This window comes from Acidobacteriota bacterium, assembly GCA_039028635.1.
GTDB lineage: Bacteria > Acidobacteriota > Thermoanaerobaculia > Multivoradales > JBCCEF01 > JBCCEF01.
On sequence record JBCCHV010000013.1, the window covers coordinates 1 to 111,973 of the forward strand.

Consider the following 111,973-nt stretch of genomic DNA (forward strand, 5'->3'; position numbering starts at 1 on the left):
GGGGGGGGTGGGGGGTGGTGGCGTGGCGTTGGGGGCCCGCTGGGGTTTTTTCCGGGGTGTGGGGTGGGGGGGCGGGGCGGGGGGGGGGGGGGGGGGGGGGGCGGCCGGGAGGGCGAAGCTCCCGGCAGCCCGATGGCTTCAGTGCTCGTTGCTGCACTCGGCGGAGGCAGCGTGGTGTCCTTCCTGGAAGGCGTTCATGATTTCCTGAAAAGCCGGCCATCCAGTGGACATGAAGATCGGTGCGATGGAGCCCGGTGGCTGGCCGAGCTTCGCAGTGTGCTGCTGGTTGATCTCCGGCACCAACCGGAAGGGGCTCATGACGACGTCCCCGACAGCAGAGCCGGCCATAGCTCCGGCTGCCGAGATTCCGCCCATGACGAGATGCTCGAACTGGGCGACGGGCCAGGTGTAGTAGAGGGTAGCGAAGGTGCAGGCCACGATGTTCTTGTCCTCGCCCGTCTCGGGCTCGTCTGGATCCTCCGGATCCGGATCGACCGGCTCGTCCGGGCCGCCGCCGCCGCCGTTGCCGTTGCGCGGTCCGTCACCCCAGTCGCGCCGGATAGTGCCCGGCGGACGGGCGTTGCCGTCGTAGTAGCGGGTTCCATCGATGAAGCCGTTGTCTCCGGTGCCGCCGCCGCGCCCGCCATCGACGATCTCGTCGTCGCTGTAGAAGCACTCGACTCTCTCGCCATCGTGGTAGCAGACCAGTATCGAGCTCAGGCCTGTCGGGTCGGTGCGGTTGATTGGGTTGCCCAGGGTGTAGGCATAGCGGTTGAGGCTCTGCGGCTGGCTCGTGACGCCCACCACCGGGTCGACGCTCAGGAACCGGCCGAGGCTCCACAGGTAGTGCCGGGCGTGCATGTAGTCGGCGCCGGTGGAGCCGTCGCGCTCGTGGCCGGTGAACAGGGGTGAGTCCTCGAAGTTGGCGCTGCCGCCTTCGCGCTCGCCGTAGGGAAAGAAGAAGTGCTCGTCGCGGTAGGTACCAGCCGCCCGCTTCATGGCGACACCGTGGGTGACCAGTCGCACGCTGCCGAGGTGGTCGAGGTGGAAGTCGCGGTCGGCGAAGGTGTCCGTCGAGGCGCGGGCGAGCAGGCGGCTGCCGGCGTAGATGTAGTCACGGTCGCGTAGCCAGCGATCGCCGTCGAGGGTGATCTTGGTGATGAACCGTTGGTCGAGATCGCGCAGGAAGAAGGCGCCACCAGCCATCGTCGCATCGGCGGCGATCTGCATCGTGCGCTCCCCGAAGGCGTCGTAGAGGTAGCGTTGGTTGCCCTGACCGACCAGTCGGTTGGAGGTGTCGTAGGTGAACTGCCAGGCCGGGATGGACGACGACGGTGGCGGCTGCAGGAGGTTGCCGGCGGCGTCGTAGCTCGCGCCGCTCAGGCGGTTGGTCTGCGGGTTGACGGGCAGTGAGCGTTCGCCGGTGGTGTAGCCGTCCACCGCCGTGAGGTTGCCGAAGGGATCGTAGGTGTAGCTCTGGTCGAAGGCTCCCGACAGGTAGGAAGCCCGGGCCAGGCGACGGGCTTTGTCATAGGTGAAGGCATGGCTGCCCATCGTTTTGAGATTGCCGGCGCCGTCGTAGGTCATGGTGCCGCTGTCGAAGCCCGGAGTGACCGCGCTGGTGTAGAGGCGTTGCGGACGCCGGCGGAAGCTCGGGTCGATGTCCTGGTGGTCGCGCACTCCGTTGGCGTGCTCGATCTCCTTCCACACGCCGCTCGGGTGGTAGGTGATGGAGCGTGCCCAACCCGGAACCTCGGTCAGCCGGCCGCTGTCGTACTTGTAGGTCACGACGCGGCCGTTGGCGGCCGGGCCGGTGCAGGTGACCGGCAGATCGCAACGCGGAAAGTCGCGGCTCGCCACCTGACCGAGCTCGCTGTAGGTGTAACCCTGGCGGAAACGGACGCTGGGACTGCTCCACAGCAACTGAGTCGTCTTCTGCGACACGGCGTTGGCGAGGCCATCGTAGGAGAAGGTCTGCTGGACGATGACCGGCTCCTCGCCGGTGCCGTTCCAGGGTAGATCGAGGTAGTTGTATTCCTTGGCGATCCACAGCTGGCCGCGGCTGGCGGCGACCACACCATCCCACTGCAGCTCGCGCAGCAGGCGCGATGCGGCGTTGCGGTCTCGGACCGTCCGCAAGCGCCCCATCAGGTCGTAGGTCAGGGCGTGGCTGTTGGGGCCGTCGTCGCGCCGATGGGCGAGGCCGAGGGCATCGTATTCGCGGTAGTAGAGGGTGCCATTGCCGGCGGTGCCCTTTTCGGGCACCGTCTCCGAGAGCAGGAAACCGCGGTTGTCGTAGGAGAAGTTGCGCACCTGGGTGGTGCCGCCGCTGGTGGTGGTCGCCGACGTCAACCGGCCGCCAACGTCGTAGCGGTAGGTGGTGGGAACCAAGGCTCCGCCGGCGCCCGACCGCTCGCGCACCGTGCGCAAGCGGCCGTAGCGGTCGTACTCGAAAATCCGCGGCACGTAGGTTTCGCCACCGGCGAGGGCCAGCTTGGTCTTGCGCTTGACCTTCCACTCGGCGATGCGCTGCACCTTGAGGTCGTGGGTCGATCCATTCGGCGGACGGATGACGCTGGCTCGGCCGAAGGGGTCGAAGCTGAGGTATTTGGTGCTCGGCTTGGTCTCGTTCCAGGCCCCCCACTCGGAGATCGAGGTCATCCAGCCGCGGGCGTTGTGCTGGCGCTCGCGGGAAGACCAGATATTGCCCGGCAGGAGGCGTCGCTCGTCGGCCAAGCGACCGAGGGCGTCGAAGATGCGGTGACTCTGCGCCAGGACGGCGCCGCTGGTGGGGGAGATTTGGGTGGTGGTGAAGCGCGGCCCGTTGCTGGCCGAGGCGATGACGTAGGCGTACTCGGTGCGGGCCCCGGCGTCGGGAGTGACGGTGAGGGGCCGGCCGAGGGTGTCGTAGGTGTAGCGGCGCTCGAAGCCGGACGGATCGCGCTCCGCCAGGACCAGTCCGGTTCCGGCCTCGACATCGACGTCGTAGAGCAGGAATGGGCCGTTGCCTCCCGCCGAGGTTCGCGCTCGGCTGCGCAGGTGGGCGGGGCTCTGGGAGTCGTACTCGTGGCTCAGCCAGTAGGCCGGCTGAGCGGGAACCGAGCCGCAGCCGCCGCCGCTGGTGGACAGGGGCTGCCGGTCGCTGCCGTAGTGGCGCTGGTCGGTGACTCGGCCGCGGGCGTCCCGAGAGCGCACCGTCAGCAGATCCCGGGAGCTGCGGACAGCGCCGGCGGCGAGCGCCCGCTGGCAGGTTAGAAAGCCGGTATCCGACTCGAAGTGGAACTCGCTGCGGGCGCGCTGCTGGCCGTGGGCGTCCGGCTCGTAGACCTCCGTCGAGTCGAAGATCCCGAGCACCCAGGGCTCGCTGATGTGGACCGGCGCATAGCTGCCGGGATAGGTGCCGGTCGAGCGGTTGAAGCCGATGCTGGTCTCGCGCCGCTCGCCATGGCTCGAGCCGGCCCAGAAGTTGCCGGTGGTGACCTCGCGGCGAAAGTGTCCCAGGCCGTCGTACTCGCTCCACACCGTGTCCATTTGGCGATCACCGGTGGGGTCGTGAAAGACCACCCGCTGCGCTTCCACCTGGCGGTTGGTGTTGTGCCAGTCGACTTGGGGATAGACCTCGGTGCCCTGGCCCGGGGTGGTGTCGCGGCGGAAGCGCAGGTAGGTGGAGCGTTCGAGGTTGCCAGCGCAGCCGTCGCTGCCGTCGTGGTCGCTCCAGAACTCCGAAGACAGGTAGAGCGAGCCATCGGCACTCTCCCGACTGTAGGCGAAGGGCAAACCCGTTTCCCAGCCCCGTGGGCGTCCCAGGGAGTTCACCGGATCGACCCAATAGATGGCGTTGAAGAAGTGCTTGCTGCAGTCGTTCGTCGGGTAGACCACCTCGATGTGCATCTCGGGATCATGGGGCTCTCCCGGCACTCCCGAGGGCAGCGCCGGAATTGCCGTCCACTTGTATTTCCAGACGCCGAGCTCGCTCTGGGAGCTGATCGGCCCGGCGTCGTAGAGGCGGCGTTCCTTGACCGACGCGGTGGAGTTGAACACCGAGTTCGATTCGTTGGGCGGGAACTCCCGCTCTTCGAAGTCCCAGCGGATCTTGCCGCCGGTCGGCAGGTTCAGGCCCCGCAGAACTCCGGGCAGGTCCTCGACTTGCCGGCCGCCGATCGACTCGCACTGGTTGTAATAGAGGAGCTGGCCAGCCTCTTCCATCGCGAAGGAGCTGCCGTCCGGGAAGTCGACTGCGGTCAGGTGCGGAAGGGGGATGCGAGGATCCGTGGACGGCGACGTGTCCTTGCAACCGACATCCACCTGAACCTCTCGGTAGTGGAAGTCGTAGACCGCCGGCGTGGCGCCGAAGGAGTCGATCTCGACCCGCGTCACGATGCGGTGGAGGTAGTGGATCGGAGCTCCGCCGATTTGGTCGGCGAGGTAGACCCGGTGGGTCAGGCCGTAGCGGTCGACGACGGTGCGCAGGGTGTCGTCCGTGCCCGGGGTGCTGGGATCGGCGCCATAGGTGATGGTGAGATCGGGGTCGCTTTCCGATCCGAAGGCGTTCCACACTTTGGTCAATCGCAGAGGGCTCTGCGGACCGCAGGTGCCGACAAACTTCTGGGTCGTGCCGTCCGGCGACTCGATCTCGACGGAGCAGGGACTGAGCCGCAGCCGCAGGTAGCTGCCGTCGCGGGTATAGAAGACCTGTTTGGTGCCGTCGTCGCCATCGTCCCCGTCGTCGCGGTGGAGCTTGTCGTAGAAGACGTGGCGGCCGCCGTCGGCTCCTACGTAGAGCCACCGGCCGGTGCCGTTGTAGGACGCCTCCGGATGGTAGACCTCACCCCAGCCCAGATGCCATCCGAAGCCGGCCGTCTTGTTGCGGTCCGGGCTCGCCACGATGGTGTCGTCGGGGAGGGTTTCGTACTGCCACAGGTTGCTGTTGTAGGTCAGACTCCAGGGGCCGATCGGAATCGTGACCGACAGGGCACCGGAGTAGAGATCGACCACATCGACCTGCTCGGCGCTTCTCAGCAGGGCGCGCTCGGGATCGCTGACTCCCACCGGGTGGCTCGGGGAGTAGGCGAGGGCGAAGGGCGCTATGGCCAGGCTGAGAAGGGCGAGGAGCGGGGCGACGAGTGGTCTGGAATTCGGGTGATGGAGGTGCTGCTTCGACATCGATGTTCTCCTTTCGTGGGCCAGATTTCCTGGCCATTCTCGGGAGGCTCGATGGTGAGGTCTTGGACGGAATTGCGATCGCCCAGGACGGCGAGGCGAAGGCACCAAGAGGCCGGGTGCTCCCAGGAGAGCGTCCGGTCTGAAGCCGTCGTTTCGAGGTCGAGAAGCCGGCGGCGCCGGCAGGGGCCGGGACCTTCGTTCTCAGGTCGTCCTTGAACTGTCAACCCGGTGAGGACCGTACGGTGACCAGGAGATAGATGACGCGGTGAGGGCCGCGCTCAGTGCCGTCGAGAGGTGAGCGAGCCTCCAGGGGCGTTCGCCCGTGGTCGCTTCCGGAATGGGGTTCCGGAGGCGGTCTGCGATCCGAGTCCAGCGAGGCGAGGAGCCCGAGAATTCTCACGTGTCCGAAGTCCTGGAAAAGCTATCGATAATGACATGTTTTTCTCATTAGGGCTGCAAGTCCTGCCTTTGCTTGGATATAATCCCCGGCGATGAGGACCATTTGGGCGTTCTGCCTGGCCTTGGCGTTGGTCTTCGCCTCTTCGGCGGAGTTGGTCGGCCACGATCACGCGGCCGGCGCTGACTATGCTGTTCGCCACTGCGCCGCCGATCACGACAGCGGCCTGGGCGAGGAGCCCGGGGCCGGCTGGACGGCCGCCGGCGATAGCCATGAGCACCGCTGTCTCGGTTGCCGGATGGGCGCTCACCGTCTGGCTGCCGCGCCTGGGCTTGCCGTCGGTAGCCCGGCCTCGAACCCCGAAGTCCTCGTTGTCTCGGGTGTCGACTCCTGGGTCCTGCGGCCCTGGTCCAGTCACACCAATCGCGGTCCCCCTCCCCACTAAGTCCTTTTCCTCGACCCCCAAGCGTCCCCTGCGAGGAGCGCCATTCGCGGACGGCTTACCGGTGTGGTGATGCCGTGCATTCCAGGAAAAAGACCCGTTGCCGGTCGTCTCATGACGGCTCGCGCCAAAGGATTCATAGAGATGTCGATTTTCTGTCTTTCGGCTCGCCGACCCATCGTCTTTCTGTTGGGTCTCGCCACCTTGTCGTTCAGCCTGCTGTTTCCCATTGCCCTCGTCGCGCAGGAGACCGGTAGCCTCACCGGGCGCGTGACCCCTACTCACGACCACGACTTCATCCTGTCGACGGCTCGAATTCCCGATCTCGGCCTCAAGGTCGACGTGGCCGCCGACGGTTCCTTCCGCTTTGGGTCCGTCCGTCCGGGTTCCTACATTCTCGAGGTTCGGGTGCCGACCCTCGGCGTGGTCGCCGAGCGGGTCGAAGTGCGCGCCGGTGAAGAATCGACGGTCGAGGTGGAGCTCAAGGCCGGCAGCCACTCGGAAGAGATCTCGGTGACGGCGACGAGCGATGCTCGCGGCCTCTTCGAGCTCGCTTCGCCGACCACCAGCATCAGTGGCCAAGAGCTCGAGGAGCGCCTCGAAGCGACCCTCGGCGAGACCCTCGGGCAGGAGGCGGGCATTCACTCGACCTTCTTCGGTCCGGGAGCGAGCCGGCCGATCATTCGAGGCTTGACCGGTGACCGCGTTCGCATGCTGGAGGGCGGTATCGGTACCGGCGACGTTTCCGGGGTCAGTGTCGATCACGCCGTCACCGCCGAGCCGGCTCAGGCCGAGCGAATCGAGGTGGTCCGCGGTCCGGGCACCCTGCTTTATGGCTCGAGCGCCATCGGTGGTGTGGTCAACGTCATCGACGAGCGAGTTCCCTCGGTGCGCGGAACCACGGGAGTCCACGGCAGCGTCGAGGTGCGCGGTGGCACCGGTGCCGACGAGCGTCAGGGCTCGCTGCTGCTCGAGGGCGGCAGTGGCAACTGGGCGTGGAACGTCGCCGCCACCGGTCGCGAGACCGATGACTACGAGATTCCCGGCTTCGCCAACGCCGAAGAAGAGGAGCACGAGGAAGAGCACGAAGAGGAGGGCCACGAAGAGCACGAAGAGGAGAATCCCTTCGGCACCGTGCCCAACAGCGACATCGAGACGCGCAGTGCCCGCGCCGGTGTGACCTACTTCTTCGGTAATCGCGGCTTCTTCGGAGTCTCCGTCAGCGGTTTCGACACCGAATACGGCTTGCCCGGTGGCCACGGCCACGGGGAAGAGGGCGAAGAGCACGAAGAAGAGGAGCACGAAGAAGAGGAGCATGAGGAAGAAGAGGAGATCGTGCGCATCGATATGGAGCAGCGCCGCCTCGACCTGCAAGGTCAGGTGATCGATCCCTTCTCCGGCTTCCAGGCCTTCAAGTTCCGCCTCGGCACCACCGATTACGAGCATGCGGAGCTCGAAGGCGACGAGATCGGTACGCTGTTCTTCAACGACTACCTCGAGACCCGCCTCGAGCTGGTGCAGGAACAGCGCGGTCGCCATCGCGGCTCCTTCGGGCTGCAGTTCTCGGACCGCGACCTGGAAGCGATCGGCGAGGAGGCCTTCTTGGAGCCCACCACCACCCAGCGCTGGGGAGTGTTCACGCTGCAGGAGTACGCCGCCGGTGACGTCAACTGGCAGTTCGGAGCCCGCTTCGAGAGCCAGGACGTCGATCCCGCCTTCAACGCCTCGCGCTCCCACGATGGGCTGAGCGCTTCGGTCGGCCTGGTGTGGCAGGCCAACGAAGTCTTCTCCCTCGCCGCTTCGGTGGCGCGTTCGGTGAAGCTGCCGGCGGCCGAGGAGCTCTTCTCGGATGGGCTGCACGTCGCCACTCGGACCTTCGAGATCGGCGATCCGACCCTCGAAGAGGAAGTCGGGCTGGGAGTCGATGTGTCCTTGCGGGCAGATGGAGATGTCGTCTCGGGCGAGCTGACTCTCTTCCGCCAGGACTTCTCGGACTTCATCTTCCAGGGCTTCACCGGGGATTTCGATGAGGGCTTCCCGGTGGTGGTCTACTCGCAGGAAGACGCGGTTTTCGAAGGTGCCGAGCTCAAGGGACGCATCGAGCTTTTCGAGCAAGATGATCACCATGTTCACCTCAGCCTGATGGGCGACATGGTCGACGCCGAGCTCGACGCCGGTGGCAACCTGCCGCGCATTCCGCCGATGCGTCTCGGCGGCGGAGTGCACTACCACAGTGAGCGCTGGAACGCCGCTGCCGAGGTGCGCTGGGTCGACGACCAGACGGATGTCGCCGTCAACGAGACCGGTACCGATGGCTACACCATGGTTCACGCCAGCCTGGGCTACCGAGTCCTGTTCGGTAACCAGATCCTCGATCTGCTGCTGCGCGGTCGCAATCTGACGGACGAGGAGGCGCGCTCGCACACCTCGTTCCTGAAGAACTTCGCCCCGCTGCCGGGGCGCAACATCACGCTGTCGGCGAAGTTCCGGTTCTAGGCGGGCGATGACCGTTTGATCCGTGACGGCGCCTCGCCGCTTACGGATCCCGACGCCCTTCCGGCCCAGGACACCTCTCGAGGAGTCCTGGGCCTTTCTCTTGAGTCGACGGACGTCTGTCCAGGGCGAGTCGAACGTCCTCGCGGCCGCGATAGCATGACCAGCCTGGGGAGTCTCTAGCAGGCTGCTGAAAATGTCGTCGGCAGCCTGCTCCCGGGCCGGAGAGGGGCGCGTAGCCCCTCTCGAAACAAATAGCTAGCAGCGCTGAAAAAGTCGCGAAGCGGACTTTTTCAGCAGCCTGCTAGGAGATCGAAGGATGAGCCGAGAGCAGTCCGGCGACCGCATCTCCGAGATCGTTGGCGATGCCCTCGAGCTCGAGGGCGAGGCGCAGGCTTCCTTTCTCGACTCGGTCTGTGGTGACGACGCCGCTCTGCGGCTGGAGGTCGAGTCGCTGCTGGCCGTTGGTCGCAGCCAGGAAGCCGAGGGCTTTCTCGCGGTGCCTGCTCCGGAGCAACTCGCCGCGGAGCGCTTGAGCGGTCTGACGGTCGGCAATCTCTCCGCGGGAGGCACCTCTTCGCGGGGCGTGTCCTTGCCCTCGAGCATCGGTCCCTATCGCGTTCTCGAAGCCCTCGGCCAGGGTGGCATGGGGACCGTCTACCTGGCGCAGCAGGTCGAGCCGGTCGAGCGCAAGGTAGCCCTGAAGGTGATGCGCGGCCTCTTCGCAGGCTCCTCGAAGCGTCGCTTCGCGCGCGAGTCTCAAACCCTGGCCCGTCTCAATCACCCCAACATTGCGGCCCTCTACGAGGTCGGTAGCACCGGCGAAGCCCCTTACGTTGCGATGGAGTGGGTCGAAGGTTTCCCGATCACCGCCTGGTGCGATCGCGAACGCCTCTCCCTCACCGAGCGCTTGCAGATCTTTCGCGGCGTCTGCGCGGGAACTCAGCACGCCCACGAGAAGGGGATTTTGCATTGCGATCTCAAGCCCAGCAACGTGCTGGTGACCTCGATCGATGGCGAGGCGGTGGCCAAGGTGATCGACTTCGGTATCGCGCGGGCGCTCGGCGATCCGGTCACCAGCGAGTCGGCCGAGCTGGTTCTCGGATCGCCGCCCTACATCAGTCCCGAGGCGCTATCGGCCGAAGGTCGCCGAGGACTCGGTGCTCGCACCGATGTCTACTCCCTGGGCCTGATCCTCTATGAGCTGCTGGTGGGGGTGCTGCCGTTCTCGAGCGAGAGTCGACAGAGCTTTCTGGCCTTCATGCGTCAGGTGACGGAGCAGGAACCCTTGGCTCCCAGCCAGCGGTTTGCGGGCCTGCCGGCGATCCGGTCCGAAGCCGTCGCCGAGCGTCGCGGACTGGGAGCTCCGCACCTTCGGCGTCACGTCGCTGGTGATCTCGACGCCATCGTGCTCAAGGCCATCGCCCGCGACCCGAAGGACCGCTTCGGGTCGGTCAGTGAGCTGCTGGCCGAGATCGAGCGTCACCGCGCGAGGCGTCCGGTCGAGGCTCGGCTGCCCAATCGCGCTTATGTGGCCGGTCGCTTCGCCCGCCGCCACCGCACCGTGGTGGTGGCGGGGTTTCTCCTCCTGGTTGCGCTGGTGGGAGGACTGATCGCTCGTTCCATCGAAGCCCATCGGGCGCAGCAGGCCTTGGCCGAGTCGGAGCAGGTGCGCCAGTTTCTGGTCGACCTCTTCGAAAGTGGCAACCCCGAGGCCGCCTCCGGTGAGGTCTTCACCGTCCGTGACCTGCTCGATCAGGGGACGCTGCGCTTGCGCGAGGACCTCGCCGATCAGCCCCTGGCGCGAGCCCGCTTTCTGCACAGCATCGGTGCCATCTACCTCCGGCTCGATGAGCTCTACGCCGCCGCGGAAGTGATCGGCGAGGCGCTGGCGCTCCGTCGGCGGCACCATGGCGCGGGTCATCCGGAGGTGATCGAGAGCGAAAGCGAAATGGGTGTGCTGCTTCGGCGGCTGGGACGCTATGACGAAGCGGAGGTCTTGCTGCAGTCGGTTTTGACCGCCCGCCAAGCCGATCCCGACGTCGATCCCGAGCTGCTGGCTCGGGCCTACAGCAACCTTGGCAATCTCTACTGGAGCGCCGAGCGCTTCGAAGAGGCCGAGAGGATCCATCGCTCTGGGTTGGCTGTGCGTGAGCGCAACACTCGCCGGCTTCGGACCCCCGAGGCGCGAATGGATGAAGCCTATTCCGCCAACAACTTGGCGGTGATGCTGCTGACCCGGCGTAAATATGCCGAGTCCCTCGCTCCCCTCGAGCGCGCCCTCGAGCTGTTCGAGACGGACAACCCGGTGCTGCGGGGATCGGCCCTCAACAACCTCGGCTTGGTGCACCGCAACCTGCCGAGTTGGGCCGAGGCGGAGGGAACCTTCCGCGATGCCATCGACGTTCTCGATTCCGGCCTCGGATCAAAGCACGCTCGGCCCCTCAGTGCCCGCCGCAATCTGATCTTTGAGCTGGTCTTGCGTCATCGCTGGGAGGAGGCTCTGAACGAGAGCGAACGCGCCTTGCAGTTGGCGGAAACAGTTGATGATCGCTTGACCCTGGCCCAGATCGTGCGAACTCGTGCCCGCGTCCTGCGTCTCGCCGGGAAGGCCGATCTGGCCGTCGAAACGGCTCGCCGGAGTCGGGCGATCGCGGTTGCCGAGCAGGGGCCCGAGCAGCCGCTTCCGGTTTCCTGTCGCACCGAGCTGGCACTTGCCTTGGCGGCTCGAGGCGAGCTGACGGCGGCCGTCGACGAGTTGCGTGCCGTGGCCGAGATTCAGGGCCGCCTGCTGCCGCCGGACCATCGCTCCCGTCTGCGCACGGAGCGCGCCTTCGGCATCGTCTATCTCGAAGCCGACCGCGGTGCCGAAGCCGTGGCCCACCTGCGCGGCGCCCTGACCATCGAGCGTCAGACGGCGAGCAAGAACCAGGCATCAGGCCCTTCCCGGGTGGTTGCCGAGACCCTCCTCCTGCTGGGGCGAGCCCTGCTTGTCGAGGATCTGGAGGAAGGCGTCACCTCCCTGGAGGAGGCCTTGGCGACGCTGCGGAAGGTGCTTGGAGATCGCCATCCGCTGGTCGCGGAAGCGGCCTTCCATCTCGGAAGGGCCGAGCGGCAGCGCGGTCGCCGGGATGAGGCGCGGAAGCTGTTGGCCGAGTCGGTGGCGATTCGGCAGGCGGTCTATCCTGCCGACGATGCCGACCTCGCCGCCTCCCGTCGAGCCCTCGCCGAGCTCGACGGTTGATCTCGCCCTGGCTTCGTCAGAGACTGTGGCGATGCAGAAGCCTCAGGGAAAGACCCTCTCGCAAGTCCTCTCGGCGCTCGTCCTGGTGCCTCTGGGAGGGCTCTTCGGCATGCTCGTCGGCGGTCTGTTCGTGCGTCTGTTCGTGCCCCGTCGCGGTATGGGCTGGGATCAGCTCGCGGACTTCCTGGGGGGCGTGATGGTCGGCGGCCTCGTGGGCCTCGTCCTGGCGCTCGTCCTTTGTTTCTACCTGACCGCTCGTTCGCGTTGGTGGACGGCGGGGGCTCTGCTGCTGGCGGGAGCGCTGATCGTTCTCACCCTGCGGGTCTTGTCTCCGGCCCCCGAGGCCGAGGGGCGAGACCATGGCGAGCCGCCGCCGGCGCCGCGGCCGACGACCAAGCCGGCCGACGGTCCTGGCGCGTAGAGCTCAGGAGCTGCTGCCGTCCCAGCCTTCGAGATCGCCCGACTCGAAGCCATCGCTGAAGATCGAACTCGAGTTGCCGAGGGTGTTCTTCCACACCCAAACCCGCTCGACGCTGTCGATCAGGAAGAAGACGTTGTTCACCTCGTCATAGAGAACGCGGCCGTAGACCGGCGAGCCGTTGGGCCCCCCGGAGGGGGCGTACTCGGTCCAGGTTGCGCCCTCGATGTCGTAGTTGAAGACGCTGCCACTGGCGCTGCCGCCGAACAGCACCAGCTGATCGTTGACGGCATCGTAGGCCAGTCCCGCGCCGGAGGTGTTGCCAGGTAGATTCTCGGCCGAAACGATGCGGAACTGATTGCGATCGATGTCGTAGGCCGAGAGATTGTCGTCGCCCCCGTAGTCCCCGCCGTAGCTCCAGATCCAGCGCCGCGTCGGGTCGAGAACGCTGACCCGCTCGATGCCCGGGGGACCGTCGTCGTTGACCAAGGACCAGGCGTGGTTCGAAAAGTCGAGGCTCCAGATTCCTTGGGCACTGAGCTGGAACCAGAGATCGGCCTGCGGGTCGTACTCGCCGGAGGCCCCCGGCTGGGACAGCCAGTAGTCGATGTCGCCGCTCTGCAAGGCCGTGCGGTCGGTCCAGGCTGCGCTTTCGAAGTCGAAGGTCCAGAGATCGCCGTAGGAGCTGCCGTTGTTGAACGGCGGAGCGTCGGCGGTGGCGCCGGAGTAGGCGAAGAACAGGCCGAGGTGCTCGATGTAGTCGAGGTGGTCGTAGGTGTGCCGCGACACCGGGTCGCCGTTCAGGTAGCGATAGCCGGGGGTGGTGGAGAACTGGCAGACGGACGTCGGGGGCGTCACCAGGTCCCAGGAGAGATCGTTGAGATCGAAGGCCAGTAGCTGGTTGCCGAAGTAGTCGTTGTGACCGCCGCCCCACAGCACGATGCGCCGGCGATCGGTGTCCAGCGTGGCGCCGGAGTAGGAGAAGATTCCCGGCAGCTCACATCCGATCGAGTAATCGCAGCAAGCGATGTCCATGGCGCCGACACTGGTCATCGCCGAGCTCGGCAGGGCCGACCATTGGCCGTCCGGCAACGCCGCCAACTGCGGGTTGGGGACCTGGGCCACGAGCAGGCCCGCCGTCGACAGCAGGAGGGCGGACGACAGCCCCAAGATTCTGCCCTTGCGAGGGTGCGGCTGCCGGTCGATTTTTCGGGTCGTGCTCATGGCGCCTCCGCTGCTGTCATTCATAGATCAACATAACAGCATGAGGGGCTCGGCGTCACTCGAACCCGAGAAGAGCCTTCGCGCGGTGTCGTATTCGGCGTGAAGATTGTCGTCCTTGGATTTCTACCCACGGTGCAGCCCTGCAAGACTGAATTTCACGGGAGAGCGTCATGGGCGGTCTTCCTCAACAGGTCGAACCGACTCGGGAGAACCGCGATGACCAGTCCCCTCTTCCATGGCCTACTCGCCACGGCCCTCGCCGCCGGCATCGTCACCACCACGTCGGCGGCGGCTCAGGATTCCGGCAAAGTCTTCGAGCTCCGCACCTACATCACCTACGAAGGCCGTCTCGAGGCCCTCAACACCCGCTTCGCCGACCACAGCATCGCCCTGCTGCGCAAACACGGCGCCGAAGTCGTCGCCTTCTGGACCCCCGTCGACGGCAACAACGCCGAAAACACCCTCATCTACATCGTCGCCTTCCCGAGCCGCGAAGCCCGTGACCAGATCTGGCATGCCGTCTTCTCCGATCCGACCTGGCCCAAGATCAAGGCCGACTCCGAGAAAGGCGGCAAAGTCGTCAAGCGAGTCACCTCCCGGCTCATGACCGCCACCGAATACTCGCCCCTGCAGTAACCGGCGAGCCCACCCGGACCCCATCGAAAGACCCTCCGCCACCACCAGCCGGGGCGCGCCGCCAGACCGCGCCCCGGTCCCGCCCTCCGGCCCCCTATCAGCGCCCGAACCATCGGTCACCCGCCCGCCGATCCTGCGCCAACCCCAAGTGCCCACAGAAATCCCGGGAGGTTCGCGGATCTTGTAAGTGGCTGAGGTCAATGAGCTTGCAGAACCCCCGCGTGACGTCCCGGGTGCGGAACTGAAGCCAGAATCAGAGGTTCGCGGAAACGGTGTTCTAAGCTACTGATCTGTAGGCAGTTACAAAGATCCTCTCGCCCCTCCCGCAGGGGCGCGGATTGAAACTACCGTGAGAGCCGCAAGGCCGAGGCGAAGGAGCCCGCTCGCCCCTCCCGCAGGGGCGCGGATTGAAACACTCCCCACCCGCGGACGTGGTTGAACCAGGAGCCTCGCCCCTCCCGCAGGGGCGCGGATTGAAACCCTTGAAGACCCTCACTCAGCTCAGGGCGAATCGGCTCGCCCCTCCCGCAGGGGCGCGGATTGAAACTCGCTGTCGAGTCCGACGCCCGGGCAGCTCGACGTCCTCGCCCCTCCCGCAGGGGCGCGGATTGAAACGTGATGTAGGCGCGGCCGGCGATGATGTTGAACCTCGCCCCTCCCGCAGGGGCGCGGATTGAAACTCCTACCTTGTCGTAGTCGTCTCCGACTCTGGTGTCTCGCCCCTCCCGCAGGGGCGCGGATTGAAACAATCACTCGCCTCTCAAGGGCTAGAGAGAAAAGCCTCGCCCCTCCCGCAGGGGCGCGGATTGAAACTCGGCCTACAGTGATGGCCCAAGCCCCTCCCGACGCTCGCCCCTCTCGCAGGGGCGCGGATTGAAACCTGACGGTCGGCGGCGTGGGGATCGAGGTGAAGCCTCCTCGCCCCTCTCGCAGGGGCGCGGATTGAAACCTCGCGGATGAGCTCGCGCGCAGTCTTGGCGGAGCCCCTCGCCCCTCTCGCAGGGGCGCGGATTGAAACAAGTGGGGGTGGTTGAAAGACCACGGTTCCACGCCGGCTCGCTTCTCTCGCAGGGGCGCGGATTGAAACGGGAGCTGCGGGTAGGAGATCCGGTCGAGCGTCCGCCTCGCCCCTGCCGTCGGGGTGCGGATTGAAACTCTAGCCTGGCGTCGACAAGTTTGCTCGGTCGCTCTCGTCCCTTGCCGCAGGGGTGCGAATTGACGGAAGCGAGTGAAGTGCAGAGTGCGCATCGAGACTGAGGACCGCAGCTCAGGTTGAACTCCTAAGGGTGAACTTGCGGCGGATGCGGGCCCTTGTGGGGTCACCTCACCGGTGAGCCGGGATGCTGAGGGATCTCTAGCGGAGCCTGAGCCCGCGGGCACTTTTCTTTGAAGTCCGAGATTGCCGGCCCGTGGAGGAAAAGCGGAGGCATTTGTTTGAGCGTAGCGAGTTGTGCCTGCGCCCGTAACGGGCCGGTTCGGAGTCCGAGCTCGTTCTCGCGGGCGACTTGGCGGAGCGGCAGATCCTCCAGCATTCCGGCGACTCGCGCGCTTTACCCTCCGTTCAGCGACAACCCGGTTCGGTAGGCGCCCTGGCGATGCGGCGAAATTCTGCTGCTTCTCGGAGAGCTGGCGGAGGCAACTGGCCTCGCGGAGCCGCGTCCACTCTGGCTCGAGAGATTTGACCTCCCAGCGCCCCGTATGCCACCCTTTCCGCGGCGCCAGCTCAACGCCCAACCCCTGACAGCTCGCCGTCGCCGAGCTCACGCAAGGGGCAAAGGGGTCACCAACACCTCGAGCCGCAGGACACGCGTCACGTTCTCCAGAGCGGGATCCAGTCAGCGACGGAAGGGTTGAGTCTCGTGGAAAGGACGATGACGATGACCGACGCCCGCAAACTCAAAGCCAAAATCCGTGCCCGTGCCGAGCGCACCGGGGAAAGCTACGCCGCCGCCCGCCGTCACGTCGTGGCGCAGCTCGATGCCGAGCGCCAGGCGCGCACCGAAGCGACCGCCGACAAAGCCCGCAAGAGCAGCGCCACCGGTGCCGTGAGCGACGAACGCTGCCGGGAGAAGACCGGCCACGGATTCGACCACTGGTTTGGTGTTCTCGATCGCTTCGGAGCCCGGCGCGAAGGGCACACGGCGGCCGCTCGACACCTCCGCGAAGAGCATGGGGTCTCCGCCTGGTACTGCCAGGCGATCACCGTAGCCTACGAACGCGCCCATGGACTGCGCGAAGTCGGCCAGCTCTCCTCGGGGAAGTACCAGACCTCGGCGACCCGGGTGCTGCCGGCGAGTCTCGAATCGGCCGCCAGGGTGCTGGAAGGTGAACCGGGATCCGTCCACTGGCTCGCTGAGCTGGGAACGGAAGAAGCCGAGAGCTTGCGCAGCGCGATCGAGGATCCTGGTCTGAAGGTCTCCGAGGGTCGCCGACGCCTTCGCTACCGATTGCGCAAGACCGTGATCGAGCTCGACCTGCGTTCCCGCCCTGATGGGCGCTCAGGGATCGCCTTGCGGCACACCAACCTGCCGGATCGGGACAGCCTCGAGACCCACAAGGCGGCCTGGCGGGCGATCCTCGATCGCTTGCGGGAGCTTCTGCGCGAGCAATCGTAGTCCTCGGGGGAGGAGGAGCCGCGGCCGTCCGGCTGAGCTCAGAGGTTCGTCTGCTGGAGATCGGCGAGAATATGCTGTCGTATGCGCTATCATGATTGGGTGCGCGTGGTCATTGACACAAGCGTCTTCGTAAGCGCCATCCTTGGCCACGAAGGAAGTGCGAGCCGGGAAGTGCTCCGGCGCAGTTTGGTTCGAGAGCTGCTGCCTGCGATGGGGACGTCGCTCTTCTTGGAGTACGAATCGGTCGTTAGCCGTCCCTCGATCTTGGAGCAGTCGCGCCTGGACCAGAGAGAAGTCGAGGAATTGCTCGACGCCTTTGCAAGTGTCTGCACCTGGACGACGGTCTACTACCGATGGCGTCCGAGCTTGGTGGACGAGGCTGACCACCACCTCCTCGAGCTTGCGATCGCGTCCGGAGCTGACGCGATCGTCACTAAGAATGTTCGTCATCTCCGAAGCGGCGAGCTTCGATTTTCACAGCTTCGAATTCTGCGGCCCGAAGAGCTGACCAAGGACTCATAGCCATGGCGACGATCACTGTCCGACTCCCCGACGAGAAACACGAGCGCTTGAAGCTCATGGCCAGACGGTACGGAATCAGCCTCAACAAGCTCTTCGAAGAGCTATCGACTACGGCCCTCGCTGAGTTCGATGTCGAAACACGGTTTCGAGTACGAGCAGGCCGTGGCTCGATCGAACGAGGGTTGGCGATTTTGGACGGCTTGGACGATGCGGCCGGCGAGTCGCCGTAGCTGGTGGATAGCCTCTCTAAGGTGTTCTCGAGCGGCCAAGGTGCGACGGTAAGAGGGATCCGTTCCGGTTTCTGGAGGAAGCCGTGAGCCCAACGCCAGCGAAGTGCTCTCCACTGCGATCGGACTCCGATCGCTGGTCCGAGTTGCATTGCGGGCGCCGCACGTTCCTGTCCGGCGTGGCAGCGGCGACGATTGGCGCATGGTGGCGGATCGACCGCTGGACGACCGAGGCCGCAGAGGTTCCGGATGCTCCGGCCTCCACCGCTCGGGGCATCTTGAGTTTGCGCCTCCAAGCCACCGATCTCGACGCCCAAGCGCGCTTCTACGGCGAAGCGCTCGGCTTCTCGATTGGCCGAACCAAAGATCGACTGAGGGTCCAGGCCGGAGGGACTGAGATCGAATTCTCGACCGCTCCCGAGGGCACTCAGCCGATCTACCACCTGGCTTGGTCGATTCCTTCCAACCTGCTGGCATCGGCCAAGGTCTGGCTCGCCGAGCGCACGCCCTTGTTGGTTCATCCGGATGGGCGGGACGAGTTTCACTTCCGGCGGCCGCAACGTCGTGCCGCCTACTTTGCGGATCCGGCTGGCAATATCCTCGAAGTGATCACCCGAGATCGCCTTGGCGATCGGCAGGAAGGGCCCTTCGACCGCCGTCATCTGCTCTCCGTCAACCACGCCGGATTGGTGGTCGACGACATGACGGCGGCGATCGAAGAGATCCGCCGTGGGCTCGGCCTCGAGCTGCGCTACGAACCCACGGCCCACTTCGCCCAGCTCGGGGACGAGCATCGCCACCTGGTGCTGGTGACGCGGCAGCGGCTTTGGCTTCCGGAGAGAAAGGTCCCCGCGGAGGTTTTCGCGACCGAGGTGCACCTCGACGGAGACCAGGACGCAAGGCTCGACTTGGCGGGCTATCCCTACCGCCTGCGTATCGGTTCGTCCTGAGATTTCCGCGCTTTGCCTGAAAGTCAGGGCACGGTCATCGACCAAGCGTTGGTGTTGCCGGACTCGAAGCCGTCCTCGAACAGAATCGGAATGGCGACGAAGCCGCGTCGGGTGCCCTTGGCATCGACGAACTCGCCGGTGAGCCGGCCTGCTTCGTTGATGCCCACCGACAGAGTGCCGGCGGCTCCCGGAACGTCGCAGGGCTCGAAGACGCCAGCCGTCCAGACAAACCCATGGGGAGATCCGCCAGCGTCGAAGTAGGTGCCGACGACATCCCCGGTGTTGTTGATGCCGCCGGTCACGGTCGAAACGGCGCCGGGAAAATCGAGAGTCGAGTAGGCACCGGCGGTGCTGCGCCGAAATCCGTGGCGCGAGCCGGTGGTGTCGTCGTAGTGGCCGACGATCTCGCCCAGGTCGTTGATGCCGCGGGCGCGGGACTCGGCGGCCCCCGGAACATCGACGTTGATCAGGGTGCCTCCGAGTCGCGCGAAGGCGTGTCGAATGCCGTCAGATCCCTCGTATTCGCCGACGATTTCCCCAAGATTGTTGACGCCGCGAATCACCGTCTGATCCGCTCCGGGATACTCCACCCAGCTGTACAGGCCGCCGATGAGCTCGAAACCGTCCTGACCACTCGAGCGCAGGGCCGAGCCGACGACGACGCCGGCGTCGTTGATGTCGAAAGCGCGGCGGTCGCCGATGGAGGTCGGTGGATCGATGTCGACGATGGTCCCCGCACAGCGCCTAATCGCGTGGGCGGTCGAGAAATCGCTGGCATCGGTCTGGTAGTAGCCGGCTTCGCAACCGGTGTCGTTGATCCCCCGGCCACCGGTGATCGGGGCTCCCGGAACCTCGAAGATCTCGAACTCGTAGCTGCCGGCGTCGACTGTCGACGCCAGAATGATCAGGCTGGCGGTCGCCGCTCCGGTGCAGGCTCTCCGCAGGAGACATCGCCCAATCGACATGCGCTCAGGCTAACAGATGCCGTTGGTCCTCCGGAGCCTTTGCCCAGGGCGCGAGATCGAGGCTCGCTGAATCACGCCTTCTAGGCTGACTGAGGGATCAGGAGAGCTCGTCAGGGCCGGTTGTGTGTCTTGGGATGTGCTCTCTGAGGACCAGTCTTCAAGGATTAACATGCGCATATACTTGTAATTTGACAAATTAAAATTTTGAATTTAGTTTTTTTGGTATTCCGATATAGACCGGAGTGCCTTGAACCTCGGCAGGCGCTTCGGTGCGGGTGTCCCGCCGGGGTGCAACTGAACGAGGAGGTTTATCGTGAAGAAGCTTCGTAATCTTGGCCTCGCCTTTGCCATGGTAGCCACTCTGGCTCTCAATTTCGGCGTCATGGGTGCGACCGTACAGGTTGCAGAAAGCAACACGCCCTGCACGGATCGTTATGACGATTACTTCGAAGAGGATGGCCAGTGGTGTGCCTGTATGTGGGGCCGCTACGGCTACGAGTGCTAGTTCCTCGCTAGCACCACCCCGTGGGGGATTGGCTTCAATCCCCCACGGATTCGCCGTTCGTCTTCGACAACTTCGATCATCCCAATGTGGTGAGCCGTCCTGCCCAGGAGGCTCTTGCGTCGGCGATGCGATATGCATATAATAATAAATGTTAAATTTTAAAATTTGAGAGGTTGTCGTGTCATGGTGAAGCATAGTCTGGCGCTCCTCGCAATGGTTCCCTGGCTCTTGGTAGGTTGTTCGGAGGGCGTTTCAGTGGAGCTGTCCGAAGGTGTGTCTGTAGTTCGAAACGCCGGGGCAGGGACAGTGCCTGGACTAGAAGAGCAGCTCATTCCGCAATGGGAGCTTGGCTCCGTCGATGGCGACGACATGTACTTCTCGACCCTCATGGGTATCGACTTCGACGATGCTGGAAATCTCTACGGGCTCGATTTTCGGGACCAGACGATTACGAAGATCGATGCTGACAAAGGCGAGATCATGGGTCGTTTCGGGGCCAAGGGACAAGGCCCCGGTGAGCTTGCCGGAAGTCGTAGTCTGGCCTGGTTTCAGGGCAAGGTCTTGGTGGCGAACGAAGGCAACGGTCGGGTCGAGGTATTCAGCGAGGATGGTGAGCCTCTCGATCCGGTCCGGCTCAGCGAGGTGGCGACTCCCTCCTACGTTTTCGCCCATGGAGATCATTTGATGGTCGGGCGTAGGTTCGTTCCGGACGGCCACTTCGTTTATCGCTATGGCCAAGACCTCCAGGCGGCGGAGCCTCTCAAGGAAGCCGGGAGAATGGCGGAGAGGCTCGACTTCTTGCGCAGCCACAATTTGCAGTGTCCGACGGCCGACGGCACTTGGATCGTCTACATGTTGCTCGACAAGATCGAGAAGATCGACGATTCGGGGAATACCGTCATCAGCATGTCTCGCGAGCTCGACTGGGACTTTCCGGTCGAAGAAGATGGCGAGGTCGTTCCCGAGATCCTCGTGACCCGTCGCTGCGCGACCGATCCCGAGGGCAATCTCTACGTCATCTACAGCAATCCGGAAGACTGGAAGCGCGGCAACGATGTGTTCAAGTTCGCCCCCGATGGCCGTCTTCTCGGCAAGGCCTTCACGCTTCCGGTGCACCGTGCGACGGCCCTAGCGTTCGACGGGCAAGGTGACCTCTACTACAGCGACGGCGTCACCCTCTTCAAGGCCCAGGTGCAGGCGGGCTGAGGCGGTGAACGGCTGGCTGGGAGCGGCACTCGTCCTGCTCGTGCTGAACGGGGTCTTGATCTACCAGAATCAGATGCTTCGCGGGCGTAGTGCTGCGATCGAGAAGGCGGCCCATGGTGCCGATCTCGAGCGTGGCGAGGTGGACCTCCTGGCTGCTTCGGCGCAATTAGTCGGCACCTGTGTGCCGCGGGCCGAAGAGCCTCTGCAATCAGAGAGCGCCGAGCCCGCTCTACGCCCCCTGAGGCTACAGCTCTACTTCTCTCTGGCGAGCGACTGCATCTCTTGTGTCCAGGCGGAAGTCGAGAAGTTGCACAGTCTTCTCGAGTACGCCGATCAACGCGGTGTTGCTCTGCAGGTGGAAGGTTTTGCGAACATTGGTGATCCTCTGGCTCGACGGACTCTCGATCGCGACCTCCGGCCGGCCTTCCCGGTGAGCCATGTGGGAGATGTCAGGGGTGCATTGGCATCGATGGGGCTATCCGGAACACCGGTCCTGGTGCTGCTCGACGAGGCCAGTGGTCGGGCCTTGGGGGCGCATTTCCCGGCCCGCTTCGACAAGCGGGACCGGCGCTTCATCGATCGGGTGCAGCAGCTCCTGGAACCTTGCGCCTGAGCTACGGCGGGCGGTTCGCGGGGTTGCTACTGGTGGTGCTCCTCGTCAGTACCGGCTGTCAGCGAGGGCTCTCGGGCCTGCCGATGATCGTCGGGCTCGACGACGTTCGGGCTGCGGTCGGTGATCCCGAAGTCGTCCTGATCGATGCTCGCTTCGAGCTCCAGTACCAGTTGGGGCACATTCCCGGAGCCGTGCACTTCTCCCTTTCCGAGGCGAGCGACGATTTCATCGCCCGGCATGATCTGCACAATCGAATGGCCATCGTGTACTGCGGAAGTCCGGAGTGCGATGCCGCCGGGGTTGCCGCAGCATTGCTCCGTTCGAGAGGGTGCCGAAGGGTGTTGGTCTTCCCGGGGGGCTGGCAGGAGTGGGCTGAGCACCATGCCGCGAGAGGTCATTGATGGCCGGAGGGGGCTCCGCGTCCGAGATCGCTCTCCGAGCTTGCGTTATCATTCATCTATGCGATTCGTGTAATCTTCTCGTGCGCGATGTCGAATAGATCGAGAGGCCGCTGGTTCGCTCTCTTCCTCCTGGTGCTGATCGGGGGGGCAGGGGGAGTATGGCTCGGAGTTCTTCCTTTCGGGCCTACCGTCAGCCTGCCCTTGGCGGAGCCTGCGTCAGAGGGTGACGGCGGAGATGCCGCGGTGCTCGTCGAAGCCGGCGAGGTTGTTCGGGCCGACCTGTCGTTGCGGACGGAGGCGACGGGCCACCTGCAAGCCTGGCGCCGAGTCGAGGTCAGTGCTCCAGCGGCGGGGCAGATCGTTCGTCGCCGGGTCGACGAAGGAGACTGGGTCGAGGCCGGTACAACGCTTCTCGAGCTCGATGATCGCGACGCTCGTCTCGAGCTCGAGGAGGCGCGCACTGAGTTACTCCGGGCGCGGGCCGAGTTCGCGGTCGAGTACGGCGGCGAGTATGCCCTCGATGAGGTGGCGGTTCCTTCCCCACAGGCCGACTCTGCTATGCGGGAGCATCAGGAGACCGAGCGGCTGTTCGAAAAAGGACTGGTGTCGCGTCAGGAGCTGCGGCGCAGCGAGCAAAAGCAGCAAGCCCTCGACTTGCTGAGGGGCGAGCATCGTCAGGATGTGCAAGCGGCCACCAGCGGTTTGGCTCAAGCGGAGCAGCGGGTTGAGCGAGCCCAGCTTTCGCTGCAGAGGACTCGCGTTCGGGCTCCCTTCTTCGGTCGGATCGCCGACCTCCTCGTCGAGGAGGGACAGCGAGTCGCGGTGGGCGAGGCCTGCATGACCCTGCTCGACGACTCACGACTCAAGGTCGAGGTCGAGGTTCTGGAAGAAGATCTGGTGCGCCTGGCCACCGGCGCTTCGGCAGAGATTCGGTTGCCGTCGCTCGGCGATCTTCGGCTTGGGGGGACGATTCACAGCATCAACCCGGCGGTCGATCCGGAGACTGGGACGGGACGATTGGCCGTTGCGATCTCCAACCGTGAGGGACGCCTCTTACCCGGTCTCTTCGCTGCCGTCCAGATCGAGACTCGGTTGCTCCGAGATCGCTTGCTGGTGCCACGGGCGGCGGTCCTCGATCGGGAAGGCCGCGAAGTCGCCTTTCGGATCGTCGATGGGCGAGCTCGTTGGAGCTATCTTCGGACCGGCGCCCGCGATGGAGATTGGGTGGAGGTACTGGAAGGCTTGAAGGAAGCCGACCGAGTCGCCGTTAGTGGCCATCTCACCCTCGCCCATGACGCCATTGTCCAGACGGTGGACGGCGACGGCTGAGGTCCGATTTGAAGAGCGACGGATGAGAACGCTGATCGCTCTGTGCGTGCGCCGTCCGGTGGGAGTGATGGCCCTCTGCGGACTCGTCTTGGGCGCGTCGGTACTTGCGCTGGCCAAGCTGCCGGTCGAGCTCTTGCCGGGGTTGCGACTGCCAACTCTGGCGGTTTGGACCGGACTCCCGGATGTTCCGCCCGCGCGCGTCGAACGCACCGTAACGGAGCCCTTGGAAGAGGCTTTGGGTGGGCTTTCAGGTCTTCGTGAGCTGACCAGCAAGAGCCAGCTCGGCGGTAGTCTCGTACGGCTCGACTTCGGTTGGAATCAAGACCTCGACCTGACCCTCCTCGAGGTGCGCGAACAGCTCGACAGAATCGCCCACAAGCTTCCCGAAGAAGCTGTGCGCCCGGTGGTGCTGCGCATCGATCCGGCAGATCGCCCGATTCTGTGGATCGCCGTCTCGAACCGAGCCTCCGAGGGGACCTCCCCAGCGGATTTGGCGGCCGCCAAGCAGGTGGCCCGAGACGTTGTCGCTCGGCGCCTCGAGCAACTGCCGGGAGTTGCACGGGTCCGCCTGACCGGTGGCTTCGATCCCCGAATCGTTGCCCAATTCGATCCCGACCGGTTGCTGGCCCACCAAGTTGGGCTCGAGGCCGTTTCGGAGGCGATTCGGCGCTCCAACGTCAGCCTTTTCGGCGGTGTCGTGAGGCGGGGCCTTCTTCGCTATCCCCTCGAAGTCCGAGGAGAGATACAGAATTTGGAGGAACTGGGCGATATTCGGGTCTCGGCGGCCGATGCGCCGGCAGTGCGCCTCGCGGACCTTGCCCGCTTGCAGAGAGGGTTCGAGGATCGTCGAGGAATGGTTCGCCTCGATGGTCGGGAGGTTCTCCTGCTGTTGGTGGAGCGCGCGACCGATGCCAATACCCTGCAAACGGCGGCCGCTGTCGCGACGGCCTTGGATGAGATGGAAGGGGATTTGCCGGGTCTCGAGCTCCGGATTGTGACCGACGAGAGCGTCTTCATTCGGCAAGCGATTCGTGGTGTCGTGCAGGCCTTGGCGCTCGGTGGGATCTTGGCCGTGATTGTGTTGTTCGCCTTCTTCCGTCGTCGCGGCCCCCTGATAGCGGTCGCGATGGCGATTCCTCTGTCGCTGGCGATCACCACGGTTTTGTTCGATCTTCTCGACGTCTCGATCAACCTTCTCGCCCTCAGTGGATTGGCTCTCGGGATCGGCATGTTGCTGGACAATGCCATCGTTGTCGTCGAGAACGTTGCGCGCTGTAGGGAGGAGGGATTGGCTCGGGCAGAGTCCGCCATTCGCGGAGCCCACGAAGTCGCTCCGGCCGTGGTCACCAGCACCTTGACCACGCTTTCCGTCTTCTTGCCGCTGAGTTTCGTTCCGGGGCTCGGAGGGCGGCTGTTCCGAGATCAGTCGATGGCAGTGGTGGCATCCTTACTGGCATCTCTGCTGGTTGCTCTGGCGGTCGTGCCGGTTTTGTTGGCGCGTGAGACGAAGGGGCGGGCGAATCCCCGCCCTCAGGCTCTGAGGCCGCAGTCAAGACAGCTCTACGAACGCCTGCTCGAGGCGGCGTTGGCTCGGCCAGGTCGGATAGCGGTTGGTGCGGTCCTGCTGATCTTCGGCGGCTTCTTGGCGCTCGCAGCCCTGCCGCGGGAACTGATTCCGGCGAGCGATCAGCGGCGACTCGAGCTCGAGGTGACCCTAGCCCCTGAGTCCGATCTTCCACTCCTGTCGCAACTAGTGGCAGCGATCGAGACGGAAGTGGCCCGCTGGCCCGAAACCGCTCATTTGCTGGCCGATCTCGGTGAGCGGGACGAAGCTCGCCTGGAGCTCGATCCTCGGCCCATTTGGCAGGCCGACTTGGTGCTTCACCTGGGCGCTCCATTGTCGTCGGTGGAGGCTCGCCGACGCCTCCTGGCAGCAGGTGACAAGGTCGCAGTTTCAGGAGCTCGAACCGATCTTGAGCGTCTTCTCCTCCCGGACGAGGCGGATCTCTCGATCGACCTGAACGCCGAGTCTCGGGGGTTGATCGAGCCACACGTGGCCATGGTGGAGGAGGAGTTGCGGTCTCTCACCTCATTGGCCAATGTGCGTCCGGCATCGACAGGCCGTCTTTCGTCCTTCCAGTTGTACTTCGATCGCGAGAGCGCGGTGCGTTTCGGGGTCTCGCTGTCGGCTTTGGGAGATTCTGTGGAGGCCGCTACCCAGGGCCGCAACGCCGGCTCCCTGCGGCGTGTTCAGCGAGACTTACCGATCTCTTTGCACCTCCCGACCACGAGCTCCCTCGATGAGCTCGTCGAGCTTCCCGTGGCGACCAATACTGGGTTTCAGCCACTGAAGCGGTTTGTCCGGGTCGAGCCGCTCGAGATCGAGTCGGCCGTATGGCGGCGTGATCAGGTACCCGTGGTGCTGTGGTTTGCCGACCTGTCGCCGGGAGTAGGGCTTCAGCAAGCGGTAGGAGAGATTGGGAGATCTCTCGAGGGACGCCTTCCAACGGGGATTCGCGCCAAGGTTGGGGGAACCAATGAGGCCTTCCTGTCTGGACTGGAAGGCGCCGGCCGAAGCCTCCTCCTCAGTCTGTGCCTGATCTACTTGATCCTGGCCGCTCAGTTCGAGAGCTTCCTACAGCCACTGGTGGTCATCGCAGCGGTGCCCTTGGCCTTTGCAGGGGTTGCTCTGGCGCTTTGGTTGACTGGGCAGAGCCTCAACTTGCTGAGCTTGACCGGGGTCGTGGTGTTGACCGGAGTGGTGGTCAATGACGCGATCTTGAAGGTCGACCGCATCAATCGGTTGCGGCGCGCGGGAAACTCTCTCCGAGCCTCGATCCTGGAGGCCGGCGCGCAGCGGTTGCGGCCGATTCTGATGACTTCCATCACGACCGTGGCGGGTCTGATTCCGCTGGCTGTCGGAGCCGGTGCAGGGCAGGAGGTGCGGTCGCCACTGGCCCTGACCATTCTGGGAGGACTGTCGAGCTCCACCGTGTTGGTTCTCTTCGTCGTACCGGTCCTCTACCGGCTCATCTCGGGCTCCGGTGAGGATCCGAGCTCGTGACGACGGTTTCCGACGGGGATTCTCTGCGGCGATGGCTCGAGGATCTGTTGGCGCGACCGGTCGCTGTCTTCTCCCTTTCTCTAGCACTCTTCCTGGCCGGAATTCTGCTCGCTCGTCGGTTGCCAGTCGAGTGGTCTCCAAGCCTTGAGCTGCCAACGGTCAGTGTGACCACAGCGTGGCCCGGAGCCTCGGCTCGAGCGGTCGAAAGAGAGATAACTCTGCAGGTTGAGCGGGCCGTCCAGAGGGTGCCCTGGATTGCAGCCCTGGAGAGTGTTTCGGAGCCGGGCAGCTCGGTGGTGCGGGTCGAGGTCGCGAGCCTCGACAAGCTCGACCTCACGGTCGCAGAAATTGGCGAGCAGGTTGCGCGATTGCGTCCGATCCTGCCTCCCTGGGTCGTGCCCCGAGTCGACCGGGAAGCACCGGCCTCGGATCGTCAGCGGACTGGGTTCATGCGCTTGCAGCTAGTGGGCGGCGTGTCGGCTGTGGCGCTGCGCCGTTTGGCCGATGAGCGAATTGCTCCACCTCTGCTCAATCTTCCGGGCGTCAGTCGTGTGCGAGTCGAGGGTGGCGAAGAGCTGGAGCTCGGCATCGATCTCGATGCCGATCGACTCAATACCCACGGCCTCGCTGCGGAAACCGTCTCGCGGGTGCTGCGACGAGCCTTCGAGGAGCGTTCTTTCGGCACCTGGCGCCGTGAGGGAAGGGTAACCCTCCTCCAGGGCCGAGCCATGGAGCAGGCTGACGAGGTGGGAGAGCTGGTGGTTGCGCTCCAAGGAGAGACTCCGGTGCGCGTGCACGATCTCGGGCGGGTGAGGTTACGGCCGGCGGCGGCCGTCAGTCGGAGCCGGGTCAACGGACAGCCGGTCGTTTCGCTGCAAGTCGATCGTGCGGCAGGGAGTCATCTTCTCGAGACCGCTCGATCGGTACGTCGGAAAGCCGAGGAGCTGGTGGACACCCTTCCGGACCGGACGGTGGCGCTCTCGGTGGTTGAGGACCAGAGCGAGGACCTGCGTGCCGAGCTGACGGACCTGAAGTGGCGGGGAGCTGCCTCGTTGGTACTGGTCATCGCCGCCCTTTTTGTGATGTTACGGAGCCGTGGTGCGGTGTTGAGCGTGCTGCTCGCCGCCGCGCTGAGCCTGGCCCTCGCTCTCGGGATGCTGGGAGTCATCGGCCTGACTCTGAACTTGGTGACGCTGGCGGGTTTGGTGGTCATCTTCGGCTTGCTGGTCGACAACGCGGTGGTTGTGGTCGAGCAGTTCCAACGCCGCTTGCGCAGCCGGACGGGCGGTCTCGGCGCCCGGCAGCTCGCTTCCGCTCTGCGTGCTGTTGCTTTGCCGCTCGTCGCCGGAACCCTGTCTACGATCGCCCTGACGGCTCCTTTGGTCCTGCTCAGTGGCGACTGGCGCCAAGTCTTCTGGCCATTGGGTCTGCTGCTGGCTGCCATCCTCCTCCTTTCGCTTCCCGTGGCCTTTCTGTTGCTGCCGGTGTTGGGGCGTTGGCTGCACCTCGTTCCTTCCCGACGGAGGAGAGCCTGGCGCCTGCGCCGCGTCAGCCTTTTGCCCTACCGGCTGGCGGCCCGTTGGCCTCGCCTCACATTGATCGCGGTCGTTCTTTTCGTAGGCATTCCGTGGTGGCTGCTACCGCACAAGATCGAGCTCCCACCGTCGTTCGGTGAGGCGGAGGTCGCGGGGCAGCGGCGAGCGGCCCTCTACAACCGCACCCTCGGTCACCCTGCGGCGTTGCGGTTGCGCTCACATCTCGAAGCCGGAACCGGAGGCTTGATTCGGCCGCTGTGGAGGGCGATGACGAGGAGCGGACGAGGCCGCTCGCTGCCGGTACCGTCCACCCTCGTCGTGCGGGTTCGATTGCCGGCGGGTGCCGGCATCGATCGCGCCGATGAGCTGATTCGACAGTTCGAGGAGCTGGCCCTAGAGTCGTCGTCGGTCGAACGTTCCTTGGTCACGGTGCGCGATTCGTCGGCCACTCAGCGCTCGGTATGGCGCTCCGGGGCTCTCGAGACGGCAGGTCCGTTTCGACTGCGTGAGCGGATGATCGACCGTGCGACTCGGGTGACCGGAGCGCGTGTCGACATCCGAGGACTGACCCGTGAGGGCTTCACCAGTGGAGGCGGACGGGACGCGGTGCCTTTTCTCTTGGCGGCATCGGGGCCCAGCTTCGAGGATCTCGAGGCTTGCCTCGAGGATTTTTCGGCCCAGTTGCTGAAGCATCCGAGGATCAGCCATGTCGAGCTTCATGCGGACCGTGTAGGGCGTTCATTGAACCGGCAGGTCGTGGCGCTTCAGCCGCGCTGGGAATCCATGGAGCGCTGGCGCATCGACACCGAGTCCTTGGCCGAGGCGCTCCGTTCGCGGATCGCGACTGCGATGCCCAGCCTCTATGCCGATTTCGACCGCTGGCAACGGCTCCCGGTGAGAATCTCCGTCGGCAATCGCGAAGTCCCCGAGCTCGATTCCCTGATGGCAACTGCAGTCCGCAACAGCGACAATCTTGCGTTGCCCTTGAAGGAGCTGACGCGACCCGGGATCGAGTCGCGGTCCGCGGTCATCGAGCGCACCAACCAACAGTACGTTCGGCACCTGACGGTGAGCTTTCGCGGCCCTCTGCATCTCGGGAGCGAAGTTATCGACCGGCAGCTCGCGACGTTCCGTGCTCCACCGACGATTCAGCTTCGACGCACGGATCTGACTTCTTACCAGCTCACCTCGCCTCGCCTCATGCTGATCCTGCTCTTGGTCACGACCGGAGTCATCTTTCTGGTCATTGCCGCGGCCTGCGAGTCATGGTCCCTGGCCGCCCTCGCGGTTGTTACCCTACCGGTCGCCCTGGCCGGGGCAGGGGTTGCTTTCTCGGGTCCGTTTGCCCTGAGCTTCGGTGAAGGCGCCTTCATCGGCCTCCTTCTGCTACTCGGCATCAGTGTCAACGACCACATTCTGATGGCGGCGCGCTACCGTTCCTTGGAGCGCCGCCGGCCAAACCTGGAGCCGCGCCGACGAGTGCTCTTGGCCCTTTCGCAGCGCTTGCGACCGATGTGGACCACGACCGCGACGACCCTTGCCGGGCTGCTGCCTTTGCTGGTGGCAGTGGGCGGCGACAGCGGTCGTTTTTGGCAGGCCATGGCCTTGACCGTGACTTTCGGGTTGCTGGCATCGACCGCCCTCGGTCCGCTGATCCCAGTCGCTTGGTTTTCCTGGCGAAGGCGCTCTGCGGGTTGATGGTCCGCCGCCATCTCTGGCGGGCCTCGGTGGCTGCTTCCCCGCTCGAGCACTCTAGCTTCAGTGAATGGACTACATGCCCGAGAAACTGAAGCTTCATCCGAGGTTTCTGACTCTCGCGATGCGCGTTTCCAGGAACCTTCGTTCGTCGAGAAGTCTGGTGAGGAAGTCGCTCTAGCCCGCCCTTCTCACGAGCTTTCCGCTGCGTGTCCGTATGTCCCGGAATCTGCTGCGTTATCCGTCGCCTGCTCTCCTCGCAGTACGTCGAGTACGGCGGCGTCGTGGCAGCGACGGATGCCTTGCATCTTCAAGAACCTACGGCCTCTCGCCAGGAAACCTCGTGAGAAGGCCGGGCTAGGAGAGGTCTTGTAGGGCGAATCGGGTTGGCCCGGGAGGAGTCTTCCTGGGGCTCACCTTTCGCTTCGGTGAGCCAGCTGATCCTCATCGAGCCCGCGGCTGCGCCACAGGAAGTAGAGCACCGGAAACAGGAAAAGGATGGCGGCGAAGCTGGTGAAGACGCCGCCGACCATCGGCGCGGCGATGCGCCGCATGACGTCGGAGCCGGTGCCGGTGGCCCACAGGATGGGCACCAGGGAGCAGAAGGTGGCGGCGACGGTCATCATCTTCGGGCGCAGGCGGCGGACGGCGCCGTGGTCGACGGCCTCGAGGAGGTGCCTGCGGTGGGCCATCTTGCCGTCTTGGCGCCAACGCTCGTAGGCGAGGTCGAGGTAGAGCAGCATGACGACGCCGTTCTCCGCCGCCAGGCCGGCCAGTGCGATGACACCGACGATCGCCGCCACCGACCAGTTGTAGCCCAGCAGATCCATCAGCCAGACGGAGCCGACGAGGGAGAAGGGCAGGGCGGTCAGCACCAGGGCGGTCTTGGTGAGGGAGCGGGTGTGCAGATAGAGAATGGCGAAGATCAGCAAGAGGGTGACCGGAATGATCAGGGCGAGGCGGGCGCGGGCCCGCTCCATGGACTCGAACTGGCCGGACCAGTAGAGGGTGTAGCCGGGGGGCAGCTCGACCTGTCGGGCAACCTCCTGGCGCGCCTGCTCGACCCAGGTGCCGATGTCGACGCCGCGCAGGTCGACGTAGACCCAGGCGTTGGGCCGCGCCCCTTCGGATTTGATGCTCGGTGGGCCGTCTCGCAGCTCGAGGCGGGCCACTTGCCGCAGCGGCACTTGGCCGCCGTTCGGGGTCGCCACCAGGATCTCGCCGAGGGCTTCGGGGGTGTCCCGTAGCTCGCGCGGATAGCGCAGGTTGATGGGATAGCGCTCGAGGCCCTCCACCGTCCAGGAAATGTTGCGGCCGCCGACGGCGGAGGCGATGACGTCCTGGATGTCGCCCACCCGCAGGCCGAAGCGCGCCGCCGCGGCGCGGTCGATCTCGAAGTCGAGGTAGCTGCCGCCCATCACCCGCTCGGCGTAGGCAGACAGGGTGCCCGGCAGCGGTTTGACGACCTGTTCGACCTGCGCCGCCAGTCGTTCCAGGGTGGCGAGATCGGAGCCGCCGATCTTGATGCCGACAGGAGTTCGAATTCCCGTCGACAGCATGTCGAGGCGGGTCTTGATCGGCATGGTCCAGGCATTGGTCAGGCCCGGAATCTGGACTGCCCGATCCATCTCGGCGATCAGCTCGTCGCGCGTCAGGCCCGGTCGCCAGTCCTCCGGATCCTTGAGCGCGATGGTGGTTTCGATCATCGACAGGGGGGCCGGGTCGGTGGCGGTCTCGGCGCGACCGACCTTGCCGAAGACGGACTCGACTTCCGGAAAGGTGCGCAGGATCTTGTCCGTCTGCTGCAGAATCTCGCGCGCTTTGGTGATCGACAGGCCGGGCAGGGTGGTCGGCATGTAGAGCAGATCGCCCTCCCATAGGGGCGGCATGAACTCGGAGCCGATGCGCGACAGGGGCACGGCGGTCACCAGCAGGAGGGCGACCATCGCCAGCACCACCAGCCAACGACCGCGCAGGGCGAGGCGCAGGAGCGGGCGGTAGACGGCGGCGAGCAGGCGCGACACCGGGTGCTGGGCCTCGCTGCGAATACGGCCGCGCACGAACCACAGCATGAGCACTGGTACGACCGTGACGGCGAGGAGGGCGGCCATCGCCATGGTGTAGGTCTTGGTGAAGGCCAGGGGCTTGAAGAGGCGCCCCTCTTGGGCTTCGAGGGCGAACACTGGCAAGAAGGACAGGGTGATGATGAGGAGAGTGAAGAAGAGGGTCGGACCGACCTCTTGGGCGGCGCGCCGGATGATCTCGAAATGGGGCGTGTCCAGACCCTGGCGCTGGGCCCGTTCGAGGTGCTTGTGGGCGTTCTCCACCATGATGATGGCGGCGTCCACCAGCACGCCGATGGAGATCGCGATGCCGCCCAGGGACATGATGTTGGCTCCCAGGCCCTGCAGGTGCATGAGGACGAAGGCGAGCAGGATGGAGAGGGGAATGGAGACGATCGCCACTAGCGCCGAGCGCAGGTGGAAGAGGAAGATCATGCACACCAGGGCGACGATGAGGAGCTCTTCGAGGAGGGTTTCGCGCAGCGTGTCGATGGCGCGGTCGATCAGGCCGCTGCGGTCGTAGGCCACCGCGATCTCGACGTCATCGGGGAGGCCTTCCCGGAGCTCGGCGAGGCGGTCCTTGACCCGCGCGATGGTGCGGCGAGTGTCGGCACCGGCACGCACCACCACGATGCCGCCGACGGTTTCGCCTTCGCCGTTCCAGTCCGCCAGGCCGCGCCGCATTTCCGGCCCGAGGGTGACGCGGGCGACGTCCCGCAGCAGCACCGGTACGCCGCCGGGGCCGCTGGTGAGAACGATGCTCTCGAGGTCGCCGACGGCGCGCACGTAGCCCTTGCCGCGCACCATGAACTCGCGCTCGGCCATCTCCACCAGGCGACCGCCGACGTCGAGATTGGAGCGCTGGATCGCCTGCTCGATGCTCGCCAGACTGATGCCGTAGGCGCGCAGCCGGATGGGGTCGACCTCGACCTGGTACTGGCGCACGAAGCCGCCGATGGAGGCCACCTCGGCGACTCCCTCGACGGCGGCCAGGCCGTACTGCAGGTACCAGTCCTGCAGGCTGCGCAGCTCGGCAAGGGAGCGCTGCGGGGAGTTGAGGACGTACATGAAGGCCCAGCCGACGCCGCTGGCGTCGGGTCCGAGCTGGGGCGTGACGCCGGGCGGCAGCTCGGGAGTCAGGGCCGAAACGTACTCGAGCACCCGGGAGCGCGCCCAGTAGAGGTCGGTGCCGTCTTCGAACAGCAGATAGACGAAGGAGTAGCCGAAGAAGGAGTAGCCCCGCACCACCTTGGCGCCGGGCACCGCCAGCATTTTCGAGGTGATCGGGTAGGTCACCTGGTCCTCGACCACCTCCGGCGCCTGGCCCGGGAACTCGGTGTAGAGGATGACCTGGACGTCGGAGAGGTCCGGGATCGCGTCGACGCGCATCTCGCGCATCGACCAGACGCCACCGAGGACGATCAGGACCACCGCCAGCAGAACCAGGACGCGGTTGTCGAGGGACCAGGAGATCAGTCGGTCGAGCATGGTTTCGCTCCGGCGCTCAAGGAAGCGAGTCGGTCGGGCCGTGGTGGTGGCCGGCGTGGTTGTCGACGGGATCCTCGCCGGTCGGGGTGGGCGAATGGACGTGCTCGGAGTGACTCTCGCCGGGGTCGGCGGGCGCCATGGTGAGGCCTTCCGGTGCAGACTCGGAGGCCATCGCCGACGCGGAAGAGCTCTGGGCGGTCGCCATCTTCTGGATCGCCTCGCGCAGGGTCGACTCGGAGTCGAGGAGGAACTGTGCCGAGGTCACCACCTGGTCGCCTGCCTCGAGGCCCGAGAGGACCTCGGCGAAGCCTTCCGCCTCGCGGCCGAGGACCACTTCCCGAGGCGCGAATCGTCCCTCCCCCTGGGCCACCACCACGACGTTGCGGCGGCCGGTTCGCAGCACCGCCGGCAGCGGCACGGCGATGGTGTCGCGCACTTCCACTGGTTGCAGCTCGACGGTGGCGTACATGCCCTTGCGCAAACGGCCGTCGCGGTTGGGAATTTCGATCATGGCGCGCACCGTGCGGGTGGTTTCGGAGAGGGCCGGCTCGAGGAACCGCACCCGGCCGCGAAAGGTCTCGCCCGGGAAGTAAGACAGGGTGATCTCCGCCGGACTGCCCTCGCGGACCGCGGCGAGCTGGTCTTCGAACAGCTCCACCGACAGCCACAGGCTCGACAGGTCGGCGATATGGAAGAGCTCCATGCCGGGCTCGACGGCCATCCCGTCGAGGCCCGGCACGCGCTTCATTACCAGCCCGCCGGCGGGAGCGGCCACCTCGAGGGTGCGGAACACTTCGCCGGTCTCCTCGAGGCGGGCGATCTGCTCCGGGGTGACGTCCCAGTAGCCGAGCCGAATCCGCGCCGACTCGACCAGCGACTCGGCGCGCCGTCGGGCGTCGCTCGGCGCCCCTTCCATCTCGCGGGCGAACTCGAGGGCCGAGAGCAGCTCCTGTTCCGTTTGCACCAGCTCCGGCGAGTAGATTTCGAACAGCGGCTGGCCGCGTCGCACCTGCTCGCCAACGTAGTTGACGAAGACCTTCTCGACCCAGCCCGAGTACTTGGTCGTCACCGTCACCATGCGCTGCTGGTCGAACTCGAGGTAGCCGACGGTGCGCAGGCTGCGGGTGAGGTCACGACGCGCGATGGGTGCGGTGCGAACGTTCATGTTCTGCACCACCGCGGGATCGATGCGCACGACATTGCCGTCAGCCGGGTCGTCGCTTTGGTCGGCGTAGACCGGTACATAGGGCATGCCCATGGAGTCCTCGGCGGGTACTGGAGAGGTGATCGTCGGATCCATCGGGTTGCGGAAGTAGAGGATCTCTCGCTCTCCCTCGGTCGTCGGAGCGGCGCTGCGGCGCGGCGTCAGGTCCATGCCGCAGATCGGGCACTGGCCGGGACCGCTCTCGGCCACCTGCGGGTGCATGCCGCAGGTCCACACGTCGTGCTCCCCATGGTCGTGATGGTCGCCCTCGTGGATGGCGTTCGAAGCCGTTGGATGGGGGCCAAATGGGAGGAAGCGGGCGAGGAAAACGCCGGCGACGAGGGCGATCACCACGGCGGCGATCCAGGGCAGGGGAAAACGACTCGAAGCTGGCGAGCTCATGGTGAAACCTCGCGGAGAAAGTCGCTCGCCGGAGCGGCGACGGCACGTTCGAGCTCCGCCCAGCCATTGGCGAGGTCGGTGCGGGTGCGTTCGGCGGCGATTCGGACTTCGAACAGGACGACCTCGGCGTCGAGCAGGTCGATGGCATTGAGGTGACCCAGGCTGTAGGCCGACTCGGCCGAGCGCAGCGCTTCGCGAGCCTGTTTGAGGAGGACGCCGTCGAGCAGCTCGAGGTGCTGCTCGAGCAACGGCAAGCGGGTGGTCCAGTCACCGAGGGCGCGGTCGATTTCGGCTTCCAAGGCCCGGCGTTCGGCTTCGAGGGCGGAACGTCTGCTTTGCGATTCGGCCACTTCGGCGGTGAGCTTGTGACGCCACACCGGCAGGGCGACGGCACCGCTGAGGGCCAGGACGTCGTCGCCGTTGTCCGGCGGTGGCATGAGGCGCCCTGGGCGGTCGCGGCGTTTCTCGACGACTCTGTAGGAGAGGCCGAGGTCGAGATCTGGTTGGCGGTTCTTCGTCGCCAGCTCGAGATGGGCGTCGGCAGCCGCGAGACGGGCTGCCAGAGCGGTCATTTCGGGCCGCTTGAGGCGCGCGAGGGAGGCCAGGCCGGTGGCCGTCAGGTGGCTCGTCGACGGGCTTTCCGGTGGGGTGGTGACGAGGGTGCCGGCGGGGCGGTCGCGCAGCGCGTTGAGGTGGGCGAGGCGGGCGCCGTGCTGCTCTCGGATCTCGAGCAGGCGGGTGTCGATTTGGGTGATCTGGGCCTGAATTCGGACACTCTCCTGCTGCAGGCCGGTGCCGGCGGCGTAGCGTGCCTGGGCCGCCTGCTCGTAGCGCGCCAGGGTGATGCGCTCACCTTCGACGATGCGCTCGGAGGCGGCCAGGAAAGCGAGCTCGTGGTTGAGGCGCCGGACCTTGGTCAGCAGGTCGAGACGCAGCGCTTCGATGTCGTGCTCGAGGGCGGCGGCCTGTGCCAGGGCGGCGCGCTCGCGTAATCGGAGCTTGCCGAACCACGGCAGCTTCTGTTGCAGCGAGAGGGTGAGTCGCTGTGGTCCGGTGCGCGTTTCCGGGGGCAGCAGAAAGAGGCTGAGGGCAGCCACCGGATCCGGCAACGCCGCCACCTGCGGAGCCCGGGCGGCGGCCGCTGCGGCTTGGTGGCGGGCGCGAGCAATCTGCGGATTTCGCGCCAGCACGTCACTGCCGAGCGCCCGCAGGCCCTCCGAGGGTAGGGAAGCCAACAGGGCTCGAGCCGGCGACGGGGCGGGCGCTGAGGAGAGCGACGGACTCTCCGGCGAGGCCGGCTGGGCCAGGCCGGGAACGGTGAAGCTGGCGGTCGCGAGGGCGAGACCGAGGGCCCGGCGGCGAAGCGGCCGGGAAACGAGCTGGGCAATCAAGACGAGACTCCTTTCGGGTAGACGTCAGCACGCGCCGGGAATCCGGCGCGGTCGAGCTACGACGAATGAAGTCTCAGATCAGGAAGACGCTGTGGAGCGTCAAGAGGTCCCGCGGTGGTGCGTCCGGTGGTCGGTCTTGGCGCCGGTCTCGGCGGGTTTCGGCTGCCGTGGGGATTCTTTCCGAGGTGGCGACGAGGTGTCCTGTCGCGACTTCGCTGACCGCCTCGATCAGGGCCGAATCGGTGGGCAAGGCTGCCACCGCCGGGCAGCAATCGGAAATCGCCATGGCGGCGAACAGGCTCTCGCAGGGTTGATCGTCAGAGGCCGGCTCCGCGGGCAGATCCTGGTCACCGGGCGTCGCCTCGTGGCACGGCATGCTGATGGCGGCCGGACTCTCGGGCGCCGCTTCTGGCGAGTCCATCGCCGGCGTCATCGCCGGGCACGCGCAGACCAACGCCATGGCCGTTCCGGCGGGAACGATCAGCACCGCTAGGAGCAGCGAGACGATGAGCGAGCGCCAAATCATGTCGATCTAGAAAATAAAGCTTCTGGGGTGCAGAAAGCAATCCCCGCGGGTTCGTGAGCCTCTCGCCGCCCGAGTGAAACCGCAGGAGTTACCGTTGCTGCCATGCGAGGTCCACCTGTGGCGGACCTCGCACTGTGTACAGCACCTCGTGGCCGGACGGCGACACCGAGAATGAACCCTCGGCCCGACCATTCAGATTGGCCAACCTCTGCGGCTCACCGGCGTCCGGCTCGAGTACCGAGAGCTCTCCGGAGGAGGAATCGAGCAGATGGATGCGGTCGCCGGAGGCCTGCCGCTGGCGCCAAAGTGGTCTGGCGATGGGTTCTTCGGCCGGCAGAGGTCGGATCCGGTGATTCCGGAAGGAGAGGAACATCAACCGTCCGTCCTCGCCGCGGAAGGTGATGCCCGAACCGTCGTTGGCGGCCAGGGCGGCGATGCCGCCGCGTTGCGTCACCTGAATCGGCTCGGCTCCGGCGCGGGTCATTTTCCAGATCTCCCACCGGCCCGTGTGTGCCGAAGTGAAGTAGATCTCTGAACCGTCCGCCGCCCAGGCGGCGGCGAGCTCTTCCTCGACATCGTGGGTCCAGCGCTCGACCAGGCGGCTCGCGATGTCGACAACGAAAAGATCGGTCTTCTGGTCGACCCGGGCCGAGAAGGCGATGCGGTCGCCCCGCGGCGACCACGCCAGGTCTCCCAGTCCCTCCGCCTCGAGGGAGGTCAATCGCCGAGGCTGAGAACCGTCGGCGCGGGCGATCCAGAGATCCTGGCCGCCGCCGCGCCGCGAGGCAAAGGCGACGAAACGGCCATCGGGGCCGTGGCGCGGCGCGCTCTCACCAGCGGTGGAACGGCCCCAGGCGCGGGACTCACCGCCGGGGCCGAGGGCTCTGCGGCGAATCGATGGCGGGGTTCGCCGGTGGTGTTCGAAAACCAGTCTGCCGGCGCGCAGGGCCGGGAAGGCGGCGAGCTCCTGTGGCAGGTCGAGGCGGCGGGGTGTTCCGCCCGCGATCGAGATTTCCCAGAGATGAGCCCCGCGAGCCTCTTGCAGGCCATAGATCAGGTGGTCTCGACGATCACTCCAGGTCAGGCCGATGAGGATCCCCGGAACCTCGGTCACCAGCCGAGGCGTGGAGTCCGTCGGACCCTGAACCCAAAGCTGACCCCAGTGACCTTCGCCGCCGCGACCGAAGGCCAGGGAGCCATCGTCCGGGGAGATGACGGGATAGCCGTCACCGAGCCCTGACGGCGGATGGGTGAGGTCCCTTTCCTGGCCGTCTGCGAGGTCGAGACGTACCAGGCGGTAGCCGAGCTCGGGATGGTGGCGGGAGTAGATCAGGGTCCGGCCGTCGAGGCTCCAGGTGAGGCCCCAGGTGACGGCCGCCGGCAGCTCCTGGAGAGGGCGGACTGTGCCCGAGCGGAGGTCTCGACTGACCAGCTCGAGGGACTCCGGAGACGAGCGGCGGAAGTAGGCGATGGTGCGCCCATCGGGTGACCAGGCGGGCCATTCCTCACGCTGAGGATCCGCCGTCAGGCGCCGCGGCTCGGCCTCGGCGATGTTTTGCAGCCAGAGGTCCCAGGTCGCCTCCGGTTCTTCGGAGCGAGCCGCGAAGAGCACCGCGTCGCCGCTCGGCGAGAGCGCTGGCTGCCGTTCGACCCCCGGAGCGCTGGTGAGGGGGTAAGGGGCCGCCGTTGCGAGCCCGGGCTGGCTGGTGGGTGGGCTGCTGGCGGTGAACCAGGCTCCTCCGAGACCGCCGACCAGGAAAGCGAGGGCGAGGGGCAGCCAGATCTTGCCGCGCGATGGCTTTCTGGCTTTGGCGGCGAGCGGTGGCGGCAACGTGCTGACGGAGTGCGACGGTGAAGGTCCGGCAGGTGGCGTGCTCATTCCCGATTCGCTGGCGGCGGGGCCTCCGTCCGTCGAAGCTTCGACGGCGGCGATCAAGCGGTAGCCGCGCCGGGGAACGGTCTGGATGTAGCGTGGCTGACGGCGGTCGTCGGCGAAAGCGCGACGCAGCTTGTGGACCGCCAGGCTGACGGAACCGTCGGCCACCACCACGTCATGCCAGACCAGGTCGAGGAGGCGTTGCTTGGACACCACCTCGCCGGCCGCCCGGCTGAGAATCATCAGGACCCCCATCACTCGCGGCTCCAAGACCAAAGTCTCGTCCCGGCGTTGGATCTCGAGCCGGTCTGGATAGGCCATCCATTCGCCGACCCGCAGGGGTTGGTCGAAGTCTGGTTGCACGCCAGTGAGTCCTTCCTCCATGTGCGCTTCTTACGCGCGACCTGCGCGGTGGTTACGGTTCGAGCTGTTCGCGGAAGGTCGCAAAGAAGAACGAAAGACGGAGGAAAGAAGGGCCCAAAGACTTCGCCCTCGGGCTTGCCTAAGGTCGAATCCGGTTAGGCACCCATGAGAGCCCTCCGCGCTGCCAAGCGGCGAGATCGGGCTCGCGACTTCAGCGATGAGGAGGCCCCTCTATGATCAGGAAACTTCTAACCTTCAGCTCGTTGCTGTTGCTGGCGGGCGTGGCCCAGGCCCACGGACCTGAGGCCGGTGATCCGGGTCTCATCCGGCCCCAGCTCGACGACTGCGCCTGGCCTTGCGAGGACCCCAGCCTGCCCCTCGAGCTCGACACCCGCGGCGGCGACCAGCCGCCTTTCGGTCTCGACTGGGAATTGCTGTCGACGACCCCCGAGGCCACCTTCTACCGCCAGACCTTTCAAGGCATTCCGATTTACGACACTCAGCTGGTCGATCTCCCGACCACGCCGTGGAAGCGCTTTGCCTACCGGGCCTATCCCCTCGAGCTGCTCAAGGTTCACTTCGGCAATCGACCGATCGCCCGCGGCGATTCGCAGGCCGCCCTGCAAGCGGCTTCTGACCTCTGGCCAGGGGCGGAGCTCAGGTCAGAGCTTCAGATCCTGCCCTTGAGGGGTGGACCGCGGCTGACCTGGCGAATCAAGAACCTGGGGCCCGATGGCTCGCCCGGGGACGGCTCGACTCTGCTCGTCGAGGTCGGCACCAGCCTGCCGATGGCGATCTTGCGGCCGGAGGTCTGGGGAGTGGGGGAGGTGCCGCGAGGCGAGGCCCGGTGCCCGGACTTGGCCCGCTTCGAGCACGGCGAAGGGAAAGACCTGGAGGGCAATTTTCTCTGCTTCCCGGCGGCCTACCAGGATCCGCCCGTGGCCAGCGGTCGCTTCGCCATCATGAACACCTACCTCGGGTCGGATGACGTCACCTTCTCGACCTACTACCCGCCGGGTGAGATCAGTGTCGTCGAGGCCGGCGATCCCCAGGACGACTGGCTGCCGAAGACCCGGCCGCTCGGAATCGGGACCATCAACAACAACTTTACGGGTCGCTTCAAGGATGCCGTGTCGGCCCAGTACCTGCTTTTTCAGGCCTTCGATTTCTGGCAACGGAGCAGTCTGCGGCCCCTCCTTTTCCCGCGAGCGGACCGCGAAATCCGAGCCGTGACTCGGGTGGTTCATAGCAGCGCCTACTGGGATCTCGATCAAGGCTATTTTGGATTCCCCTTCAGCAAGCCCGAGCACTTCACTTTGGATGTCGTCGGGCATGAGTACGGTCATGCTTTGAATGGACGCCTCGAGTCCTACTCGGAAGGCAGCGCCAGGATCGCCAACGAAGCGGTTGCCGATTACCTCGGCCTGATGCTCGAGTCGGGCGTCGCTTCGCCGGCTGGGAGCTCGGTCGCCTTGCCGCTCAATTGGCTGGTCGGGGAGCATCCTCTCCGCAATCTACCGATCCGAGACCTGCGGCAGCCGAGTCGAACGAGGAACCTGAGTCACTTCTGGCAGTTTCCCAATGGCGGGACGGCCAGGTGTCATGTCCTCTCGGACCCTCCGACGAATCACAGCCCGCACACCTTGGCGACCATTGTCGGCCATGCCTTCTTCCTGATGGTCGAAGGGGGTTTCGCGGAGCACGATGCGGTGTGCCCTGCCCCCGCCGTGTCGTCCGCGCTGTCCTTCGAGGAGGTGGGACGAATCGCCTTCTGGCTGAACTACAACGGCATCAGTGACGCTCTCGCGATCGATGAGCTGTTGGAAAAGTCTCTCGCGGCGGCCGCCTCCGTCGGGCTCGACGAGCCGGCGCAGCACCGGACCATCGAGCAGGCGTTTCGCGCCGTGGGTCTTCCGGATCTCGAGATCATCGACCGCACGGTGTCGGTCGAACGGCGAGATCTTCGGCTTCCGAAGTACTTCGAGATCATTCCCAACGCCGATTGGGATCCGCGAGAAAGATCCCTCGCGATTCACCTGAAGGGGCCTGCCGGGTCTTCCTATCGAGCGGCGGTCCATCTCGAGCACCTCCCGGATGTCTCGCGTTGCATCGGCAACACCGGACCGCTCAGTCCCTACTGTTTCGACTTCGAGGTCGCCAACGGGGAGGGGGACGCAGAGCTTCTGGTTCCATTGAACCCCTACCTCGAGCAGGTTTACCTGGTCGTCGACCCAGGGGGCTTTGAGCTGTCCACCCTCGATCTCGACCTCGAGGCCTTCGAGCCCAAGCCCTTGCCGAACCACGAGACGTCCGAGATCTCCGGGCCGCCCAAGCCCGGGACTCCGGAAACCTTCAAGATCGAGATCGATCCAGCACCGCAGCAGTTCCAGCAGGCGACCGCTCAAACCTTGCGGCTGGTGATGAGCGGCGGGACCGGCAATGCCGATCTGTTTCTCAAGCGGGGTAGCGTTCCGACGCCGCGGGATTTCGACTACGGATCGCCGGTGGCTGGTAACGAAGAGACCATCATCGTCGAAAATCCACCGCCCGGGGACTGGTACGTTTCGGTCTATCCTCGCCCCGATTTCGCGGCGGTTTCGCTGAAGCTCAGCTATGGCCTGGCTCCGCCCGAGGTCTCGCGACCGGACGAGCACTTTCCGAGTTATCAACTCGGCGATGTCGCTCGCCTCGAGATTCGCACCGATCCTCCTCAGCCTGGAAAGCCGGTTTACTCCTGGCGGCTCCTCGACGGCGAGGTCGAGCGCGAGGCCTCGCCGCTGCAATGGCAAGACGAGCAGGGAAACTTCTTCCCCTACCTGACGAGCGACGCCGGCGAGCTGGAGCTCGAGCTGCAGTTGCCGGTCGACGCCTTCGACCTCTGCGGTCATTACACCGACGAGCGTTTCGCTGTCGGTAGCACTTCGGGGCCCCAGTCCCAGCCTCTCGAGTATGTCGTCGAGTGCCCTGGCGGCAGCCAGTCCGGTGGCGTCACGGCGGTGCGGCCGGACGGTCACTTCCCCAGCTATCGGCTCGGCGATATGGCTCAGCTTCATCTGACCACCTTTCCTCCGCGGCCCGGCGAGCGGGTCTACGGCTGGCGCCTCAAGGACGGGGCGGTGGAGCGAGACGGTGTGGTTCTGCAGTACGACGATGCCGAAGGCCGCCGTCACGACTACCTGACCGACGAGAACGGCGAGCTCCTGATCGAACTCACCCTCTCCGACCCGTCCGTCTGCGGCAGCTACTCGCAGGAGCAGTTCGCGGTGGGCGACCCCAACTCGGCGCGCTCGGCGCCAGCCAGTTTCACCGTCGAATGTTCGAACCCCTGACCGTGGAGACCTGTCATGACTTCAAAGATCCTCCTCCCTTCCCCGCGGCGCTGGCTCCCTTGGCTGGCCTTGGCCTTGTCCTTTGCTCTCACGGCTGCAGCGCAGGTCGAAACACCGGGCGCCGAAGATGCCCCGCCTTCGACGCTGATGAATGACATCTATCGCTGCATGAGCGTGTCCGTCAGCCCTGCCGGGATGGTGACGGCGAGCCAGGGAGCGACGCTCACCTTCCGGGTTCGCAACTCTCCGCTCACCGGCTGCAATCGTCCGACTCAGCTATCGGCTGAAGTGTGGAGCCGATCGGGTGGTGTGGATTCGGCCAGGGTGCGGCGCATCGATGACAACCTCATCGAGGTCGACGTCACCCTGGACGCCGCCGCCTGGCACGAGGAGTGGGTACGGTTCGAGGCCAAGGTGTTCTATCGCTTCAACAACGTCTGGGGCCTGATCGGCGAAGGCCTCGATCGCTTCGACAAGCATCGCATCTTGGTATCCAACGGCTTGCGAGGGCAGGACTTGGTGGTCGCGGACGCCAAGGCCGAGGTGATCTACCAGGCCGGTGCCGAAGGCAATGTCCACATCACCGGCAAGGCAATCAATGCCGGCGATGGTCAGGTCGACGATTACGTCGAGATGCACCTCGCGATCGATGGCCAGACGCAGTCGATCCGAGACTGCAATGCCCAAGAATGGCAAGCCCATGGCGGCTGTCCGGTCGATGAATGGCTGAGCCTCGATGCGGGTCGACATCGAGTCGAGATCATCGTCGACAAAGGTAACTTCGTCCGCGAGACCAACACTGGCAACAACCGAGCGGTGCTCGAGCTCGACATCCTTGGACCGACAGCGGATCTCTGGCCCTTCTCTCTCGGTTGGACGGGGGCGCCGGAGGTCGGCATGGCGACCACGGTGCGGATCGAGGTCCTCAATGTCGGATCGGCAGCGAGTCCGCCGAGTGAAACCCTTCTCGAGCTGCCCGATGGCGAGCTCCGCCTTCCGCTGCCGGGCCTTCTGGCGGGACAGAGCCACGTTCACCAGGTCGATTGGGTGCCGGCGGTCTCCGGTAGCGGTGTGATCCAGGCGATCGTCGACCCCGACGGCCAGGTCGTTGAGCTGCGGGAAGACAACAACGTCCGTTGGCGACAGGTGACGGTGGGCTCGGGGCCGCCGGCGCCGCAGCCGCTGCCGGACCTCCGCCTGCGGCCGGAAGACGTGTCGATGGCTCCGGCATCGCCCCTCGCCGGTCAGCTCATTTACTTCACGGTTCGTCTGCGCAACGAGGGCACGGCGCCGGTCTCGCGAGAGATTCGCGTCGATACGCAGGTGGGCGGCCAAGCTCACAGTCTCGTCTGCGAGCCTCCGCTCCCGGTGGGCGAAGTCTGCGTGCTGACGGTGGAACCCTGGCTCGCCACCGCCGGAACTCAGGCCTTCAAGGTCGAGGCCGATCCCGAGGACGAGATCGCGGAGCTCGACGAGAACAACAACGATCGCGTGCTGCACTTCAACGTTGCCGGTGCGGGGGCGCCGACGCTCTCCTGCCAGGGCACTTGGACTCTCACCGGGATCGGTCACCAGGGCCACTCGGTCAGCCAAGGGAGCGTCGCGGACGACTGCCGGGTCTACTGGGGCATGAACGAGCCGATGGGCTGCTGGAACACCACCGGGTCCGAAGGCCTGGTGGCCCGCTGGTATCGCGATGGCGGGGCGGTGTGCCCGAATCGGGTCAAGGTCTTCGATCATCCGATCGATGGCGATCTCGAGTATTGGATCACCATCGACTGAAGGTCAGAGTCCTCCTCTCGTCGCCCCCTCCCCAGGGTTCCCGGTTTCGCCACCAGAGCTCGGGGAGGGGGTGATCGAGTGTGGAGGAGGGTTCGGTTGCTCGCTCGCGGCCGGGGGCCCTGATCGGGCGGCCGGTTCTCGCCGGTGAGACCCAGTGCCAATGGCTGGGATTCAGAGGCGCGCCATCGGGGCTCGCCGCAGCACCATAAAGCCGATCACGCCGGCGATCGCCGAAGCGACCAGAATGCCGAGGCGGTTGGCGGTCAGGAGCTCCGGCTGGGGCAGGTGCTCGAAGGCCAGCGAGCCGACGAACAGGCTCATGGTGAAGCCGACGCCGCAGAGCGCTGCGATGCCATAGACCTGGAGCCAGGTGGCGCCGACCGGGCGCTGGGCCAAGCCGAGGGCGGTGGCGAGCCAGGAGAAGGCGAAGATGCCGATCTGTTTGCCGACCACCAAGCCCAGGATCACGCCGAGGGTCACCGGATGGCCGAGGTCGGCGAGGCTCAGGCCGTCGAGGTGAACGCCGGCGTTGGCGAAGGCGAAGATCGGCAGAATGAAGAAGGAAACCCACGAGTGGAGGGCGTGCTCGAGGTGATAGGCCGGTGACTTCTTGCCCTCGTAGGGGATGGCGAAGGCCAGGACGACGCCGGCGAGGGTGGCGTGGACTCCGGACTTGAGGACGAACAGCCAGAGAGCCAGCCCCACCACCATGTAGACCCCGATGTTGCGCACTCGCAGACGATGGAGCACGGCCAGAGCGACGACCGCCGCCGCGGCGAGGGCGAGGGAGGTCGTGGACAGGTCGCGGGTGTAGAAGAGAGCGATGATCAGGATGGCGCCGAGGTCGTCGAAGATGGCCAGAGCGAGGAGAAACACCTTGAGCGTTGGCGGAAACCGGTTGCCGGCCAGGGCCAGGATGCCGAGGGCGAAGGCGATGTCCGTAGCCACCGGCACGGCCCAGCCGTTGAGGGCAATGGGGTCGTCGTAATTGATGGCGACGAAGAACGCCGCCGGCACCAGCATGCCGCCGAGAGCCGCCGCCAGGGGCAAGGCGCGCTGAGACCAGGTGGCCAGCGCGCCGTCGGTCATCTCGCGCCGAACCTCGAGGCCGATCATCAGGAAGAAGATCGCCATCAGGCCATCGTTGATCCACAGCAGCAGCGGTTTTTCGAGACCGGAATTGCCCACCGCGACCGAGAGGGGCGTTTCGAGCAGAGCGTCATAGAGGCCGGACCAGGGGCCGTTGGCGGCAACCAGGGCCAACACCGCCGAGGACAACAGCAACAGGCCGGAGCGGGCTTCAGCCGAGAGCCCGGAGGTCTTCTGAGGGGAGTTCGTCATGGCGTGCTCCTCAACGCAAGCTGTCCTGGGATCTGTCCGCGACGGGGTCCGGACGGTCGGGTTCCTGCAGGGAAAATCCCCTGAGAAGACCACAACGAATCAGCAGCGAGAATATTCGCCCCGGCGGCACTTTTTTCGGATTTGTGACAGAGGCGGTTCTGGCTCTGCGTTGGCGCCCATGAAAAAGGCCGCTGATCGCTCAGCGGCCGGGGGGAGGACGAGCTTCGTTGCCGGGGGCGTTAGCGCTCGACCTCGAGGGCGCGGCGCAGCTTGTCGGCAAGGGCCGGGTAGTCGAGGTCGGCGTCGTGGCCCTCGGCGCAGCGGGTCAGCGCCCAGAGGGCTTGGCGGCGTACCTCGGAGTCCGGGTCGTCGAGGGCGTTGGTGAGGGCTTCGAGGGCGCGGCCGTCCTCGATCATTCCGAGGGCCCAGGCGACCTGCTTGCGGACTGCGGCGTCGGTATCGTTGAGGGCCGAGAGCAGGCCGTCGACGGCGGCGGGGCTTTCGATCATTCCGAGGCCCCAGGCGGATTGTTCGCGGACCTTGGCCTGGGCATCCTCGAGGCTGCTCAACAGACCCGCGACGGCGGCGGGACTCTCGATCATTCCGAGTGCCCAGGCGGCCTGCTCGCGCACCTTGGTGTCGTCGTCTCGCAGCGCGTCCGCGAGTGCCTCGACGGCGCTGGGGGCTTCGATCATTCCGAGTGCCCAGGCGGCCTGCTCGCGCACCTTGGCGTCGTCGTCTCGCAGCGCGTCCGCGAGCGCTTCGACGGCGCTGGGGGCTTCGATCATTCCGAGAGCCCAGGCGGCCTGCCGGCGCACCGGAGCGGCGTCGTCGCCGAGGGCTTGGCCGAGGGCGGGTACAGCCTGCGGCGACTCGATCATTCCGAGCCCCCAGGCGGCCTGCTCGCGCACCTGCGAATCTCCGTCGCGCAGGGCTCCGTCGAGGGCCGGGACAGCGCTGGGATCTTCGATCATTCCGAGTGCCCAGGCGGCCTGCTTACGGACTTTTGCTGCGCTGTCCGCGAGGGCCGAGGCAAGACCCTCGACGGCGGCGGGGCTCTCGATCATTCCGAGTGCCCAGGCGGCCTGCTCGCGGACCTCGGCGAGTCGGTCGTCTCGCAGCCTTCGACCGAGGGCCGGCACAGCCTGCGGCGACTCGATCATTCCGAGAGCCCAGGCAGCCTGTTCGCGCACCGCGCCGACCTCATCTCGAAGGGTGGTGATGAGGGGCTTGACGGCTCTCGCGTCTTCGATCATTCCGAGGGCGTAGGCGGCGTTCTCGCGCGCCGCGCTTGGCGGGCTCTGCAGTCGATCGATCAAGGGCTCGACGACCGCTGCGCCGATTCGTTCCAGGGCTATCGCCGCCTCGCGGCCGGGGGACGTGGGCTCGTCGCGCCAGCCGATCCAGTTTCTGCCGTCGCGGCACAGGGGGCGCTCCAGGGGGCTGCCGTCGGCGAGGAGCTCGAGGAGGGCGGGTGCCGCTGGCGTGATGTCGCCGGACTCGAGCTCCGCCAGCTCACAGGCGGCCATGGCGCGGTCGCGCGCGTCCGGGGCGTCGAGTTGGCGGATCAGGCGGTCGAGGCTCGGAGCCGGCTGCGCCAGCACCAGCGACACGGCGATGAGTGAGAGGACGGTGGCCACGGCGGCTCCGAGAGTCGCGCCCTGGGAGGTCTTGAGCTGCGTTGTCGACATGGGATTTTCCTTTCGCCGAGGTCAACCCTCGGCGTAGTGTTAATAATTTAACATTCCGAGGCGAAAAACAACGGGCGACCGGAAGGCCGCCGGCCAGCTTGCTCAGCAGCCTGCTAGCAGGTTGCTGAAAATCTCGTCGGCAACCTGCGACCGGGCCCGAGAGGGCCCGGCGGCGGTAAGCCGCCGCGACGGGAGAGGAGGCCCAAGAACCGCGGTTCTTGGGCCGGAGCGGGACGCGTAGTCAGGGGCGCGTAGCCCCTCTCGGAAAAAACAGCTAGCAGCGCTGGAAAAGTCGCGAAGCGGACTTTTTCAGCAGCCTGCTAGTGGGAGATTTGACCGACTGCCCAGAGGGCTTGTCGGCGAACCTCGGGGTAGTCGTCGGACATGGCATCGAGCAGGCCGTCGAGAGCGGCTCGATCTTCGATCATTCCGAGTGTCCAGGCGGCCCTTTCTCGCACCTTCGGCGACGAGTCTCCGGCGAGGACGGTGACGAGATCCCCGACGGCGGCTTCGCTCTCGATCATTCCGAGGGCCCAGACGGCTTGCTCACGGACCCCATCGACGGGATCTCGGAGGGCGCCCCGCAGATCGTCGACGGCGTCGGGGCTCTCGATCATTCCGAGGGCCCAGGCGGCCTGCTCGCGAACCGCCGAGCTGTCGTCGTCGAGAGCTGCGCCGATGTCCTCGACGGCGTCGGGGTTTTCGATCATCCCGAGCGCCCAAGCCGCCTGTTGTCGAACGTTCGCTGCAGGATCCTCGAGGGCCGGGATGAGGGTAGCCACCGCCTCGGGGCTCTCGATCATTCCGAGGGCCCAGGCGGCCTGCCCTCGCACGGTGGCGGAGTCATCCCCCGCGAGAGCCCGGGTGAGGGCGGGGATCGCCCTCGTATCCTCCGCCATGCCGAGGCTGGAAGCGGCCTTGGCCCGCGTCCGCGGCGAGTCGTCGTCGAGGGCCGAGACGAGGGCGTTGGTGACTCGTTGGTCGATGGCCGAATCGTCGACCGTCGTCTCGACCTTGGTTTCGACCGTCGTCGCCCGCGAGGGACTCTCTTCTTGAGCCCCGACCCGCGGCTGCAGGGCCGCCAAGGGTAGCGCCAGGCAGAGCAGAGCGAGCACGCCAAGAAGACCGCGTCGTGGCGATTGATTGCGATCGACCCGCGGGTCGAGGATGGCGAGCAGGCGACCTTCGAGCTCGCTCGGTCGCGCCATCGCCACCAGCGCCCAACTCGGGGTCAGGCGACTGCGCACGGCGCGGGCGATGTCCAGCAGATGGCGGGCGTAGTCGGATCCCGCGGTGCCGGCGGTCAGGACGAGGTCGTCGCAGGCGTGCTCGCGCTCGGTCTGCAGCCGGCGTAGGGCGACCCAGGCGAGCGGGTTGGGCCAGTGGAGCGCCGTCACCAGCCGGGCCAGGAGCAGCCACTGACAGTCGCGTCGCTTGATGTGGGCGAGCTCGTGAAGGAGCACGACGCGCCGACGGTCGTCGCTCCAGTCTCGAGAGCTCGTCGGGAGCAGCACCGTCGATTGTCGCAGGCTCCAGGCCATCGGCATGGTGATTCGCGGGTGCTCGACCACCTGGACTCGGGTGCCGAGGTCGAGGCGTCGGCAGAGGGCGTCGACCTCGGCCAGGCGCGCCTCGTCCCGCAGCGGCGCTGCCGTGCGCACCAGTCGTTGGGCGGCGAGGGACGAGAGCAGCAGCCTCAGCAACAGCAGGCTGCTGCCGAGGAGCCAGATCAACGGCAGGGCGCGGCGCAGATCGAAGCGGCTCGCGAGGGTTGAGGATCGGGTCGGCGAGTCGGCCACCGGTGCCGGGGTGGTGGGCACGACCGTCGCCGCCGGGACGCCCGTGGGCGTGGCGATCGGCGTCGGAGCTGCGTCGGCCGGGCCGGCGGGCGCCGCGGTCGGGATCAGGACCGGCAGCTCCCAGCTCGGCAGGACCAGGGAGAGCAGCGGCAGGGTCAGCACGGCCACCAGGGCGGTCGTCCAGAGGCGATGGCGGGCCGCCGCTGAGGCGCGCCGGAGGGCCAGCGAAAGGACCCAGGCGAGGAGCAGAAGAAGGGTTGCCTTCAGCCCATAGTCGAGCGCCGTCGCCAGGCTGAGTGAGCTCGCGAGAAGGTCGATCATGGCTGCTCCTCACGCTCGCGGGCGGCCTGGATCAGTCCCTCGAGTCGGTCGAGCTCGGCATCCGAAAGGTGCGGTGCCGAGTCGTCGAGGAGGGCGGCCATCGCCTTTTCCGGGGAACCGTCGAAGAAGGTGGTCACCAGGCGCTTCAAGGCCGATTTCTTGGCTCGCTCCTTGGTCACCGTGGGCTGATAGAGGTAGCGCGGGCCGTCCTGCCAGTGGCGGACGTGCCCCTTGTCGACCAGGATTCTCAAGTGGGTGCGCACCGCCGAATCGCTCGGGGCGTCGGCCATGGCACCACGGATCTCGGCGGCGGTCGCCTGGCCGCGCTGGAAAAGCACGTCCATGATCTGGCGTTCCCTTCGACTCAGTTGATGCTCTAGTGGTTCGGCCATGTGGGCTCCGGTCTTGGGTGTTAAGAAATTCGCACTGCCAATTTTTTAACATCTCGCTGCCGGCGCTGTCAACCGAGGTTCCCTTTCTAAGGCAGGACGGTCGACCAGGCGCCGGTACTGCCGGACTCGAAGCCGTCGCCGAAGATCTCGCTGCAGTCGCCGGGACCGCAAACCTCGAAGGCGCCGAGGTCGAGGGGATCATCCACCGGCCGAGGAGTGCTGCCCTGGTGCTTGCGGTAGTGGCGCACCGGCAGGTGATCCGGCATCACGGCGGCCGGCAGGGCGGCGCCGGCATCCTCGCTGCCGGACCCCGACAGGAGGCCGAAGTCCTGACTGCCGAGGTCAAGGAAGCCGGGATCACTGCCGGTGATTCCGGTGTTGTCGTCGATCACGACGCCACCGCCGGAGCTGTGGTTTTCGACGAAGCCCGGTTTGGTCCAGTTGCGGCTCAGGGAGAGGGTGCCGTCGCCGTTGAGCATTGCCAGACGCGAGCCGGTGGCGGTGGTGAAGAGGATGTTCTGGCGCACGTCGGCGTTCTCCGCCGCCGACGACAAACGCAGCAGCGTGGTGTTGCCGCTGCGGGTCGAGACCACCGTGTTGTGGAAGAAGTAGAGGTCGCCCTGCCGGTAGTTGGCGAGCGTGCCGCTGTCACCACCGTAGTGGACGACCTGGCTGTTGCCGGCACCGTCGGGCTCGATCAGCACGTTGCCGTAGACGAAAGTCTCCCGATACCTCGGATCGTTGATCAGGGTGCTGCTGCCGGACTCCACCAGGTCGAGCTGTCGATTGCCGCCCTCGATCCAGTTGTAGCGCACCACCAAACCGGCCGAGCGGTCCTTCAGGTTGTTGCCGCCGGCGCCGCTGCGCAGCGGCCCGAAGCGATTCTCCTGGTAGGTGATGCCGAGGGCTTCGGTGTAGCTGTTGTGCTCGAAGATGCTGCCCACGATGCCGTTGTCGTAGAGGTGGTTCCCTGTGATCAGCACGTTTTGGGTCTGGCCGCCGAAGGCGCCGATGAACAGTCCGTTGCCCGAGTCGTGGAGCACACAGTCTCGGATCGTCAAGTGCTCGGCTTTTTCGACGTAAATGGCCGCCGCATTGCTCGAGTAGGTCTGGCTCGAGCCGCCGTCGTCGGTGAAGGTAAAGGGCGGTCGGCCGGAGCGAATCTCCAGGCCCTCGATCACCAGGTGCCCGGGCAGCCCGTCCGGCGGCGTGTTCGAGCCGCCGATCTTGATCACGCCGCGAACCTCGTTCCAGAAGTTGAGGCCGCTCGCCGTCACCGCGCCGTTGCCATCGATCACCGGTTGTTCGCCGTTGGGGCCGGGCAGCCCGCGAATCACGATCGGCTGGGTCGCGGTGCCGCGGCGGTTGATCACCCATTTCTCGGCGTAGGGCGTCGCGCGCCAGTGAATCAACACGCGATCACCGGCTTGGAGAGTCGCCCAGGGGACCTCGCCGATGGAGGTCGCCGCCTGCCCCGGACCGACGTGGTAGTCGGTGGCCGAGGCGGCGACGGAGAGAAAGCAGCCAATGACCGCGGTGACGAGAGTGCGGCGCAGCGGCCGGAGCGTGATCAAATCCACTGCCGTCCTCTCGGATCAGTTCTGGGGTTGGCTCCAGGGCGGCACGATGCCCATCGAGCGGGTGTAGGCGATCGCCTGACCGAGGTGCTCGTGGGCGTGGCCGAGGAGCACCATGTAGTAGGCCCGCTTGGGCTGCGGCGCCCCGAAGAGCTGGACCTCCGTGTCGAGGTCTTCGAGGGAAGCGAGGGCCTGGGTGACGTAGGCGAAGGACTCCTCGAGCTTTGCGATGACCTCTTTCTTGGTGGTGATGTCCTTCTCCAACTGCTGCAGGGTGGCGTACGGATTGTCGCCCATCTCGAGGCCTTCCGGCGGCGTCGCGCCGAGCGAAACCGGCAGCAGGAGGTTGGCGCCGACGATGTGCATGTAGACCTCGCTGACGGTGCGCACCTCGACGTTCGGGCGCCAGCCGAACATGTCTTCCGGGGTGGCTTCGGCCAGGGCGACGATCTTCTTGGCCGTCGCTTCGAGGTTGGCGTTGACGGACGCCTTGAGGGCCTCGTCGCCGCCTTCGGCGAAGGCGCTCGGCGCCAGAGCGAGGATTAGCATGAGGGTGACCGGTACGAGCTTGCGGTATTTCATCAGTTCGGCTCCGTGGCTGTCTGGGTCCGGGGCTTGAAACCTTGGTGGGGCCGACCGGCGGGCGGTCGGGCAGTTTGGAGTCTATCGCGCTGCCCTCGGACCGCTCGCCGCGACCTCGCTGCTCGGCTCGGCTCGGGTGAAGGTCTGCCTCGGCCCGAGTTTCGTATTCTTGGATGCCGAGGGGTCGCCGCCGGGTGCTCGTCGCGGGTGTCCCGGGAGCAGAGCCCGGCGAAAAACCATGGTCGAGTCCACGAGAGTCTTCGGAAGCCGGCGTTCGATGCGATGGGCCGCGGCTGTCGCCACGATCCTGCTGACCTCGGTCCTGGCCGTCGCGGTCTGCGGCGAGCCCGATCGCGGCCCTCGCGCGGCGGCCGCCGCCGGGCAGCAGCAAGCCTCGGCGGAAAATCTCGTGCAGCGCTTCCCGGCGCCGCCGAACGCCCGGCCGAGCCAGCGATTCTCGCTGCGGGTCGAGGGGCAGCCGGTGTTCGTGGAAGAAGATCGGCGGGTCAGCTTCGCGCACTTCGCCTTCGCCGGCGAGGTGGTCGTCGAGGTCGAGCTCGACGAGCCCTTCGAGAGCTTCACCCTCAGCCCGGCGCGATCCGAGATCTCGGCGCAGATGGAAGGCCGCCTCCTGACCTTCACCCTGCGCCGTCCCCAGCGCTTGGTGCTGCACGAGGTAAACGGCGAGGAAGCGGACTTCATCCTCGAGGAACGACTGCTGATCTTCGCCGATCCGATTCCGGAGCCTGCCGAGCAGGTGGCACCTCCGCCCTGGCGACGGTCCAGCGAGCTCGCCATCGACGACGGTGGCGAGGTCGACGTCACGGCGGCGATTCAGAACGCCCTCGACGCGCTGTCGCAGGCCGGCGGCGGCACGCTGGTGATGGCGCCGGGTCTCTATCGCGTGCAGTCGCTGTTCCTGCGCGACGACGTCGCCCTTTACCTCGAAGGCGGAGCGCGCCTGCAGGCTTCCGACGAACCGTCCGAAGAGGACGCCATGATCAAGTTCTTCGGGGTCGACAACGCCCACCTCCTGGGGCCCGGGTCGGTGGATGCCAATGGCGTTTTCCTGCGCTATCAGCGCGGCAAGTCCTGGTCCATCGTGCGTGCCGACAACGCTTCCAACAGCAGCCTCGACACGGTGACCTTGCTCGACCCGAGCGCCTTTGCGGTGTGGATTCGTGACTCCGAGCGGTGGCGCATGACGCAGACCAAGCAGATCGACTTCGCCAACCGCGACCTGGAGAGCAACGGCGGCGAGGACGGGATCGATCCGGACGCCTCGCGCCACGTGTTGATCGAGCAGTGCTTCGTCTATGCCGGCGACGACGCCACCGCGATCAAGGCGATCAGCCCCCGCTGGCCGGTGATCGAGGACATCACCCTGCGCTCGAACGTGATCTTCAACGCCGCCTTGGGCTCTGGCCTCGGCATCGGCAGCCAGCTCGAACGCAGCCATCTGCGGCAAATCACCTTCGAGAACAACGATGTGGTGGCGGCGCGCTTTCCGCTCGACGTCAGCATGCGTCAGGCAACCTCCGGAGAAGATGACGACCCACTGCTCGAGGAGGTCTGGTTCCGCGGCAACCGTTTCGGCAAAAGCCGGGGCTCGGCGGTGTTTCGCGCCCAGGTGGCGAGGCGGGGAATCTTTCGCGACTTCGTGTTCGAGAACCTCGCCTTCGCGCCCAACCAGGATGGCAACGGTCCCCGGCTGCTGAGCTTCGACCAAGGCGCGATCACCGGCTGGACCTTCGATGGCGTCGAGCTGGCCTCGGGTCTGGTCGATGGGGTCGGTGACTTCGAAGAGCTCGGCTCAGGGGTCAGTGGCCTGAGCTTCGCGGACAGCGATCCAGTGGTGGTCGAGGTGCGGGCGTCGGAGGTCGCCTTCACGGAGCGGGACGGCGGCGCGCGAGGTTTTCGCGTGCGCCGCAGCGCTGACCCCTCCGGCCCGCTCACGGTGCCCTTCGCCCTGCGAGGTACGGCTCGAGAGGGTGACGACTTCGAGCCCCTCGGCCGGGCGGTGACCTTCCCTTCGGGGGAGAGCGAGGTGTTGATCGTCGTTCGGCCGCGGCGCGACGGGCTCGTCGAAGGCGGGGAAACGCTTCTTCTCACGCTGCACAACGACCACGGGACGGGCTTCATGGTGGGGCCCGAGTCGCAGGCCCAGATCCTGCTGGTCGATGCCGACCTGTTCGTCGACGGTTTCGAGTCCGGCGATACCAGCGCCTGGAGCGACGAGCAGTTCTGAGCCGTCGGTCGGCGGCGTCGCTCGGGGTTGGGTAGACTGGGCCGGTACTTGACGGAGAGCCTCTGGCGCCATGCGAATCGCTGCCCTTTACGACATTCACGGCAACCTGCCGGCCCTCGAAGCGGTGCTGGCCGAGGTACGCCGCGCCGGAGCCGAGCAGATCGTCTTCGGAGGCGACTTCGTGCCCGGGCCCGATCCGCGCGGCGTGCTCGAGCGGCTCGCATCCCTCGAGGTGCCGTGGCGGGCGATTCAGGGCAATGGCGAGGCGGCGGTGCTGGCGTCGCGGGCCGGCAGGCCCCTCGATGGTCGCTTGCCGCCGCCGGTCCAGGAGCTGATTCACTGGTCCGCAGCCGAGCTGACGGCGGACCAAGCGGCGCTTCTGGCGAGCTGGCCGATGACCCTGGAGCTCGCGGCGGCGCCTTTCGGGGAGATCTTGTTTTGCCACGGCACGCCGCAAGATGAAAATCAGATCTTCACCCGTCGCACCTCCGAAGCGCGGCTGCTGCCGCTGTTCGAGGCGGTGGCGGCACCGTTGGTGGTTTGCGGCCATACCCACATGCAGTTCGATCGTCGAATCGGCTCGCACCGGGTGGTGAATGCCGGGAGCGTTGGAATGCCCTTCGGAGCGCCCGGGGCCTACTGGCTGCTCCTCGACGGCGAGGTGGCGCTGCAGCGTACCGGGTACGATCTCGCGGCGGCTGCCGCCACCATAGCCGCGACCGCCTATCCGCAGGCCGACGAGTTCTCCCAGTGGGTGCTCAGTCCGCGACCGGAGGCCGAGGTGTTGACGCAGTTTTCTCAGGTCGAGCTGCGCTGACCGGACCTTCTCACCGCCTTTCAGCTACGGCAGCCTATGTCCCTGATTTTGCTGCGTTATCCGTCCCCTCTGCTCGTCGCTGCAGGTCGCGGCTGGCTGCGCTGCGCTTCTAAAGGCTCGCCGAGCAAACCGTTGAGAAGAGCCGGCTGAATGATGACCGGTGCCCTGTCGAGCTCGGGTCAAGTCACGGGCTTGCTGCGTCGCTGGCGCGACGGCGACCAGGAGGCCTTCGACGCTCTTTTGCCGCTGGTCTACGACCAGCTTCGCAAGCTGGCGGGATCCGCCATGGCACGCTCCCGGCGGGATCATACGCTGCAGCCGACGGCGGTGGTCAACGAGGCTTATCTCAGGTTGGCGAAGGTCGAGAGTCTCGACACCCGCGACCGCTCCCACTTCTTCGCGGTGGCGGCGCGGGCGATGCGCTTCGTCCTGGTCGACCACGCCCGGCGCCTCGGCGCCGGCAAGCGCAGCGCGGGGGGACACCGGGAACCGTTGCCCGACGACCTGCCGCAGAAGATGGAAGACCGCACCGAGATCCTCGACGTCCACCGTGCCCTCGAGGTGCTCGAAGCAAGTCATCCGCGGGCCGCCAAGCTGGTGGAGCTGCGCTTCTTCGGGGGTCTTTCCGAAGGCGAAGCGGCCGAGGTCCTGAAGCTATCCCGGGCGACCGTCACTCGCGAATGGCGGTTCGCCCGCCTCTGGCTCAAGGACCGACTGACGGCGTTGGAAGAGAGCGGATCGTGACCAGCTTCGAGAGACCAAACGTTGCACCGTCGGTTCGTCCGCCGTCCCAGCCGACGCCGATGCCCCTTTCCCTGCTGAGCCTGCTGATCGGCTCCTTGACCTGGGGGGCGATCGTCGTCGGGTTGGTGGCTGCGGCCTTCCTGGTGATGGCCCTGCTGCGCTATCCCGAGGCTTCTCGCATTCTGGCGATGGTGTCCGTGGTGTGCTTTTTCGCCACCTCGATCCCCTTCGTCTACGGGTTGTTCACCGCCTTCCGTGGCCGGCGCCAGGGGCCGCTCTGGTCGTCGTGCCTCGGCCTGGCGGTCAATGCCGGCGGTCTGCTGACTCTGTTCGGCGTGCTGCTGGTGATTCTCAACGACGGCGTTCGGCCTCCGGCCCCTTGAGCTCTTGGTGAGAATATCGGGTCGCCGAGCCGACCGGCCGCGAATTCCGTGGCCAGCTGCGCTCGGGCCGGTAGGGGAGGGCCCGACGACCCAGAAGGGAGATCGCCCTTCATTGTTGAGATCGCAGAACCGCCTCGAGATGCGTCATCGGGAAGTGTCGCAGCACTCCGATAGCGGCCTCTCAGGGAGCGCTTCAACGCAGCGCCGTGGGTATGCGGTTTGGAACAAGACGGTATGAACGACCACCCTATCTCATCCTTCGACGATCTCTTGCGGGCAGCCGTCGCGGCCCCGGCGGGTGAGGTCGAGGAGGTGCTCGCGGCCTGTCCTGATCCTGCTCTGCGGGGTCGGGTCCGGGCGCTGTTGGCGGCGGAAGGAGATCTCGCTGGATTTCTCGAGACTCCCGCCCTGGGCAAGGTTCCGATCGCCTCGGCGCCGGCGCTCGACCGGTCGTTGCAGCATCGTTCGCTGCTCGAGGCGACGTCGACGAACACCACCCTCGGGCACAGTGGTCGGCGGCTGAGGACGGTCGGGTGGGGAGGCCTCGTCTTCAGCCTCTTTTTGTTGGTCTATCTCTCGGTTCCCGGATTTCTAGGTTTGCCATGGCGGGAGCTGCGGACCGAGCTGCTGGCGGCCGGTGCCATCGGATTGCTCAGTGGCCTGCCCTTGAGCAGTCGTGATCCCCATCGTCTGGCTCGCCGCGGATTGATCTACATGGTGGCGATCTGCGGCTTCCTCGCCGTCTTTCACGCCGCCCACGAGCTGCGCGTCTTCGGCATCGTCACCCCCTTCGGACCCTTCCTTCTGGTGGCCGGTATCTGGCCCCTGATCCAGTTCTTCAACCTGCGCACGGCCCTGGTGTCGACCGGCTTGGCGTGCTTGGCGGCCACTGCCGGCCTGGGGTTCGTGATCGTGCCGGCCGGCGAGTTGCCGCGGGTGCTGCCCCTTTTGCCGAACTTCATCGCCGCCGCCGTGACCGGTGCGGGAACCGCGGTCGCGGCTTCTTTCGGTATTTTGCGCCTGCGCCGCCAGGTCGAAAAGGCGAAGCAGCTGGGGAGCTATCGCTTGCACGAGAAGCTCGGTGCCGGAGGCATGGGCGAGGTTTGGCGGGCTACCCACCACCTGCTCGCCCGGCCAACGGCGATCAAGCTGATTCGGCCGCGCCACCTCGAGAGCAGTACCGACCATCGTCGCCACCTCCTGGAGCGCTTCGCGCGCGAGGCGCGTGCCACGGCCTCCCTGCGTTCGCCCCATACGGTGGCTCTCTACGACTTCGGCATCACCGGCGACGGCACCTGCTTCATCGCCATGGAGCTGATCGACGGCCTCGACCTGTCTCGGCTGGTGGAGCGCTTTGGGCGGCAGCCCCCGGCGCGGGTGCGCCACATCCTGTCGCAGGCTTGCGATTCGCTGGGCGAGGCCCATTTGCGCGGCCTGGTGCACCGCGACATCAAGCCTGGAAACCTGATGGTCTGCCGCCAGGGAAGGCAGGCCGATGTCGTCAAGGTGTTGGATTTCGGCATCGTCGCCCTGACCGCTCGCCAGCCGATGGATCCGACCCTCACCGTGGCTGGAGACGTCCTCGGCACGCCGGCGGCGATGGCGCCAGAGACCCTGCGCCACGCCGGCAGCGACGAGCGCTCCGACCTCTATGCCCTGGGCTGTGTCGGCTATTGGCTGCTCACCGGCCGACAGGTGTTCGAGGTCGACACCGTTGCCGAAGTGATGGCGGCCCATCTGCGCGACGAGCCACGGCCGCCATCGGCCGTCGGGGTCGATGTTCCCGCCGACATCGAGGCGGTGATCATGCGCTGTCTGGCCAAACAGCCGGGCGATCGCTGGCCCTCGGCCGATGCCTTGGCCGAGGCCCTCGCCGGCTGTTCCGAGGTGCCGACGTGGAGTGGCGACGAGGCCGCTGCCTGGTGGCGCCGTCATATCCCGGCGGCGCCACCTCGGTCGCCGGCCAGCGGAGCCCTGCGCCAAGCCGATATCACCAGTCCCTGAGTCGGCCGGACGAAGCGACCGGCGTCGCTGCGGTCAGGGCTGCGTCCGCTGCTGTGCCACGTAATCCTGCAGGCCGCGGTAGAGCTTCTCGTTGGCCTGGATGAAGAAGGTCATCAGCTCGTCGTACTCGGGCCGGTCGCGGTAGCCGATGCCGTAGGAGCGCAGTCGGGTCTTGGAATCCGAGAGCTCTTCGAAGAGCAGCACATTGGTGAGATTCTCGGCGTCCTCTTGGAGGATCTTCGGCCAATTCTTGGAGAGCTCGGCGCGCAGCGTGAGGAGAGTTTCGGGCACATAGTTGACGATCGTCAGGGTGTTGGTGCTGGCGTCGCCGAGCTCGCCTTCGGGGTTGTAGTTGGTGCGGATCGTGCCGCCGACCCGCAGGTCGACCTCGGCGAGGGGGGCCACCCAGGCGCGCCAGCCCTCCGCCGTGGAGTAGGCCTGCCAGACGATGTCGCGGGGCGCGTCCAGAATCACTTGGTGGTAGAGGATGCGCTCGCCGGCGTCGGTGGTCAGGACCTCGCTGCTGAGGTGGTCCGTGGCGAGAGTCGGGAGGGTCGTGCAGAACAGGAAGATGGCGCCGAGAGCTGTGATCGATCGCGTCATGGGAGGTCTCCTTTGGTTCGTCAGCGAAGCTATCCGATGGCGCTCTCGATGGGCTTGAAGATTTCTTACCTCGGCACCTTCAGTCGTCGGGAAAGAAGTTGACCCGTTGGTGCCCCTCGGCGGCGAAGCGCTGGGGCCGGTAGCCGGAAAAGGCGGCGAACTCGCGAATCAGGTGCGACTGATCGGCATAGCCGAGGTCGGCGCTGAGGTCGGCCCAATCGATCTCCTCCTGGCCGACCACCCGCTCGAAGATCTGGGCGAAACGCAGGATGCGTTGCAGAACCTTCGGGCTGGGGCCCACGTGGCGCTTGAAGAGCTGCAGAAAGTGCTTGTAGGAGATGTCCCCGGACTCTTCGACGAGGCGCGTCAGGGAGCCTTCGGCTTGGCCGGCGAGGATCGCTGCGACCGCCGTCTCGACGACCGGAGGGGCTTGCCGTTCCGGGTCGTGGCGAGCGACCAACCACTGTTCGAGGCGATCTAGGGCGTTCGCCGGTGTCGTCTGATCGGCCAAGGCTTGTCGCAGCTCGAGAATCTCGGGCCCGAGAAGGTCCGTCGCATCGACCACGCGGTCGTTGATCTCGGCGAGGGCGGTGTGCAGGAAGGGGTAGGCCCCGGCGACCCCAAAGCTCACCGCCATCAGGCGGGTGTCGGGACCAACGTCGCCGATCAACAGGTAGCTCGAGTGGATGCCCGACAGCCAGGCGCCACGGCAGATTTGTCGAGCCTGACGGGTTTGCGGATCGAGCACCTGGCGGGGCCGGCCATCGAGCTCGATGACCAGCGAGACCCGGCCGTTGGGGACCAAGCGCTCGATGCGGTGCTCAGGTGAATAGCCCTCGAGATGAAAGAAGACCTCGACGAGGCCGGCCAAGGGGTCTTGGGTCGGGATGCGGGGTGTGTAGTCCACGGCGTACCAGAGGATGAGGTTTCCGCCCAGCCCGGGAGCCGGAGGGCGAATCCGACCTCAGCGCCCATGCTAGCGCGACCCTCTCACCAGATTTCTGCTGCAGGGCCGGATGGCGGGGAATCTGCGGCTGGCGATCGACGGGCTAAACTGGGGCGAAAACGACGGACATCTTCTTCGGGCCGGCGATCTTCGTGGGCCCTTGGTTGGACGAGGAGGGTTGGAGTGCGCAAGATCATCATCGGGGTGATCGCCATCGCAGCGATTCTGGGCGCGCTGGTCATCGGCGGCGGTTTGATCCTCGTTTCCAGCGGACCGGACACCTACATCTATGCTGGCGGCCAGACTCCGGCGCGGTTCGTCAAGACCGTACGCTCCCTCGGGCTGCTCTCCGAGGGCGAGTCGATCCGCTACTTCTATTCCGATGCCTTGTTCGACATCAAGGACGGCTTCTACCTGGTGACCGATCGCCACCTGATCCTCTACTCGGACACCTGGGCGGAGCCGGAGACGGTCATTCCCTTCGACACCATCGAGTCCGTCGACGTGGTCTACAACGAATCCTTCTTTGTCGATACCTGGGTGCAGGTGCTCACCGAGGACGGCCTCGACGTCTCCTTCCCGCTGTCGAGCGAACGGGGCTTGGACAAGCGGTTCGTCGCCCTGCTCGAAGCCGGTCTGGAGGACCCCGATGCGGAGCGACTCGAGGCCGTGGACTGAGTCTCGCCGGCCCACCGCGGTCACCCGAAGGCGAAACCAGCGGCCGGCCGGCGAGGGCTCTAAGGGTGATCGCCGAAGAATTCGACGATCTCGTCGCGAAAGTCGCTGCTGATGGCGTGGGCGCCGTACAGCTCGTCGATCTGCCGGGTGGCCTCGATGGTGAAGGTCGCCGTGAAGCTGGCGCCCAGGGCAATGCTCGAGAGGTCGAGGATCGAGGCCTCGTCCACCGGCACATCGCAGTCGTCGAGCATGTCGGCATCGCGCATGTCGGTGATCGCAGCTTCCGAGTCCTGATCGCTGACCGCCGAGCTCGGGTCGGCGATGCGAGCGAAGGCGAACTCGGTGGCGCCGATGGGCTCGTTGATCCACAGCTCGTGGTCGATACCGAAGCCCAGGAGGTGATCGATGTTGGCCTCGAGGGTGCCATCGTCAGGGTCGACCAGGAGGTCGTTGCGGCCGATCACCCAGGCGGTCGGCGGGCCGCCGGCGGGGTGGGTCGCGGGGTCGTAGGTGGTTTCGTCACCGCGCACGTTGAGCAACGCCAGGGCGCTCGCCGGCTCGTAGCGGTGGGCGAGGCTGGCGAAGAAGCCGCCGGAGGAGTATCCGAGGTAGTAGATAGGCACCGTCGCCGGCACGCCCCCTCCCTGGGCGATGGCAATCGCCGATTGCAGGTTGACGACATCGACGTTGGTCGGGTCGTCGGTGGCGTCGAAGTTGCCGTCGTTGGGGTCGTCACTCTCGAGAGCCATCACCGCGTAGCTTTCGTCGACCAGGGCTTCGGTGATGCGCCGGGCCTCGATCTGGTTGAACCAGATGTCGGAGCCGCCGCCACCATCGAACAACATCACCAGGCCAATGGGCGACGCCGGTAGGTAGTAGCGCGCCGTGGTCTGACCGACGGGCACGGTGGAAAAGGACCAGGAGTAGGCCGGCGGCAGCGGGTCCTGCCGGTAGGTGCATTCCGGTTCCGGTTCTTCTTCGGTCGTGGGTTCTTCCTCGGTGGTGGGCTCCTCGGTGCCGTCGGTCCCCTTGTCCTTGTCGTCCGGGCAGCCGGCGGTGAACAGACTGGCGAGAACAACGAGGACTGCCAAAAGCCATCGCAAAGATTGATTTGAAGAGTTCATGAAGCTCTTCGGCGCCGGCTTGGGAATCTTCGTTACGGCTGCGCAGGAGGTTCGAACGAGATTCGGGCCTCGGTGCCACGGTCCGGCTGACTGTCGAGCTCGAAGTGCCAGCCCAGGCGGCGGCAGATGCGATGCACCGTCGGCAGACCGAGGCCAGGCCCTGGTGGAGCCTCGGGATCGCTGAGCGATCTGGCCGTCTCCGGGCTCATGCCCGATCCGGGATCCCGAACCCGGGCGCCCTCGCCGTCGAGCTCGAGCTCGATGGTTCCCGTTTCGGTGTGCTCGATGGCGTTGTGCAGCAGGTTCGAGAGGGCGACGACCAGCAGGGGAGAGGTCGGCGGCTCACCGCGGAGACTGGTGGCGATGGTCACTTCCGCTGGCAAGAGGAGCCGCACCTCCTCGACCAGGTCGTCGACCTGATCCGCGATCGGGAGCTCGCCTTGGGCGCTGCGGCGATTCTCCTCCCGCGCCATGGCCAGCAGGCTCTGGATGGTGGCGTCGAGGCGACGGACGGAGCGGGCCAGGCGGTCGATGCGGTCCGCGAAGCGGCGTTCGTTGCTCGCCCCTTCGTCTTGCAGGAGCTCGGCGACGCCTTGGATGACGGTCACCGGGGTGCGCAGCTCATGGCTCGCCTCGCGGAGGAAGAGGCGTTCTCGCGCCAGGGCCTGGTGGCGGCGATCCTCGGCCTGGTCGAGGGCTTGGGCGAGCAGGCCGATCTCGTCGTCCGGCAAGCCCTCGGCGAGGGGCCTAGCGCCGTCTGCGAGACGCTGCTGTAGGACTTCGACGGGAGCCACGATGCGACGCGCGATGCGCCAACCGAGGAGGGCGCCGAAGACCACCGTGCTGGCGAGGGCTGCACCGAGGGCGAGGCTGAGGTTCTTCTCGGTGCGCTCGCTCTCGGAAAACCGGGCCACGGCGATCACTGGGCGAAGGGTCGCGGGGTGGGTCACCACCATGACGTGGAGCTCGGCGTCGGCCTCTTCGATCTCTCGGATGCCGATCTTCTCGGGATCGGGAACCAGCCGGGCGAGGTCCAGCGGGAGATCGTCTACGGGACCGAGGTAAAGGCTGCCGGTGAGCAGCGGATCGGGTCCGCCCTCGCCCCCTTCTCGTTCGATGTAGCGTTCCAGAGATGCCTCGAGCTGACGCCCGACGAAGCGGTCCTCGACGCGCCAGAAAACGGCTGCCGTGAGGGCGCTGAAGAGCCCTCCGAGCAGCGCCGCGAAGGCTGCGAAGACAACGGTGAGGCGCCAACCGATGGTGCGCTTCACGACGGCCGACGGAGCAGGTAGCCCTGGCCGCGCACGGTATGGAGCAGGGGGACGTCGAAGGGGCGATCGATGGTGCGGCGTAGGCGGTAGATGTGGGAGCGCAGCAGGTCTTCCCGCACCTCCTGGTCACCCCACAGGGCCTGCATCAGGTCTTGTCGGCGGACCAAGGCCGGCGAGGCTCGCATCAGGATGGCGAGGATCTGGAGCTCGGTGCGATTGAGGGTGAGGGCGCGCCCTGCCCGCACCACGCGGCGCTCCGACCAGTCGAGCTCGAGGTCGTGGACCTTGAGGACGCTGGCGTCCGTTCGCAGGCCGCGGCGAAGCAGCGCTTGAAGCCGGTGGTGCAGCTCGGGCAGGGCGAAGGGCTTCACCAGGTAGTCGTCGGCGCCGGCTTCGAAACCCTCGATCTTGTCCTCGAGGGCATCCCGCGCCGTCAACATCAGGATCGGCGGCACCCCCGACATCTCGCTCTTCAGCCGTTGGCAGAGCGCGATGCCGTCGATGCCGGGCAGCATCAGGTCGAGGATCAGCAGATCGTAGCTGCCGGTCACCGCCAGGTGCAGGCCGCTGATGCCGTCGTAGGCGAAGTCGAGCACGAAGTCGCGCCGCTCGAGATACTCGGCGATATTGCGGGCGACGTCGGGATCGTCTTCGATGACGAGGACGCGGGGGGAATTCAACATGGTGGGCGATCAGAAGCGGAAGAGCACGCCGAAGGCTCCTTCGAAGGTGGTGGCGGAGCCTTCGTCGCGGATCAGCGGGCTGTCCGCGGCGCGGCCAAAGTAGTGCTCCACCTCGAGATCCGCGAGCAGGCTCCAACGTCTTGAAAAATCATAGCGTAGGCCGGTTCCGAGGGTCGCCGACTTGAGGCCGCCGCCGGGCTCGTAGGGCGCCAGTCCGGAAGCTTCGGCGACCGGTGCGGAGATGCCGAACTCGGTGAACATGTGCTCGCTGTCGCCCCAGCTGACGTCGACCCGCGGACTCAACAGCATGCGCTCGCCGATCGCCCGGTCGTGGCCGAGAGCCAAAAAGTAGACCAGGCCCTTGCCGCGGTCCAGGATGTCCGGCTGAAAGACCGCGCCCGCCCAGCTGTTGCCGAAGCGGCGGAAGAGCGAAAGCTGGGCCTCGAGGGTGTCGCGAACCTCGTCGAACTCGGCGAGGGCGGCGTTCTCGTTTTCACGCCCCTCCTCGTACTCGAAGGTCACCTGGAAGGCGGTCTTCGGTCCGAGGTCGAAAATTGCCGAGGCTTCGCCGAGGGACAGGATGTAGCGGTTGCCCTTGGCGTCGCGAAAGAGTGCGCGAACGCCGGCGTCGGGCTCGATCTCGCTGTCGTCGGAGCCGGCATAATCGGGCTCCAATTCGACCCCGAGGAAGATCTCGACGTCCCACCAGCGACCGCTCTCCTGGAGATACCAGGGGCTCGCCGGATTGCGTTCCGGCTGGGCGAAGGTGGGCAGGGCGGTGAGGATGAGCAGGGCGAACAGGACGCGCAGCAGGGCTTTCGTTCTCATGATTTCTCCTCCGATGGTTCGAGAGGAGGCTAGAGACGAGCCCATCGCAGATCCGTGGATCGAACGTGGAAGAAACGTGGAATCGTTCTCGGTCGCGGCTGCCGCGGGGCCGCGACCGGGAACGATTCCGGCGGGGGGCGTCAGCGATCAGAAAACGCCCTTCGGGCAGATCGGCGGACCGGCGCGGCAGAGCTCGGACACGCTCTTGTACCCCAGGCTCCAGAGATCATCGTTGCGGCTGCGAACCAAACCGAGGGCGGCGCAGTCGAAGTAGAAGGGCGATTCGCAGGTCGGGACCTTGACGTCGGTCCACGTCGTAATGGTGGGAATCTTCCAGGGAATGATCTTGCCCTGGTCCTTGCTGATCTGATTGTGAGCGTAGAAGTGATAGTCGTAGATCGTCGACCCGGAGGCCATGGGCACGGTCAGAACGCTTGCCAGGAAGAGATCCTGGATCGAGCAAGGGAAAGTGACCGTGGTCTTGCTGGCGAGGCCGAGCCGGCGGGCCTCGAGGTGGTATTTCTCGTCTTCGCAGGCCAGCTTGACGGTCAAGTGAACGGCCGAGGCCATGGCTCCGATCTTGCGGCTACTGCCATCGGCGCTGCGCATCGACCAGGAGGCCATCTCGTCCTTGCCATTGGTCGTTCGACGCTCGATCGGGCCACAGGCGATGGCCTCTTGGAAGACCAGGTGGGCTCGTCCGTCGAGGCCCTCGTCAGCGAGCAGGGTGCCTGCTTTCATCTGCGCGTCGATGGGTGCCAGAAACTTGGTGTCGAGGGCCTTGCCCTTGTCTTGGCCGGCAAACAAAATCTCGTGGTTCGAGACGTCGAGGTAGCACACCACGTTGCCGACGCTGCTGGTCAGGACACTCTGCTTGCCCTTGCGGTCCGCGATGCTCCAGGAGTCGCAGTCCCGGTCCTCCGGCTTCTCCCAGGCGAGGATCGGTTGATGGTCCGAAACCGAGGGTTCTTTGAGCGGCGTTTGCGGAAAGAAGACCGTCACGTCGCCGGCTTCCGGAGAATTCAGGGCGGCAAGGCCTCCGATCAGGACTTTGACGAGAACACTCATAGCTCCTCCCGAGAGATCAGAATGGCTGCGATCGAGAGACGCACCCTCTCGATCGCTGGGTAGCAACGGACTTTGCGGTCGCTGGTGGACCGGTCCGGTATAGCTGCCTCACGGCGCTTGCTCTCCGCCGCTCGCCCAGGGCGCTCCGGCTGCAAAGGCCCGATGCAAGAAGTCGAGGAATGCTCGCACCTTCGCCGGCTCGTGGGCGCGACGAGGACGCAGGGTCCAAATGGCGTTGTCGAAGTAGCTTGCGGTGGCCTCGAGATCGGGGAAAAGGTCGATCAGGCTGCCCTCGGCGAGCTCGCGGCCGATGATCCAGTCGCCCTGCAGGATGATGCCGGCGCCGCCGAGGGCGCACTGTTTGAGAGCGATGGCATTGGAGGTCTTGAGCGGTCCTTCGACGTCGACGTGGAGCTCTCTGCCGCGGGTCTCCCGAAAGCGCCAGCGGTTGCCGAAACCAGGCATGTCGAGGAGCAGGCAATCGTGCTCCGCCAGCTCTGCTGGCGTCGGTGGCTTCCCCCGGCGCTCGAGGTAGGACGGGCTGGCGCAGACGTGCGAGCGCATCACCGCCAGACGTCGGGCGAGATAGCTCGAATCGGACAACGGCCCGAGGCGCAGAGCGACGTCGATGCCGTGCTCCACCAGGTCGGGGGTGGCATCGCTGAGCTGGAGGTCGAGGCGCAGGCCGGGGTAAGTGGCGAGAAAATCCGGAAGCAGGGGCAGAAGATTGAGCTGAGAGAAGCTCACCGGGGCCAGGAGGCGCAGCTCGCCGCGCGGCTCCAGGCGACTTCCACCGGCGAGCTCGGCGGCGTTTTCGAGATCATCGATCAAGGGATCGAGACGCCGAAAGTAGACCTGGCCGGCCTCCGTCGCGGTCATCTTCCGCGTCGTGCGATCGAACAGGCTGAAGCCGAGCTCCGACTCGAGAGTGGCGATGGCCCGGGAGACGGTCGAGGGGTCGAGACCACGGTCTTCGGCCACTCGGGTGAAGCTGCGACGCCGATAAACGGCCAGAAACAGCTTGAGCTGGTTGATCTCCATTCATGCGATTCTTGCACGAGACAAGTTCTTTTTGCAGTCTTTGAAGCTGTTATTGCAGTCGATAGGTTTGCTTCGGACGCGGCGACCGGCCTGGGGCTCGGTGCCGCTCAAAGCCGAAAGGAGAACCATGACGAAGCAAGAAAAGGTTGGACTGCTCGGTCTCGGAGCGATGGGTGCGCGGCTGGCGCGGCGACTTCTGGAGGCTGGGCACCGGGTAACCGTCTGGAACCGCTCACCGGGCCCGGAGGAGGAGCTCCTCGGTCTCGGAGCCGAGGCAGCGAAGACCCCGTCGGAAGCGGCGCGCGGGGCCGCCTTCGTGCTCTCGATGGTGCGTGACGATGCCGCCTCACGAGCGGTTTGGCAGGGACCCGAGGGGGCACTCCGGAGCCTTGCGCCAGGAGCCCTGGCGGTCGAGCTCAGCACCTTGACGCCGACCTGGACCCGGCGCTTGGCGATGGCGGTGCAGGACGTCGGTGGGGTCTTCGTCGAGTCGCCCGTGGTGGGCTCCCGGCCGCAGGCCGAGGGCGGTCAGCTCGTGGCCTTGGCGGCCGGGCCGAGGGATGGCGTCGATCGGCTACGACCGCTGCTCGCGGCCTGCTGTGGCCGGATCTTCTTTCTCGGTGAGGCCGGCCTCGGTGCGACCGCCAAGCTGGCCGTCAATGCCTTCTTCGCGGTTCAGGTGGCGGCGGCCGGCGAGCTGGTGTCCTTTCTGCGAGCCGGTGGCATCGAAGACGAGCGCTGGCTCGACCTGATCGGCCAACTGCCGGTCGTGGCGCCGCCGCTGGCGGCGTCCTTCGGCGCCATGGCTCGGCGGGAGTTCGCCCCCCAGTTTCCGGTCGAGCTGGTGGCCAAGGACCTGGGCTATTTCGTGGCGGCCGCCGATGGCGCAGCGCGGTCGTCGCCGGTGAGGGCGGCGGCGGCTCTCTATCGCCAGGCCATCGAGCAGGGGCTCGGGGACCTCAACCTCACCGCCATCGTCGAGATCTTCCAAGGGGCGGAAGCCACGATGGGGGAGGCTGCGGTGTCCGAAGACCGAACGGTCGGTGGTCGGATGCCATAGAGTCGGGCGAGAATCCTTCATCTCAGCAGCGCAAGGGGCGCCCCGGGGGACGCCCTCGCCGATCAAGGGAGGCACGTCGATGGTGAGGTCTACACGGCTAGTTTCGCTGGTGCTGGTTCTTGTCTTCGCCCTGCCGCTGGCTGCCGAAGAGCTGAGCCAGAAGTCGTTGCAGGGCAGCTGGCTGATCGTCGAGTTCGGTGGCGCGCCCGATTCCGAAGGTGATCGCTGGGAGTTCGAAGGGAATCGCTTCTACCAGGTGATCAGCGGTCGACGAATTCCGCCCGACGAGTTCACCGTCGTGCCCGGCACGATCGACCTGGGCTACGCCAAGATCGAAGTCAAGAGCTTCGACGGTCGCACCATGGAAGCGGTGATGGCGGGATTTCACTACAAGCTGGTCAAGCAGTAGCGGCGGGCCCCGTAGGCTCGGGACCCGCCGGGCGGAGTCAGCCTGCCCAGAGGACCGACGAGGCCTTGGTGCGCGCTGCTCGCAGGGCCGGAATCAGGCCGGCGAGGGCAGCTACCACCAGCAGAGTGAGTCCCATCGCGGCCAGGGTTTTGGGGTCCGTCGCCTCCATGCCGTAGAGCAGCGATGAGAACCAGCGGGAGATCAGCAGTGAGGCCACGAGGCCGACGGCGAGGCCGATGGCGGCCAGGGTCAGGGTGCGGAGTACGACCCGCTGCAGAACTCTGCGAGCGGACTCTCCAAGGGCCATCCGAATGCCGATCTCGGGCCTCCTCTCGGTCACCGAGTAGGACAGCACGCCGTAGATTCCCAAGGCCGCCAAGAGGAGCGCGATGGCAGCGAACGCCATCAGTACCTGGAGGGTGAAGCGGCGGGGCGACATCCAGCGCTCGATCTGGCCGGTCAACGAGCGGTACTCGTTGGCTGGGATGGTGGGATCGACGCGATGGATGGCGGGAATGACGGCCGCCGCCAGGGTTTCCGCCGGCAGGGACGAGCGAACCACCATGTCGAGGGCGCCGAGGCTGCCGATCTGGGTGATCGGGAAGTAGGCCTCGAGATCGCTTTCGACCTCCAGCGATCGGTGGCGCGTATTGGCCACCACGCCGATGATCTCGAACTCTTCGTCCCCGAAGTTGGCGGTCCGGCCGAGGACCTCCTCGCCCTGATAGAGCACCGCGGCGGTCGCCTCGTTGAGCAGGATGGTGCCGGGACTTCCGAGGCCGTCCCGGCTGTCGAAGCGGCGACCGGCGACGAGCTCGACCTGGACCGTATCGAGGTAGCGATGGTCGACGAGGTGCGGAAAGACGGTGATGTCGGGGAGGTCGTCGGCATAGGTCTGGCCCGGGGCAGTGATGCCCCAGGTGCGGTTGCGCCCGAGGGGCACGGCATCGGTCAAGCCGACCGCTTCGACCCCCGGTAGCGTTTCGATCGCGGTGATGATCCGTTCGTAATAGGTCACCGCCTCGGCGCGATCGACGAAAACCCTGCCCGGATCGAGATTCCAGGTGACGACGCCTTCGGACACGAAGCCGGGGTCGACCTCGAGAACCTTCTGGAAGCTGCGCACCAGCAGTCCGCCGAAGACCAGCAGGATGCAGGCCACGGCGACCTCGGCGACCACCAGGGCTTCGCGCCAGGCCGTGCTCTGGCGGCTGGCGCTCATCCGCTGGCGGGAGCCGCGCAGGTTGGTGCGGTGGCCGGCCCGGGAGAGCTGCAGGGCCGGCACGATGCCGACCAGGACACCGACTCCGAGGGCCAGGAGGGTGGCGAAGAGCAGGGCGCCGCCGTCGACGGTCATGTCGTTGAGGAGGGGAATCTCGAGCCCCCGGGTGCGAGACACGAAACCGGTGACGGCGAAGGCGAAGAGGGCCCCGAGGAGCGTTCCGGTCAGAGAGAGCACGACGCTCTCGATCAAGAGCTGGCGCAACAAGCGCCGGCGCGGTGCTCCGAGGGCGCTGCGCACCGCCATCTCGGCGCTGCGTCGGGGACCGCGGGCGAGCAGCATGTTCGAGATGTTGAGGCAGACGATCAGCAGTACCGCCCCGGCGGCGGCGGCGAGCAGCAAGAGGGCAGAGCGATAGGGCGCCGCAATGGTGCTCTGCAGGCCGCGCACCTTGGCACCCAGCCCCCAGCGCTCGGGATCCGCCTCCTCGAGACTGGCGATCACCCCGTCGAGGTCCTGTTGGGCGCTGGCGATGGTGGCGCCGGGGGCGAGGCGGGCGATGATCGACAGCAGGTTGCCCCAGGCGTCGGTCCGATCGCTGATCGCCAGGGGGGTCAGAAAGTCGACCCGCGAACGGGGTGAGAAGAAGGACGCAAATTCGAAGGATGGCGGCAGGACTCCCACCACCGACACCGGTTCGCCATCGAGGTTGATCGCGCGATCGACGATGGTGGGGTCGCCGGCGAACTGGCTTTGCCAGAAGCCGTGGGACAGGATGATCGCCGGCGGTCCTCCATCCTGTCCTTCTTCGTCGGTGAAGCTCCGTCCGTGCAGCGGTGTGACGCCGAGCACGTTGAGAAAGTCGGCCGCGACGCCGACCCCGACCAGGCGAATGGGGTCCCCGGCACCCACCAGGTTGTAGCTGCCGTACTCGAAGAAGGCATTGAAGCCGGTCATGCCGTCGAAGGATCGAGCGAGGGCCCGGAAATCGCGCAGATTCGAGGTCCGCGAAGTCACCGACGACATGCCTTCGCCGCCGACGTTCTCGATCCAGACCAGGCGATTCGGCTGCTCGAAGGGCAGGTCTTGCAGCATCAGGGGACGCAGAATGCTGAACATGGCGGTGCAGGCGCCGAGGCCGAGGGCGAGGGAGCAGACGATGGTCGCCGTCGAGATCGGCGAGCGCTTCATCTGCCGCAGGGCGAATCGCAGGTCGCGCACCAGGTGGTCGAGCCACATCCAGCGGCTCGATTCGTAGAACCGCTCCTGGGTTCGGGTGACGTTGCCAAAGCTCCGTCGCGCCTGATGGCGGGCTGCCTCGGGGTCCATGCCCTCGGCGATGAGCTGCTCGATCTCGAGCTCGAGGTGGGCTTCGACCTCGGCGGCGAAGTCGGCGTCGGTGCGGCTGGCGGGGCGCTTCACGGCCGGCTCCCGGTGGCTTCGAGGCCGAGCACCCGGCTCATCGCCGTCACCAGCCGGGTCCACTGGCGGGTCTCGCGGACCATCGCTTCGCGGCCAGCCGTGGTGAGCTCGTAGAAACGGGCTCGCCGATTGTTCGAGCTCACCCCCCATTCGGCCTGAATCCAGCGCTTCTTCTCGAGCCTCTGAAGGGCCGGGTAGAGGGAGCCGTGGTCGACCAGCAGGACATCGCCGGAGGTCTGTTGAATGGCGCGGGCGATGCCCTGACCGTGCTGCGCTCCAAACACCAGGGTACGCAGGATCAGCAGGTCGAGGGTGCCCTGGAGCAGGGCGATGCGATCGGGAGCGTTTCTCTCTTGGGTAGACATGCTACCCAAGTCTCGACTCCTTCGGGTCGAATGTCAACCCGAGAGCTCTCGACCTCGCTCTCGAACGCCCTTAAGAGCCCAATCGGTGGCCGGATCGACCCATTCCTCGAGGGGCCGGTAGAGGAAGCCGTGGTCGAGGCGGGTGTCGAGGCGAATCTCCTCGAAGGCGGTGACGCCGGAGCTCTGCTCGACCAGCTCCCGGCAGCTCCCGCCGTGGCGATCACCGGGTTCGTACAGCGACAGTACGCGGCCGTGGAGGTCGGGTTGCAGCTCACCCGTGACCCAGCCGTTGCAGGCTCCCATCAAGACCAGGCCGAGCTGGTCGAGGGCGAGCTCCTGAGAGGCCAGCATGGCGATCACCGAACCCTGGGAGGCTCCCACCAGGGTGATGCGGTCGGCCGCGATGCCCTGTGCCATCAGGGCGCCAACCCGTTCGGTCACCTCGGCGGCGGACTGGTGGAGGTTGCTGCCCGGCGAGCGCAGCGGTGCCACGACCTCGGCGCCGGCGCGGCGAAGGGCCACGACGATGGCTTCGAACTGGTAGGGGCCGAAGCGCTCGCTGATCGCCCGCGGTCCTTGCTCTTGCACGATGCGGCCGTGGAGGTAGATCAGGTAGTGCCCTGGCGGGTCGGCTCCGGATTGGTGGGTGGTGGGTGATGGGCACGCGATGGCGAGGCAGCTGCCGAGAGCGATGAGAACCGCCGGCAGCGGCCACGGCATGACCTCGGAAACAGGTGTCTTCATGTGCCGATTCTCGGACCCGCGGCGAGCCCTGTCCAGGCGGCGGCCAGGACGAGGCGGCGAGGGCCGAGCCCCGCGGGCTGGGCACGGCGGGTGGGGAAGTCCCTTCCGGAGGTGGTTGGTCATGCAGAACCTTCCTCTCGAATTCACGTATTTGGAAGTAGCCAAGATCTCTCCGATCGACCCCTCCGCAGGGTGTGAGGGGAGCGAGCCGTGGCCACTTCAGCGATGGGTCGGCCTGCGGACGAGAGATTTCGGCACGACAGTCTCGGGCTAGCGCAGGATTGCAACGGGTGACAACCGGGTCTGTGGGAGACGACGAGCGGCGGGAGGGAGCCCCGCCGCGAGGCTTGCTCGGAGGCGAGACCGGGTCGGTGCCAGAGGTTGCTTGGCGCTGTCCGAGTATTTCGCCCACCGACCGCCGCGGTGTGGCCGCGGTGGTCCCCAAGCTGGAAGGAGTCTCAACATCGTGCATGGCCCCCTCATTTGCTTTCCTTTTTCTTACCGCTCCACCCTCCTGACCTGTTGTTGCCTCATCCTCCTGCTGGCCATTGCCGGGCCAGCCGGCGGCGCCGTGCCCCCAGCGTCCGCCGACGGTGAGCTGAGCAGCCGAACCACCGGCGAGTCTCTCGGACTGCGCATGGCCGCACCGATGCGGGCGATGGATCTGCCCGCCGGAGTCGCCGCCGACGCCTGGGAGAGCTTTCGCCTCACCCAGGGCCTGAGCCCGAAGGCCGCCGAGCGTGCGGTCTTCGATCGCCGCACCGGCCGACCTCTGGTCATCGAGCTGTCGGTGCCCTGGATCCCGGGCGCCGGCAACTCACTGGCCGCAGCCAAGGGCATCGACACCTTGCCCGAGCTCGAGCGGCTGGGTCGGGAGTGGATCGATCGCCACGCCGACCTCGCCGGCATCACCTCCGCCGAGCTGGTGCTCGACGAGAAGGCCTCCCAGGGCGTCGGCCCGCTGGCCGGTGCCGAGGGCGACCCGCGCTACCGCCTCTGGCACGTGGTGTTCCGCTGGCAGCCCCACGGCCTGCCAGTGGACGGCGCGCGAGTGGTCTTCCGCGTCAACCACGGCAACCTGATCCACTGGGAGATGGAGAACATCTCATCGTCTCTGGAGGTGCCGAAGGCGGCAGTGCCGGAAGTTCTGGTGGATGCGCAGCAGAGCCGCAAGGCGCTGGCCGAGTACTTGGGCGGTGAGAAGGCCGGTGATCTCTACTACAAGGATGGCGATCTGCGCTTGATCCCGACCTCACCGTCGCTGGTGGTGGGCGACGGGCCGCCGGTGTACATCGGCACCTTCGGCCGCGGACTCGAGTACCGCTTGGTGCGCGAGCACAGCTTCCAGCGCGCCGGCGATTCGGAGGTCTGGGAAGGCCTGGTCGACGCCTACACCGGCGCCGTCGTTTCCTTCCGCGGCACCGCCGTCGACGCCGTCGCCCGGGGCCGGGTCAGGCCCCATGGCAGCTTGACGTCGGAGGTCAACCAGAACTTCCCGTGGGTGGACTATCGCCAGAGCCCGGTGCAGTTCGCCGACGAGAACGGGATCTTCACCTCGGGTGTGCCCAACCGCTCCTTCATGCGCGGCGAGCAGGTCGAAATGGACGATGTCTGCGGCACCATCGACTTCAACACCGGGGTGGGAAATCTCGACTTCGGCGGCGCCTCAAACCCCCTCACCAATGACTGCAACAGCACCGCCGGGCCGACCGATGGCAACACCAGCGCATCTCGAACCAGCTACTTCTGGGCCAACGATGGCCTCAAGCGGGCGCGGGAGTTCATGCCCAACCTCGATTGGTCCGCCGGCTCGGCCAGCGGACCGCTGACCATCGAGGTCAATCGCGACACCGGCCTCTGTCTGGGGCAGTACTTCGATCTGCCGAACCACAAGATCGAGATGACCCGCGACGTTGCGCGCTGCAACAACGCCGGTGAGAACGTCACCCATCTGCTGCACGAGCTCGGTCACGCCATCGATTTCACCGACGGCAGCCATCCGGGCACCGACGGCGGCTCCGGCGAGGGTTACGCCGACATCGTCGCCGCTCTCCACGTCGAGGACTCTTGCATTGCGCGCGGTGCCGAGTACGCGGACGGTTGCGGTGCGTTCCAGAATTACGACTGCAGCGCCACCTGCGACGGCTTCCGCGACATCGACTGGCGGACCCACAAGGGCATGGTGCCGCACACCCCGCAGACCAACCTGGCCTGCGGCAGCGGGCATCCGAGCTGGCAGGGGCCCTGTGGTCGCCAGCCGCACTGCGAGACGGCGCCGGGCACCGAGTCCATCTGGGATTTGGTGCAGGAGCTGATCCTCGCCGGCTACAGCTCGGCCCAGGCCTTCGACAAGGTCGAAGAGCTGTTCTACAGCTCACGACCGAGTGCCGGCTCCTTCTTCACCTGCCAGTTCGCCACCACCACCCGCGAGGGCGGCAATGTCGCCGGCTCGCTCTACCACACGCTGCGGGCGCAGGATGACTGCGATGGCGATCCGGGCAACGGCACGCCCCACGCGGCGGCCATCTTCACCGCCCTGGCGCGCCATGAGATCGCTGTCGGCTCGGCTTCCGATCCGGCCAATCAGAACAACGATTGCTCGGCCTCGATCACCGTCGACGAGCCGCTCGGGGGCGACACCTGGCCGGTCGGTGGTGGTCGCTTCATTCGCTGGACCTCGGACGGCATCACCGGCAACGTGCGCATCTCCCTGTCGCGCAACGGCGGTGCCTTCCAGACCCTCTTCACCAGCACCCCCGACGATGGCGGTCAGTTCTGGATCGTCACCGGGCCGCTGGCCAACACCGCGGTGATGCGGGTGGCGAGCGTTTCCGATCCGACGGTCTTCGGCGACAGTGCGCCCTTCGCCATCACGGTGGCCGGGTTCGTCATCAACAACACCGGCGACGCCGGCGACAACAACCTCGGCGACAACGCCTGCGCCACCTCCGGCGGCGTCTGCACCCTGCGCGCCGCCTTGCAGCAGTCGAATGCTTCCTTGGGTCGCCAGCGGCTGACCTTCGCGCTGCCCTCGGGCAATACCTTCCAACCGGCTTCGGCACTGCCGGTGGTCACCGATCCGGTGCAGATCGAAGGCATCTCGCAGACGCCCCAGGGTTTGGTCGAGATCGATGGCTCGGCCGCCGGGACCAACGTCATCGGCCTCGACATCACCGCCGGCGACAGCGAGGTCAATGGTCTGGTGATCAACCGCTTCGACAATGCCGGCCTGCGATTGAACGGTGGCAGCGGCAACATCGTGCTGATGAACCGCATCGGCACCGATCAGGCGGGACTGGTCGATCTCGGCAATGGCATGGCCGGAATTCAGATCACCAACTCGTCCGGCAACTCGATCGGCGGCCTGCGCCCGGGAGGCGGCAACGTCCTGTCGGGCAACGAGTGGGGCATTCGCCTGTCGGGTGTCGGAGCGCGCGACAACTTCATCTTCGGCAACTCCATCGGAACCTCGATCTTCAATCAGGGGCCGCTGGGCAACACTCGCCACGGCATCGTGATCGTCAGTGGTGCGAACCGCAACACCATCGCCGATGGTGTGCCGCGAGGAGTCATCATCCGTGATGCGACGGCCAACACCATCGCCTACAACGGCTTCGATGGCATCGCGGTGCTCGATGGCGTTCAGAACGACATCTATGCCAATCGCATCCACGACAACGGTGGTCTCGGCATCGATCTCGCCAACGACGGGGTGACCCCCAACGACCCGGGCGATCCCGATGTCGGCCCCAACAACCTGCAGAACTTCCCGGTGATCACCAGCGTGGTGGTGGGTTCCTCCGACACCACGGTCACCGGGACCCTGGACCTCGGCCCGGGGGGTATCGACACCGGCTTCGTCGTCGACGTCTACGTCAGCGATGTCTGTGATCCGTCCGGTCATGGGGAGGGCAAGTGGCATTCGAAGCCCTTCACCCTGAACACCGATCCCCTGGGCAACTGGACGATGGTGCTCCACACCCTGGTGTCGCCGGGGGACGTCATCACGGCGACGGCGACGCGCAGCCGTTCGACCTCCGAGTTCTCGGCCTGCTTCACGGTGCCGTTGCGCCGTGGTCAGTTCGACCGCTGAGAGCTCGGCTCTCCTGGCAGTGATTGGCAGCCCCCGGCTTCGGCCGGGGGCTGTTTTTCTTGACCGGCCGTGAGATGCCCCTTGACATCGGCTCTCAATCGAGAAAGCATAACCAAATGGTTATTAGTGAGGAGCAACTCGACCGAGTCTTTGGTGCGCTCTCGGATGTCACCCGGCGGGACATGCTCGCCCGTCTGGCCGGTGGCGAGCACAACGTCCGGTCGCTGGCCGAGCCCTACGAGATGTCGCAGCCGGCGGTCTCCAAGCACCTGCGGGTGCTCGAACGGGCCGGGCTGATCCATCGCCGTAAACAGGGCCGGGAGCATTTCATCGCCGTCAACCCGGCGATGGCGGAGGTGGCGCTGCACTGGATCGCGCGCTACACCGCCCTGTGGAAGGCTCAGTTCGACGCCGTCGAGGCGCTCCTCGAAGAGAAACGACGCAAGGAGCCGGTGAACTGAACGCTGGGCGCCAACGGCGAACACCGCCGGGGGGCCCGACGGCATCGGTCAGAAAGGGACAGCATGGAAACCAAGGTCGAGTTCGATGGCGAGAAGCTGACCGTCACCCGTACCTTCGAGGCGCCGCGGGAGTCGGTGTTCGATGCCTGGATCGAGGCCAGCAAGGTCGAGCTTTGGTGGGGCTGTGGCCAGACCACCAAGACCGAGTCGCAGGTCGAGCCGCGGGTCGGTGGCAAGTATGTGCACAACATGCACCTCGAGGGCGTTGGGGAGTTCGAGATCGTGGGCGTGATCAAGGAGTTCGATCCGCCGGCGCGGCTGGTCTACGAGGCCACCGACCGGCGTCGCGAGGGACCGGCGACGACGGTGCAGGTCGACTTCGTCGCCGAAGACGAAGGCCGTACCCGAGTCACCCTGGTGCAAGACCATCTCGAGCCCGAGTTCATCGAGTACGTCAAGGACGGCTGGCGCGCCGCCTTCGGCAAGCTCGGCAAGTTCCTCCTCTCAGAGGCCGCCTGAGGGCTCCGTAACGAAATCCTCCGGAGAGTCGTCAGAGCGGGAAAGGGCGCGGCAGCCAAGTTCGCTGTCGCGCCTTCCCAGGGACGACTTCGGAGGATCGAGACCATGCCTCTTCGCAATCTTTGCCGGCCCGGTGCCTGGCTCGGGGCTCTGTTGGTGAGCGCTGCGCTGGCATCCGCAGCCACCGCCGACCCGACCACCAACTTCTGCATCGAACGCCTGCATCCGCCGGCCTGCGTGGTCGGAAGCTGGGCGCTCGACGACGACGCCTTCGAGAATCAGATTCGCCCCATGCTCGCCCAGCTGAGGGCGATGGGGGCTTCGGATCTCACCTGGCGGGTCGAGCCGGACAGCGGCGAGATCGTCACCATCGGTGGCGACGGGCAGCTCTCTCGCTCGCGCCGCACCAACCTCCATTTGCGCGGGACGGCGCCCAGCGGTCAGCAGGTCATCGGCAAGCTCCGCTTCACGGACGAGTTCGTGGGCACCCTGTGCCAGCACGATGCCGAGCCGCGCTGGCTGTACATGGCGGTCGACATGGAACGCACCGTCGGCGAATCCTTCATGGTCATCGACGGCCAGAGCATCGACCTCCGGCCAGCTTTTGCCCATGTGCCGATGCCGAGCTTCACTGGCAGCTTCACCTACCGCTGCGAAGAGGATGTGCTGACCGTCGAGATGGCCGATCGCTCCCTCGGCGCCTTCCGCCAGAAACTGGTGCTCAAGCGTCGGCCGCGCTGATTCAGCGGCTCGCCTGTAAGCGGTTCTGCAACCAGGAACGAGCCAAGCGCCCTTGGCGGCCGGCTTGACCGTTGCCGTGGATTGCGGCTGTCGGAACCTCTGCCGCTCAACTATTCGTCGGCGATCGAGTATCAGGCTGTAGATTTCGATCACGGGGCCGCCTGCCGGGACGGCCTCTGAGGCGAGGTGGTTGCGCCGTGGCTCCGGTGGCGAGGCCGGCGGCGATCCGGGGAGGTTCTGGCGATGGCGAGTCGAATCGGACGTTCAGTTGGGGTGCTGGTGTGGTTGGTTTTGGTGATGCTTCTTCTGGGGGCCTGTCGCGAAGCCGGCGACTCGCCGGCCGGACTCGAGCCTGCGCCGCTGGCAGCTCCCCTGGGAGATCCTTGGCAGGAGACGGTCGAGCTGGAGGTTCCCTCCGAGCGGCTGGGCGCTAGTCGCACCGTGGCGTTGCGCATCACCAGTGTGCCGGGGAGTGAACGCGACACGCCGCGGCCGCTGGTGATGGTGATGGACGGAGCCAGCTACCACGGCCTGGTGAGCGGGTATGCCGAGGCGATGGCGCGCCGCTGGGCCCTGCCAGGGCTGATCATCGTCTCGGTGCCGCACCAGCAGCGCGAAGCGGAGCTTTCGTCGCTGCGCCATGGTGGCATCGCCGAGAATCCCTTCTACCGCTTCCTGGTCGACGAGCTGACGCCGTTCATCGCCGAGCGCTATCCGGCGGCCCCCCATCGCTCGCTTCTCGGCTATTCCTCCGGCGGTGCCTTCGCGCTCGCCGCCTTGTTCGAAAACGACGGCGCCTTCCAGGGTTTCGTGGTGGGCGCTGCACCGCCCGTCGAGCGCCTCGACGACGGGCGCCAGGTCGAGCTTCTGCCCGCCCAGGTCGCCGCCACCCGCGGCGCCGTGCCCCGACTGCTGCATCTCGGCGTCGGCAGCCTCGATCAGGACTGGTTCCTCGACGCCGAAGAGGCCATCCGGCAGCGCCTGGGCGACGCCCGGTCGCTCGGCGTCGAGCTTTCCGCCCGGCGCGTCCCTGGCGCCACCCACAACAGCGCGGCGCCGCAGGTGCTGCTCGACGGGCTCGGCGAGATCTTCGGGCCCTGGGAGCTGCCGATCAGCTACCAGCTGGGCTTCGATGCCAAGCCTTTGCGCACCTGGAGCGAGCGCCACGAGGCGCGCTTCGGCTTCGCCGCGCAGCTACCCGAGGAGGTGCTGGTGCAGTACGGCATGGGGCCGTTCTTCGATGGCGACTTCGCCACCGCCCTACCGGTCTTTGAGGTGGCGGCCGAGATCCATCCCGCCAGCCCGGCGGCGGCGTGGTATCTCGCCGCCTCGCTGCGCGGTCTCGAGCGCCCGGCGGAGGCCCTCGAAGTCGCCGAGGCGGCTCTCGCCGATCGCCCGGGCGAGGCGGACGCCGGCCCCTGGGAGCAGCGCCTGCGGCAGCTCGCCGACGAGCTGCGCTGATCGACCACGCGGCTCCGCGGGCTGCGCCTGTCCGGCCGGCGGTGTCCCTTGGGTGGCCTTCCTCGGAATCCCTCTTCCGGCCGCACCGCGAGCGTGAAAGAGTAGTCCCGCGGGGGGAGCGGTCCTTCCGTCCTTCCCGTGCGCCCAGGGCCCTCGGCCCGGCGTCGACGTCTCTTTGACACCCCACAACTCTTCCTCTTGCTCGGAGTCCTTGCGAATCCGAGGAGGTCCTCAGATATGAACCAGAAGCATCGAACCAATGTCTCCAACGTGCTCGTCATCGGTTCCGGAGGGGCCGGCCTGCGCGCCGCCATCGCGGCTCACCTCGCCGGCGCCGAGGTCATCGTGCTCGGCAAGCGCATGCGCAACGATGCCCATACCGTGCTCGCGGCCGGTGGGATCAATGCCGCCCTCGCCACGGTCGATCCCGAGGACACTTGGGAGCAACACTTCGTCGACACCTACCGCGAAGGCTATTTCCTCGCCGAGCCACGCACCGTCGAGCTATTGGTGCAGGAAGCCCCGGCTCGTATTCTCGAGATGGCCGAGTGGGGAACGCCCTTCGCCCGCACCACCGATGGCGAGCTCGATCAGCGCTACTTCGGGGCCCACAAGTATCGCCGCACTTGCTATGCCGGCGATTACACTGGCCGCGCCCTGCTCAATACCTTGACGGAGCAGGTCGAGAAGCTCGAAATCCCGATTCACGACCTGCAGTACGTCTCGCGTCTGCTGGTCGACGACTCGGCCGGCGAGCGGGAGTGTTTCGGGGCCATGGCCTTCGACATCGTGACCGGCGAGCGCACCGTCTACCTGGCCGATTCGGTCGTTCTGGCGGCGGGTGGTCACACTCGCATCTGGCGGCGCAGCTCGTCGCGTCGCGACGAGAACACCGGCGACGCCATGCGCCTCGCCCTGCACGCCGGCTGTGAGCTCGCCGACATGGAGCTGGTGCAGTTTCATCCCACCGGCATGGTCTTTCCCGAAACCATGGCCGGGACACTGGTGACGGAGGCGGTGCGTGGCGAGGGTGGTCACCTGTTGAACCGCGATGGCCAGCGCTACATGCAGCGCTACGACGCCGAGCGCATGGAGCTCTCCACCCGCGACCGAGTGGCGCTGGCCAACTACACCGAGATCGTCGAGGGCCGCGGCACCGAGAACCACGGGGTGTTTCTCGACATCAGCCATCGCTCCAAGGAGTTCATTCTCGACAAGCTACCGCGCATGTATCGCCAGTTCATGGAGTCGCAGATGCTCGACATCTCCAAGCAGCCGATGGAGGTGGCGCCGACGGCGCACTACAGCATGGGCGGCTTGGTGGTCGAGCCGGACAGCCACGCCACCCGCGTGCGGGGTCTTTACGCGGCTGGTGAGTGCACCAGCGGCGTCCACGGCGCCAATCGCCTGGGCGGCAACTCCTTGGCCGAGATCCTGGTCTTCGGCAAGCGCGCCGGCGAAAGCGCCGCCGAGCATTCCGCGAATCTCGATATCCAGCGCCGCAGCCGGGCGGTGATCAACGCCGCCCACGACGAGCTCGACTTCTTGACCAAGCACGATGAGGAGCTGGCCCGCCCGCTGCAGCGGGCGGTGCGCGACATCATGTGGGGCCACTGCGGCGTGGTGCGCAGCGAGGACAAGCTGACGGAGGGTCTCGACAAGCTCGACCAGATCCGCCAGGCGGCCCAGCACGTCGACGTGCGACCGAGTGCCGAAGGCTTTGGCGATCTCGCCCTGGCGCTCGATCTCCTCGGCTCCATCGACAGCGCCGAGGCCTCCCTGCGCTGTGCCGTGGCGCGCAAGGAAAGCCGCGGCTCCCATCAGCGTTCGGACTTCCCCGAGGTGGCGCCGGAGCAGCGCGTCAACCACGTCGTCGAGCTCGCCGCCGATGGCGCGATGACGCTCGCCACGCGGCCGGTGCCGGAGGTACCGGCGAATCTGGCGGCGCGCCTCGAAGACGGCGAGGACTTCGCGGTCGAGGGGCGCCTGCTCGAATAGGGGCTCTGCTCCCGTTCGCTAGAGCTTCGCCCGACGCAATCGGAGGGCGTTGCCGATCACCGAGACGGAGCTCAGGCTCATCGCGGCGGCGGCGATCATCGGGCTCAGCAGCCAGCCGAAGACGGGGTAGAGAAGCCCCGCCGCCAGCGGCACGCCGAGGGCGTTGTAGGCGAAGGCGAAGAAGAGGTTTTGGCGGATGTTGCGCAGCGTCGCCTGGCTCAGCCGGCGGGCGCGACCGATGGCGCGCAAATCGCCTCGCACCAGGGTGACGTCGGCGCTCTCGATGGCGATGTCGGTACCGCTGCCGAGGGCGATGCCGACATCGGCCTGGGCGAGGGCTGGCGCGTCGTTGATGCCGTCGCCGGCCATCGCGACCACCCGGCCGCTGTGCTGCAGGCGCTCGATCTCGGCGGCCTTCTCCTGCGGCAAGACCTCGGCCACGACGCGCCCGATGCCGAGGCGTCGGGCCACCGCCTCGGCGGTGGTGCGGTTGTCGCCGCTCAGCATGACCAGATCGAGGCCCATCGCCTCGAGGTCCGCTAGCGCTGCGGGGGTGGTCTCGCGAACCGGATCGGCGATCCCTAGCATGGCCACCAAAGCGCCGTCGACGGCGGCGAAGAGCACCGTCTGGCCCTCCGCCCGCAGGGCTTCTGCCCGTTTCGCGAGTTGGCTCGGATCGAGGCCGAGGTCCGCCATCAGGGGAGCACTGCCGAGGGCGACCCGGTAGCCGTCGACGGTGCCGAGGACACCGCGGCCGGTGCGCGACTCGAAGTCGCGAACGGCGGGAATCACCAGGTCTCGCTGCTCGGCCGCGGCGACGATCGCTTCGGCCAGCGGGTGCTCGCTGGAGCGCTCGACGGCGGCCGCAAGGGCGAGGGCTCGGGCCTCGGAGAAATCCCCGAAGACCTCCAAGGTGACCAACCCCGGCTTGCCCTCGGTGAGGGTGCCGGTCTTGTCGAGCACCAAGGTGTCGACGTCCCGCAGGCGCTGGATGGCCCCGGCGTTCTTGAACAGAACACCGGCCCCGGCGCCCTTGCCGGTAGCGACCATGATCGACATCGGCGTCGCCAAACCGAGGGCACAGGGGCAAGCGATGATCAGCACCGAAACGGCGGCCAGCAGGGCATAGGCGAAGCGTGGCTCGGGACCCCACAGGCTCCAGGCGACGAAGGCGCCGAGGGCGACTGCCACCACCGTCGGCACGAAGACCGCCGCCACCCGGTCGGCGAGCTGCTGGATTGGGGCCCGGCTGCGCTGGGCCTGGGCGACCAGGGCGACGATGCGCGCCAGCAAGGTCTCGGAGCCGACGCGCTCCGCCTCCATCACCAGCGCGCCGGTGCCATTGACGGTGGCACCGACGACTTGATCGCCGGGTCCCTTGGCGACGGCAAGGGGCTCGCCGGTCATCATCGATTCGTCGACGGCGCTCGAGCCTTCGACCACCACGCCGTCCACCGGGATCTTCTCTCCTGGTCGCACGCGCAGCCGGTCACCGACTCGCACGTCGGCGAGCGGAACGTCCTGCTCGTCACCCTGCGGGGTCAGGCGACGGGCGATCGCCGGCGACAAGCCTAAGAGGGCGCGGATGGCGGCGCCGGTCTTGCTGCGGGCGCGCAGCTCGAGGACCTGTCCGAGGAGCACCAGGGCGACGATCACGGCGGCGGCTTCGAAGTAGACGCCGACGGTGCCATCGTGGGCGCGGAAAGAAGCCGGGAAGAGTCCCGGAACCAGGGCGGCCAGCACGCTGTAACCGAAGGAGGCGCCAACGCCCAGGCCGATCAAGGTGAACATGTTCGGGCTGCGGTTGCGCAGCGACTGGACGGCGCGCTCGAAGAACGGCCAGCCGGCCCACAGCACCACCGGGGTGGCGAGCAGCAGCTCGGCGAGCACGCGCCAGCGCGGAGCGATGACTCGAGAGACGGGAGCGCCGGGCAGCATGTCGCCCATCGCCAGCAGCAGGATCGGCAGCGACAGCGCTGCCGCCACCCAGAAGCGGCGGGTCATATCGCGCAGCTCGGGATTGTCTTCCTCGACCACGACGCTGCGCGCTTCGAGGGCCATGCCGCATTTTGGGCACGACCCTGGCTGTGGGCTCACCACCTCCGGATGCATCGGGCAGGTGTACTCCAGCCGCGTCGCCTCGGTCGGCGTCTCCGGCTCGAGGGCCATGCCGCACTTCGGGCAGCTCCCGGGGCCCTGCTGCCGCACCTCCGGGTCCATCGGGCAGATGTAGAAGGCCTCCGGATCGGCCTCCACCTCCGCCCCCGCCCCGCTCAGCCAGCGCTCCGGGTCGCTCTCGAACTTCTGGCGGCAGCCGCCACAGCAAAAGAAGTAGGTCTCGCCGGCGTGATCGGCTCGCTGTTGGCTGGTTGCGGGATCGACGCTCATCCCGCAGACCGGGTCTGTTGCAGGTGTTGGCGCCGCTGTTGGCGCCGTCGCATTCGATGCGCTACCGGAGCAGCAATCGCTCATCGCGACTCCTCCATGCCTTCCAGTGCTTCGAGAATCGGGCACGGCTCGCTGGTCTTGCCGTTAGCGCAGTCACTGGCGAGGCCGCGTAGCGTGGCTCGCAGCCGCTCCAGGTCGGCGATCCGCCGCTCTACGTCCGCCAGCTTGGCCTCGACCTTGGCGTGCACCCGCCGTCGGTTGGCTCGCGGATGGCTGCGCAGCTCGAGCAGCTCGCCGATCTCGTCGAGGGAAAAACCCAGCCCCTTCGCCCGCCGGACGAACCGCAGTCGATCCACCGCCTCCTCCGGATACTGGCGATATCCCGACCGCCTCCGCGGCGGCTCCGGAACCAGCCCGCGGCGCTCATAGAACCGAATCGTCTCGATCCCCACCCCGGCGCGCTCCGCTAGCTGTCCAATCGTCAATCCGCTCATCCCACCTCCTGAAACCCCGCCTCTGAGGACTTCAGGATAAACCCTGGAGTCGACTACAGAGTCAAGGTCGACATGCAGTCCGGTTCTCTCCCGTAACCTCGAATGCCAAGGCAGGGGCGCGATAGAGGGCGGTGCGGGCTCTGTCGTGTTGGTTCGGGTGCGGAGCCTGAGCCCGCGGGCATTGCATCTGGCAGTCCGAGGCTCGATTCTTCATCTCGTAACCTCGAAAGCCATTCAGGGGCGCGACACAGAGCGGTGCGGGCTCTGGCGTGTTGGCTCGGATGCGGAGCCTGAGCCCGCGGGCATGGTTGTTGGAAGTCCGAGACTCGGTCCGTGGAGGAGGAGTGGAGGCATTTGTTTGAGCGCAGCGAGTTGTGCCTCCACCCGGAACGGGCCGACACGCAGTCCGAGTAATCCCTCGCGGGCGTGTCGGCGAAGCGCCCGAGCCAACACGCCAGAGCCCTAGGATCACGCCAGAGCCCTTAGAAATCGGCCCCAATTCGACTCCCAAGATAGAGTCAGGCCCAACAGCAAGAAAATCTCACCGGGACCGAGGAGCGCCCACCATGAACCCGACCGCCAACGCCGCGTCCGTCAGCGCCTTCCTGCTCTATCTCGGCGTCGTCGTCCTGATCGGCGTCCTGTCGACGCGCTTCTCCTCCTCCGGCATCGCCGAATACTTCGTCGGCGGCCGCCGCATGAACCGCTACGTCGTCGCCCTCTCGGCGGTGGTCTCCGGGCGCAGCGCCTGGCTCCTGCTGGGAATGACCGGGTTGGCCTACGCCCGCGGCGCCTCCGCGCTGTGGGCGGTGGTGGGCTACATCGTCGTCGAGCTGTTTCTGTTCCTGTTCTACGGTCGCCGCCTGCGGCGCTTCAGCGAAGCCCATGATTGCGTCACCGTGCCCGACTTCTTCGCCGCCCGCTTCGACGACCGGCGAGGCATCCTGCGACTCCTGCTGGTGGTCATCCTGCTGATCTTCCTGGTCGGCTACGTGGCGGCTCAGTTCGTCGCCGGGGGCAAAGCCTTCGCCGCCGGCTTCGGCCTCGAGCCGATGCAGGGAGTCTGGCTGACCGCCGGCATCATTTTGGTCTACACCTTGCTCGGAGGCTTCCTGGCGGTCAGCTTGACCGACCTCATGCAGGCCTTCCTGATGCTGCTGGCGCTGGTCGTCCTGCCGCTGGTGGCGATCACCCAGGCCGGTGGCTGGGGAGCGGTCCTCGCCGAGCTGCGGGCCCTCGACCCGGTCTTGGCAGATCCCGGCGCCATCGCCCTCGGCACCTTGCTGGGATTCCTCGGCATCGGCCTCGGGTCGCCCGGAAACCCCCACATTCTGACCCGCTTCATGTCCATTCGCGATGCCGAGCAACTGCGCACGGCCGCCTTCGTGGGGACGCTCTGGAACGTCCTCATGGCCGGCGGCGCGGTGCTCATCGGCCTGGCCGGCCGGGCCTACTTCGCCAGCCCCGATCTGTTGCCGGCGGGCGACACCGAAAACCTCTATCCGGTGCTGGCGCAGCAGCTCCTCCATCCCTTCCTCTTCGGGCTGGTGGTGGCCTCGATCTTCGCCGCCATCATGTCGACCGCCGATTCGCAGCTCCTGGTGGCGGCATCGAGCGTCGTCCGGGACCTCTACGAGAAGGTTCTCCAGCGTGATCGCGAGGTGCCCCAACGGCGGCTGGTGATGTTGTCCCGGGTGGTGGTCTTCTTGCTGGTTCTGGGAGCCCTCGCCCTCGGCCTGCTGGCGGAAGACCTGGTTTTCTGGCTGGTGCTCTTCTCCTGGGCCGGCCTCGGCGCCGCCCTCGGGCCGACCTCGATCCTGGCGCTGTTCTGGCGCCGCACCACCTGGGCCGGGGTGGTGGCGGGATTGGTGAGCGGTGCCCTGGTGACCATCGTCTGGAAGCTCACCGCGCCCTTCGGTGGCTTCTACGAGCTGATCCCGGCGTTCTTCGCCAGCTTGCTGGCGACGGTGCTGGTCAGTCTCGCGACCCGGCCGCCGGAGCAGGCCGACCAGCTCTTCGCGGCCGGTCGGCGCTCGGACTAGGGCGGGCTAACCCGAGACTGGCCCCGGCGCAGAGGCGGCCCCGGTAGGGGGCACTTCTGTTCCGCGTTCATCGCCTCGACCCGGGCGCGGGCTTCGGCCAGCGGCGGCACGTCGTAGGCCTCGCGCTCCTCGTCGGTGACCGCGTCCGGGTCGAGGGGCTCGAGAGTCCAAGGGCTGTCCGGGGACTGCTTGCGGAACTGGGTGCCGTAGATCTGCGGCTTCTGCTGGCGGATCAACCAGCGATCGGTGGCGGCGGCATAGAGCCACTTGGCGCCGGGGAGGTCCGGGTTCAGCTTGGCGGCGAGGTCGCGGGCCCGTCCAAAGTGCTCGACGGTCATGCCGTGCTGAAAGACCATCGCGGCGTGGAGGTAGTCGTCGGCGACCTTGGCTCCGTCGGCGACCGGCCGCGCAGGCGAGAAGGGGCGCTCAGCCTCCCTGGCCGGGCGCCCCTTGAAGAGTCAGAGAAAGTCGCTACGCGACTTTCTCAGTAGCCGGCTAACCGGCTTCCTGAAGCTGGCTGACCAGCTCGCGAATACGATCCTCGTCGTAACCGCGGATGATGGTGCCGTCGATGTCGATCAGCGGCACGCCACCGCGGCCGTTGCCCTTCTCGAGGAACTCGGCCTTGCCGGCGGCGTCCTTCTCGATGTCGACGGAGCGGAACTCGATGTCGAGGTCGGTCAGCAGGTTGCTGGTCTTGCGGCACCAGCCGCACCAGTCGGTCATGTAGAGGGTGACCTTCTCTTCGTTCCCGGCCTCGGCTTCGGCCTCGCTGGCGAGGGCCGCCGGGACCAGCATCAAAGCAGCGGAGAAGATCAGCAGGAGAAGGGAGGCTTTCAGAGCTTTCTTGGCGGTCATCGTCAGTTCCTTCGCGGAGTTGGTCGGCGCAGCGATTTGTCGGCGCAGATTCCATTCCGCGCGTCGAGTCGAAAAAATCGCTTCGTTGCTCGCTATTTTCGTCCGTCGTCGGTCGTCAGGTCAAATCCAGGAGCATGGACGGGGCAGGTGGTTCGCAATCCACCTTTGAGCCAGATACGGCCTCGCCCGGCGAAGAGTTCAGCCAGCTGCCGGGATGCCGTAGAGGCGCTCCGTGTTCCGTCGCACCGCGGAGGCGACCTTCTCCACGGGAACCTCTTGCAGCTCGGCGATGGCCTGCAGCGAGACGACAGCGTTGGCCGGCTCGTTGCGCTGCTCGCGGTCCGGACCCAGCACCGGGCTGTCGGTCTCGAGGAGCAGGTTGTCGAGCGGTAGCCGGCGAACCAGCTTCTGCTTCTGCTTCGAGCGCACGACCGATGGCGGAACCGAGAAGAAGTAGCCCGCTTCGATCGCCGGCAGCGCCTTGGCGGCGCGGCCGTCGAAGGCGTGGAGCTGTACCTTGCGCGCTCCCTGCTCGAGCAGGCAGGCGATGGTCTGGCGGCCGGCGGAGCGCGAATGCACGTTGAGGGGCAGGTCGAGCTCCACGGAGAGGGCGATGAAATGCTCGAAAATCTGGCGCTGCAGCGCGCGCTCTTCTTCCTCCTTCACCTTCCAGTGGTCGAGGCCGACTTCGCCGATGGCGCTCAGCCGTGAGCGCTCCTGGCGCAGGCGGTCGATCAGCGCCTCGGCGGCGGTCGTATCGAGGTCGGTGGGGAAGAGGCCTCCAGCCACCAGGATGCGGCCTGGATGGGCCTCTGCCAGGGCGAGGTTGCGCTCGAAGTCGGCGAGGTTTTCGGAGACGCTCACCACTCTCTCGATGCCATGCTGCCGGGCGCGCTCGAGGACCGTCGGCAAATCCGCCGCGAACTCCGGCGAGCAGAGATGGGCGTGGGTGTCGGTGAGGCCGCGCACGGTGACCGAGCTCATGGCGGCCATCTTAGTGCCTGGCGCGCGGTGGCCGTGCCCCCGGCTTTGTGCTGCCCGTGATGTGCCTCACGCCGCTGGCCTCTTGGTAAGGTCCGTCGCGATGAAGATCTGGCGATTCTTGACGTTGCCCTTCCGCGAAGTGCTGCGCGGCCAGGAGCTTTGCCTGCGCGGCCTTCCGGATCTCGGCTGGATGGCCCTCGGCTTGCTGGTCGGGTGGTTCGTCTACGTGCCGCTCCACGAGCTGCTCCACGCCTTCGCCTGTCTCGCCACCGGCGGTGAGGTGACGCGCTTGGAGATCGACCACCTCTATGGCGGCGCCCTGTGGGCTCGCCTGTTCCCGTTCGTGGTCGCCGGATCCGACTACGCCGGCCGGCTGTCCGGCTTCGACACCTTCGGCAACGACGCCATCTACCTCGCCACCGACCTCGGTCCGTTCTTGTTGACGCTGCCCGGCGTCTGGGCTCTGCGGCGCTGGGCTCGGCAGGGCAAGGGCCTCGGCTTCGGCTTCACCTTGCCCTTTGCTCTGGCGCCTTTCCTCTCCCTCAATGGCGACGCTTACGAGATCGGCTCGATCCTGGTGACCCGCCTGGCGCCGTGGTCGACGCCGGTGGTGCGCGAGCTATTGCGCGGCGACGACGTCTTCCTGGTCGGGTCGCTGCTCGGGGAGGCCTCCGCCGTGACCGTGGTGGGGTTCGTTCTGGCGGCTCTCCTCGGCGTGCTGTGGGCCTTCGCCACCTATGGCTTGGCGGCCTGGCTCGCCAGCCGGCTGGGGCAGGGATCGCTGGTGGCGGCGGAGGGAGAGGCGTGAGCCTGCTGGCGATCTCGGACGAGCTGTCGGCGGCCCTCGGTCGGCTCTCCTTCGCGCCCCCGGTGGCCTACGTCTACAACCCTCTCGACTATGCCCGTCGCCCCTGGCGGCGCTACCTCGAGAAGTTCGGTCGCGGCGCCAAAGAGGTGGTCTTCTTGGGCATGAACCCCGGCCCTTGGGGCATGTCCCAGACCGGCGTGCCCTTCGGTGAGATCGCGGCGGTGCGCGACTGGATGGCGATCGAAGAGCCGGTGGAGGCACCGGCGAAGGTGCATCCCAAGCGGCCGATCGAGGGCTTCGCCTGCGGCCGCAGCGAGGTCAGCGGCCGGCGTCTCTGGGGTTGGGCCGAGCAGCGCTTCGGTGCGCCGGAGCGCTTTTTCGATCGCTTTTTCGTGGCCAATTACTGCCCCCTCGCCTTTCTCGAGGCGTCGGGCCGCAATCGCACCCCGGACAAGCTGCCGGTGGCCGAGCGCCAGGCCTTGTTCGAGCTCTGTGACCGGGCGCTGCGGCAGACCATCGAGACCCTCGAGCCCCGGCGGGTGATCGGTATCGGAGCCTTTGCGGAAGGGCGCGCCCGCCTCGTCCTCGAGGGCCTCGATGTCGCCATCGATCGCATACTCCATCCCAGCCCGGCGAGCCCGGCGGCCAATCGCGGCTGGGCCGAGCAGGCGGAGCGCCAGTTGGTCGCCCTCGGGGTGGAGCTGCCGCCGGGCTGACGGCCGGCCCGCCTCCGTCACCAGCGAATGCGGTAGGCCAGAATGCGCTTGCCGGTGGACTCGATGACCTCTTCGTGGGCGAGCTCGAAGTGCTCGAGGTCGCGGCCGTTGAAAAAGTAGAGCCGGCTGAACAGGCTGTCCGCCAGGTCGCGATGCGCGAAGGTCATGCGCAGGCCGCGGCCCTGCTGGTAGACCATCGGCACCAGGCCATCGAGGCGCACTGGGCCGCGCATGGCGAAATGACCCGGTGAGCTGCGGTCGGCGAAACCGTCGGTCTGCAGGTTGGCGCGATAGCCGTTGCGGCACTCGAGCTGGGAGCCGAGGAGCTGGCAGGGGACGTCGGCGGTGATCAGGCCCGGCGACGGCTCGAGCTCCCCGTCGGCGAAGGACCAGGTGCCGAAGCGGCCCCAGGAGGTGGTCTTGGCGAGCAGGTCGCTCGACACCACCAACCAGGCCGGCGGCGGCTCGCAAGCCAGATGACGCAGGATCTCCTGGGCCGAGGCCTCGGGAACGGCATGGCCGCGCAGGTGCTGCCAGACCTGGCGCGTTGCCCGCTGCCGCAGGCTCTGCTGCAAGACGGCGACGGCGCGGTCGGCGTCGGCGTGGCGGCGCAGGATCTGCCAGACCTGGTTCTCCCGGCCGCAGTCGATCAGCCGCAGCAGGTTGAGGCCGTAGCTTTCTTGCCGCGCCGTCAAGGCGCGCGACATCCAGTAGAGGCGCGGCGTCTGGAAGCTGCCGCCGTCGAAGATCACCGGACGCTCGGCGAGGGCGGCATAGAGGTAGCCATGGTCCCACCAGACGTTGATCAGGGCGCCCGGCGGCGACTGCTCGGCGATCGCTTGCGCCGTTGCCACGACGGCGCGGTCGGCGATCGGCCGACGGTCGCGGAAGCCCTCGAGGCGGGGCAGGAAGGAGGCCGCCAGGGCGATGATTGCCAGCCCGTAGGCGAGGCCGCGAAAGCGCGGTATCCAGCTGCTGAGGCGATGCAGCCCGTAGGCGGCGAGGAGCGCCACGGGAGGCACCGCGAGCACCAGGAAGCGCATCGCCAGGGCGCCGGCGGCGGCGGCCGGAAGCAGCCACAGGCCGAGCAGAAGAATCGCGCCCCGTTCGCTTCCGCCGTTTCCTGTAGGGCTGCCCTTGGCGGGCCGAAACAGGCCGAGTAGCAACCCGGCCAGTGCCAGGCCGAAGGGAGCCCAGCCGAGCCGTGCGATGAGCTCGAGGGGAGCCAGCCCGAGAAGCTCCTGGACCTGGTCGGTGCCGAAGGGGAAGCGGTCGTCGAGGGACAGCCCGGCGTAGCGCTGGAATTTCTGACCGGTGCGGGAGAGCAGGACCGGGCCGAGGGCGATCAAAGCGATCACCAGTGCCAGCAGCCCGCCGCGTCGGTTGGCGAAGAAGCCGCGAAGCGATCGTCTCGTCGGCGCGGGAGCGAGCAGGAGGCGACCTCCGAGGTAGACCACGGCCAAGCCGACGGCTGCCAGGTAGCCGAACCAGGTCATGCGGAAGAGCCACAGCACCAGCGCTAGAGCAACGAGCCAGGGCAGGGCCCGCCGCGGTTCCGACAGCCGCTCTCCGGTCTGCAGGATGAGCGCCACGGAGAGGCAGAGCAACAGCATGCTGAGGGCGGTGGTGTCGGCGACGCCGGCGTGGGTGTGGGAGATCCACTCCGGGTGCAGGGCGCCGAGAGTGGCGGCCGCCGTGGCGACCGCCAGACCGGGCTCGGCGAGGCGTCGGCCGACCGAGAACAACAGCCCAGCGGCCAGGGCCGAGAGCAGCAGGGGCAGAAAGTAGGCGACCTGCTGCAGGGAGAGTCGGGGGCCGACCAGGCGGGCGAGACCAGCCTGCAAGGGGTGGAGGAGGTTGGAGCGTACCGGCCGTCCAGTGGGAGCGAAGCTGGCGTCGTCCCAGGGGGCGCCGTCGATGCGGCGGGTGCCGGTGTGGCCGCGCTCGAGAAGGGCGCGACTCTGGCGCAGGTGGTAGTAGGGATCCCCGGCGTGAAGCAAGGGCTCGCCGGCGGCGTCGCGATGGATGGCGTCGAGGCCCGGTGGCAGGTGCGAGACGACATCGAGTCGCGCCGCGACGGCCAGCCCCATGGTCAGAATGAGCAATCCGAAGAGCGCCAGGCGGCGAGCGAGCGAACGCGGGCGAGGGCTCGGATCCGACATCGGAGAGGCGTGGCCGCGACGGCGGCGGGAGGCTCAGGTGGTGGGCAAGCTCTCGCTTGGCTCGTCACCCGGAGGGATCGGCTCAAGCGAGAACTCGAGCTCCTCGCCGGCGCGCCAGATCTTCAACACCAGCGGGCGATCGAGGGGAGCAATGCGCAAGACGTCGAGGAAGTCGTCCGGGGTGGTGGTCGACTTGCCGCCCATCTCGGTCAGCAGGTCGCCGCGTCGCAGACCTTTGTCGGCGGCTCGGTCGACGGCCCGGGTGATCACCAAACCGGAGCGCTTCGGCAAGGCGAACTTCTGGCGCAGGTCGTCCGTCGGCTCGACCACCGTCAAGCCGAGGCCGCGGGCGATCCCCTCTTCGCTCTCGGGAGCGAGAAGCTCGAAGTCCGGCGCCTCCTCGAGCAGCTGACGGCTGATCCGGATCGGGGCCTCGACTCGAAGAGCCAGGGCGATGCCGTCGCTCGGACGGGCGTCGAGCAAGAAGGTGTCGCCGGTCTGGTTGGAGCGCAGCCGGATGAGGGCGAAGTAGCTGTTCTCCACCAGGTCGTGGATCAGCAGCTCGACCATAGTGGCGTCGAGGCGAGTCAACATGCGGGCCATGACGTCATGGGTCGAGGGCCGCGGGCTCGGCAGGTCGTTGATCACCTGCAGGATGGCCTGTCCTTGACTTGGGGACACCCAGATCGGCATTACCCGGCCGAACTCGAGATCACGCACCAGCACCATCGGCGTCTCCGACAATCCGTCCCAGGCGACCTTGGCGACCTCGGCCGACAGGTAGTCCCCGTCCACCGGTGCCGGGACATCCTGGGATGGGGTCTCCGGCGGTGGGCTCACGGGCTCCTCCAGGGCCGGGGCGCAGGCCAGGGCCGAGGACAGCAGCAGGGTCCCAAGGATGCGGTTCATGGTGCCTCCCCATGGTAGCAGGCCAGTCGGCGCCGGGGCCCTGCTATCGTCGCCGCAACGGAGCTCGGCAGGGTCGCGAGGGGTTGTGAGGGCGAACGCGGAGAGCGAGTCATGAAGAGGGTCTACATCGCCAACACCGGCGGCACCATCGGCATGAAATGGAGCCCGCGAGGCTACTGCCCAGAAGCCGGTTTCCTCGAGAGTCAGATGGCCAAGATGCCGGAGCTTAAGGCTCCGGGCATGCCCGAATTCGTCATCGAGGAGTTCGATCCCCTGCTCGACTCGTCTAACATGACGCCGCGCGACTGGATCGCCATCGGGCGCCGCCTGATGGCTCATCGGGACGACTTCGACGGCTTCATCGTCGTCCACGGCACGGACACCATGGCCTACTCCGCCTCGGCCCTCTCCTTCGCCCTGCGCGGGCTGGCGAAACCGGTGATCTTCACCGGTTCGCAGATCCCCCTGGTGGAAGTGCGCAGCGATGCGCGCACCAATCTGGTGACGGCGCTGCAGCTTGCCGCCGGTTCTCCGGTGCCGGAGATCTGTCTGTTCTTCGGCAACCAGCTCTTCCGCGGCAATCGCGCCACCAAGGTGAGCGCCGGTGGCTTCGGGGCCTTCGAGTCGCCCAACTTTCCGGCCCTCGGTACCGCCGGTGTCGATCTCCAAGTGCACTGGGATCTGGTGCTGCCGCCGGAACAGGGGGTCCCGCAGCCGCGCTTCACGGAGGTGCGGCCGGCCAAGGTGGTGGCCTTGAAGCTGTTCCCCGGCATGCCGCCGGAGATTCTCGCCAACGCCCTGCGTCCGCCGACCGAGGGAGTGGTGCTCGAAACCTACGGCGTCGGCAACGGTCCGGGCGATGCGGAGCTGCTGCGGGTGCTCGAGGAGGCGGCCGATCGCGGGGTGGTGATCGTCAACTGCACCCAGTGCCTCTACGGGCGCGTCGACATGGAGGACTACGCCACCGGCTCGGCTTTGGGGCGAGCCGGCCTGACGAGCGGCAGCGACATGACCACCGAAGCGGCCTTGGCGAAGCTCTTCTACCTGCTCAGCCTGGGGCTGGGAGTCGACGAAGTGCGGCGGCAAATGCCCCGCAGCCTTCGGGGGGAACTGACAGAGGTCGCGACCTCGGAACCCGCGTCGACGTCACCCTGACACGATGTCGAGGCCCTGAACGGGCGCCGTTTCCTCGGGTTCTGTGGGAATAGACCCGGAGTTACCCGAAGTCGCTTAGGCTCGGTGAGCGGAAGCCATCACCAGATGTAGCGCCCGGCCTGCGGACGGCGGTCGTGGCCATCGAGGATGTGGAGCACCCGGATCTTCTTCAGCACCGCTGGGGACAGGGAGCCCAGCGGCAGGTGGACCAGGCGTTTGCCGCGGGCGCCGGCGTGAGCCTGGAGGCGGCGGTCGGGGGGCTTGCGGGCGATGTGGACGACCAGGGGGTCCTCGCTGTAGTCGATGGCGGCGAGGATGAGAACCTCCGCCTTGTCGCGGGCGTTTCGGTAGTCGGGGTCCTGCCAGACGTCGAACAGGCGCCCCGGGGGGACGGTCATGACGAAGCCGCCATAGGTGGCGCGCAGAATTCCCGGTCCCACCACCCGGTCCGCCGGATGGGTGCTGTAGAAGGCCATGTCCGATTCGTCGTCGTGCTCGCCCAGCCAGGTCATCTGGTACGGATAGCGGTTGCCGGGGTCGCGGTCGAAGATCGCCACCACCGAGCCGGCTTGCCCCGGGGCGCGCCGCAGCTCGCGCACCCACAGGCGACCATCGTCCGGTCGGCGCAGCGTTTCGCGCAGATCGAGGCCGTCGAGCAGACTGGTGGCGAAGGGCTCGCTGCGAGCGTTCTCGGCCGACAGCAGGCCTTCGGCGCGGGCCCGCATGTAGCGCCCCCAGTCTTCGACCACCAGGTCTTCGGGCGGGTAGGAGCAAATGCCGGCGCCGGGGCGGAAGGCGCGGCGCCAGTCCTGGTCGTGGCCGTCCTTCGGCCGTTCCTTCACCGGCACCTTGAGAGGGCGCTGTTTGACGCGCAGGAAGCGCCGGCGGAAGCGCACCTTGCGGGTGCCCAGATCGAGCTCGTCACCGTTCACCTCGGCGGTTTCGATCTCGGCCGTCTCGTCCTGCCAGGGATAGGCGCGGGCGGCTTCGAAGACCTCCCAGGCGAAGTTGTCGTCGGCGACTCCGCGGGCGGCCACCACCCACTCGTAGAGGCCCGGGACGAGCTGTCCCTGACAGCGCGCATAGCGGCGCGCGAAATCCCCGAAGACGCGCCGTTGCCAGGGGGCGACCTGCTCGTCGCTCGATTCGCTGTAGCCCTGGGCGGCGGCCTCCCAGACGACCGAGCCGAGGCGCTGGCGATCGGCGGCGGCGATTCCCGCGAGACCCTGCCGAGCGCTGGCGGCGGCCGCTCTCTGAGCCAGCACCAGGCGTCGGTCGCGAGGCTGTTGGCGCGGCGCCGGAACCAACCGCAGCCCCGGTGAACGCAACGATGGCCAGCGTTCGGCGGCGGTGGAGAGTGGCGGGGCCGGCGGGATTTCGCCACCTCGCAGCAGCTCCCAAGCGGCATGGGCGAGGGGCGGATCCTGGAGCAGGGCGGTGAGGCTGCGCGGATGGAGGTGGCGCAGGCTGACGTGGCGCCGCCGGGTGCGGGCCAGCGGAATGGCGGCCGGTCGTGGCAGGCGCCGGCGCAGACCTTCCAGGTGAGCGGCGCCGACCAGGGCCACCAGCGGTGCGCCGGCCAGCTCCCGGTGCCGCCTCTGAAGGTGGTGGGCCATCCCCGCTTCGCGGCGCCCGTCGTCTTCGCCGGGGGGGCTCGCCGCGGTGGTCGCGGCAACTTTCGTCAGGTACTCCTCGGGGAGCTCCCACAGAGCCCAGGGGTCCGGGATGGGGTCGCGGTGGCGCGAGCGGTAGGGTAGGTCCGGATCGCAGCAGGCGATCTGGCGATCGCGCTCGAGGGCCCAGCGCAAGCCTTCGGCGAAGGGCTCCCCCGGAAAGGCGGTCCACACCAGGGCCGCCTCGCCCGGCTCCTCGGAAACCACCAACGAGATGCGCGGCAGCCGGCGAGCCGCCTTCTCGGCGGCCTCGGCGAGGGTGGTCGGCAGCTCGATCGCCACCGCCGCGGGATCGACGAGGTCGAGGACCCGGCGCACCACATAGGCCGACTCGAGGCGTCCGTGGATCACCGGCACCAGGAACAATCCCGGCAGCGCCTCGACGGTGTTGGAGGTAAGAAAACCGCGGCTCATCCCTTCCTATACTAAGAGCCCCCGGGCTTGCGACATCCGCCGACATCTGGTGCCGGCATGTCACCAACGCCGAAACGAGGAGAATGATGATGAGCTTCAAGCACTTTCTGGCCGCTCTGCTGGCCTTTGCCGTAACCGTTCCAGTCTTCGCCGTCGATCCTGTCTACACCGCTCGCTTCAGCGATGTCGCGATCCGGGGCTACGACACGGTGGCCTATTTCTCGGAAGGCAAGCCGGTCAAGGGCAGTGACGACTTCGTCCATTCCTGGAAGGGCGCCGAGTGGCGATTCGCCAGCGCCGAGAATCGGGACCTCTTCGCCGCCAATCCCGACGAGTACGCCCCCCAGTACGGCGGCTACTGCGCCTATGCGGTGAGTCAGAACTCCACCGCCGGCATCGATCCCGACGCCTGGAGCATCGTCGACGGCAAGCTCTACCTCAACTACAACGCCAAGATCCAGAAGCAGTGGGAAGCCAACCGCGCCGAGTTCATCTCCCTGGCGGACGAGAACTGGCCAGGGCTGGTCGACAAGTAGTTGGCGCTGCTGAGGCCGGCGCCGGGCGGCCTCAGCGGTCGGTCAGCTCGAACGCGTCGAGTTCGTCGTCGCCGAGGGTGAGCTTCAAGGCCTCGGCAACGGCCTGGCGGGCTTCGAGGTCCGAGCCGTCACGCCGCAAGACCTTCATGGCGTAGCGCGCGACGTTGATGCCGTCGCGGACCGTATAGGGCAGATCGGCGCCGTGGGCGGCGCGCAGAAAGCTCATCACGTAGTCGAGGACTTCGCCGTCGGCGAAGGGCAGCTGCTCCTCGAGGATGGCGCGCTCTTCGTCTGCTTCCGGGAAGTCGAGATAGATCTGTGGCATCAGCCGCGAGTGGATGTAGTCCGGCACCTCGTAGGTGGAGGCGTCCTGGTTCATCGTGGTGACGAAGCGGAATTCTGGGTCCGCCGAGATCTTGATGCCCGCCACCAGGCTTTCGACATAACGCCGATGGTCGAGCAGAGGGGCCAGGCTGGCCCAGGCCTTTTCGCTCATGCGATTGCCTTCGTCGAGCACCAGCGCGCCGCCCTGCACCATTGCCGAGACCAGCGGCGAAGCCATGTAGCGCACGCCCCCTTCGGGGGCCAGAACAGGCGACACCACGAGATCTTCTGGGCGCGTGTCCATGGTCGCCTGCATCATGTAGACCGGCAGGTCGAGACGGCCGGCGGCGGCCGCCGCCAGGGTGGTCTTGCCGACTCCCGGCTTGCCCAGCAGGCGAGGATTCAGCGGTCGGTCGCCAGGGTCGATGATCGACCAGGCGGCGAGGAGCTGGGTGAGCACTTCGTCCTGGCCGACCCATGGCGGCAACTCGAGCACCGGCTGGCTGAGATGAAGGACGACGCCTTCGATCTCGACGGACTTGGGGGAGGCATTGGAAGCAGCGGCCATGGTCCGATCATAGAACGGCTGATGGCGGGCGCCTCACTTCCACGAAGTTGGTCCGAACGGATGGCGACCCGGTGAAGAAGTCACCGGGTCGCCGGCGAGCCGAGGATGCGGCTTAGGGCTCGAAGGTGTGCGGCTGGGTGGGATTCGCCTGCTCGAACACCGGCGTGGTGCCGTGGCAGTGCTCGGCATACCAGGTGCCGACGCCGTCGCAATACGGCACATAGTCACGGTTGGCCGAGGCGTGGTCGTCGCCCACCGTCACGCCGCCATTGGCCTTGAAGCCGGCGGCGAAGTTGGAGGTGCCGGGCAGGAAGGTGTCGACGCGGTTGTCACCGTCCGTGTCGACGCGCACGAAGCCCTCGACCCGCGGGCGATTGGCCTCCGGACGGAAGGACCAGACGGCGTCCGGCCGGGCCGGGAAGTTGATCTGCTTGACCAGCTCCACGGCGAGGCCACCGTCTTCCGGCGTAAAGGTCAGCTTGGTGACCAGTGACAGCGGCGAGAAGAAGCGGCCGCCCTGCTCGTCGTCACGGATCATCAACATGGTGGTGACGGGCTGCTCGCCGTGCAGGCCGGCAGTCACCCGGAAGGTGCCGCAGTTGGTAACGATCGGGTTGACCCCGGCAAAGCGCAGAGCGCGCACCTGGATGCGGGTGCTGGCGACGAGCTGACCACGGAAGCCCATCTCGGTGATGCGACCGTCGACTTCCCGGATGGTGGTGCGGGTGGCGGCGCGACCGGGCACGAAGACGGCGTCATCGAGCCGGTGGATGATGGTGTCCGCCTTGCCGAGGGCGCCGCGCGGGCGGGTCGGGATGGGGACGCCACGGAACACGATCTGGCCGCTGAAGGCTTCCGAGCCGGGGCAGAAAAATCCGGCCGGCAGAGGGTTGCTGGCGAAGTCGACGAAGGTCTGGCCGTTGCCCTGGGTGGTCCAGAGATCGAGGCCGCTGGCGACGGTTTCGGCGCTGGCGCCGAAGGCGGTGAGGGACAGGATGAGGGCTGCAAGGAACAGCCAGGTGAGATTTGCACGCTTCATGACGAGTCTCCTTTTGGGTTCGACAGGTTTCGAAAGCCAGTGGACGACGTCGGGAGCGCCGTGCTCGGAGGAGCTCGTGCAAACCACATGATCACCTCTTCTCAGGAAGAAGAAATTAAATCTTTATTATTTGAAATTATTATATCATAAATATTAATTCCTATGGTGACCGATGCTGAGAAGCGAGGGCTTCTCGGGGCATGAGATGAAGAGTGGTGTCGGTCTCGAGGGGCAGCTCAGAAGGCCGCAAGAACCGCCCCGGGAACCCGTGGCGGTGGTCCAGCACTAGAGTGGAGCGTTAGACGCTCCCAGCGGCTAGCAGGCTGCTGAAAATCTCGGTCAGTAAGCCTGCGACCGAGCCCGACGGGCGAGGCGGCGGCGGAAGCCGCCGAAGTCGGGGGTGAGGCCGCACGACATGCGCGTGCGGCCGAGGGGGGCGCTTTTAGCCCCCCTGAAAAAATCAGCTGGCCCTGATCCAGTCGCGTAGCGGCTGGATCAGCGGCCTGCTATCCGGCGGTGGCGAAGGGGACTCGCACCTCGGTGGTGGCCCACTGGATGATCATGTGGGCGCCGCCCTCCACCTCCTCGAAGGAAATGGTGAACTGGTCGACCTCTTCCTCGAGGGTGGTGACCTTGGCGCTGACGACGGCGACATCCGTCGCCGGTACGTCGATGGGGGTGAACTCGCCATCGACGAAGCGGCCGGTGGCGATCAATCCGAGCTCGGAGTTGAAGTGCACGGTCCAGCTATTCTCACCGGGTGTGCTGAAGACCGAGTAGGTGCCGGCCGGCAGCATCTTGTCGCCCACCTTGACATCGCCGGTGACGGTGATCTCGGTGGCCTCGTTGGCACCGGTGCGCCAGACCTTGCCGAAGGGCACCAGGGCGCCGCTGTCTTCGCTGCCGAAGATGTTGTCGCGACCGCGCAGGTACGGCCGGCTGTAGACCACCCGAACGTAGGTGTCGTCGAGGGTCACCCGTGCCATCGCCATCGGGCTCGGACGCCGCGTGGGGTGGAGGTCCTGGGCCTGGGCGAATCCGGCCACGAAAGTCGCCGCGGAGGCGGCCAGCATGATGCGGACAATCCATGCCTTGTTCATCGTCAATCTCCTTACTTCTCGGTAATCGCGAGGAAAACTCCGGCGGCGAGCGCCGCCGGGGAAGCTTCATCCTAGCAGGCTGCTGAAAAGCTCATCGGCAACCTGCGACCGAGCCCAGATGGGCTCGGCGGCGGCTCAGCCGCCGCGACGGGAGAGGAGGCCCAAGAACCGCGCTTCTTGGGCCGGAGCGGGACGCGCAGTCAGGGGCGCGTAGCCCCTCTCGGAAAAACAGCTAGCAGCGCTGGAAAAGTCGCGAAGCGGACTTTTCCAGCAGCCTGCTAGCAGGATTGCACCGACAATCGTCGGAGAGACGCCATAGCTGCGTCAGCGCCCCCAGAGCTTGCGCCACCAGGGCGTTTCTTGGGTCGCGGGTAGGGCTTCGATGTCGCTCTTGGTGAGGATCTGATCGAGGCGCCAGCCGGTGAGGGAGGCGAGGGTTTCGGCTTCGACTCGCTGGCGGCGCCCGAGCTCACGACGGTAGTTGTCGGCGGCCTGGCAGGTGGTGGTGCCGCGCCAGGGATGCCTGAGCACATAGCGCCCCTGGTAGGTCGAGGTGTCGCCGGTGACCTGGAAGCGCAGATCCTCCGGGAAGTGCTCGCGGTCGTAGCGCAGGTGGAGGCGGGTGACGAAGGTGCCGCCGCCCTCGTCGAGCCAAAAGACGCCGAGCTGGCGCAGCTCCTGAGGCGACAACGGGGGCGAGGCGCAGGGGTCGCACCAGGACATGTCCCAGGCATACTCGAGGAAGACGGCGCGCTCGTTCTCGGCCAGGGTCTGCTGGCGGAACATGTCGCGATAGAAGCGCCCGAAGTCGCTCTTCACGAAAGGTGGGATCTCGTTGCCCGTCGGCAGCTTGACGGTGCGGTAGTTGGTGGTTTCCACCCGGCCATTGCGGGTCAGGGCGTAGACGAAGAGCTCTTGCTTGCCCCTCGCGTTGACCGTGCCGAGGCGGATCGGCAGCATGAATCGTGGGCTCTCGAAGGCCACCTGCAGAGGACGCAGCTTCTCGACGCCGAGGCGGCTCTGCTCCTCGAGGTTGACCTTGGCGACGAAGAAGTGCTGCTTCTGACGCAAGTAGGAGCCGACGACCGGTTCCGCCCCCGGCGGCAGCCGGTAGCCGCTCTCCTTCAGCCAGGTCACCAGGCCGCGGCTCTCCTTTGCCGACAGGATCAGAATGTCGTACTCCCCGACGGTGTACTCGGCCTCGATGGTGACCCCGAGGGCCTTGGCGCGCTTGGCCGCCGGTGCGTCCATGCGGGCTCCTTCCTCGCGCAGCTCGCTCTGGGCGAAGAGTCGGCGGCGCTGGTCGCGGGCGCAGGGGTCGTCGTCGAAGTACTCCACCAGCCGCGGGGCCGTGAAGGCGTCGAGATGATCGATCAATGCCATCTCGGCGACGTGGATCTGCCCCCGCTCGAGCAGCGTTGGCACCGGGATCACCATGGCGAACTCCCGCGGATCGCCTTGGTAGTCGTTGGCCATTGTCAGCACGGTGCGGTCGCCATCGCGCACCAGCACCACCTGCGAGGCCTCGTTGTAAAGGTTCGTATCGGCGCGCGCGACATAGAAGCCGCAGAAGGCGAAGGCCGGCGAAGCGGCGAGAAGTGAAATCGCCAGAGCGAGGCAAACGAGCAGGGGAGTGAGCTTGGAGAAAGCGCGCATGGGGCCCTCCTGGGGAAGTAGTCGTGAGAATTGCCGCCGCATCGAGGAGCCCGCGGCGGCGCCCGGCCAGCGATGCCGCTGGCCGGGAAGAAGACGGTCGATCAAGGGGACCAGCGGAGCGCCGAAGACGAGGGCGTAGAGCGCGCCGTTGGGGTGGTAGAGGGCCTGCTCGACGAACACCGCGCTGGCCGCGACCAGGCTTGCGAAGAGAATGCGCCCGGGGCGCGAATCGGGCGCCGTTCGCGGGTCCGAGATCATGAAGAAGGCGAAGATGAGGAGCGATCCACGGCTCATTTGATGCCACGGAATGGTCAGGGGATCGCCGAGCCAGAGGGCGCGTCCGAAGAGGGCGGCGCCAAGAGCCGCGAGAAAGGCCCAGGTGATGTCGGCCCGGGTGGTGCGGCGGATCACCAGGTTGCCGAGGCCGGCGACGGCGAAGGCCGCCAGGGCGGTCGAGCCCCACTGCCCGGCCGACACCCAGACCGCGCTCGGGGTCGCGAGTAGCAGCACCACCAGGGCGAACGCCGTGGGGTTGAAGACGTGCTTGCCGCGGCGCCGAATGAGGAACTTGCTGGCGATGGCGATCACCGCTGCCAGCACCGCGAGGGCCACTGAAGAGGTGCGCAACAGCAGGCAGAGAGAGAGTGACGAGATCAGGGCGCTCTTCGGATCGAAGGCTGCCAAAGCCAGCCGGCGCGTGAAGAAGAGTTGGGTCGCGAGAGCGCTGCCTACGATCAGCGCCGCGTTGCCTGGCCGCACCTCGAGATCGAGGGCGGTGAGGCCCCACAGCAGGAGGAGCGACAAGGCGGCGATCTGGAAGTAGCGCGGGTCGCTGCGGCGAATCCTCTCGAGAACTGTGTCCATGTCCTCTTCGACACCGGCGGTGGCGAAAAGGAAACCCGCGGCATCAGGTCGGCGATCCTTCGGCCAGGCGGGCGAGGTTGAGGAGCTGGCGGCGCATCATCACCAGGTCCCCCCAAGGCAAGGTGCGGGCGAGCAACCAGCCGTAGAGGCCGCGCGGGTAGGCGACGCGAATCTTCGCCACGAGTCGACTATGGCCGTCGTCCACGGCATCGACCCGGTAGCTGACGGCGAAGTCGCCGAACAGGCGGGTCTTGGTGAGCAGCAGGGTGATCTCCCTTTCCGCTGCGAAGGACACCAGCTCGAAGATCCCCATGAAGCGCTGGCCGACCTCCAGGTGCTCCAAGCCGGGGGTCAGTCGACTCGGGCTGCGCCGCCCCCAGTTGTCGATCCAGTCATAGCTGTAGGGATCGTGGCGTAGCTGGCACAGCCAGCGGAACAGGGTCGCCGCCGGAGCCGCGGCCGAAACGCCGCGAAACATCTCCTGCCCAGCGTCGGGGATCAGCTCATCGCAGCCGAAGGCCGAGCGCCGTTCGGCGGCGGTGGATCCCCAGATGAGGGCGGCAGAGGGCATGGATGGCTCCTTCGCCAGTCTACCCAACCCGAACAGCAGGCGGTCCTGCCAACGACCTTGTTTTACCGCAGATTGCGACATGTGGTCGCACCTTGCGATTCGCGGAAGCGGTGTCGAGGGAGCCCGATACTGCGCGAGCTCATGCTGAGCAACGGACACGGAAGGGATCGCAGGGCAGCCTCTGACCAATGGGATGGCATTCCCTCGATCCTGATGACCAGCATCTTTATTTTGAGCGTGCGTTGGGGGGGCGGCTTGCCGACCCTCCCAAGATTCCTCGAGATTCGTCGAGGAGCCATCGCACACCCGGCAAGGAGGAGAGAACGATGTTGTTGCAGCGAGAGAAGTCTGCACCCGATGATGGCGGAGATAGATCAGGCCGGCATGGGCCGGGGGAAAGGACCCAGCTGATCAAGAGGACTGCGATCATCTTGACCCTGACCCTCTGCAGCTTGCCGGTGGTGGCTCAGGAGGGTCCTCAGGACGAGGACGACATCCCGTTTGGAATCACCGAGACCATGACCGTTGTCAATCCGATGCCTCCGGTTCCCGACTATGACGGAGAGCCCTGGTATATCGATACGACGGTGGAGTCGCCGGACAGCTCGGATCACGATTCTCCAGGGGGTGGCGGTGAAGATCCCAACGGTGGCGGCGGAGGGAGTGACGGCGGTCCGGACGACAACCCTTGCTCCGACCGAGTGCCAAGACTGGAGAATTTTCGGCTCGCCTCGGGAAGCGGAGCGCCGCAGCGGTTGGTGTGGGGCGAGTCGGTGGTCTTTGACTACATTCTGGACGGACCCTTCGATGGGACCGGCGAGAACGCCATCGGCTTTATCCAGCAATGGGTTGAGTACACGAGGGATCGTGGAGCGCTGCTCTCGAAGCTGTCCGTCCCAGGGATCGAGCCTGACGGGCGGTGGACTGATCAACGCGCCTCGACTCTCTCGAGCTCAGGCTCTGCGGCGGAGCGGACGGTGATGAACCGAACGACCTACGGTGGTCAGCCCAACTTTCCTACTTCCGGGGTGCAGTTCCGGATGACACCGTATCTGCGGGCAAAGTGTTTGCCGACCAACGAGGTTTTCGAGATTGCGGGTCCCGAGGTTCGAATCGAGACGACCTTCTACGACAGCCTGTATTACGAGATTGAACCGCTGCAAGACTGTTCGGTGAACCGTGTGGAGATCTCGGACCAGGATGCCTGGTTTGGGACTCCGCTCGCGCAGTGGACGAAGGGATGCACCTCGACCGTCACCTTCCAGAGCGAGCGCCAGTCCGAGTTCACTTCGGAGTATGAGTCGTCGAACCAGTTCAGTGCCACGGCTTCGGCGACATTGTCCCAATTCGGTGAGTTGGGCGCCGCCTCCGAATTCTTGAGGCGCGAAGTCTTTAAGGTGCGCACGAGTCAGAACCTCAAGAGCACGACGCAGTATGGCGCTGGCTCCATCGTGGCAATCGGCGCGCGACCTCGAAAGCGAAGCGTAAATCTCTCCATTTGGAGGCCCCATCAAGGGGGCTGGAAGTTGGAGGCCAGGTCGTTTGAGCAGAACTTCTACGATCAGGTTTGGGAGGCGAGTCTGAGCTGCGGCACGAGTCCGGCGTTTCACTTGACTCCCTTTAATGCGGGCGCTGACTGCATCTCGCTGGGGGGGAATTGAACATGAGTCGTGTGGTCAAAATGTTGGGTGTCTCGGTTCTAGCCCTGATCTCGATTTCGGCTGCGGGTCGAGGGCCCGAAGAGCCCGTCGTGCCCTTCCTCAGCAGCCATCAGCCATCTCAGATGATCGAGCTGACGCGGTTCTTTGACGAGACCTACCGGATGGAAGCCGAAAGCGGCGAAGCCGACGTCGAACGACTCAACGAGCTGGGGCGCGGCCTGGTCACGCGCATGAAGGCGGTCGTTGCCTACATGGCCGAGGTCCGCAAGACCGGTGAGATGACCCGCTACCACCAAATGCGTCTCTATGGCGACCTGTTCGAAGTGATGGCGGTGGCCAATTTTGGTCGTGGGGGCGCCGAGCCCGCGGTGCTCCGTCTCGAGTCCCATGCCAGGCCTCTCCAGGGCACAGATCTCGAGATCGCGATCCTCGAGCGCATGGGTTGGATTTACTTCAAGCAAGAGATCGATGACGTGTACACGGCGGAGATTCGGAATCAGCGCCTGGTCGATGTCTACGCAAAGATCGCGGATCATCCCGAGTGGATGCGTCATCCGGACGACCGGATCAAGGCCCATCACGCCGCCCTGGTGCTCGAGCTTGCGACTTACCTGGAGCGCTCGGGAGACATCGGAAAAGCGGCGGATCGATTGGAACAATACTTCGATGGTTTGATGACCCACGATGTGGGCTTCGACACCGCCGGAATCGACTTCGCCTTGTCGAGCTACGGTCGGTTGGTGTCGGCGCTGCCGTTGCGCCAGGGTATCCGGGGGGACGAGTTCTCTCGCTGGGCGGATGCCAACGAGCGGCAACACCAGGGTTTGGCGAGTCCCTACGCCGAGCAGCCCTTGGCTCAGGATCTCGTTCGTGCCTACGAGGAACAAATAGAAATCCGGATCATCGCCAACCTCGAAGCGATGATGACGGAGGGACAGCTCGGTGGGCGTGGACGCTAGAAGTCACCGCGGTCTCTGACTTGCTGGCGGCGGTGGTGGGAGTCGCGCGGCCCACCGCCGCCGCCGTGAAGGCCCTTTGCGACTGTCGCGAAATCTGTTCTGATGCGCCGGCCATGCTGCCGTTCCGCATCCCCCGTTCCCAGCCCCTCCTCGAAGGCGTTCTCGAACGCCGCTACAAGCGCTTCCTCGCCGATGTGACCCTGCCCGGTGAGGGCACCGTCACCGCCCACTGTGTCAACCCCGGGGCGATGGAAGGTCTGGCCCGGCCGGGAATCCGAGTCTGGCTGTCGCGGGCCACCAACCCGGATCGCAAGCTCAAGTTCACCTGGGAGCTGGCCGAGGTCGACGGCAAGATCTTCGGTGCCGACACGACGGAGCCCAACCGCATCGTCAAGAAACTCTTGGAAGCCCATGCCCTGCCTTGGCTGGCCGGGTGGGACGAAATGCGGCCGGAGAAGAAGTACGGCGAGCGCTCGCGCATCGACTTCTGGCTCAAGCGCGGTCGCAAGGAGATCTTCCTCGAGGTCAAGAACTGCCATTTGCTGTATCCCGACGGCCGCGCCTACTTTCCGGATTCGGTTTCCGAACGCGCTGCTGGCCACCTGCGGGAGCTGGCGGCCCTGCGCTCCTGGAAGGCGCGCGGTGAGGTGCTGTTCGTTTGCCAGGCGCCCGGGGCCAAGGCCCTGCGGCCGAGCGACGCCCATGACCCGACCTTTGCCGCCACCGCTCGCGAGGTGCGAGGCCAGGGGGTGAGCTTCGCCGCCATCGAGGTGATCCACACCCCCGAGGAGATGGTGGTCACGCGTCGTCTGCCGGTGGACTTCAAGCCCTATCGCAGTGATCGCATGACGCGGTGGCGTCGGCAGAACGTCGCCCTGAAGGGCGTGCCCATCGGCGAAGACTGATCTCGCCGAGCCGGAATCGCAAGACCGACTGCCGATTCCGGCTCGTCGGGCGATTTGCTAGTCGCTCGACAGGTCCGGTCGCTCGTCCGGATCCTGCACGATCACCGTGATCAGCGGTCGCTGGGTCGGGATGAACGCATAGGGATAGAGCCGGATCCTCCGGTCGACGGCGTCGAACACTCCGATGGCGTCGGGGCCGGACCACCAGGCTCCCGCCAGCGGGAAGAGGCCCGGACCCTCCGGAATCTGTCGAATCACCGGTGGCTGCAGCTCTCCCGAGAGGCTCCCGAGGAAGTGGAAGGTGGCGGTCAAGGGGTCATAAAAGGCCGGGCGGTCGGTGTCCGTTCCCGAGATCTCCCAGGTTCCGGCGATCGGGCGCCAGTCGGCCCCCGGAATGCCGTAGGTGCTGCGGATGGGCTCGAAATCGCTGCTCGGGTCCAGGAAATGCAGAACGTAGCCGGCCGTGTCCGGCGTGTAGAGGCCGAGGTCGTCCCGGCCATCGCTGTCCCAGTCACCGACGAAGGGCCAGTCTCGAGAGGTGGTCGTGGGAAGGCTCAACGGATCCCAGCGTTCGAGCTGACCGTTCTCGAAGCGGAAGCGGGTCAAGACCCCCGTGCTGGGATTCCACAGGCCCGGCTCATCGATTCCATCGCCCTCCCAGTCACCGGCCAGCGGGATTTGCGGCTGCGGCATCGCGGCGAGGGATTGGTCTTGACAGAGGGGAGCGATCGGCGCCGGCTCCGGATCGTCCGTCAGCGACCAAGTGCAGAGGGTGATCAGGCTCGTGCCTGGGCGGTGCCAGCCGATCTCGTCGTAGCCGTCACCATTCCAGTCGCCGGCGATGGGGATCAGCTCCGGCAGCGGTATGGGCAACCTGCCCTCGGCGAGGCCGGGTAGCGTGAAGAGCAGACTGAGGAGGGGGGCTGCAAGTGCGGGTCGTAGCTTCATGGCATCTCCTCGGGTGTTGGGTTGACAGGGGTTTCGGGAGTCCAGCCGGAGGTTTCGAGCCACGCCGCCAGCTCTTGGCGACGGGGATCCTCGGGACGGTAGAGGTCGAGTGCCCTTTGTGACAGCTCCTGGGCTTCGCTGGCCGGGCCGGCGGTCTCGAGCAGGGCGCGGGCCAGGGCCCAGGTGGTGTCGGCCCGCAGGGAGCTGTCGCCCTCTTTCTGCCGGAGCTCGAGAGCCCGCTCCAGATGGGGTATTGCCTGGCGCGGTCGGCCGAGGTCGATCAAGGCCTCGCCACGGCCGGTGTGGGCGTAAGCGAGGAGGGGATCGTCGGCCGGAACGGCGGCTGCCCACAGCTCGAGGGCGCGGTCGTATTGCGGCAGGGCGCGGCCGGGCTGGCCGTTGCGGCGGTCGACTTCGGCCAGGTTGTAGATCAGCGATGCGACTTCGAGACTCTCCTCGCCGTCGCGGGCGGTGGTGATCTCGAGGGCTTGCCGGTAGGCGCGCCGGGCTTGCTCGGACTGCCCGAGCTCGAGGTGGGCGGAGCCCAAGTTGGTGAGGATGGCGGTGGAGATGGGATGCTCCTCGCCCAATCGCTGACGATAGATCGCGAGGGCCTCGCGGTAGTTCTCCAGGGCGTCGCCGGCTCGGCCCCGGGTGAGCTCGAGATTGGCCCGGGAGGCGAGGAGGGCGGCGGTTTTGGGGTGGGTTTCGCCGTGATGCTGGAGCGACAGCTCCAAGGCTCGCCGGTAGACGCTTTCGGCGGCGTCGTAGTCGCCGTCCTGGAAGCGGAAGTTCCCCAGGTTGGTGAGCAAGGCGATGAGCCGCGGATGATCCGCGCCGAGGCTCGACTGGTAGACCTCCGCGGCCTGTCGGGTGAGCGCTTCCGCTGCTTCGGCGTCGCCCTGCCGAGCGCGGGCGTTGGCCAAGCGCGCGAGGCTGCGGCCGACCTTCGGGTGGTCCGCGCCATGGAGATCGGTCTGCAGCTCGAGGGCGCGCTGCTGCAGCTCGACGGCGCGTCCGAGGTCGCCACGTCGGTTGTAGAGGGCGCCCTCGACCGCCGCCAGCTCGGCGGCGAGCGCCTGTCGCTGGCCGATCAGGGCGAGCAGCGCTTTGCCTTCACTGGCGATGGTGAGGCCGCGATCGGGCTGCGAGCGCAGGTAGCCGACCACCCGCGCCAGGTGGGTGAAGGCCTCGACGGCGGTGCGGTCGTCACGTCCCGCCTGGGCGGCGAAGAGCGCCCGGGTCAGGCTGGCTTCGGCCGCTTCGGGTTCGGTTTGGAGCTCTTCGAGGATGCCGCGGCGCAGATGGGCTTCAGCGCTCAGCGGGCGAAAGCCGATCGCCGCCGCTGCGTCCTCCGCCTGCCGCGCCAGCTCGAGGCCGCGCTCCCAGCGCCCGGCTTCGGTGTGGGCGACGGTTTCGGCGAGGAGCCGACGGACTTCGCCGATCGGGGCCTGTTGATCGGGTTGCGGTTGCGGCATGACCAGCCGGTTGAGGGCCTCGTTGTCGGCGCAGGAGGCGAGCGGCGGAAGGCCCGAAATGGCCAGCGGAGCGCGATCGGCGAGTGGCCGGTCGGCGGTCGCCAGCAGGCGGACGAGGGCCGCCGTTTCGGCCAGGCGACGATCGAGGCAGGCCATGCGCAGATCGAGCAGGCCTGCCGACTGTTCACCCCGTTGGTGGGTTGCTCGGCAGGCCTCGGTGCGCTGCTCGACCCAGGAGTCGAGTCGCCGGTCAAGGGCGTTGCCGGTGGTTGTCGCCAGGGCGGGCGAGGACTGCGCCGCCAGGCGCTCCTGGACGGCAGCGCGCTGGCTCGCGGACCACACCGAATCGGCCATGGCGCGGCTACCGCTGCAGAGATCGCGGTCGCGGGACTGGCGCTGGCCGGCCACCAGGCCGAGGGCCAGGAGGCCAAGGCCGACACCAGCGGCGCCGAGCCAGCGAGTGGTGCGGGGCGCCTCTTCGAGGGCGTCGAGCAGCGCCTCGAGATCCGGCCAGCGCTCCTGGGGATCGGTGCGCAGGCCACGCTCGAGGAGAGCGCGCAGGCGTTTGGGGATGGCCTCCCGGGAGGTCGGTTCGTCCAACGGATGGGCGCCGCCGAGGGCGCGCCAGAGGGCGACGCAGACGGCGAATTGATCCGACGAGGCGGTGGCGCCGGCGCCGGCGACGAGCTCCGGGGCCATAAAGGCCGGAGTGCCCGGCGAGGGGCCTGGGCCCCGGGGCTCTTCGCTCTCGAGACGACGCCGGGCGAGGCCGAAGTCGACCACTCGCGGCCGGCCATCGTGGCCCAACATGACGTTGCCGGGTTTGAAATCACCGTGCACGATGCCCTCGCGATGGGCCGCCGCCAGGCCGCGACCGGCGGCGAGGAAGGCCTGCAGAATGTGGCGCCGCGATCGCCGGCCCTCGGCGAGCCAGGCGTTCAGGCTGAGGCCTTCGACGAGCTCGGTGGCGAGGTAGACCTGGGAGCCTTCGGAACCGGCGTCGTAGACCGGCAAAACGTTGGGATGGGTGAGCTGCGCCAGCGCTTTGGCTTCGCGGAGCAGGCGCCGGCGCGCCCGATCGCTGTCTGGCGAGCGCAGAACCTTGAGGGCGACTTTGCGGTCGAGCTGGGGATCCCAGGCGGCGTAGACCCGCCCGTGGGCGCCTTCGCCGGCCAGCGCCAGGACCACATAACGACCGATGGTGGTGCCGCGTTCGAGAGCCGGGCTCGACTGCTGGTTGCTCGAATCGAGCGTTTCGGTGGGAGGGGCAGGAGGCGCAGCCATGGCAGAGCCTCGCCGGCTGGCGGTGCCCCCAGGATACGAATATCGCTCCGCCAAGCCATGGGGCGAGTGAATAGGAGTGTATCAAGAGATTCATCGCAAGCTCCAAGAAGGAGAGGACGGCCCCGGGGACGGTTTGAGTCGTCGCCCCCGGGACCGGCCGAGTTCCGCCCTAGGGTGCTTCCTCCGAAGAGTCCGTTCCGTCCTCGCGGGCGAGGGCCCGGCGGAAGGCATCGACGGCCGCCGCGTCGCCGATCAGCTCCGCGGCCGTCCGTTGATGGGATTCCTGGGGAAACCGCAGTAGCTCACGGGCGATCAAGGGACGAAACTCCGGGAGAGCCTGACGCGCCTTGGCAGCGATGGCATCCGGGGAGTCTCCTTGGCGAGCCAGGCCTTCGGCGCTCACCATGACGATCCACGGGTTGTCCGATTCGAGGCCGGCCCGCAGGGTGGTGAGACCCTCGGCACTCTCCGAGCGGGCGAGGAAGAGAACGTCGGCGGGGTCTTCGTAAACGTAGGCGTTGGCCAGAGCATCACGATCTTCATCCCGGCTTTCGCACCAGGTCAAGAATGCTTGCGATGGAGAGCGTCCCTGGATTGCGCCGCCTTCATCGACGGTGAAGGGGAAAGGTGTCTCCCGGGTGATCGCTCGTTGCGCCGCTTGCAGCAGGAGGTCGACATGCTCGGCCCTGCCGTGACCACTGCGAATCAGCAGATAGGCGGCCTCCTGGCGTTCCTCCTCGACGGTCGATTGAGTGAACTGCGCTTCCGCTTTGGCGACCGTCGAGTCCAGCTCCTTCGAGTCGCCATGGGCTGGGACGATCCAGATCATCGGCAGGGCGAGGACGATTCGGAAAATTGCTCTCATCGGTTCCACCTTTCGATCACTGGGGAAGGGTCGGTGAGGAGTTGTCGGCATCGAGGTCGATGAATTCCTGGGGATTGACTTGCAGGTGCTCGTCCACGAGTTGGCCATCGCGATAGATCAAGTAGGTCGGATAGATCTGCCGCCGAATCGGATCCGGATCGAGCTGACCTTGGTGGTCGATCTCGGGAAGCGCCCAAATCCACGGGGTGGTTTGACCGATGCGAGCCGAAAAGTCTTGGCATCGGCCGAAGATGTTGGTGGGGCAGTCGTTGATCGCGGTGTCGATCGCCTGGCCCTTGCGGCCCAACCGGCCCTGGGTCAGGAGATAGGTACGGTTCAGGCCGTAGCGACCGAGGGTTCCGTTGGCCGGGTGGGCTTCCGGGGCGGCCTTGATGAAGGTGCCGCAGGGATCTGGCGTGTCTCCGAGGACCGTATCGGCCGAGCTGACGCTGGTCGCCGAGGAATTGGAACCCCCGATCAGGCGGTAGCGCAGTCGGGCGAAGGCTCGGTAGTCGCCTTCATCCAGGACGTCGTCACTGTCGATCTGGTCGGCGGGTCGGTCGTTGGCGGAGTTGGCGGTCAGCCAAGCGTTGATGTAGCGCCGGTCGTCGTCGGTTTCGAGAAATTCCGGGAATCCGTTCAGGTATTTGATCATCAGGCCTCCGCAGGAAGCGAAGTTGCTGGTACTGAGTCGCAGGTTGAGGTTGGCCTTGTCGCGCAACGGCTGCAGGTCCTGCCGGGCCTTCGGCTCGTCGATGTAGGCCACCACCGTGAGCTCCTGGTCGGTGATCGTGGGGAGACACGTCGTCTCCGCCGTGGCCACCGTGTCCTGAGAGAGGTTGAGCTCGCCGCCGAAGGGCCAGCCGCCGAAGGTCGAGCCGGAGGCGTTGGCGAAGATCGGGGTCTCGCCGTCGCAGCAGTCGGTGACCTCGATTTCGCCGTTGAAGGCGCCGCCGATGGGGAAGGGGTTTTGCTGGGCGACTTCGAGGCAGGGATAGGTTCCGCTGCCGCCGCCACCGCCACCGCCGGTGCTGGTGAAGAAGGAGGCGCTGCCGAAGATGCCGCCGGTGGTGGCCTGAATGAACGAGAAGCCACCTCCGAAGCCTCCGATCACGCAGCCTCGGAATGAGGCCACCTGGCCGTAGCGGCCGAGTACCTCGAAGCCGATGGTGGCGGTGATGCAGGCGTAGCCGTGGGTGTCCCAATGACAGCCGAAGGAGATCTCGAACTCGAGCTCCATGAACAGGGAGTAGACCTCGAGGCGCAACGGAATACGATCGCCGACCTCGAGGCCATCGAGGACGCCGCGCACCAGCTGCTGGGTCGTAGGGTCGAAGGCCAGCACCTTCTGGCGCTGGCGCCGCCGGTAGCGGTAGAGGGAGAGGCAGAAGCCGAAGGCGGCCTCCGGGGCGGCCTCGATCTTCTGGCGGCTGAACCCCTCTTGCAGGAAGAGGCCCGGGCCGCCGGGGTCGATCTCACCGGCTTTCCGGTTCGGATTGCGCCGCATGTCGACGCTCTGTTTGCTGGCCCCTCCCGGCGCCTTGATCTCGAGAGAGACGGTGGTCTTGGGGACCTGGCCGTGGCCGGTCGGGCGGCCATCGATCAGGAGATCGATGGTGCCGATGGGAGCGCCGGGCTCGACCTCGAGCAGGCCGGTGAGCACTTCCTCGTCGGAGTTCTCGACGTCGAAGACCCGCACTCGCGGATCACTGCTCGAGACGGTGGATCCACCGAGGTTGGCGCCGGTGAGCAGCAGCACGTAGAGATTGCCCTGTTCCGGCTCGCCGGGGGTCCAGACGTCGACCACCGGGCCCGGTGGCACCACCCGGCCGGCGGCGCCGGTGCGGCCGGCCGGGGCATCGACGACCAGGTTGTAGAAGTCGATCACCCGCGGATCACTGCAGTCGA

The 111,973-nt window shown here is 66.6% G+C and carries 82 protein-coding genes and 1 CRISPR repeat array; of the genes, 39 read left to right on the top strand and 43 right to left on the bottom strand.

The genetic code is table 11. The features are described from left to right. Window positions 1–138: 138 nt before the first annotated feature. Window positions 139–5,163 carry an RHS repeat-associated core domain-containing protein gene (locus AAF604_07525; GenBank protein MEM7049490.1) on the bottom strand — a complete coding sequence of 1,675 codons (5,025 nt, stop codon included), beginning with the start codon at window positions 5,161–5,163 and terminating at the stop codon, window positions 139–141. Between the two features lie 491 nt (window positions 5,164–5,654). On the opposite strand from AAF604_07525, the gene AAF604_07530 reads away from it, so the two are divergent. The 4 genes from AAF604_07530 (at window position 5,655) to AAF604_07545 (ending at window position 12,160) form a co-directional block, all read left to right on the top strand. Further along, window positions 5,655–6,005 (top strand): hypothetical protein, encoded by a 351-nt coding sequence (locus AAF604_07530; GenBank protein MEM7049491.1) that lies wholly within the window; start codon window positions 5,655–5,657, stop codon window positions 6,003–6,005. A gap of 141 nt (window positions 6,006–6,146) precedes the next feature. Further along, complete coding sequence (locus AAF604_07535; GenBank protein ID MEM7049492.1) at window positions 6,147–8,498, top strand: TonB-dependent receptor; 2,352 nt, start codon at window positions 6,147–6,149, stop codon at window positions 8,496–8,498. 316 nt (window positions 8,499–8,814) lie between these two features. Then, a complete protein-coding gene (locus AAF604_07540; GenBank protein ID MEM7049493.1) occupies window positions 8,815–11,739 on the top strand; it encodes a serine/threonine-protein kinase in 2,925 nt (974 codons plus the stop codon). Between the two features lie 31 nt (window positions 11,740–11,770). Further along, window positions 11,771–12,160, top strand: a complete 390-nt coding sequence (locus tag AAF604_07545) for a hypothetical protein (GenBank protein ID MEM7049494.1) — start codon at window positions 11,771–11,773, stop codon at window positions 12,158–12,160. A gap of 3 nt (window positions 12,161–12,163) precedes the next feature. Here AAF604_07545 and AAF604_07550 read toward each other — a convergent pair whose 3' ends face one another. Continuing rightward, window positions 12,164–13,381 carry a hypothetical protein gene (locus AAF604_07550; protein ID MEM7049495.1) on the bottom strand — a complete coding sequence of 406 codons (1,218 nt, stop codon included), beginning with the start codon at window positions 13,379–13,381 and terminating at the stop codon, window positions 12,164–12,166. A 216-nt stretch (window positions 13,382–13,597) separates the two neighbouring features. Here AAF604_07550 and AAF604_07555 point away from each other — a divergent pair, with 216 nt between their 5' ends. The 5 genes from AAF604_07555 to AAF604_07575 all read left to right on the top strand — a co-directional run bounded on the left by AAF604_07555 (window position 13,598) and on the right by AAF604_07575 (window position 18,331). After that, window positions 13,598–14,017: an NIPSNAP family protein gene (locus AAF604_07555; protein ID MEM7049496.1), complete on the top strand. Its 420-nt coding sequence runs from the start codon at window positions 13,598–13,600 to the stop codon at window positions 14,015–14,017. 313 nt (window positions 14,018–14,330) lie between these two features. Next, a CRISPR array of direct repeats spans window positions 14,331–15,239; the repeat unit is 32 nt; unit sequence CTCGCCCCTCCCGCAGGGGCGCGGATTGAAAC. 649 nt (window positions 15,240–15,888) lie between these two features. Then, window positions 15,889–16,632 (top strand): hypothetical protein, encoded by a 744-nt coding sequence (locus AAF604_07560; protein MEM7049497.1) that lies wholly within the window; start codon window positions 15,889–15,891, stop codon window positions 16,630–16,632. A gap of 81 nt (window positions 16,633–16,713) precedes the next feature. Further along, window positions 16,714–17,154, top strand: a complete 441-nt coding sequence (locus AAF604_07565; GenBank protein ID MEM7049498.1) for a putative toxin-antitoxin system toxin component, PIN family — start codon at window positions 16,714–16,716, stop codon at window positions 17,152–17,154. Between the two features lie 2 nt (window positions 17,155–17,156). After that, the gene (locus tag AAF604_07570) at window positions 17,157–17,384 is read left to right on the top strand and encodes a toxin-antitoxin system HicB family antitoxin (protein ID MEM7049499.1); all 228 of its coding nucleotides are present in this window, start codon (window positions 17,157–17,159) and stop codon (window positions 17,382–17,384) included. An 83-nt stretch (window positions 17,385–17,467) separates the two neighbouring features. After that, on the top strand, window positions 17,468–18,331 hold the full coding sequence (locus tag AAF604_07575; GenBank protein ID MEM7049500.1) for a hypothetical protein: 864 nt from the start codon (window positions 17,468–17,470) through the stop codon (window positions 18,329–18,331). 23 nt (window positions 18,332–18,354) lie between these two features. Here AAF604_07575 and AAF604_07580 read toward each other — a convergent pair whose 3' ends face one another. After that, complete coding sequence (locus AAF604_07580) at window positions 18,355–19,296, bottom strand: hypothetical protein (protein MEM7049501.1); 942 nt, start codon at window positions 19,294–19,296, stop codon at window positions 18,355–18,357. Window positions 19,297–19,609: 313 nt separating this feature from the next. Between AAF604_07580 and AAF604_07585 the strand changes: the two genes are divergently transcribed. The 3 genes from AAF604_07585 to AAF604_07595 all read left to right on the top strand — a co-directional run bounded on the left by AAF604_07585 (window position 19,610) and on the right by AAF604_07595 (window position 21,620). Further along, window positions 19,610–19,801, top strand: a complete 192-nt coding sequence (locus tag AAF604_07585; GenBank protein MEM7049502.1) for a hypothetical protein — start codon at window positions 19,610–19,612, stop codon at window positions 19,799–19,801. 306 nt (window positions 19,802–20,107) lie between these two features. Beyond that, window positions 20,108–21,007, top strand: coding sequence for a hypothetical protein (locus AAF604_07590; protein MEM7049503.1), 900 nt, complete (start codon window positions 20,108–20,110; stop codon window positions 21,005–21,007). A 4-nt stretch (window positions 21,008–21,011) separates the two neighbouring features. After that, entirely contained in the window at window positions 21,012–21,620 is a 609-nt protein-coding gene (locus AAF604_07595) for a hypothetical protein (GenBank protein ID MEM7049504.1), read from the top strand. A 26-nt stretch (window positions 21,621–21,646) separates the two neighbouring features. Here the strand turns inward: AAF604_07595 and AAF604_07600 are convergent, their stop codons facing one another. Then, entirely contained in the window at window positions 21,647–21,859 is a 213-nt protein-coding gene (locus AAF604_07600; protein ID MEM7049505.1) for a hypothetical protein, read from the bottom strand. A gap of 405 nt (window positions 21,860–22,264) precedes the next feature. Here AAF604_07600 and AAF604_07605 point away from each other — a divergent pair, with 405 nt between their 5' ends. From AAF604_07605 to AAF604_07615, 3 genes are read left to right on the top strand one after another with little or no spacing between them, the layout of a single operon-like run. Then, window positions 22,265–23,350 carry an efflux RND transporter periplasmic adaptor subunit gene (locus AAF604_07605; protein MEM7049506.1) on the top strand — a complete coding sequence of 362 codons (1,086 nt, stop codon included), beginning with the start codon at window positions 22,265–22,267 and terminating at the stop codon, window positions 23,348–23,350. A gap of 22 nt (window positions 23,351–23,372) precedes the next feature. Then, window positions 23,373–26,414, top strand: coding sequence for an efflux RND transporter permease subunit (locus AAF604_07610; GenBank protein ID MEM7049507.1), 3,042 nt, complete (start codon window positions 23,373–23,375; stop codon window positions 26,412–26,414). Beyond that, window positions 26,411–29,647 carry an efflux RND transporter permease subunit gene (locus AAF604_07615; GenBank protein ID MEM7049508.1) on the top strand — a complete coding sequence of 1,079 codons (3,237 nt, stop codon included), beginning with the start codon at window positions 26,411–26,413 and terminating at the stop codon, window positions 29,645–29,647. Before AAF604_07610 ends, AAF604_07615 begins: the two co-directional genes overlap by 4 nt. A gap of 410 nt (window positions 29,648–30,057) precedes the next feature. Here AAF604_07615 and AAF604_07620 read toward each other — a convergent pair whose 3' ends face one another. From AAF604_07620 to AAF604_07640, 5 genes are all read right to left on the bottom strand, one after another. After that, the gene (locus AAF604_07620; protein MEM7049509.1) at window positions 30,058–33,195 is read right to left on the bottom strand and encodes a CusA/CzcA family heavy metal efflux RND transporter; all 3,138 of its coding nucleotides are present in this window, start codon (window positions 33,193–33,195) and stop codon (window positions 30,058–30,060) included. 16 nt (window positions 33,196–33,211) lie between these two features. Further along, window positions 33,212–34,801, bottom strand: coding sequence for an efflux RND transporter periplasmic adaptor subunit (locus AAF604_07625; GenBank protein MEM7049510.1), 1,590 nt, complete (start codon window positions 34,799–34,801; stop codon window positions 33,212–33,214). Further along, window positions 34,798–36,192, bottom strand: coding sequence for a TolC family protein (locus tag AAF604_07630; protein ID MEM7049511.1), 1,395 nt, complete (start codon window positions 36,190–36,192; stop codon window positions 34,798–34,800). The genes AAF604_07625 and AAF604_07630 overlap by 4 nt, the downstream gene beginning before the upstream one ends. A 73-nt stretch (window positions 36,193–36,265) precedes the next feature. Next, the gene (locus AAF604_07635; GenBank protein MEM7049512.1) at window positions 36,266–36,718 is read right to left on the bottom strand and encodes a hypothetical protein; all 453 of its coding nucleotides are present in this window, start codon (window positions 36,716–36,718) and stop codon (window positions 36,266–36,268) included. An 88-nt stretch (window positions 36,719–36,806) separates the two neighbouring features. Further along, a complete protein-coding gene (locus tag AAF604_07640; protein ID MEM7049513.1) occupies window positions 36,807–38,957 on the bottom strand; it encodes a winged helix-turn-helix domain-containing protein in 2,151 nt (716 codons plus the stop codon). 233 nt (window positions 38,958–39,190) lie between these two features. On the opposite strand from AAF604_07640, the gene AAF604_07645 reads away from it, so the two are divergent. Together AAF604_07645 and AAF604_07650 are read left to right on the top strand one after the other, a co-directional pair. Continuing rightward, window positions 39,191–42,286: a pre-peptidase C-terminal domain-containing protein gene (locus AAF604_07645; protein MEM7049514.1), complete on the top strand. Its 3,096-nt coding sequence runs from the start codon at window positions 39,191–39,193 to the stop codon at window positions 42,284–42,286. 15 nt (window positions 42,287–42,301) lie between these two features. Continuing rightward, window positions 42,302–44,068: a CARDB domain-containing protein gene (locus AAF604_07650; GenBank protein ID MEM7049515.1), complete on the top strand. Its 1,767-nt coding sequence runs from the start codon at window positions 42,302–42,304 to the stop codon at window positions 44,066–44,068. Window positions 44,069–44,239: 171 nt separating this feature from the next. Here AAF604_07650 and nhaA read toward each other — a convergent pair whose 3' ends face one another. The 6 genes from nhaA to AAF604_07680 all read right to left on the bottom strand — a co-directional run bounded on the left by nhaA (window position 44,240) and on the right by AAF604_07680 (window position 51,771). Continuing rightward, window positions 44,240–45,409: a Na+/H+ antiporter NhaA gene (nhaA, locus tag AAF604_07655; GenBank protein MEM7049516.1), complete on the bottom strand. Its 1,170-nt coding sequence runs from the start codon at window positions 45,407–45,409 to the stop codon at window positions 44,240–44,242. Between the two features lie 239 nt (window positions 45,410–45,648). Further along, on the bottom strand, window positions 45,649–47,100 hold the full coding sequence (locus AAF604_07660; protein MEM7049517.1) for a HEAT repeat domain-containing protein: 1,452 nt from the start codon (window positions 47,098–47,100) through the stop codon (window positions 45,649–45,651). A gap of 320 nt (window positions 47,101–47,420) precedes the next feature. After that, window positions 47,421–49,220 (bottom strand): HEAT repeat domain-containing protein, encoded by a 1,800-nt coding sequence (locus AAF604_07665; GenBank protein MEM7049518.1) that lies wholly within the window; start codon window positions 49,218–49,220, stop codon window positions 47,421–47,423. After that, complete coding sequence (locus AAF604_07670) at window positions 49,217–49,612, bottom strand: BlaI/MecI/CopY family transcriptional regulator (GenBank protein MEM7049519.1); 396 nt, start codon at window positions 49,610–49,612, stop codon at window positions 49,217–49,219. Before AAF604_07670 ends, AAF604_07665 begins: the two co-directional genes overlap by 4 nt. An 86-nt stretch (window positions 49,613–49,698) precedes the next feature. Further along, on the bottom strand, window positions 49,699–51,192 hold the full coding sequence (locus tag AAF604_07675; protein MEM7049520.1) for a right-handed parallel beta-helix repeat-containing protein: 1,494 nt from the start codon (window positions 51,190–51,192) through the stop codon (window positions 49,699–49,701). A 15-nt stretch (window positions 51,193–51,207) separates the two neighbouring features. Next, window positions 51,208–51,771: a DinB family protein gene (locus AAF604_07680; protein ID MEM7049521.1), complete on the bottom strand. Its 564-nt coding sequence runs from the start codon at window positions 51,769–51,771 to the stop codon at window positions 51,208–51,210. A 277-nt stretch (window positions 51,772–52,048) separates the two neighbouring features. Here AAF604_07680 and AAF604_07685 point away from each other — a divergent pair, with 277 nt between their 5' ends. From AAF604_07685 to AAF604_07705, 5 genes are all read left to right on the top strand, one after another. Continuing rightward, window positions 52,049–54,019 (top strand): glycosyl hydrolase family 28 protein, encoded by a 1,971-nt coding sequence (locus AAF604_07685; protein ID MEM7049522.1) that lies wholly within the window; start codon window positions 52,049–52,051, stop codon window positions 54,017–54,019. Window positions 54,020–54,089: 70 nt separating this feature from the next. Further along, window positions 54,090–54,836, top strand: a complete 747-nt coding sequence (locus AAF604_07690; GenBank protein ID MEM7049523.1) for a metallophosphoesterase family protein — start codon at window positions 54,090–54,092, stop codon at window positions 54,834–54,836. Between the two features lie 150 nt (window positions 54,837–54,986). Then, entirely contained in the window at window positions 54,987–55,580 is a 594-nt protein-coding gene (locus AAF604_07695) for an ECF-type sigma factor (protein ID MEM7049524.1), read from the top strand. Then, a complete protein-coding gene (locus tag AAF604_07700; protein MEM7049525.1) occupies window positions 55,577–55,963 on the top strand; it encodes a hypothetical protein in 387 nt (128 codons plus the stop codon). Before AAF604_07695 ends, AAF604_07700 begins: the two co-directional genes overlap by 4 nt. 234 nt (window positions 55,964–56,197) lie before the next feature. Continuing rightward, the gene (locus AAF604_07705) at window positions 56,198–57,967 is read left to right on the top strand and encodes a serine/threonine-protein kinase (protein MEM7049526.1); all 1,770 of its coding nucleotides are present in this window, start codon (window positions 56,198–56,200) and stop codon (window positions 57,965–57,967) included. Between the two features lie 33 nt (window positions 57,968–58,000). On the opposite strand, the gene AAF604_07710 is transcribed toward AAF604_07705, so the two are convergent. Continuing rightward, window positions 58,001–58,570, bottom strand: a complete 570-nt coding sequence (locus AAF604_07710; protein MEM7049527.1) for an SRPBCC domain-containing protein — start codon at window positions 58,568–58,570, stop codon at window positions 58,001–58,003. 79 nt (window positions 58,571–58,649) lie between these two features. Further along, entirely contained in the window at window positions 58,650–59,477 is an 828-nt protein-coding gene (locus tag AAF604_07715; GenBank protein MEM7049528.1) for a helix-turn-helix domain-containing protein, read from the bottom strand. A gap of 222 nt (window positions 59,478–59,699) precedes the next feature. Here AAF604_07715 and AAF604_07720 point away from each other — a divergent pair, with 222 nt between their 5' ends. Then, the gene (locus AAF604_07720) at window positions 59,700–60,194 is read left to right on the top strand and encodes a hypothetical protein (protein MEM7049529.1); all 495 of its coding nucleotides are present in this window, start codon (window positions 59,700–59,702) and stop codon (window positions 60,192–60,194) included. Window positions 60,195–60,253: 59 nt separating this feature from the next. Here the strand turns inward: AAF604_07720 and AAF604_07725 are convergent, their stop codons facing one another. From AAF604_07725 to AAF604_07750, 6 genes are all read right to left on the bottom strand, one after another. Next, complete coding sequence (locus AAF604_07725) at window positions 60,254–61,285, bottom strand: hypothetical protein (GenBank protein ID MEM7049530.1); 1,032 nt, start codon at window positions 61,283–61,285, stop codon at window positions 60,254–60,256. Between the two features lie 65 nt (window positions 61,286–61,350). After that, a complete protein-coding gene (locus tag AAF604_07730; protein ID MEM7049531.1) occupies window positions 61,351–62,589 on the bottom strand; it encodes a HAMP domain-containing sensor histidine kinase in 1,239 nt (412 codons plus the stop codon). Further along, on the bottom strand, window positions 62,586–63,272 hold the full coding sequence (locus AAF604_07735) for a response regulator transcription factor (protein ID MEM7049532.1): 687 nt from the start codon (window positions 63,270–63,272) through the stop codon (window positions 62,586–62,588). The genes AAF604_07730 and AAF604_07735 overlap by 4 nt, the downstream gene beginning before the upstream one ends. A gap of 9 nt (window positions 63,273–63,281) precedes the next feature. Next, window positions 63,282–64,100 carry a MipA/OmpV family protein gene (locus AAF604_07740; GenBank protein ID MEM7049533.1) on the bottom strand — a complete coding sequence of 273 codons (819 nt, stop codon included), beginning with the start codon at window positions 64,098–64,100 and terminating at the stop codon, window positions 63,282–63,284. A 147-nt stretch (window positions 64,101–64,247) separates the two neighbouring features. Next, window positions 64,248–65,168 (bottom strand): hypothetical protein, encoded by a 921-nt coding sequence (locus tag AAF604_07745; GenBank protein MEM7049534.1) that lies wholly within the window; start codon window positions 65,166–65,168, stop codon window positions 64,248–64,250. A gap of 108 nt (window positions 65,169–65,276) precedes the next feature. Beyond that, on the bottom strand, window positions 65,277–66,209 hold the full coding sequence (locus tag AAF604_07750; protein MEM7049535.1) for a LysR family transcriptional regulator: 933 nt from the start codon (window positions 66,207–66,209) through the stop codon (window positions 65,277–65,279). 100 nt (window positions 66,210–66,309) lie between these two features. On the opposite strand from AAF604_07750, the gene AAF604_07755 reads away from it, so the two are divergent. Beyond that, complete coding sequence (locus tag AAF604_07755) at window positions 66,310–67,269, top strand: NAD(P)-dependent oxidoreductase (protein MEM7049536.1); 960 nt, start codon at window positions 66,310–66,312, stop codon at window positions 67,267–67,269. 79 nt (window positions 67,270–67,348) lie between these two features. Beyond that, window positions 67,349–67,678, top strand: a complete 330-nt coding sequence (locus AAF604_07760) for a hypothetical protein (protein ID MEM7049537.1) — start codon at window positions 67,349–67,351, stop codon at window positions 67,676–67,678. Window positions 67,679–67,715: 37 nt separating this feature from the next. On the opposite strand, the gene AAF604_07765 is transcribed toward AAF604_07760, so the two are convergent. The 3 genes from AAF604_07765 to AAF604_07775 are packed head-to-tail and all read right to left on the bottom strand — an operon-like array spanning window position 67,716 to window position 71,431. Beyond that, window positions 67,716–70,322 (bottom strand): ADOP family duplicated permease, encoded by a 2,607-nt coding sequence (locus AAF604_07765; protein MEM7049538.1) that lies wholly within the window; start codon window positions 70,320–70,322, stop codon window positions 67,716–67,718. Further along, on the bottom strand, window positions 70,319–70,687 hold the full coding sequence (locus AAF604_07770) for a PadR family transcriptional regulator (GenBank protein ID MEM7049539.1): 369 nt from the start codon (window positions 70,685–70,687) through the stop codon (window positions 70,319–70,321). Before AAF604_07770 ends, AAF604_07765 begins: the two co-directional genes overlap by 4 nt. A gap of 33 nt (window positions 70,688–70,720) precedes the next feature. Then, complete coding sequence (locus AAF604_07775) at window positions 70,721–71,431, bottom strand: hypothetical protein (GenBank protein MEM7049540.1); 711 nt, start codon at window positions 71,429–71,431, stop codon at window positions 70,721–70,723. A gap of 571 nt (window positions 71,432–72,002) precedes the next feature. Here AAF604_07775 and AAF604_07780 point away from each other — a divergent pair. From AAF604_07780 to AAF604_07805, 6 genes are all read left to right on the top strand, one after another. Then, a complete protein-coding gene (locus tag AAF604_07780) occupies window positions 72,003–75,524 on the top strand; it encodes a hypothetical protein (GenBank protein MEM7049541.1) in 3,522 nt (1,173 codons plus the stop codon). Window positions 75,525–75,640: 116 nt separating this feature from the next. After that, window positions 75,641–75,985, top strand: coding sequence for a metalloregulator ArsR/SmtB family transcription factor (locus AAF604_07785; protein ID MEM7049542.1), 345 nt, complete (start codon window positions 75,641–75,643; stop codon window positions 75,983–75,985). 63 nt (window positions 75,986–76,048) lie between these two features. Beyond that, entirely contained in the window at window positions 76,049–76,504 is a 456-nt protein-coding gene (locus AAF604_07790) for an SRPBCC domain-containing protein (GenBank protein MEM7049543.1), read from the top strand. Between the two features lie 105 nt (window positions 76,505–76,609). Next, entirely contained in the window at window positions 76,610–77,245 is a 636-nt protein-coding gene (locus AAF604_07795) for a hypothetical protein (GenBank protein MEM7049544.1), read from the top strand. Window positions 77,246–77,488: 243 nt separating this feature from the next. Beyond that, window positions 77,489–78,706: an alpha/beta hydrolase-fold protein gene (locus AAF604_07800; protein ID MEM7049545.1), complete on the top strand. Its 1,218-nt coding sequence runs from the start codon at window positions 77,489–77,491 to the stop codon at window positions 78,704–78,706. 237 nt (window positions 78,707–78,943) lie between these two features. Continuing rightward, window positions 78,944–80,704: an FAD-binding protein gene (locus AAF604_07805; GenBank protein MEM7049546.1), complete on the top strand. Its 1,761-nt coding sequence runs from the start codon at window positions 78,944–78,946 to the stop codon at window positions 80,702–80,704. Between the two features lie 18 nt (window positions 80,705–80,722). Here AAF604_07805 and AAF604_07810 read toward each other — a convergent pair whose 3' ends face one another. Together AAF604_07810 and AAF604_07815 are read right to left on the bottom strand one after the other, a co-directional pair. Further along, a complete protein-coding gene (locus AAF604_07810) occupies window positions 80,723–83,176 on the bottom strand; it encodes a heavy metal translocating P-type ATPase (protein MEM7049547.1) in 2,454 nt (817 codons plus the stop codon). Further along, window positions 83,173–83,586 (bottom strand): MerR family DNA-binding protein, encoded by a 414-nt coding sequence (locus tag AAF604_07815; protein MEM7049548.1) that lies wholly within the window; start codon window positions 83,584–83,586, stop codon window positions 83,173–83,175. Before AAF604_07815 ends, AAF604_07810 begins: the two co-directional genes overlap by 4 nt. A 566-nt stretch (window positions 83,587–84,152) precedes the next feature. Between AAF604_07815 and AAF604_07820 the strand changes: the two genes are divergently transcribed. Beyond that, window positions 84,153–85,628, top strand: a complete 1,476-nt coding sequence (locus AAF604_07820) for a sodium/proline symporter (protein MEM7049549.1) — start codon at window positions 84,153–84,155, stop codon at window positions 85,626–85,628. On the opposite strand, the gene AAF604_07825 is transcribed toward AAF604_07820, so the two are convergent. From AAF604_07825 to AAF604_07835, 3 genes are all read right to left on the bottom strand, one after another. Continuing rightward, entirely contained in the window at window positions 85,625–85,984 is a 360-nt protein-coding gene (locus tag AAF604_07825) for a hypothetical protein (GenBank protein MEM7049550.1), read from the bottom strand. The two genes, AAF604_07820 and AAF604_07825, sit on opposite strands and share 4 nt — an antisense overlap. 139 nt (window positions 85,985–86,123) lie before the next feature. Then, window positions 86,124–86,486 carry a glutaredoxin domain-containing protein gene (locus AAF604_07830; protein MEM7049551.1) on the bottom strand — a complete coding sequence of 121 codons (363 nt, stop codon included), beginning with the start codon at window positions 86,484–86,486 and terminating at the stop codon, window positions 86,124–86,126. Window positions 86,487–86,684: 198 nt separating this feature from the next. Further along, window positions 86,685–87,470, bottom strand: coding sequence for a TatD family hydrolase (locus AAF604_07835; protein MEM7049552.1), 786 nt, complete (start codon window positions 87,468–87,470; stop codon window positions 86,685–86,687). A gap of 100 nt (window positions 87,471–87,570) precedes the next feature. On the opposite strand from AAF604_07835, the gene AAF604_07840 reads away from it, so the two are divergent. Both AAF604_07840 and AAF604_07845 read left to right on the top strand, forming a co-directional pair. Beyond that, window positions 87,571–88,278, top strand: a complete 708-nt coding sequence (locus AAF604_07840; protein MEM7049553.1) for a hypothetical protein — start codon at window positions 87,571–87,573, stop codon at window positions 88,276–88,278. Then, window positions 88,275–88,994 carry a uracil-DNA glycosylase family protein gene (locus AAF604_07845; GenBank protein MEM7049554.1) on the top strand — a complete coding sequence of 240 codons (720 nt, stop codon included), beginning with the start codon at window positions 88,275–88,277 and terminating at the stop codon, window positions 88,992–88,994. The genes AAF604_07840 and AAF604_07845 overlap by 4 nt, the downstream gene beginning before the upstream one ends. A gap of 17 nt (window positions 88,995–89,011) precedes the next feature. Here the strand turns inward: AAF604_07845 and AAF604_07850 are convergent, their stop codons facing one another. After that, window positions 89,012–91,099 carry an STT3 domain-containing protein gene (locus AAF604_07850; GenBank protein ID MEM7049555.1) on the bottom strand — a complete coding sequence of 696 codons (2,088 nt, stop codon included), beginning with the start codon at window positions 91,097–91,099 and terminating at the stop codon, window positions 89,012–89,014. 90 nt (window positions 91,100–91,189) lie between these two features. Then, entirely contained in the window at window positions 91,190–92,065 is an 876-nt protein-coding gene (locus AAF604_07855) for a bifunctional nuclease domain-containing protein (GenBank protein ID MEM7049556.1), read from the bottom strand. A gap of 111 nt (window positions 92,066–92,176) precedes the next feature. On the opposite strand from AAF604_07855, the gene ansA reads away from it, so the two are divergent. Next, complete coding sequence (gene ansA, locus AAF604_07860) at window positions 92,177–93,220, top strand: asparaginase (protein ID MEM7049557.1); 1,044 nt, start codon at window positions 92,177–92,179, stop codon at window positions 93,218–93,220. A 98-nt stretch (window positions 93,221–93,318) separates the two neighbouring features. On the opposite strand, the gene AAF604_07865 is transcribed toward ansA, so the two are convergent. After that, entirely contained in the window at window positions 93,319–95,307 is a 1,989-nt protein-coding gene (locus tag AAF604_07865; GenBank protein MEM7049558.1) for a hypothetical protein, read from the bottom strand. Window positions 95,308–95,396: 89 nt separating this feature from the next. On the opposite strand from AAF604_07865, the gene AAF604_07870 reads away from it, so the two are divergent. Then, complete coding sequence (locus tag AAF604_07870; GenBank protein ID MEM7049559.1) at window positions 95,397–95,843, top strand: YHS domain-containing (seleno)protein; 447 nt, start codon at window positions 95,397–95,399, stop codon at window positions 95,841–95,843. A gap of 31 nt (window positions 95,844–95,874) precedes the next feature. On the opposite strand, the gene AAF604_07875 is transcribed toward AAF604_07870, so the two are convergent. The 5 genes from AAF604_07875 to AAF604_07895 all read right to left on the bottom strand — a co-directional run bounded on the left by AAF604_07875 (window position 95,875) and on the right by AAF604_07895 (window position 101,965). Further along, window positions 95,875–96,735, bottom strand: coding sequence for a MoxR family ATPase (locus AAF604_07875; GenBank protein ID MEM7049560.1), 861 nt, complete (start codon window positions 96,733–96,735; stop codon window positions 95,875–95,877). A 112-nt stretch (window positions 96,736–96,847) separates the two neighbouring features. Continuing rightward, window positions 96,848–97,774 carry a hypothetical protein gene (locus AAF604_07880; GenBank protein MEM7049561.1) on the bottom strand — a complete coding sequence of 309 codons (927 nt, stop codon included), beginning with the start codon at window positions 97,772–97,774 and terminating at the stop codon, window positions 96,848–96,850. 506 nt (window positions 97,775–98,280) lie between these two features. Then, entirely contained in the window at window positions 98,281–98,874 is a 594-nt protein-coding gene (locus AAF604_07885) for a DUF2911 domain-containing protein (GenBank protein MEM7049562.1), read from the bottom strand. A gap of 324 nt (window positions 98,875–99,198) precedes the next feature. Next, on the bottom strand, window positions 99,199–101,394 hold the full coding sequence (locus tag AAF604_07890; GenBank protein ID MEM7049563.1) for a DUF2330 domain-containing protein: 2,196 nt from the start codon (window positions 101,392–101,394) through the stop codon (window positions 99,199–99,201). Between the two features lie 43 nt (window positions 101,395–101,437). Further along, window positions 101,438–101,965 (bottom strand): hypothetical protein, encoded by a 528-nt coding sequence (locus AAF604_07895; GenBank protein MEM7049564.1) that lies wholly within the window; start codon window positions 101,963–101,965, stop codon window positions 101,438–101,440. A gap of 431 nt (window positions 101,966–102,396) precedes the next feature. Between AAF604_07895 and AAF604_07900 the strand changes: the two genes are divergently transcribed. The 3 genes from AAF604_07900 (at window position 102,397) to sfsA (ending at window position 105,490) form a co-directional block, all read left to right on the top strand. Further along, entirely contained in the window at window positions 102,397–103,626 is a 1,230-nt protein-coding gene (locus AAF604_07900; protein ID MEM7049565.1) for a hypothetical protein, read from the top strand. A 161-nt stretch (window positions 103,627–103,787) separates the two neighbouring features. Next, window positions 103,788–104,585 (top strand): hypothetical protein, encoded by a 798-nt coding sequence (locus AAF604_07905; protein MEM7049566.1) that lies wholly within the window; start codon window positions 103,788–103,790, stop codon window positions 104,583–104,585. A 35-nt stretch (window positions 104,586–104,620) separates the two neighbouring features. Further along, window positions 104,621–105,490 (top strand): DNA/RNA nuclease SfsA, encoded by an 870-nt coding sequence (gene sfsA, locus AAF604_07910; protein ID MEM7049567.1) that lies wholly within the window; start codon window positions 104,621–104,623, stop codon window positions 105,488–105,490. 57 nt (window positions 105,491–105,547) lie between these two features. Here sfsA and AAF604_07915 read toward each other — a convergent pair whose 3' ends face one another. The 4 genes from AAF604_07915 to AAF604_07930 all read right to left on the bottom strand — a co-directional run. Beyond that, complete coding sequence (locus tag AAF604_07915) at window positions 105,548–106,438, bottom strand: hypothetical protein (protein MEM7049568.1); 891 nt, start codon at window positions 106,436–106,438, stop codon at window positions 105,548–105,550. Next, window positions 106,435–109,200 carry a serine/threonine-protein kinase gene (locus AAF604_07920; GenBank protein MEM7049569.1) on the bottom strand — a complete coding sequence of 922 codons (2,766 nt, stop codon included), beginning with the start codon at window positions 109,198–109,200 and terminating at the stop codon, window positions 106,435–106,437. Before AAF604_07920 ends, AAF604_07915 begins: the two co-directional genes overlap by 4 nt. Before the next feature lie 169 nt (window positions 109,201–109,369). Continuing rightward, window positions 109,370–110,065: a hypothetical protein gene (locus AAF604_07925; GenBank protein ID MEM7049570.1), complete on the bottom strand. Its 696-nt coding sequence runs from the start codon at window positions 110,063–110,065 to the stop codon at window positions 109,370–109,372. 16 nt (window positions 110,066–110,081) lie between these two features. Then, on the bottom strand, window positions 110,082–111,973 hold a 1,892-nt coding region (locus AAF604_07930; protein MEM7049571.1), incomplete at its 5' end, for a hypothetical protein.

Excerpts from the sequence above, each read along its gene's own strand:
- AAF604_07820 (MEM7049549.1), top strand. The coding sequence starts at position 84,153 with ATGAACCCGACCGCCAACGCCGCGTCCGTCAGCGCCTTCCTGCTCTAT.
- AAF604_07600 (MEM7049505.1), bottom strand. The coding sequence starts at position 21,859 with ATGCCGGGCGATGAAATCGTCGCTCGCCTCGGAAAGGGAGAAGTGCAC.
- AAF604_07875 (MEM7049560.1), bottom strand. The coding sequence starts at position 96,735 with ATGGCCGCTGCTTCCAATGCCTCCCCCAAGTCCGTCGAGATCGAAGGC.
- AAF604_07925 (MEM7049570.1), bottom strand. The coding sequence starts at position 110,065 with ATGAGAGCAATTTTCCGAATCGTCCTCGCCCTGCCGATGATCTGGATC.
- AAF604_07635 (MEM7049512.1), bottom strand. The coding sequence starts at position 36,718 with ATGATTTGGCGCTCGCTCATCGTCTCGCTGCTCCTAGCGGTGCTGATC.
- AAF604_07555 (MEM7049496.1), top strand. The coding sequence starts at position 13,598 with ATGACCAGTCCCCTCTTCCATGGCCTACTCGCCACGGCCCTCGCCGCC.
- AAF604_07580 (MEM7049501.1), bottom strand. The coding sequence starts at position 19,296 with ATGTCGATTGGGCGATGTCTCCTGCGGAGAGCCTGCACCGGAGCGGCG.
- AAF604_07880 (MEM7049561.1), bottom strand. The coding sequence starts at position 97,774 with ATGAAGCGTGCAAATCTCACCTGGCTGTTCCTTGCAGCCCTCATCCTG.
- AAF604_07770 (MEM7049539.1), bottom strand. The coding sequence starts at position 70,687 with ATGTCTACCCAAGAGAGAAACGCTCCCGATCGCATCGCCCTGCTCCAG.
- AAF604_07920 (MEM7049569.1), bottom strand. The coding sequence starts at position 109,200 with ATGGCTGCGCCTCCTGCCCCTCCCACCGAAACGCTCGATTCGAGCAAC.
- AAF604_07735 (MEM7049532.1), bottom strand. The coding sequence starts at position 63,272 with ATGTTGAATTCCCCCCGCGTCCTCGTCATCGAAGACGATCCCGACGTC.
- AAF604_07660 (MEM7049517.1), bottom strand. The coding sequence starts at position 47,100 with ATGTCGACAACGCAGCTCAAGACCTCCCAGGGCGCGACTCTCGGAGCC.
- AAF604_07840 (MEM7049553.1), top strand. The coding sequence starts at position 87,571 with ATGAAGATCTGGCGATTCTTGACGTTGCCCTTCCGCGAAGTGCTGCGC.
- AAF604_07795 (MEM7049544.1), top strand. The coding sequence starts at position 76,610 with ATGCCTCTTCGCAATCTTTGCCGGCCCGGTGCCTGGCTCGGGGCTCTG.
- AAF604_07695 (MEM7049524.1), top strand. The coding sequence starts at position 54,987 with ATGATGACCGGTGCCCTGTCGAGCTCGGGTCAAGTCACGGGCTTGCTG.
- AAF604_07670 (MEM7049519.1), bottom strand. The coding sequence starts at position 49,612 with ATGGCCGAACCACTAGAGCATCAACTGAGTCGAAGGGAACGCCAGATC.
- ansA (MEM7049557.1), top strand. The coding sequence starts at position 92,177 with ATGAAGAGGGTCTACATCGCCAACACCGGCGGCACCATCGGCATGAAA.
- AAF604_07775 (MEM7049540.1), bottom strand. The coding sequence starts at position 71,431 with ATGAAGACACCTGTTTCCGAGGTCATGCCGTGGCCGCTGCCGGCGGTT.
- AAF604_07805 (MEM7049546.1), top strand. The coding sequence starts at position 78,944 with ATGAACCAGAAGCATCGAACCAATGTCTCCAACGTGCTCGTCATCGGT.
- AAF604_07680 (MEM7049521.1), bottom strand. The coding sequence starts at position 51,771 with ATGAAATACCGCAAGCTCGTACCGGTCACCCTCATGCTAATCCTCGCT.
- AAF604_07855 (MEM7049556.1), bottom strand. The coding sequence starts at position 92,065 with ATGAACCGCATCCTTGGGACCCTGCTGCTGTCCTCGGCCCTGGCCTGC.
- AAF604_07750 (MEM7049535.1), bottom strand. The coding sequence starts at position 66,209 with ATGGAGATCAACCAGCTCAAGCTGTTTCTGGCCGTTTATCGGCGTCGC.
- AAF604_07560 (MEM7049497.1), top strand. The coding sequence starts at position 15,889 with ATGACGATGACCGACGCCCGCAAACTCAAAGCCAAAATCCGTGCCCGT.
- AAF604_07545 (MEM7049494.1), top strand. The coding sequence starts at position 11,771 with ATGCAGAAGCCTCAGGGAAAGACCCTCTCGCAAGTCCTCTCGGCGCTC.
- AAF604_07790 (MEM7049543.1), top strand. The coding sequence starts at position 76,049 with ATGGAAACCAAGGTCGAGTTCGATGGCGAGAAGCTGACCGTCACCCGT.
- AAF604_07535 (MEM7049492.1), top strand. The coding sequence starts at position 6,147 with ATGTCGATTTTCTGTCTTTCGGCTCGCCGACCCATCGTCTTTCTGTTG.
- AAF604_07550 (MEM7049495.1), bottom strand. The coding sequence starts at position 13,381 with ATGAGCACGACCCGAAAAATCGACCGGCAGCCGCACCCTCGCAAGGGC.
- AAF604_07620 (MEM7049509.1), bottom strand. The coding sequence starts at position 33,195 with ATGCTCGACCGACTGATCTCCTGGTCCCTCGACAACCGCGTCCTGGTT.
- AAF604_07610 (MEM7049507.1), top strand. The coding sequence starts at position 23,373 with ATGAGAACGCTGATCGCTCTGTGCGTGCGCCGTCCGGTGGGAGTGATG.
- AAF604_07540 (MEM7049493.1), top strand. The coding sequence starts at position 8,815 with ATGAGCCGAGAGCAGTCCGGCGACCGCATCTCCGAGATCGTTGGCGAT.
- AAF604_07625 (MEM7049510.1), bottom strand. The coding sequence starts at position 34,801 with ATGAGCTCGCCAGCTTCGAGTCGTTTTCCCCTGCCCTGGATCGCCGCC.
- AAF604_07645 (MEM7049514.1), top strand. The coding sequence starts at position 39,191 with ATGATCAGGAAACTTCTAACCTTCAGCTCGTTGCTGTTGCTGGCGGGC.
- nhaA (MEM7049516.1), bottom strand. The coding sequence starts at position 45,409 with ATGACGAACTCCCCTCAGAAGACCTCCGGGCTCTCGGCTGAAGCCCGC.
- AAF604_07890 (MEM7049563.1), bottom strand. The coding sequence starts at position 101,394 with ATGGACACAGTTCTCGAGAGGATTCGCCGCAGCGACCCGCGCTACTTC.
- AAF604_07810 (MEM7049547.1), bottom strand. The coding sequence starts at position 83,176 with ATGAGCGATTGCTGCTCCGGTAGCGCATCGAATGCGACGGCGCCAACA.
- AAF604_07665 (MEM7049518.1), bottom strand. The coding sequence starts at position 49,220 with ATGATCGACCTTCTCGCGAGCTCACTCAGCCTGGCGACGGCGCTCGAC.
- AAF604_07650 (MEM7049515.1), top strand. The coding sequence starts at position 42,302 with ATGACTTCAAAGATCCTCCTCCCTTCCCCGCGGCGCTGGCTCCCTTGG.
- AAF604_07525 (MEM7049490.1), bottom strand. The coding sequence starts at position 5,163 with ATGTCGAAGCAGCACCTCCATCACCCGAATTCCAGACCACTCGTCGCC.
- AAF604_07570 (MEM7049499.1), top strand. The coding sequence starts at position 17,157 with ATGGCGACGATCACTGTCCGACTCCCCGACGAGAAACACGAGCGCTTG.
- AAF604_07815 (MEM7049548.1), bottom strand. The coding sequence starts at position 83,586 with ATGAGCGGATTGACGATTGGACAGCTAGCGGAGCGCGCCGGGGTGGGG.
- AAF604_07830 (MEM7049551.1), bottom strand. The coding sequence starts at position 86,486 with ATGACCGCCAAGAAAGCTCTGAAAGCCTCCCTTCTCCTGCTGATCTTC.
- AAF604_07690 (MEM7049523.1), top strand. The coding sequence starts at position 54,090 with ATGCGAATCGCTGCCCTTTACGACATTCACGGCAACCTGCCGGCCCTC.
- AAF604_07710 (MEM7049527.1), bottom strand. The coding sequence starts at position 58,570 with ATGACGCGATCGATCACAGCTCTCGGCGCCATCTTCCTGTTCTGCACG.
- AAF604_07865 (MEM7049558.1), bottom strand. The coding sequence starts at position 95,307 with ATGAGCCGCGGTTTTCTTACCTCCAACACCGTCGAGGCGCTGCCGGGA.
- AAF604_07825 (MEM7049550.1), bottom strand. The coding sequence starts at position 85,984 with ATGGTCTTTCAGCACGGCATGACCGTCGAGCACTTTGGACGGGCCCGC.
- AAF604_07785 (MEM7049542.1), top strand. The coding sequence starts at position 75,641 with ATGGTTATTAGTGAGGAGCAACTCGACCGAGTCTTTGGTGCGCTCTCG.
- AAF604_07870 (MEM7049559.1), top strand. The coding sequence starts at position 95,397 with ATGAGCTTCAAGCACTTTCTGGCCGCTCTGCTGGCCTTTGCCGTAACC.
- AAF604_07745 (MEM7049534.1), bottom strand. The coding sequence starts at position 65,168 with ATGAGTGTTCTCGTCAAAGTCCTGATCGGAGGCCTTGCCGCCCTGAAT.
- AAF604_07800 (MEM7049545.1), top strand. The coding sequence starts at position 77,489 with ATGGCGAGTCGAATCGGACGTTCAGTTGGGGTGCTGGTGTGGTTGGTT.
- AAF604_07565 (MEM7049498.1), top strand. The coding sequence starts at position 16,714 with ATGCGCTATCATGATTGGGTGCGCGTGGTCATTGACACAAGCGTCTTC.
- AAF604_07915 (MEM7049568.1), bottom strand. The coding sequence starts at position 106,438 with ATGAAGCTACGACCCGCACTTGCAGCCCCCCTCCTCAGTCTGCTCTTC.
- AAF604_07685 (MEM7049522.1), top strand. The coding sequence starts at position 52,049 with ATGCGATGGGCCGCGGCTGTCGCCACGATCCTGCTGACCTCGGTCCTG.
- AAF604_07740 (MEM7049533.1), bottom strand. The coding sequence starts at position 64,100 with ATGAGAACGAAAGCCCTGCTGCGCGTCCTGTTCGCCCTGCTCATCCTC.
- AAF604_07905 (MEM7049566.1), top strand. The coding sequence starts at position 103,788 with ATGGAAGCCGAAAGCGGCGAAGCCGACGTCGAACGACTCAACGAGCTG.
- AAF604_07705 (MEM7049526.1), top strand. The coding sequence starts at position 56,198 with ATGAACGACCACCCTATCTCATCCTTCGACGATCTCTTGCGGGCAGCC.
- AAF604_07760 (MEM7049537.1), top strand. The coding sequence starts at position 67,349 with ATGGTGAGGTCTACACGGCTAGTTTCGCTGGTGCTGGTTCTTGTCTTC.
- AAF604_07885 (MEM7049562.1), bottom strand. The coding sequence starts at position 98,874 with ATGAACAAGGCATGGATTGTCCGCATCATGCTGGCCGCCTCCGCGGCG.
- AAF604_07895 (MEM7049564.1), bottom strand. The coding sequence starts at position 101,965 with ATGCCCTCTGCCGCCCTCATCTGGGGATCCACCGCCGCCGAACGGCGC.
- AAF604_07530 (MEM7049491.1), top strand. The coding sequence starts at position 5,655 with ATGAGGACCATTTGGGCGTTCTGCCTGGCCTTGGCGTTGGTCTTCGCC.
- AAF604_07835 (MEM7049552.1), bottom strand. The coding sequence starts at position 87,470 with ATGAGCTCGGTCACCGTGCGCGGCCTCACCGACACCCACGCCCATCTC.